The 115,343-nt window shown below is 57.5% G+C and carries 103 protein-coding genes and 9 pseudogenes (2 of these 112 cut by a window edge); 69 read left to right on the top strand and 43 right to left on the bottom strand.

All coding sequences use genetic code 11. From position 1 onward, the window contains the following. Positions 1-244 carry the 3' portion of a hypothetical protein gene (locus tag EOD43_RS18400; protein WP_164857328.1) on the top strand. It extends 50 nt beyond the left edge of the window, so 244 of the gene's 294 nt are visible here — the last part of the coding sequence; its start codon lies off the left edge, out of view; its stop codon occupies positions 242-244. 1,316 nt (positions 245-1,560) lie between these two features. On the opposite strand, the gene EOD43_RS24260 is transcribed toward EOD43_RS18400, so the two are convergent. Beyond that, on the bottom strand, positions 1,561-2,271 hold the full coding sequence (locus tag EOD43_RS24260; RefSeq protein WP_164857327.1) for a type IV toxin-antitoxin system AbiEi family antitoxin domain-containing protein: 711 nt from the start codon (positions 2,269-2,271) through the stop codon (positions 1,561-1,563). Between the two features lie 356 nt (positions 2,272-2,627). Between EOD43_RS24260 and EOD43_RS18385 the strand changes: the two genes are divergently transcribed. Further along, entirely contained in the window at positions 2,628-3,032 is a 405-nt protein-coding gene (locus EOD43_RS18385) for a hypothetical protein (RefSeq protein WP_127745507.1), read from the top strand. A gap of 264 nt (positions 3,033-3,296) precedes the next feature. Beyond that, positions 3,297-3,644: a response regulator gene (locus EOD43_RS18380; RefSeq protein WP_164857326.1), complete on the top strand. Its 348-nt coding sequence runs from the start codon at positions 3,297-3,299 to the stop codon at positions 3,642-3,644. 270 nt (positions 3,645-3,914) lie between these two features. Here EOD43_RS18380 and EOD43_RS18375 read toward each other — a convergent pair. After that, positions 3,915-4,666 (bottom strand): annotated as a pseudogene (locus EOD43_RS18375) (IS5 family transposase). A 355-nt stretch (positions 4,667-5,021) separates the two neighbouring features. Between EOD43_RS18375 and EOD43_RS18370 the strand changes: the two are divergent. Then, the gene (locus EOD43_RS18370; protein WP_127745505.1) at positions 5,022-6,902 is read left to right on the top strand and encodes an FG-GAP repeat domain-containing protein; all 1,881 of its coding nucleotides are present in this window, start codon (positions 5,022-5,024) and stop codon (positions 6,900-6,902) included. A 150-nt stretch (positions 6,903-7,052) separates the two neighbouring features. Then, positions 7,053-7,274, top strand: coding sequence for a DUF3072 domain-containing protein (locus EOD43_RS18365; protein WP_127745504.1), 222 nt, complete (start codon positions 7,053-7,055; stop codon positions 7,272-7,274). A 371-nt stretch (positions 7,275-7,645) separates the two neighbouring features. On the opposite strand, the pseudogene EOD43_RS24015 reads toward EOD43_RS18365, so the two are convergent. Further along, positions 7,646-7,918 (bottom strand): annotated as a pseudogene (locus EOD43_RS24015) (NAD(P)-binding protein); the annotation flags it as partial. Positions 7,919-8,388: 470 nt separating this feature from the next. Here EOD43_RS24015 and EOD43_RS18355 point away from each other — a divergent pair. The 5 genes from EOD43_RS18355 to EOD43_RS18335 all read left to right on the top strand — a co-directional run bounded on the left by EOD43_RS18355 (position 8,389) and on the right by EOD43_RS18335 (position 10,748). Then, positions 8,389-8,697: a polyprenyl synthetase family protein gene (locus EOD43_RS18355; RefSeq protein WP_127745503.1), complete on the top strand. Its 309-nt coding sequence runs from the start codon at positions 8,389-8,391 to the stop codon at positions 8,695-8,697. Positions 8,698-8,852: 155 nt separating this feature from the next. Then, positions 8,853-9,236: a hypothetical protein gene (locus EOD43_RS18350; RefSeq protein ID WP_127745502.1), complete on the top strand. Its 384-nt coding sequence runs from the start codon at positions 8,853-8,855 to the stop codon at positions 9,234-9,236. 7 nt (positions 9,237-9,243) lie between these two features. After that, a complete protein-coding gene (locus EOD43_RS18345) occupies positions 9,244-9,792 on the top strand; it encodes a hypothetical protein (protein WP_127745501.1) in 549 nt (182 codons plus the stop codon). Positions 9,793-9,862: 70 nt separating this feature from the next. Next, entirely contained in the window at positions 9,863-10,291 is a 429-nt protein-coding gene (locus EOD43_RS18340; RefSeq protein ID WP_127745500.1) for a hypothetical protein, read from the top strand. A gap of 4 nt (positions 10,292-10,295) precedes the next feature. Next, a complete protein-coding gene (locus tag EOD43_RS18335) occupies positions 10,296-10,748 on the top strand; it encodes a thermonuclease family protein (RefSeq protein WP_164857325.1) in 453 nt (150 codons plus the stop codon). A 369-nt stretch (positions 10,749-11,117) separates the two neighbouring features. Here EOD43_RS18335 and EOD43_RS18325 read toward each other — a convergent pair whose 3' ends face one another. Both EOD43_RS18325 and EOD43_RS18320 read right to left on the bottom strand, forming a co-directional pair. Beyond that, the gene (locus tag EOD43_RS18325) at positions 11,118-13,670 is read right to left on the bottom strand and encodes an HWE histidine kinase domain-containing protein (RefSeq protein WP_127745497.1); all 2,553 of its coding nucleotides are present in this window, start codon (positions 13,668-13,670) and stop codon (positions 11,118-11,120) included. Positions 13,671-13,838: 168 nt separating this feature from the next. Then, the gene (locus EOD43_RS18320; protein WP_127745496.1) at positions 13,839-14,027 is read right to left on the bottom strand and encodes a hypothetical protein; all 189 of its coding nucleotides are present in this window, start codon (positions 14,025-14,027) and stop codon (positions 13,839-13,841) included. A gap of 111 nt (positions 14,028-14,138) precedes the next feature. Here EOD43_RS18320 and EOD43_RS18315 point away from each other — a divergent pair, with 111 nt between their 5' ends. From EOD43_RS18315 to EOD43_RS18290, 6 genes are all read left to right on the top strand, one after another. After that, positions 14,139-14,624, top strand: a complete 486-nt coding sequence (locus tag EOD43_RS18315; protein ID WP_127745495.1) for a hypothetical protein — start codon at positions 14,139-14,141, stop codon at positions 14,622-14,624. Positions 14,625-14,813: 189 nt separating this feature from the next. After that, entirely contained in the window at positions 14,814-14,996 is a 183-nt protein-coding gene (locus EOD43_RS18310; protein WP_127745494.1) for a hypothetical protein, read from the top strand. Positions 14,997-15,302: 306 nt separating this feature from the next. Next, positions 15,303-15,716, top strand: a complete 414-nt coding sequence (locus tag EOD43_RS18305; RefSeq protein WP_127745493.1) for an MbcA/ParS/Xre antitoxin family protein — start codon at positions 15,303-15,305, stop codon at positions 15,714-15,716. Further along, the gene (locus tag EOD43_RS18300; protein ID WP_127745492.1) at positions 15,713-16,435 is read left to right on the top strand and encodes an RES family NAD+ phosphorylase; all 723 of its coding nucleotides are present in this window, start codon (positions 15,713-15,715) and stop codon (positions 16,433-16,435) included. The genes EOD43_RS18305 and EOD43_RS18300 overlap by 4 nt, the downstream gene beginning before the upstream one ends. Before the next feature lie 486 nt (positions 16,436-16,921). Further along, on the top strand, positions 16,922-17,572 hold the full coding sequence (locus EOD43_RS18295) for a CAP domain-containing protein (RefSeq protein ID WP_127745491.1): 651 nt from the start codon (positions 16,922-16,924) through the stop codon (positions 17,570-17,572). A gap of 185 nt (positions 17,573-17,757) precedes the next feature. Next, the gene (locus EOD43_RS18290; RefSeq protein ID WP_240653337.1) at positions 17,758-18,738 is read left to right on the top strand and encodes a YihY/virulence factor BrkB family protein; all 981 of its coding nucleotides are present in this window, start codon (positions 17,758-17,760) and stop codon (positions 18,736-18,738) included. 964 nt (positions 18,739-19,702) lie between these two features. Here EOD43_RS18290 and EOD43_RS18280 read toward each other — a convergent pair. Together EOD43_RS18280 and EOD43_RS18275 are read right to left on the bottom strand one after the other, a co-directional pair. Then, the gene (locus EOD43_RS18280; RefSeq protein WP_127745489.1) at positions 19,703-19,900 is read right to left on the bottom strand and encodes a hypothetical protein; all 198 of its coding nucleotides are present in this window, start codon (positions 19,898-19,900) and stop codon (positions 19,703-19,705) included. 217 nt (positions 19,901-20,117) lie between these two features. Further along, entirely contained in the window at positions 20,118-21,068 is a 951-nt protein-coding gene (locus tag EOD43_RS18275) for a site-specific integrase (protein ID WP_127745488.1), read from the bottom strand. A 699-nt stretch (positions 21,069-21,767) separates the two neighbouring features. Between EOD43_RS18275 and EOD43_RS18270 the strand changes: the two genes are divergently transcribed. The 8 genes from EOD43_RS18270 to EOD43_RS18235 all read left to right on the top strand — a co-directional run bounded on the left by EOD43_RS18270 (position 21,768) and on the right by EOD43_RS18235 (position 32,073). Then, positions 21,768-24,266 (top strand): DegT/DnrJ/EryC1/StrS family aminotransferase, encoded by a 2,499-nt coding sequence (locus tag EOD43_RS18270; RefSeq protein WP_127745487.1) that lies wholly within the window; start codon positions 21,768-21,770, stop codon positions 24,264-24,266. Then, entirely contained in the window at positions 24,263-25,150 is an 888-nt protein-coding gene (locus EOD43_RS18265) for a hypothetical protein (protein WP_164857324.1), read from the top strand. Before EOD43_RS18270 ends, EOD43_RS18265 begins: the two co-directional genes overlap by 4 nt. Positions 25,151-25,583: 433 nt before the next feature. Beyond that, positions 25,584-27,020: a lanthionine synthetase LanC family protein gene (locus EOD43_RS18260; RefSeq protein ID WP_164857323.1), complete on the top strand. Its 1,437-nt coding sequence runs from the start codon at positions 25,584-25,586 to the stop codon at positions 27,018-27,020. 3 nt (positions 27,021-27,023) lie between these two features. Next, complete coding sequence (locus EOD43_RS18255) at positions 27,024-27,938, top strand: hypothetical protein (protein ID WP_127745484.1); 915 nt, start codon at positions 27,024-27,026, stop codon at positions 27,936-27,938. Continuing rightward, a complete protein-coding gene (locus EOD43_RS18250; RefSeq protein ID WP_240653336.1) occupies positions 27,935-29,746 on the top strand; it encodes a toll/interleukin-1 receptor domain-containing protein in 1,812 nt (603 codons plus the stop codon). Before EOD43_RS18255 ends, EOD43_RS18250 begins: the two co-directional genes overlap by 4 nt. A 2-nt stretch (positions 29,747-29,748) precedes the next feature. Continuing rightward, a complete protein-coding gene (locus EOD43_RS18245) occupies positions 29,749-30,222 on the top strand; it encodes a nucleotide synthetase (RefSeq protein ID WP_240653335.1) in 474 nt (157 codons plus the stop codon). Between the two features lie 70 nt (positions 30,223-30,292). After that, on the top strand, positions 30,293-31,768 hold the full coding sequence (locus EOD43_RS18240; protein ID WP_127745481.1) for a TRAFs-binding domain-containing protein: 1,476 nt from the start codon (positions 30,293-30,295) through the stop codon (positions 31,766-31,768). A gap of 68 nt (positions 31,769-31,836) precedes the next feature. Then, positions 31,837-32,073, top strand: a complete 237-nt coding sequence (locus tag EOD43_RS18235) for a hypothetical protein (RefSeq protein ID WP_127745480.1) — start codon at positions 31,837-31,839, stop codon at positions 32,071-32,073. Between the two features lie 27 nt (positions 32,074-32,100). Here the strand turns inward: EOD43_RS18235 and EOD43_RS18230 are convergent, their stop codons facing one another. Both EOD43_RS18230 and EOD43_RS18225 read right to left on the bottom strand, forming a co-directional pair. After that, complete coding sequence (locus EOD43_RS18230; protein WP_127745479.1) at positions 32,101-33,213, bottom strand: Fic family protein; 1,113 nt, start codon at positions 33,211-33,213, stop codon at positions 32,101-32,103. Between the two features lie 259 nt (positions 33,214-33,472). Beyond that, positions 33,473-34,280, bottom strand: a pseudogene (locus EOD43_RS18225) (IS5 family transposase). Positions 34,281-34,985: 705 nt separating this feature from the next. Here EOD43_RS18225 and EOD43_RS18220 point away from each other — a divergent pair. After that, positions 34,986-36,131, top strand: coding sequence for an acyltransferase family protein (locus tag EOD43_RS18220; RefSeq protein WP_127745478.1), 1,146 nt, complete (start codon positions 34,986-34,988; stop codon positions 36,129-36,131). A gap of 158 nt (positions 36,132-36,289) precedes the next feature. On the opposite strand, the gene EOD43_RS18215 is transcribed toward EOD43_RS18220, so the two are convergent. Both EOD43_RS18215 and EOD43_RS18210 read right to left on the bottom strand, forming a co-directional pair. Then, positions 36,290-36,943, bottom strand: a complete 654-nt coding sequence (locus tag EOD43_RS18215; RefSeq protein ID WP_240653333.1) for a Crp/Fnr family transcriptional regulator — start codon at positions 36,941-36,943, stop codon at positions 36,290-36,292. Between the two features lie 323 nt (positions 36,944-37,266). Further along, the gene (locus EOD43_RS18210) at positions 37,267-38,637 is read right to left on the bottom strand and encodes an amidohydrolase family protein (RefSeq protein WP_127745477.1); all 1,371 of its coding nucleotides are present in this window, start codon (positions 38,635-38,637) and stop codon (positions 37,267-37,269) included. A gap of 339 nt (positions 38,638-38,976) precedes the next feature. Here EOD43_RS18210 and EOD43_RS18205 point away from each other — a divergent pair, with 339 nt between their 5' ends. From EOD43_RS18205 to EOD43_RS18190, 3 genes are all read left to right on the top strand, one after another. Further along, positions 38,977-39,390, top strand: a complete 414-nt coding sequence (locus tag EOD43_RS18205) for a response regulator (RefSeq protein ID WP_164857322.1) — start codon at positions 38,977-38,979, stop codon at positions 39,388-39,390. A gap of 1,054 nt (positions 39,391-40,444) precedes the next feature. Then, complete coding sequence (locus tag EOD43_RS18195; protein WP_127745474.1) at positions 40,445-40,648, top strand: hypothetical protein; 204 nt, start codon at positions 40,445-40,447, stop codon at positions 40,646-40,648. Positions 40,649-41,087: 439 nt separating this feature from the next. Continuing rightward, positions 41,088-41,378: a hypothetical protein gene (locus EOD43_RS18190; RefSeq protein WP_127745473.1), complete on the top strand. Its 291-nt coding sequence runs from the start codon at positions 41,088-41,090 to the stop codon at positions 41,376-41,378. Between the two features lie 32 nt (positions 41,379-41,410). On the opposite strand, the gene EOD43_RS18185 is transcribed toward EOD43_RS18190, so the two are convergent. Continuing rightward, complete coding sequence (locus EOD43_RS18185; RefSeq protein ID WP_127745472.1) at positions 41,411-41,656, bottom strand: hypothetical protein; 246 nt, start codon at positions 41,654-41,656, stop codon at positions 41,411-41,413. A gap of 581 nt (positions 41,657-42,237) precedes the next feature. After that, positions 42,238-42,873, bottom strand: a complete 636-nt coding sequence (locus tag EOD43_RS18180) for a hypothetical protein (RefSeq protein WP_127745471.1) — start codon at positions 42,871-42,873, stop codon at positions 42,238-42,240. 94 nt (positions 42,874-42,967) lie between these two features. Here EOD43_RS18180 and EOD43_RS18175 point away from each other — a divergent pair, with 94 nt between their 5' ends. Together EOD43_RS18175 and EOD43_RS18170 are read left to right on the top strand one after the other, a co-directional pair. Beyond that, positions 42,968-43,225 (top strand): hypothetical protein, encoded by a 258-nt coding sequence (locus tag EOD43_RS18175; protein ID WP_127745470.1) that lies wholly within the window; start codon positions 42,968-42,970, stop codon positions 43,223-43,225. A gap of 166 nt (positions 43,226-43,391) precedes the next feature. Then, entirely contained in the window at positions 43,392-43,748 is a 357-nt protein-coding gene (locus EOD43_RS18170) for a hypothetical protein (protein ID WP_127745469.1), read from the top strand. A gap of 1,080 nt (positions 43,749-44,828) precedes the next feature. Here the strand turns inward: EOD43_RS18170 and EOD43_RS18165 are convergent. Then, positions 44,829-45,077 carry a hypothetical protein gene (locus tag EOD43_RS18165; RefSeq protein ID WP_127745468.1) on the bottom strand — a complete coding sequence of 83 codons (249 nt, stop codon included), beginning with the start codon at positions 45,075-45,077 and terminating at the stop codon, positions 44,829-44,831. Between the two features lie 69 nt (positions 45,078-45,146). On the opposite strand from EOD43_RS18165, the gene EOD43_RS18160 reads away from it, so the two are divergent. Together EOD43_RS18160 and EOD43_RS24255 are read left to right on the top strand one after the other, a co-directional pair. After that, positions 45,147-45,479 (top strand): hypothetical protein, encoded by a 333-nt coding sequence (locus tag EOD43_RS18160; RefSeq protein WP_127745467.1) that lies wholly within the window; start codon positions 45,147-45,149, stop codon positions 45,477-45,479. 155 nt (positions 45,480-45,634) lie between these two features. Beyond that, positions 45,635-46,060, top strand: a pseudogene (locus tag EOD43_RS24255) (Hpt domain-containing protein); the annotation flags it as partial. Between the two features lie 114 nt (positions 46,061-46,174). On the opposite strand, the gene EOD43_RS24010 reads toward EOD43_RS24255, so the two are convergent. Beyond that, on the bottom strand, positions 46,175-46,438 hold the full coding sequence (locus EOD43_RS24010) for a hypothetical protein (RefSeq protein ID WP_240653332.1): 264 nt from the start codon (positions 46,436-46,438) through the stop codon (positions 46,175-46,177). A 31-nt stretch (positions 46,439-46,469) separates the two neighbouring features. On the opposite strand from EOD43_RS24010, the gene EOD43_RS18150 reads away from it, so the two are divergent. From EOD43_RS18150 to EOD43_RS18140, 3 genes are all read left to right on the top strand, one after another. Next, complete coding sequence (locus EOD43_RS18150; RefSeq protein ID WP_127745465.1) at positions 46,470-47,447, top strand: choice-of-anchor A family protein; 978 nt, start codon at positions 46,470-46,472, stop codon at positions 47,445-47,447. 970 nt (positions 47,448-48,417) lie between these two features. Further along, positions 48,418-48,711, top strand: a complete 294-nt coding sequence (locus EOD43_RS18145) for a hypothetical protein (protein WP_127745464.1) — start codon at positions 48,418-48,420, stop codon at positions 48,709-48,711. A gap of 482 nt (positions 48,712-49,193) precedes the next feature. Beyond that, positions 49,194-50,081 (top strand): HipA domain-containing protein, encoded by an 888-nt coding sequence (locus EOD43_RS18140; protein ID WP_127745463.1) that lies wholly within the window; start codon positions 49,194-49,196, stop codon positions 50,079-50,081. A gap of 786 nt (positions 50,082-50,867) precedes the next feature. Here the strand turns inward: EOD43_RS18140 and EOD43_RS18135 are convergent. The 3 genes from EOD43_RS18135 to EOD43_RS18130 form a co-directional block, all read right to left on the bottom strand. Further along, complete coding sequence (locus EOD43_RS18135; RefSeq protein ID WP_127745462.1) at positions 50,868-51,173, bottom strand: hypothetical protein; 306 nt, start codon at positions 51,171-51,173, stop codon at positions 50,868-50,870. A 374-nt stretch (positions 51,174-51,547) separates the two neighbouring features. Further along, the gene (locus tag EOD43_RS23750; protein WP_164857320.1) at positions 51,548-51,691 is read right to left on the bottom strand and encodes a hypothetical protein; all 144 of its coding nucleotides are present in this window, start codon (positions 51,689-51,691) and stop codon (positions 51,548-51,550) included. 445 nt (positions 51,692-52,136) lie between these two features. Next, complete coding sequence (locus tag EOD43_RS18130; RefSeq protein ID WP_127745461.1) at positions 52,137-52,427, bottom strand: hypothetical protein; 291 nt, start codon at positions 52,425-52,427, stop codon at positions 52,137-52,139. Between the two features lie 770 nt (positions 52,428-53,197). On the opposite strand from EOD43_RS18130, the gene EOD43_RS18125 reads away from it, so the two are divergent. Continuing rightward, positions 53,198-53,869, top strand: coding sequence for a hypothetical protein (locus tag EOD43_RS18125; protein ID WP_127745460.1), 672 nt, complete (start codon positions 53,198-53,200; stop codon positions 53,867-53,869). Positions 53,870-53,959: 90 nt separating this feature from the next. Here EOD43_RS18125 and EOD43_RS18120 read toward each other — a convergent pair whose 3' ends face one another. Continuing rightward, a complete protein-coding gene (locus EOD43_RS18120; RefSeq protein ID WP_127745459.1) occupies positions 53,960-54,844 on the bottom strand; it encodes a glycosyltransferase family 2 protein in 885 nt (294 codons plus the stop codon). Between the two features lie 357 nt (positions 54,845-55,201). On the opposite strand from EOD43_RS18120, the gene EOD43_RS18115 reads away from it, so the two are divergent. After that, entirely contained in the window at positions 55,202-55,474 is a 273-nt protein-coding gene (locus tag EOD43_RS18115; RefSeq protein WP_127745458.1) for a helix-turn-helix domain-containing protein, read from the top strand. 333 nt (positions 55,475-55,807) lie between these two features. Here EOD43_RS18115 and EOD43_RS24250 read toward each other — a convergent pair whose 3' ends face one another. Beyond that, on the bottom strand, positions 55,808-56,014 hold the full coding sequence (locus EOD43_RS24250) for a DUF2158 domain-containing protein (protein ID WP_127745457.1): 207 nt from the start codon (positions 56,012-56,014) through the stop codon (positions 55,808-55,810). A gap of 798 nt (positions 56,015-56,812) precedes the next feature. On the opposite strand from EOD43_RS24250, the gene EOD43_RS18105 reads away from it, so the two are divergent. Further along, positions 56,813-57,034, top strand: coding sequence for a hypothetical protein (locus EOD43_RS18105; protein ID WP_127745456.1), 222 nt, complete (start codon positions 56,813-56,815; stop codon positions 57,032-57,034). Positions 57,035-57,494: 460 nt separating this feature from the next. Further along, complete coding sequence (locus EOD43_RS18100) at positions 57,495-57,674, top strand: hypothetical protein (RefSeq protein WP_127745455.1); 180 nt, start codon at positions 57,495-57,497, stop codon at positions 57,672-57,674. A gap of 518 nt (positions 57,675-58,192) precedes the next feature. Here EOD43_RS18100 and EOD43_RS18095 read toward each other — a convergent pair. Further along, positions 58,193-58,468 carry a hypothetical protein gene (locus EOD43_RS18095; RefSeq protein WP_127745454.1) on the bottom strand — a complete coding sequence of 92 codons (276 nt, stop codon included), beginning with the start codon at positions 58,466-58,468 and terminating at the stop codon, positions 58,193-58,195. 306 nt (positions 58,469-58,774) lie between these two features. Here EOD43_RS18095 and EOD43_RS23745 point away from each other — a divergent pair, with 306 nt between their 5' ends. After that, entirely contained in the window at positions 58,775-58,951 is a 177-nt protein-coding gene (locus EOD43_RS23745; protein WP_164857319.1) for a hypothetical protein, read from the top strand. Positions 58,952-60,615: 1,664 nt separating this feature from the next. Here the strand turns inward: EOD43_RS23745 and EOD43_RS23740 are convergent. Continuing rightward, positions 60,616-60,759 carry a hypothetical protein gene (locus EOD43_RS23740; protein WP_164857318.1) on the bottom strand — a complete coding sequence of 48 codons (144 nt, stop codon included), beginning with the start codon at positions 60,757-60,759 and terminating at the stop codon, positions 60,616-60,618. A 45-nt stretch (positions 60,760-60,804) separates the two neighbouring features. Between EOD43_RS23740 and EOD43_RS18090 the strand changes: the two genes are divergently transcribed. Next, on the top strand, positions 60,805-61,935 hold the full coding sequence (locus tag EOD43_RS18090; RefSeq protein WP_127745453.1) for a glycoside hydrolase family 130 protein: 1,131 nt from the start codon (positions 60,805-60,807) through the stop codon (positions 61,933-61,935). Between the two features lie 2 nt (positions 61,936-61,937). Here EOD43_RS18090 and EOD43_RS18085 read toward each other — a convergent pair. Together EOD43_RS18085 and EOD43_RS18080 are read right to left on the bottom strand one after the other, a co-directional pair. Then, positions 61,938-63,219, bottom strand: a pseudogene (locus EOD43_RS18085) (glycoside hydrolase family 130 protein). Between the two features lie 27 nt (positions 63,220-63,246). Beyond that, positions 63,247-65,451, bottom strand: a complete 2,205-nt coding sequence (locus EOD43_RS18080; protein WP_127745790.1) for a glycosyltransferase family 4 protein — start codon at positions 65,449-65,451, stop codon at positions 63,247-63,249. 347 nt (positions 65,452-65,798) lie between these two features. Between EOD43_RS18080 and EOD43_RS18075 the strand changes: the two genes are divergently transcribed. The 3 genes from EOD43_RS18075 (at position 65,799) to EOD43_RS18065 (ending at position 68,072) form a co-directional block, all read left to right on the top strand. After that, the gene (locus tag EOD43_RS18075; protein WP_127745452.1) at positions 65,799-66,233 is read left to right on the top strand and encodes a Ros/MucR family transcriptional regulator; all 435 of its coding nucleotides are present in this window, start codon (positions 65,799-65,801) and stop codon (positions 66,231-66,233) included. Between the two features lie 464 nt (positions 66,234-66,697). After that, entirely contained in the window at positions 66,698-66,997 is a 300-nt protein-coding gene (locus tag EOD43_RS18070) for a hypothetical protein (protein ID WP_127745451.1), read from the top strand. Positions 66,998-67,637: 640 nt separating this feature from the next. Then, entirely contained in the window at positions 67,638-68,072 is a 435-nt protein-coding gene (locus EOD43_RS18065) for a Ros/MucR family transcriptional regulator (protein ID WP_127745450.1), read from the top strand. Between the two features lie 223 nt (positions 68,073-68,295). Here EOD43_RS18065 and EOD43_RS18060 read toward each other — a convergent pair whose 3' ends face one another. Next, entirely contained in the window at positions 68,296-68,976 is a 681-nt protein-coding gene (locus EOD43_RS18060) for a cistern family PEP-CTERM protein (RefSeq protein ID WP_127745449.1), read from the bottom strand. 497 nt (positions 68,977-69,473) lie between these two features. Between EOD43_RS18060 and EOD43_RS24245 the strand changes: the two genes are divergently transcribed. After that, positions 69,474-69,662 (top strand): type II toxin-antitoxin system HicA family toxin, encoded by a 189-nt coding sequence (locus tag EOD43_RS24245; RefSeq protein ID WP_420822466.1) that lies wholly within the window; start codon positions 69,474-69,476, stop codon positions 69,660-69,662. Positions 69,663-69,691: 29 nt separating this feature from the next. Then, on the top strand, positions 69,692-70,081 hold the full coding sequence (locus EOD43_RS18050) for a type II toxin-antitoxin system HicB family antitoxin (RefSeq protein WP_127745447.1): 390 nt from the start codon (positions 69,692-69,694) through the stop codon (positions 70,079-70,081). Positions 70,082-70,465: 384 nt separating this feature from the next. Here the strand turns inward: EOD43_RS18050 and EOD43_RS18045 are convergent, their stop codons facing one another. Next, positions 70,466-70,660: a DUF6771 family protein gene (locus EOD43_RS18045; RefSeq protein ID WP_127745446.1), complete on the bottom strand. Its 195-nt coding sequence runs from the start codon at positions 70,658-70,660 to the stop codon at positions 70,466-70,468. Positions 70,661-70,795: 135 nt separating this feature from the next. Continuing rightward, the gene (locus tag EOD43_RS18040; protein ID WP_127745445.1) at positions 70,796-71,737 is read right to left on the bottom strand and encodes a HEPN domain-containing protein; all 942 of its coding nucleotides are present in this window, start codon (positions 71,735-71,737) and stop codon (positions 70,796-70,798) included. A gap of 513 nt (positions 71,738-72,250) precedes the next feature. Here EOD43_RS18040 and EOD43_RS18035 point away from each other — a divergent pair. From EOD43_RS18035 to EOD43_RS18025, 3 genes and pseudogenes are all read left to right on the top strand, one after another. Beyond that, positions 72,251-72,589: a hypothetical protein gene (locus EOD43_RS18035; protein ID WP_127745444.1), complete on the top strand. Its 339-nt coding sequence runs from the start codon at positions 72,251-72,253 to the stop codon at positions 72,587-72,589. 368 nt (positions 72,590-72,957) lie between these two features. Beyond that, on the top strand, positions 72,958-74,058 hold the full coding sequence (locus EOD43_RS18030; RefSeq protein WP_164857317.1) for an acyltransferase family protein: 1,101 nt from the start codon (positions 72,958-72,960) through the stop codon (positions 74,056-74,058). A gap of 140 nt (positions 74,059-74,198) precedes the next feature. Then, positions 74,199-74,952: pseudogene (locus EOD43_RS18025) on the top strand (IS5 family transposase). A 59-nt stretch (positions 74,953-75,011) separates the two neighbouring features. On the opposite strand, the gene EOD43_RS18020 reads toward EOD43_RS18025, so the two are convergent. Then, on the bottom strand, positions 75,012-75,401 hold the full coding sequence (locus EOD43_RS18020) for a response regulator (protein WP_127745442.1): 390 nt from the start codon (positions 75,399-75,401) through the stop codon (positions 75,012-75,014). A gap of 1,023 nt (positions 75,402-76,424) precedes the next feature. Further along, positions 76,425-77,468, bottom strand: a complete 1,044-nt coding sequence (locus tag EOD43_RS18015) for an acyltransferase family protein (RefSeq protein WP_164857316.1) — start codon at positions 77,466-77,468, stop codon at positions 76,425-76,427. A gap of 287 nt (positions 77,469-77,755) precedes the next feature. Here EOD43_RS18015 and EOD43_RS18010 point away from each other — a divergent pair. Next, positions 77,756-77,987 (top strand): annotated as a pseudogene (locus EOD43_RS18010) (transposase); the annotation flags it as partial. A 65-nt stretch (positions 77,988-78,052) separates the two neighbouring features. Here EOD43_RS18010 and EOD43_RS18005 read toward each other — a convergent pair. Next, entirely contained in the window at positions 78,053-78,703 is a 651-nt protein-coding gene (locus EOD43_RS18005) for a class I SAM-dependent methyltransferase (protein WP_127745440.1), read from the bottom strand. Positions 78,704-79,592: 889 nt separating this feature from the next. Between EOD43_RS18005 and EOD43_RS17995 the strand changes: the two genes are divergently transcribed. Continuing rightward, entirely contained in the window at positions 79,593-80,036 is a 444-nt protein-coding gene (locus EOD43_RS17995) for a hypothetical protein (protein WP_127745438.1), read from the top strand. Positions 80,037-80,562: 526 nt separating this feature from the next. After that, complete coding sequence (locus EOD43_RS17990) at positions 80,563-81,411, top strand: class I mannose-6-phosphate isomerase (protein WP_127745789.1); 849 nt, start codon at positions 80,563-80,565, stop codon at positions 81,409-81,411. Between the two features lie 45 nt (positions 81,412-81,456). On the opposite strand, the gene EOD43_RS17985 is transcribed toward EOD43_RS17990, so the two are convergent. Then, positions 81,457-82,527, bottom strand: a complete 1,071-nt coding sequence (locus EOD43_RS17985; RefSeq protein ID WP_127745437.1) for a polysaccharide pyruvyl transferase family protein — start codon at positions 82,525-82,527, stop codon at positions 81,457-81,459. Between the two features lie 90 nt (positions 82,528-82,617). Between EOD43_RS17985 and EOD43_RS17980 the strand changes: the two genes are divergently transcribed. Together EOD43_RS17980 and EOD43_RS17975 are read left to right on the top strand one after the other, a co-directional pair. Then, the gene (locus EOD43_RS17980; protein WP_127745436.1) at positions 82,618-83,712 is read left to right on the top strand and encodes a glycosyltransferase family 4 protein; all 1,095 of its coding nucleotides are present in this window, start codon (positions 82,618-82,620) and stop codon (positions 83,710-83,712) included. A gap of 45 nt (positions 83,713-83,757) precedes the next feature. After that, on the top strand, positions 83,758-84,750 hold the full coding sequence (locus EOD43_RS17975; protein WP_127745435.1) for an acyltransferase family protein: 993 nt from the start codon (positions 83,758-83,760) through the stop codon (positions 84,748-84,750). Between the two features lie 509 nt (positions 84,751-85,259). Here the strand turns inward: EOD43_RS17975 and EOD43_RS17970 are convergent. The 3 genes and pseudogenes from EOD43_RS17970 to EOD43_RS17960 form a co-directional block, all read right to left on the bottom strand. Then, positions 85,260-86,753, bottom strand: a complete 1,494-nt coding sequence (locus tag EOD43_RS17970; RefSeq protein ID WP_127745434.1) for a hypothetical protein — start codon at positions 86,751-86,753, stop codon at positions 85,260-85,262. Between the two features lie 156 nt (positions 86,754-86,909). Beyond that, a pseudogene (locus tag EOD43_RS17965) lies at positions 86,910-87,493 on the bottom strand (IS5 family transposase); the annotation flags it as partial. Beyond that, positions 87,490-87,739 (bottom strand): annotated as a pseudogene (locus tag EOD43_RS17960) (IS66 family transposase); the annotation flags it as partial. The pseudogenes EOD43_RS17965 and EOD43_RS17960, both read right to left, overlap by 4 nt. Before the next feature lie 607 nt (positions 87,740-88,346). Here EOD43_RS17960 and EOD43_RS17955 point away from each other — a divergent pair. From EOD43_RS17955 to epsI, 3 genes are all read left to right on the top strand, one after another. Then, positions 88,347-90,401: a calcium-binding protein gene (locus EOD43_RS17955; RefSeq protein ID WP_127745433.1), complete on the top strand. Its 2,055-nt coding sequence runs from the start codon at positions 88,347-88,349 to the stop codon at positions 90,399-90,401. A gap of 151 nt (positions 90,402-90,552) precedes the next feature. After that, positions 90,553-91,449, top strand: a complete 897-nt coding sequence (xrtV, locus tag EOD43_RS17950) for an exosortase V (RefSeq protein ID WP_127745432.1) — start codon at positions 90,553-90,555, stop codon at positions 91,447-91,449. Beyond that, a complete protein-coding gene (gene epsI, locus EOD43_RS17945) occupies positions 91,439-92,134 on the top strand; it encodes an exosortase-associated protein EpsI, V-type (protein WP_127745431.1) in 696 nt (231 codons plus the stop codon). The genes xrtV and epsI overlap by 11 nt, the downstream gene beginning before the upstream one ends. Positions 92,135-92,191: 57 nt before the next feature. Here epsI and EOD43_RS17940 read toward each other — a convergent pair whose 3' ends face one another. Further along, positions 92,192-92,959, bottom strand: coding sequence for a metallophosphoesterase (locus tag EOD43_RS17940; protein ID WP_240653330.1), 768 nt, complete (start codon positions 92,957-92,959; stop codon positions 92,192-92,194). Between the two features lie 388 nt (positions 92,960-93,347). Here EOD43_RS17940 and EOD43_RS17935 point away from each other — a divergent pair, with 388 nt between their 5' ends. From EOD43_RS17935 to EOD43_RS17920, 4 genes are all read left to right on the top strand, one after another. Beyond that, a complete protein-coding gene (locus tag EOD43_RS17935; protein ID WP_127745430.1) occupies positions 93,348-94,358 on the top strand; it encodes a polysaccharide pyruvyl transferase family protein in 1,011 nt (336 codons plus the stop codon). After that, a complete protein-coding gene (locus EOD43_RS17930; RefSeq protein WP_164857315.1) occupies positions 94,351-95,304 on the top strand; it encodes a glycosyltransferase family 2 protein in 954 nt (317 codons plus the stop codon). Before EOD43_RS17935 ends, EOD43_RS17930 begins: the two co-directional genes overlap by 8 nt. A 118-nt stretch (positions 95,305-95,422) precedes the next feature. Continuing rightward, positions 95,423-96,898, top strand: a complete 1,476-nt coding sequence (locus EOD43_RS17925; RefSeq protein ID WP_127745428.1) for a lipopolysaccharide biosynthesis protein — start codon at positions 95,423-95,425, stop codon at positions 96,896-96,898. Positions 96,899-97,020: 122 nt separating this feature from the next. Continuing rightward, positions 97,021-97,929, top strand: coding sequence for a prephenate/arogenate dehydrogenase family protein (locus EOD43_RS17920; protein WP_127745787.1), 909 nt, complete (start codon positions 97,021-97,023; stop codon positions 97,927-97,929). A gap of 23 nt (positions 97,930-97,952) precedes the next feature. Here the strand turns inward: EOD43_RS17920 and EOD43_RS17915 are convergent, their stop codons facing one another. After that, positions 97,953-98,267, bottom strand: a complete 315-nt coding sequence (locus tag EOD43_RS17915; protein ID WP_164857314.1) for a hypothetical protein — start codon at positions 98,265-98,267, stop codon at positions 97,953-97,955. 196 nt (positions 98,268-98,463) lie between these two features. On the opposite strand from EOD43_RS17915, the gene EOD43_RS17910 reads away from it, so the two are divergent. The 3 genes from EOD43_RS17910 to EOD43_RS17900 all read left to right on the top strand — a co-directional run bounded on the left by EOD43_RS17910 (position 98,464) and on the right by EOD43_RS17900 (position 101,487). Continuing rightward, positions 98,464-99,312: a class I mannose-6-phosphate isomerase gene (locus EOD43_RS17910; protein WP_127745426.1), complete on the top strand. Its 849-nt coding sequence runs from the start codon at positions 98,464-98,466 to the stop codon at positions 99,310-99,312. Between the two features lie 398 nt (positions 99,313-99,710). Beyond that, entirely contained in the window at positions 99,711-99,956 is a 246-nt protein-coding gene (locus EOD43_RS17905; RefSeq protein WP_127745425.1) for a hypothetical protein, read from the top strand. A 442-nt stretch (positions 99,957-100,398) separates the two neighbouring features. Beyond that, on the top strand, positions 100,399-101,487 hold the full coding sequence (locus EOD43_RS17900) for a mannose-1-phosphate guanylyltransferase/mannose-6-phosphate isomerase (protein ID WP_127745424.1): 1,089 nt from the start codon (positions 100,399-100,401) through the stop codon (positions 101,485-101,487). 33 nt (positions 101,488-101,520) lie between these two features. On the opposite strand, the gene EOD43_RS17895 is transcribed toward EOD43_RS17900, so the two are convergent. After that, a complete protein-coding gene (locus EOD43_RS17895) occupies positions 101,521-102,882 on the bottom strand; it encodes an HlyD family type I secretion periplasmic adaptor subunit (RefSeq protein WP_127745423.1) in 1,362 nt (453 codons plus the stop codon). Between the two features lie 9 nt (positions 102,883-102,891). Next, positions 102,892-104,589 (bottom strand): type I secretion system permease/ATPase, encoded by a 1,698-nt coding sequence (locus tag EOD43_RS17890; RefSeq protein ID WP_127745422.1) that lies wholly within the window; start codon positions 104,587-104,589, stop codon positions 102,892-102,894. A gap of 288 nt (positions 104,590-104,877) precedes the next feature. Between EOD43_RS17890 and EOD43_RS17885 the strand changes: the two genes are divergently transcribed. Further along, on the top strand, positions 104,878-105,366 hold the full coding sequence (locus EOD43_RS17885; protein WP_127745421.1) for a hypothetical protein: 489 nt from the start codon (positions 104,878-104,880) through the stop codon (positions 105,364-105,366). A gap of 155 nt (positions 105,367-105,521) precedes the next feature. Here the strand turns inward: EOD43_RS17885 and EOD43_RS17880 are convergent, their stop codons facing one another. The 3 genes from EOD43_RS17880 to EOD43_RS17870 form a co-directional block, all read right to left on the bottom strand. Beyond that, positions 105,522-106,271 carry an HAD-IIB family hydrolase gene (locus tag EOD43_RS17880; protein ID WP_127745420.1) on the bottom strand — a complete coding sequence of 250 codons (750 nt, stop codon included), beginning with the start codon at positions 106,269-106,271 and terminating at the stop codon, positions 105,522-105,524. A 76-nt stretch (positions 106,272-106,347) separates the two neighbouring features. Then, the gene (locus EOD43_RS17875) at positions 106,348-106,671 is read right to left on the bottom strand and encodes a hypothetical protein (protein ID WP_127745419.1); all 324 of its coding nucleotides are present in this window, start codon (positions 106,669-106,671) and stop codon (positions 106,348-106,350) included. Positions 106,672-106,822: 151 nt separating this feature from the next. Then, on the bottom strand, positions 106,823-107,512 hold the full coding sequence (locus EOD43_RS17870; protein WP_240653328.1) for a sugar transferase: 690 nt from the start codon (positions 107,510-107,512) through the stop codon (positions 106,823-106,825). A gap of 1,053 nt (positions 107,513-108,565) precedes the next feature. Here EOD43_RS17870 and EOD43_RS17865 point away from each other — a divergent pair. From EOD43_RS17865 to EOD43_RS17855, 3 genes are all read left to right on the top strand, one after another. Continuing rightward, entirely contained in the window at positions 108,566-109,087 is a 522-nt protein-coding gene (locus tag EOD43_RS17865; protein WP_127745418.1) for an FxDxF family PEP-CTERM protein, read from the top strand. 477 nt (positions 109,088-109,564) lie between these two features. Beyond that, a complete protein-coding gene (locus EOD43_RS17860; protein ID WP_206363591.1) occupies positions 109,565-110,326 on the top strand; it encodes an N-acyl amino acid synthase FeeM domain-containing protein in 762 nt (253 codons plus the stop codon). A 373-nt stretch (positions 110,327-110,699) separates the two neighbouring features. Beyond that, positions 110,700-111,890 carry a hypothetical protein gene (locus EOD43_RS17855; protein WP_127745416.1) on the top strand — a complete coding sequence of 397 codons (1,191 nt, stop codon included), beginning with the start codon at positions 110,700-110,702 and terminating at the stop codon, positions 111,888-111,890. Positions 111,891-112,072: 182 nt separating this feature from the next. Here EOD43_RS17855 and cfa read toward each other — a convergent pair whose 3' ends face one another. Both cfa and EOD43_RS17845 read right to left on the bottom strand, forming a co-directional pair. Then, complete coding sequence (cfa, locus tag EOD43_RS17850) at positions 112,073-113,233, bottom strand: cyclopropane fatty acyl phospholipid synthase (protein WP_127745415.1); 1,161 nt, start codon at positions 113,231-113,233, stop codon at positions 112,073-112,075. Between the two features lie 559 nt (positions 113,234-113,792). Continuing rightward, complete coding sequence (locus EOD43_RS17845) at positions 113,793-114,791, bottom strand: fatty acid desaturase family protein (RefSeq protein WP_127745414.1); 999 nt, start codon at positions 114,789-114,791, stop codon at positions 113,793-113,795. Between the two features lie 393 nt (positions 114,792-115,184). On the opposite strand from EOD43_RS17845, the gene EOD43_RS17840 reads away from it, so the two are divergent. Next, positions 115,185-115,343, top strand: the beginning of a protein-coding gene (locus EOD43_RS17840) for a SurA N-terminal domain-containing protein (protein WP_127745413.1). Its footprint extends 654 nt past the window's final position; the window shows 159 of its 813 coding nt (coding positions 1-159); its start codon is at positions 115,185-115,187; its stop codon lies beyond the right edge, outside the window.

The raw sequence follows: 115,343 nt of genomic DNA, 5'->3' as shown, positions 1-115,343 counted from the left end.
CGCTTTTGTCGAGGAGTCCGGCGTTGCTGCCAATCTCAATCTTCGAGATCGCGTCACGATATTTGCGCGGCAATTCCATCCCGAGATGCTGCGGCGGCTTCCAGTGCTTTGGAATGCGCCTGATGAGGTGGCGCTGCTGGCGATCGTTGAAGGGATCGAGCGTTCAGGCCTAGAAACGCGCCGAATGATCGAACTCCAACTCCGCATCAAGCTGCCTTATCCGACTCCAGATTCAAGCACCTGAGCAGAGCTAGCTATATTTGAGGCCAAGCACCCGACTCGAACGCCTCGACTTCGCAACTTGGCACCGATGCTGAAGTGCGGCCTCTGGCGATAAATCAATGACGATTGCGCAGTCCATCAGCCTGGCTGATCCGAATGTTTATCTGATTGCGTAATAGCTGGCTGTTCAAGTGCTCGTCGACGAGATCATAGTCTTCTCGTTTGAGCATCGTGGCCACATCACTCCAGTCACGACACGACCCCTCGCCCGCTATCTGGAAGGCACGTTCTAACAAAGGGAGCCGCCGCATCATCCTGTAAGGAAAATTGAAAATCTCATCGTTCGTCAAGAGCATGATACGAGACTCCCGGTTGCGTTTGCAAAAAAATGTTCTGACCTTCTTTCGCTTGAATACTGCGAAGCTCGCTGACGCATGACTTAGCGAGGGCACGGATAGGTATATTTTTGCTGATGATCGCGGGGATGATGAGACTTATCAACACAGCTGGTCAGCACGGGACGCCCGGCTCGACCTCGGCACGCTGAGAGCACACATTTCCGATGTTTGGGAGCAAGGCCAGATATGGTGATATCGATATCCAACAGGACCGGGCCGCTCGATAGAGCATAGTTCCTGCCAAGAGTGGATTGTTTCGCCTGTTTGCCGCCCAGCTGTTGACTATCTCTATCTCTTCTGTCGTGTACAGACATTTCCGGCTTCGATAATGGGCGCTCCTCCTCCTACGATCCGCTGACAAAATGAACCAGAGCAGAAAGTGGTAGCTCGCGCCCGGCCATCCAGACAGCGCGTTAACCTTATTCTTCAGACCATCGTCCACCTTGCCCCTAGCGATTTTCTCACGGCAATCAGGGGCATGTTCAGGCCAACGGAAGAATATTACCGTAAGCGCGCTGCGCGATCGCGCGCACTGGCGAATATTTTACCATCGTGGATGATGCCGCACCTAATCGCCGAAGCCGACGCGTTCGAGCGCAAAGCGGACCTGTGTGCTGCCCGTGCGTCGGGCCTCGCCACTCATGATCAATCGCGACGACGCTCGCCTCCGCGCGTGGCGGGATCGAGGCGCTCAAAGCCCGAGCAGTGAGGTTTGCTCGAGACGAAAATACGACGGAGCGAACGTTTAGACAGCAGCGACACACAGCACGCACGTGCCAGCGTCTGTGCAGACATCTCAATCACCGCGCTTGGCGTCGTCGCGGAAATGAGCCGCGACACGATCCTTGGCGAAAGCGTTGTCTTTGCGGCGCATTACCGTGCTTTACCCCCTAGCCATATAAGCCCGGGAGCGCACAGAAGCGTAAGACCGCCCCACACCTTAGCGATAGATACGCTGTCGAAGTTTGCGGCGCTCAACGAGATTTCGCACACTATCGCGACGATCATCGCGCCAAGAACAAGGACGGTGACGCCTCGGCCAAGATTGAAGCCCTCCATCACAACCTTGCCTTCCTCGAATCGACCCGCCTGACCCGCGCTCTAATCTATTATGCCGCTCGCGATGAAACTTTGATGCAGGTTCTGGCGGCATGATCGATCGTAAGACGCGCCGTAGATGCAATATGGTTACGCCATGGGTTTTAGGCGGTGCGCCGGAACGATCCACTAGAAGCCGGCTCCGCGAGGCGGCCAATCTTCTCGCGGTTAACGCGCTTGAAACGGTCCGCGAGCGGCTCGACCAGTTTTCTCGCCTATCCCCGTTACCTTCGTAGTGCTTGGGCGTCGCACCGGAGTTTCCTGACCTTGGCCGGTGATCTGGAACTCCTGATCGAGTGCAACATCCGGGACGATCTGGCGCTTGCCCGAGACGAGGTCGATGTCGGCGGCCCTTATCCGCTTTGCCCAAGCGTGGGGGCTGGCTCGCGAAGTAGAGGAATAGGCGCTTTGACTTCAGGCTGCGGCATGCGGCCAGCAGCGTGTCCATAAGCTTTGGCTTGAGGGTCGTCAGGCGTTCGAACAGTTCGGCGCCGTGCTGGAAACTCACGATCTTTAATATCTCTTCCAGCGTTTCGAGGATGGCTCTCTCCATCCCGGAAAATCTTGAGGTACTGGGGAAGCGGGGTGCGCCAGTCGCCCGCTCCATCAGCAGGGCCGAGCGTCCTATTTATCAGGTCGAGTGCCCGGGTCTGCAGGCCAAGGTCGGGATCGGGATCGCCGAACAAATTGCGCGAAGCGATGTCGATGTCCGCGTCAAGGCTGAGGCGACGGAGATAGGAGCGTACCGGGGGTGCGTCGCTGTAGAGCCAGTGCGCCTGCGTTCAAAAAGCTGCTGAAAATTCTCGGCGTCACGTTTTTGCTGGCGGCAATACCACTGTTTGCAGCCTTGGCAGACCTTCAACCGCCTTGGCCGCTAGCAGTCGCCTATATTCGTCTGGCCTGATTTTGTTGGCGGCGCTCGCTGCCTGGGAGTGGAACCAGGCCGGTGTGGTGCGACGCCGCCGCACCTGGATTATCGTTGCGGCCATTCTCACGCTTGCAGGATTGTTCGCATATCTTGTCCTCTACTCGCTCTTCATCGAGCCAATCCGCGGAACAAATACTCGGGAGACAAAGGGGTTCACCTGCACGGCCCAGGCACGCGAGCTATATTGGGATCAGTGCCCTGACCTGCCCCGCGACGCGCTACGTGACGCGGAGGTGTCGTGGACGCGCTCGTCAATTACGATCGTTCGGCTGGCGATGACCGCTGCCTGGATGATATTTACTGCTGCGCTGATTTGCGCTGTCACCGCCGTCGTCATGGGCGATCGAGCGAAGCGATCAGTGAAACGGCGCATAACCAAAATGTAGAAACTCATAGCTCCTCACAGGGACAAAAGCCCGGACATCGCGCTCGATTGGGCGATCGCCATCTTCCACACTGTGAACGGATATCATCCAGCGAGGGGTGACGCCTTTTCCCGCCCGCTGGCGGTTTTCCAAACAGCCTCTAGTAAAAAAAAAGCGCTTTGAGATGCTGCCGGCGCCACTGTCCAGTGACCCGCAGGCCGAACCGCAACCATTCGATCCTCGGCCGGTTGTATGTTCTTAGGCACTCTCAAGCGGATTGCAGCAATGAAACGCGACAACTCTGCCCTGATCGTCGAGGACAGTCCGATCCTGGGTCCCATGATCGCCGACATGCTTGAGATCCTCGGTCATGACACCACGATCGTCGAAGGTGAGCAAGAAGCCATCGCCAACATTCGGGACAGAGAGTTTTCATTGCTGATTTGCGATATAAAGCTCGGCGAGGGGGGCAGCGGGTTGGCGGTTGCCGCCGAGGCGCGGAAACGTCAGCCTGAGGCACGAGTGATCGTTGTATCGGGCAACGACGAACCACCCGATCTTCCGGGTGGCGTCTCCTATCTTGCGAAGCCATTCACCTTGAAGCAGCTCGGTTTAGTTGTAGGGATGGGCTGAGCAAAGTCGGCTTGCGGCCACTTTGCCAATCGCTATTGCGGGAAACAGGCCTGCATAATAGCGCCAGCTAGCCCAAAGAATATGCTCATCTATGGGAATCGCGATTATATGGCGTATACGCGAAAGCCGAGACGGATGCGCACAGCATCCCAGCAGCCACGAAGCCGCGAATTACGATTTCCATTTAATTGCGCCTTCTAGCCGCGGCCCCCAACCGCGATGACGGCATAAGCATCGACCCGAAAGTCGTGGTCGAGCTAGAGTCGGGACTCATAACCACCATGTGACAGCGGCGACGAGGTAGATCGCGCCGAGGAAGTTGGTGGCGAGCTTGTCGTAGCGGGTGGCGATGCGGCGGTAATCCTTGAGACGGCAGAACATGTGCTCGACGGCGTTCCGGCCCTTGTAGAGCACGTGCGAGAAGCAGCTCTTCCAGCGCCTGTTGGCCTTGGACGGGATGTTGGGGACGGCCCCTTGCCGCTCGATCAGGTCGCGGATCGCGTTGCTGTCATAGGCCTTGTCGGCAAGCACGATGGTGCTTGGCGCCAAATTGTCGAGCAGGACGTCGGCCGCGCGGCAGTCGGCTATCTGGCCGCCGGTCAGCAGGAAGCGGAGCGGTCGGCCTTCGCTGTCGGTCAGCGCGTGGAGTTTGCTGTTGCGGCCGCTCCGGCTGATCCCGATCGCCTGGAGGAGCGCCCCCCTTTTCCGCCGCCCGCCGAGCGGTGCGCCTTCATGTGCATGCTGTCGATCATGACCTCGGCAGGCGGTCCGCCCGCCGCCGCCAGCGTGATGAACATCTCCTGCCATACGCCCTTCGCTGCCCACCGCGCGAACCGATATTAGAGCGTTTTGCGCGGCCCGTAACAGGCAGGCGCATCGACCCAGCGGCCTCCCGATTTCACCACATGGATGATGCCGCTGATCACCCGTCGATCATCCACCCGCGCAACCCCACGCGCCTTGTCCGGCAACAACGGCCGAAGGTGCTCGAACTGCTCCTCACTCAACCAAAACTCGCTCAAATCCAAGCTCCTGCTGTTGCCGAGCCTGAATCACGTTCGCGCCGCCAAGGGAATCCGGATTATGGGTCCTGACCCTAACATCTGATCCTAAACAGTGGCTCGCCTATTTCGGGACAACCCGGTCCTGCTTCCCCAAATCTTATCCACGAAGCCGACGACTAATGGTGAGCGGATCGATCGAGGATTGTGTCGGGACCGATTGTGGCGCTCCAACAGCATCTCCATGTAGAGCGACTTCCAACCATCATGATCAACCCAAAAATGCCCTTTGAAGCCTCCTTACTGCCTTGATCATTGACCCGCCATCGAAGTCAGACCTAGCATCTAAATATAAACGAAGGGAATCGAGATGCTGATGCGCGCGATCATCCTGTTGGTACTGCTCGCTGTCCAACCGTTATCAGCTACAGCTGCTCCTCTTCACTTCCGCGCCGGTCAGCGATGGACGGCTACGGATGCGAGGGGGCCAGCGTTTACGAACCTCACGGTGGCGTTCGGAGACGTCAATGGTGACGGCCGAGCTGACATGGTCTTGTATGCCTGGCTAAGTGGCATTGTCACGGTGGGGCTGTCGACAGGCTCCAATTTCAGCTCACCAGCGATATTTGCAGAGAACTTCCCTCGCACGTCAGGATTGGGGATCATTCAAATCGCTGACGTAAATGGCGACGGCAAGGGTGACTTGGTGTTCATGCCACACGGAGCCGATAATGTCCCGGGTGCCGCCAATGCGCAGGTGGCTTTGTCGAGCGGCACCAAGTTCACATTGTCGCCCCAACCGTGGAACAGCAGTTGGTGCGCAGAATATCAAGAGTGCTTCGCGGTCGATTTGAATAATGACAAGCGGGCCGACCTTGTAGCCTTCACGCGCCGAGCGGGACCGGTTTTCACATCGTTGTCAACCGGCGGGAGCTTTGGCGCAAACGCCATCTGGAACAACTTCTTCTGCGTGAATGTCGAGATTTGCGCGGCCGGAGATGTAGATGGCGATGGAAGAGCCGACGCGATCGCGTTCAAGCGAACCGCTCAAGGCGTAGAGCAGGGCAATGTGCTTATCTCAAAGTCTACCGGGACCGCCTTTGCCGCACCTCAGCTCGGTCACGGCTTTTTCTGCATCATATCGGAGATCTGTCTTGTCGGCGACGTTAGCGGAGATGGCAAAGCTGACATCGTCGCGGTTAAGGGCTTAGGTAGATCCGACTTAAATATGGAAGCCCTCGTCAGTCTCTCCGACGGCAACCGCTTCATAAACCCTTCCCCGATGATCTGGGGCAATATGCTTCGCATAACTAAAGACAATGCTGGCTTCTACGCCTTAGCTGACGTGAATGGTGACAAGCGTGCCGACCTGATCCAGTATGGCGTCCTGCCGAGGCCAGCGAACACGAGCGAGGCGGACAAGCTGATCGCAACCGTATTCGCGACGTCCGATCAGCCGGACACTGGCTTAGCACCTGGAACACCAGCGCCCGCGACCCCCACATATTTTGGCTGGAAGGACGTCAAGGCGTACAACTGCGCGATCAACGAAGAGCGGCTGTATTTCTGGACAATCGACGTTCAGACTGGTGAGCGCAAGTCGGTTGGCCCAGTCGACGCGCTGTACAACGAGAACGTAGCATGCCCCGACGGCCGCGACCCACCTACGACGTTAAGCCTCACCGCGGGACGGACTTACCGGATCGTGGCGGTTCTGCCGAGCGCGACGGGTTGCGAGGGCCGAAATGATCCCGACATCGTCGCGTGCGGCTATTCGACCTTGTTCGTTCTGGCGAAAGCAGATGGACCAAGCTGCCACTTCTATGTCGGTGGCGCGGCCGCTGGGTGCGCGCTGAACGCAACAACCTTCAAGCTGCGACGCCAGGCAGGCGATGCGCAATTGCCAGCACCTGCCATCCCCCAGACAGCCGACGGACTTCTCTCGGCATTGACCACTGCAAATGTCGATTATAGCCGGCCGGACGTGGCCGAGCTTAGAGGATGGTTGGGCAACCCTATGTATACGCCATATCCAGCTATCAGTCAGGCGCTGTTAGGTTTGGTGGGCGCAAAGCAGTTTTTAGCACCAGTCTACATAGATGTGATCGCGTTTAAATATGAGCCGAACCAGAACGCGACGCGCCCGCGGACTGTCGCTGAGGTCGATATCGCGCGGCTGAAGGCCGCAGTACTGGCTGCGAGCAACGAGCGTCACGGCACGCGGCAAACCGACTTCGCTCAGCTTTTGACTCCTTAAGGCCGGTCGGGCCGCCCGCGCATCGGAGCGCCACGCGCCGGGCTTGAACATGGGAGGTGTGGCGGGTCGCGCCGCCTCGTGGGCATTAAGGTGCCGGGAACTGCACGCGCAATGGATCGTTAGAACAAACGATGAACACGAGAGGCGAGCATGAGCGATCGGCATAACCCGAAGATGGACCAGCGCCCCGGATCAAACACTGAGAAGGATCCCGAAGAATGGGTGTCGGGCGATGATCCCATGACCGGCGCGCAGGCATCCTATCTCACGACCTTGAGCGAGCAGGCAGGGGTTGAGCCGCCCGCCAACGGGCTTAGCAAGGCCGAGGCGTCGCAGCGGATCGACGAATTGAAAGCGAAGCTGGACCTCTGACACCAGCCAATCGTCGCGCATGCGATCGTGACATCATGCGATGCTTTCATAAATTGATCCACTCGCCACCGCCCGCGGGTACATTGCGGGTACCCGCAAGCGTAGCCACATCGCCTCGCCACCATTCTCTGGGCTTTTGCGGGAACTGCGGGGAGGCGGGTACCGCGCGCCACATCGTTAGCTGCACGTTGTAGCACGCCCGCGGGCGGGGCGCAGCGGGTGCGCCGCTATTTTCGATGATCTAATAACAGTACCCGCATCCCCGCCAGCTTCTGGTGTTTATCGGGACCACTTGCTGCGGCGACGGTGGCGCGAATGCGGATATCAGTACCCGCAAGTCTAAGCTAACTTGGCCCACGCGCCGCTTGGCCTCCATCGGGCCAAGAGAGCCTGGGTGAGACCGGCACCAGTGCGACATCGGCATCCATGTCTTGTCCGCTCAGGCCCCACAGCGCCGACAGGCAGGCGGGATCGGTGATGACGGTGGAACCCGCATCGACGTAACCCGTCACAAAGCCATACATATGCACGCCCGCCAACTGTATCGCACGCGTCGGCGATCGTCGTATCGATCCCCGCCGCTTGCAGTCCGATCGCGAGCGCGAGCCCCCGATCCCGGCGCCGATCACAGCTGTCCGCTCCATGCCCTGCACCTCGATGGCGCACTCAGCACCCAGGCTGCTCGCCACAGTGCCACGGGAGGACGCCGGACAGGATCCGCGCCTTGTCGAGGAAGGTCGATCGATCGGCAGAAAAGCGGCCGACAAGTGCACGCCCGGTTTCCCGTTATGATGGATGCAACGGTTGACCAGCGAGATTCAGATTGGCGGCTCCACGCGCGTCGATGACACAAGGTGCCGTAACCTTCGTTCAGTCGGCGAGCTCGACTTCGGTTGGGCCCACCTGTGTCGACGCCGCGCCCAGTCGCAAAGAGGACGGCGGCACCGTTACGCGCATCACTTTGTCGAGCTGCCGGGAGTCCCGACTAATATAACCGCCACTGAGCATACGCCGTCGATCAGGAAGGCGGCTTCATGGCCCGGCCTTGACGCAACGACAAGGTCATCGACCAATTTGCGTTCGGCGGGAGCAAGGTCGCTAGCCAAACCGACCATTGCGCAATTATGCGCGCCGGATCGCGCTGGCCTTTCAGATTGCGGCCGATGTGCTCGACATCGAGGGTAGCGAGAGAGTTGCGGGCAAGCGGCTCAACAAGGATGAGGCGCAGGGCAAGAGCAATTTCGTCACAGTCCTCGAGCTCGATGACGCCAAGTCTATGGCAGCAAAGCTTGACAATGACGCTATTTCCGCCAACGATCGTATGTCTGTCACGACCACTTTGCTGAGGGAGATCGCAATATTCGCGGCCTCGCGTGATCGATGGGCGGATGGACTTTTGATGGCGGCGACATGCCGCGTCTGATTTGTGTACAGTGCAAGAGAAATCTGCTGCCATCATCGCACAAGTGCTTGCAATTTGAGTCAAACATCTCGATCGATGTTGGTGGGTTCGACCAACGATTTGGTAGGTCGCCAGCGAGATTTGACAGGATAGGGCCTCGACACGTCATCGCTATCATGCTGATCGCTGCGGGAGCCAGTTCCAACGCCGCGCCGCCAAGCGAGTTTGAGCGATATTATCTCGGCCATTATGTTGTCAGGACCGAGGATTCGTCGCGCGACATCTGTCAGGCAGAGATATTGTGGCAAGACGATGTTGGCGGCGAATTCGTTTCCCAAGGTTGCGAGGCGGTCCCGGATCTGGCGGCGGCCGCGCGATGGCATTTCGATCCGGAAGCGGGCGAAGCAAAGTTTGAAGATGTGTTGCATCGAGCGCGCTTTCGGCTGGCCGAAACCGATGCAGGCTTTATTGCGATTCTGCCTGACGAAAGCCGCTACTGGTTCGAGAGGACGCGAACCCAGACCAAAAAACACCTGCGCCGCGCGAAGACATCACGCTGAAGAGGAGATGAAGCTGATGCGTCAAAGGCTGTATCTTTTCTCCGTTGCGCTCGGTCTCTTCGGCCTGGTTAGCGGCTGCGGGGGAGGGGGTGGTGCCATGTCAGGAAAACCGGAAGACTGGGCCGCAGATGCGTGCAAGACCTTCCCCGCCGATGTCGCTGGAAAGGTCGCCGGGGTCAGCGTGAAAAAAGCCGAATCCGCCGGTCAGACGGGCAATGAGCGCACGTTGGTGTCAAACTGCACCTATTCGAGCGCTGACGATAGAACGAGCTTCGCGGTGCTGCTTCGTCAGGCCAAGTCGGACGGTGAGAGCGTGGATGATCAGATCACCGGGCTCAAATCGCAGCCGGACATGACCGGCCCCTCCGAAGATGTGAATATGCCAAAGGGCAGGGCGATCTGGGCACCGAAATTGCGCACTTTGTCGTATGTTCCGGCAGTCGGCCGGATGATCGTGGTAACGCCGCCAGGAGCGATCGCGTTCGGCTCGGATGCCGGACCTTCGAGCGACCTGAAGGCAAAGGCCATCGCCATAGCGTCAGCGATCGAAGGATAGCTCTTATTAGAGACGAGCACTTTGCACCGTTCGACTGGACCTTTTCAAAGCCGCGGTGCAAATGCGCAAAATGGCGCTGGCAGATATCGATGCATGGATCGGCAAGACGCTGTTCATTCCGCCGATCATTAAGCTGTGCCAGATCACCCGACAGAGCCAGTTCGCGGTTTCGCGGCTCTTATGGTTTGTCGTAGCGCTCGATCAGTTGCGGCTTGCGCACTCGCTCGCTCAGCAAATCGTCGCGGGCCTGTTTGCCCTCATAATGATGTTCACAGCATCGCTGCGGGCCGATCTTCCAACCATGAGCATGTTGTGGCTACGCGTAATGGGGTGGGGCTTCCTGGCGTTCGATCTGATCGTAGCCCTCCTCACCAATGATTGGCGCGGCGTCGAGATTTGGGCGCTGGTCCTTTTTGCAGAATATGCCGCGACGATCCGGACGATTCCGCCAAAGGAGATCAAGAAGCACCGGCGCGGTGCCCAGCAAGCGGGGTCCTGAAACGATGAGGCGCCTTCTCGCCGGCTTCCTCACCGGCTCGATAGTCATTTTGGCAGGAAGCTACATCACCGGAATTGAAGAAGGCCCTTGGGGTTCTGCGCATGCCAGGTCGGACTTGGGATCGGGCAAAAGCTTTCTGTGCCCCTCACCAGAACATCATGATGGTGATGCAATTCGCTGCGGATCGAAGGGCCGATCAATGCGGCTCTATGCAATTGATGCGCCGGAGATGCCCGGGGCCTGCCGGTCCGGTCGCCGATGCACCCAGGGCAACGCATTTGCCTCGCGCGACCATCTGGCGGCTCTCACCAAAGGGCGGTCGGTATCATGTCATGTCCTGGACCAGGATCGTTACGGCCGCAAAGTCGTGCGATGCTTTGCCGACCAGATGGATCTGTCCTGCGCAATGGTGCACGACGGTTATGCTGTGGAGCGTTATGGCAAGCTGCGCTGCTGAGGCATTTTAGCTCTTTTTTTGAATCTTTTGCCTTGCAAAATCAACGACATGCAGACAGTCTTTGCTGATGATCGCCAATCGCGAAATATGGGCATGTGCACTCCAGATATTGAGCGTTCACGGGAACGACGCCTGGTTTCACGCCAGCCAGAGAGCGGACGCGCTGTTCGACGACGGCGATCCGGAAGGCGCTAAAGTCTGGATTTGCATTTTGGGCTGCATCACGCTTCAGGACCGAGGTGAAACTCCACTCCAATGACGACGGGGCGCTGAGTGCATGCGGCCGGCATGCCTCGCATATCTCACGCAGTGATTTATCAGCGTGCCATAAATGGTTGTCGGCACATGGGTCGCATGGCGGCTCAGCGATCAGCCATAGAAATGTTCGATCGCACTGGCGATGTTGTGGGTAGTATAGGGCTTCTGCACGACGGCCGTCGATCGATGCTGCATGGGTAAGCTCGCTTGCTCGCCATAGCCGGAAGCGAAAAAGAACGGCACGTTCAGTTCGGCGAGCCGATCCGCGATACCGAAACTCGTTTGATCACCAAGATTGATATCGAGGATAGCAAAGTCGACGCGCTCTTTGTCGAGGATGTCGTGCGCGGCTTCGGGGGTAGAGGCCGTGAGCACATCGGCACCGAAGCGATTGAGAATGTCTTCCGCGTCCAGCGCAATGATGAGGCTGTCCTCGACCAGCAAAATGCGCTTGCGCTCGAGCATATGCGGATCGATCACCTGCTGGCTGGATATGGTGGGTCGTTGAGTCCTGACCAGCGAAGCGCCATAAGTTTTGGGCTGCGAGACGTGGCGGGCGGGAATGCAGAACTCCGCACGCACGCCCTCAACAGCATAGTCGATGGTTGCGCTTCCACCCAGGTCATAGGGGACCGATCGATTGACAATCGTGGTGCCGAAGCCTTTGCGCTTTGGTGGCATTACGGGGGGGCCACCGGTCTCCTGCCACACAAATACAAGATCATCCTGCGCGTTGCGCGACCAGCTGATTTGGACTTCTCCCCCTCCCGACAGGCTGCCATATTTGGTCGAATTGGTGACGAGTTCGTGGATCACCAGAGCCATTGTTGAATAAGCTTGGGGGTTGAGCAGCACCGGGTCGCCAGTTGCGATGATGGCGCTTTGACGGTCCGCGGCAAATGCCGCGGCCTCGGCCTCGATCAGAGCGTTGAGAGGTGCGGGACCCCAGTGATCATCGGTTATCTGGTTGTGCGCGCGCGCGAGCGCGTGAATCCGGCCATCGACGAGCCTGACAAACTCCCGGACTTCCGGGCTATCCGGTTGAGACTGACGGATCAGACCACGTATCACGCCCAGGATGTTGCGAACGCGGTGGTTCAACTCCGCAATCAGCATTTCCTGGCGCGCCGTCGACTGGCGACGCTCTGCGGCTGCCTCATCAGCGAGGCGCAGGACCACTTCGATCAGGGTCGCGCGCAATGTCTCGGCAACGCGCAACTCGGATGGCGTGAACGGTTCGGAATGACCATCCACTGTTTCCTTCCATTCTTCAGAGCTCTCGCGCGGCGTCAGCCTCGGGCCATTCGGCCCATATTCGATGGGCTTGTGCGGATCGCCGGCCCAGCGCACCGACTGTTTGAGTTCAGATCGAAAGAGGATGACATAGTCACGCGGCGAGCGTGAAATTGGTATAGCCAACAGCCCGGCCGCCCGATCAGCAAAGGAGCCTGCGTCACTGATGAGGCTTCCGATATGATCGGTTGTGTACACCCGCCCTGCAGCTGTTCCGTTGAGCGCACGCACGATACGACGAAAGTCCTCAGTTGGCGGCGTAACACCTGAAAAGGCGTAATTTCCATTGATCCAGACGCCCACACCGTCCGCGGGTATCGCGCTGGTTAGAATGTCGCCGAGCCAGTCGGGATCGTTCAGCAGCGTTTCATCGGAGGCCACTGCACCGAGCAGCTGATCCGAGATATCGCGCGCGCGTCGCTCATATTCGACAATCTGTCGTCGCTCGCGCGATTCCAGCCGCATCGAAAACATCTGGGCGAACAATTCGCACACCGATCGGCGCTCGAAAGTCGGCGAGCGTGGAGAGTAATTGTGGCACGCGAACAGGCCCCAGAGCTCATCGTCGACCACGATCGAGATCGAGAGGGTTGCGCCGACGCCCATATTCTTGAGATATTCGATGTGAATCGGCGACACTGACCGCAGGATCGAGAGCGACAGGTCGAGCGGCATACCGGCCGGATCAAATGCTGGAACGATCGGCACTGGCTCAGAAGCTACGTCGCGAACGATCCGGACGAGATTGCGCTTGTAGAGCGCTCGCGCCTGCCGGGGAATATCGCTGGCGGGATAATGCAAACCCAGGAAACTACCGATCCCCGACTTTGCGACTTCAGCAACGACTTCGCCTGCCCCGCTGCCAGCGAACTTATACACCATTACGCGATCATATCCCAGAAGTGCCCGTACCTGGCGGGCGCCCTCACGGTAGAAAGCGGAAATGTCCTTTGCCTGATCGAGCCTGGCCATCATGGCGCGCACTGAATTGGTGGCGTCGCCGGCATGGGCGGTACCCGGCTCTGCCTCAATCACGATCTGCCCGCCCGAAAAATGGATGGCGACATCATAGGGTTGGCCCGACGTACCAATCTGGCAGGCGAAGAGGCGCTCCACCATGTCGGGCGCGGATAGATAGGATACCCGGTTGCGCAGATCGTGGAGCAGCGAGGCCGGCACATAATTGGGCAGTGGCGAGCCGATCAGGTCCTCGGGGTCATGACCCAGCAGGTCCCGGATATTTTTTGAGACGCGGGCGATGATCCAGTCTGTGCTGACAGCAATGAGGAATCCGCCAGGCTGAATCGCCCCCAGGAGATGGATGGGTTCTCGATCGCAGTTGGTCAGGTCAACCTTTTCAAGATCAGGCACATTGTCTCCGTTATCGGCAGTACAGCGCCGACGCGTTGGCACCGTCCACCTTAACGCAGTCCGCCCCCGCCGGTTCAATCGCGAAGGGGGAGGCTGGTTTTCGGTGCGTCGCTGACAAGACCAGGCAGCGAACTCGTCACATTTTGGATTGGTGGCCGCGCAGAAACGTCAGTCTGGCATCGCAAAATGCTCGTCGGCGTCGAGCTGCGCCATGAACGCTCGGGTTTTATAGCGCTCGGCAAGGGCTGTTTGAGCAGCAATTGCGTCGGGGTGCAATGCAGACGCCGCCTGCTCCTTTTCTTCACGCGCACGACGCAACAGATAGGATGCCTCATCGTCGAGGTCGCTCGTAGACATCCGCACAGACTCCGTGATGCGCGCTGCTGTTTCAAGCTTACACCCGCAGATGTCCATCACATTGCAGCCATACGACATTTTCAATCTGGTTGGGTTGTCAGCGAGCGGAGCATGGCACGAGAGGTTCACGCCAGCTTTGACCCACCAAAAATGCCTAGATTCTTGCAGCGTGGATCGCGGAGAAAAGCTCAAGATCGAGAAATGCTGCGATCATTTTCAACCGCGGTGCAAATGGCAGGCCGCATCCTTAAGGTTGCAGCCGTGGATAAAGTTGCGGCCTGCCATAGGTTGGGAGATCGCCCCCAAATCTGGAGTCGTGACTTCAGACAGGGCAATGTAAATGCACGCTGCATTGCAGTATATCGATTTGAGACGAGCCGAATTACGCCGCCCACCGCGCAGATTAGGCCGTTTGTCGCAACGCAAGAGACAAACGGCGGAAAAGTGCCACTCCTGACGGCTATGGAACGACAGAGTCAAACCGATGCAGCCCTTGCCCTTGATCGCATCCGCAAAAGTCAGCACCAGCTTCGTGAGCGCAAGGAGCTTTTGCGCAGCAAGCTGGAACAATTGATGGCCAAGCGCCTGCAACCTTGACCAGATCGCTAATCGGATTCAGCGAGTTCTCGGCAGGTCGTGCCGCGCGCTTGGGGAGAGCCCCGGCCGGCTTTTCTACGCACGCTCGGTCCTTCGTTGACATATGGGCCTGGCAGCTATGGCTGTTATTCTTTGCCAAGCCGGCATGAATGACAGAGGATCCCGAGGTTTGGCAATTGCGAGGCACCGATGGACGTAAATGCGAACGGCGAGGACACAGGCGGCGAGCGAGCGGAAATCCATTTCCTCGCAGCGCTGCTTGATGAACTTATGCGCAAGATGTTGGCCTCGGGGGTTCTCACCAAAGCGGACATGAACCAGATCGAGCAGGCCGTAGCCCAACGCATCGGCGGTTCGCCAAGAGCCTGGTAGCGATCTTAGCGGCGGTGTCGAAGGTGCCATAGCCCTCCGCCACGCGTTGATCGCCAGTGGCACTGTAGATCGCCCGTATTTCTGCGGCAGGTATACCGATCAGGTTGGCGGCCGCCATACGCGATAGAAGCGTCGCTATGATCTGGAAGCACCGCTTTAGATTCATTTCGAGTGGCTTGAGGAGATGGCCGCGAAAGCGATCATCGTTCTTCATTGCACAGCATGATACTCGATTTTCCTTTGCCGTAGGGCCTGCCTCGGCCGATGAGGTTGCCATTTGGCATCGAAACCTCTATTTCATGTCGCATGGCCATCTTGCAGCTTATTGACACGACCTTTCCGGATTTTCGGCCGGACCCGATCTCGGATGCCGAAGCAGGCGCGATGTTTCGTGCCGCTGTCCAGTTGATGTCGCGATGGGACGTGACGGATCAGCAGGCGGCGGCATTGTTGGACACGCCGGTGCGCACATTCCGTAGATGGAAAGCTGGTGAGTTGGGCCGGATGGGCCGCGATTTGAAGGCCCGTCTGTCCAACCTCATGGGCATCCATAAGGCGCTACGGATCATCTTCAATGAGGCTGAACGCGGCTATCGCTGGATCAAGGCGCCGAATGCTGCATTTGATGGTCGCAGTGCCCTCGATGTGATGCTCGCAGGTGAGCTCACCGATTTGATGAGGGTGCGGCGCTATCTGGATTCGGAGCGCAGTAGCTGGTGATTGATCCGGAAACGCTCGCCACATCGCGGGTCGAATGGGAGGGGGCGGTCCGCATCATCCGTAGCCGCTTCCCACCGATCGATCTTTTCGAAGACATAGCCGATCCAGCAGATTGGCCGCTCCTCATATCGGCCGAGCAGAAAACCAACCCGCGACTGATGGAAGGTATCGGCAATCTCGACCTTGTCCCGCCTGAGCGTCGTGTAGCGGGGCCTGGTGCGAGTTATCTGATGGCGCCATTCACCCATGCAAGCACCGATCGGCCAAGTCGATTTTCGCGAGGCCAATATGGTGTTCTGTATGTCGCCAACCGTTTCGAAACAGCGCTTCTGGAAACCGTGCATCACCACGCCGCTTTCATGGCCCGCACGAATGAGGGGCCGGGATGGACATCGCAGTTTCGCGCTCTGAGCATGTCGGTATTGGCGACTCTTCATGACTTGCTGGAGCGGCATGAAGACGCTGCCGACGAACTGAGCATCGACGATTACGCGGCCGCTCAGATCCTGGGACAATCGTTGAAGGCTGCTGGTTCTGACGGCTTGATCTATCCCAGCGTTCGCGACCCGCAAGGCGCGTGTGTAGCATTATTCTCGCCCGACTTGGCTCGAAACCCGGTGCAGATCCGCCACCTTGATTATCATTGGGACGGTCAAAGAGTCGATTTGTATCGCGAAGCCGGTGCCGGCGAAGTTTATCGGATCATCTTGGATGCGTGATCGGCGAACGGACAAGACCCGCTCATGTGGCGGCGGTAAATCTGATCAAACGAACCATATGCCACCGCCTTCCAGAAATGCGCCTTGCCGACCTTCCGGCAGACAGGCTGGCCGACAGACTGGCAGCCAGGGGCGTGTAGAGCCAGCTATAGCCGAGGGAGCGCGACGACACCGCGCCTTGCCAGTTCAGAGCGTCACGCTGCAAAGTGATCCGGCGGTCCATAAAATGCGACGCGGTTCGCCGAACGCAGCTTATATCCCGTAGGCCCGCGTCCAGAGGCTGCCCGCAATCTCACCAGTGGATACGGGCCAGCGAAAGGATCGGCATTGTCCGGCGCCGCGAAGGCCCAAAGATCACACCACGCTCAGCAATCGACAAACCAGCGGCTCGCGCCCCCTTGCGGCTTAAGCGGCTGATAAGATTCGGTCGTTAGCGGGAAGATCAAGCACGTCGATCTGCGTGCGATCCGACGTGTGGGTTTCCGCGTGACGCTCAAATATCCGTGCTTCGCTTTCATTGTGTCATTTCTGGTCGCGACAGGTTGGGCCGCTTGCGCATCGGCGTCGGTTACGACCGATCCGCGCCAGATCGAGGCAAAGGTGTTGGCGGCCCTCAACAATGCCCGGTTGAACCCGCAAGCTTATATCGCTGATCTTCAGGGATATCGGCGGCAGTTCGAAGGTAAGGTCGTTCGGCTGCCCGGAAGCCGGCTTACCTATCGAACGCGCGAAGGGACGGTGCCGGTTGACGAAGCCGTAGACTTTCTGGCCTCGCGAAAGAGCCGGGTAGAATTGCAGGAAACCTCGGTTCTGCAGGCGGCGGCGGCCGATCACGTTGCCGAGCAGAGCCGCTCGGGGCGGATCGGACATTATAGTGCAAATGGTTCTGGTCCGGGCGACCGAGCCATCCAGCGCGGCGGCGGCAAGATGGTCGCGGAGGTTATCGCTTACGGCGCCTTCGATCCTCTGGATGTCGTGCGGCAGCTCATCGTTGACGACGGCGTGCCCGATCGCGGACACCGCACCGCTCTATTTGCAGCCCATCTGCGATACGCTGGTGTCGCCTGTGGCCCGCACCCGACCTATCGCACAATCTGTGTGATCGATATGGCGGAAACGCCCGATGGCCGGCCCTGACATTAATTGACGGATCGCGAGGAGACCGAGGCTCGATAGAGATGCCCTCTCATAGCGCGCCGCTCGGTTGTACCGGTCGCTGGCTCCGCTGCGAACAGCCTGGTTCCGGGTCGCGCCAAGGTCGTTGCCACAAATAAAAAGCGGCCCGGCTCGCACTTTTCGCACGTTGGTCGGTTCGTCACATCATGACCGCAACCGACAAGCAGCTCAAACTAGGCGCAACTGCCCATGCGCCTACCGCCTTCAAATGGCCCGCCTGGAAGGCTATTCTGTGGCGGGTGTGGCGAAACAGCGGCCGCCACAATGTTGGCCTCATGGCGGGCGGTGTCGCGTTCTACGCCTTTCTCTCCTTCGTTCCGCTGCTTGGGGCTCTGGTGATGACCTACGGGCTGATCGCAGATCCGGGCGTGGTCGCGCGACATATGCAGATGATCATCGATCTTGTCCCGGCAGATGCTGCAAAGCTCATCTACGATCAGCTGATCTCGCTTACCACCACCGCGGCCAGTAAGAAGGGTTTGGGCCTTCTCATCGCACTCGCGGTCTCGATTTATGGTGCCAGCCGGGCGTCGGGCGGCATGATGAGTGCGCTCAACGTCATTTACGAGCAGGAAGACCGGCGATCCTTCATACGCGCCACTCTGATATCCTCAGCGTTGATCATCGGCGCTATCATGATCGGGATCGTCGGCGTGCTGTCCGCTTCGATGCTGGGATTTGTCGGCGACCTGGTGAGCGGAATCGGCCCGCTCGCAGCGCTGGTCGTACGGGCAACAACCTGGCTGATTGCCGCCCTGCTGGCGAGCTTTACAATCGGGGCAATGTACCGCTTCGCGCCGGATCGAAGCGATGCGCGATGGCAGTGGTTGAGTGTGGGCGCGCTGCTCGCAATGTTCCTGTGGTTTCTCGCAACGATCGGATTTGGTTTCTACGCGGCCAACTTTGCCGGATATGACGCAACCTACGGCTCTTTGAGCGCGATCGTGGTGCTGATGATGTGGCTGTACATATCGGCTTATGCGATCCTGATCGGCGCGCTGGTCAATGCCGAAGCCGAGCGCCAGACCGCGATCGATACTACGACCGGAGCGGTGAGGCCGCTTGGCAGGCGCGGTGCAACGGTGGCCGACGTAAGCGAGGCTCTTCAGGATGGATCGCACACGTGACACCGCCTGTAACAGGCTGATCGCCAGCTGCGATAAACACCGCCCATAACCAGAACGGCGCCTAAGACTGGCTTCTGCTTGCGGACCAGCAAAGCTGTTCCTGTCGACAGAAGCATAGTTTCGATCGCGCCTACCGGCTTCAATCCAAGCCGTTTTTGGGCCATGCGCGATAGAAAGCCGGTGGCAAATGATCGAAACATGATGCGCTCCCTGTCGTATGACAGACGGTCGGAGATCGCGAAGGTTCCTTGCACGTGATCAATGCTCACTATTGCCGTATCTGAAGGGAGAGTTCGCGATTCCCCCCCAGACGATGAAAGTCCAGCTGAAACGGCGCGCCACTTGTCAGATGTTAACACAATCGGAACCTGTGTAGGTCAGTGCATACGAATGGATGAAGATAGCCAATATTTTTATCAGCGCGCCGAACAGGAGCTGAGAATGGCACAGCAGGCTCAATCCGCTGCCGCTACGCGCGCGCATTATATTCTGGCGAGCTACTATCTGGACTTGTCGTATAGTGACAGGCGGACTTCGCCGGCTGAACTTCTGGCAGAGCTAAACTGCCTCCACATTGCTGATGAGGTACCAGGCGGCAGCCTCGTCTAGCATTGCGTCGCGGCGCGTGATCGCAGGACGCCGTAGACGCGTGAGCAGGGCGCATATGTCCGCGAGCATGCCGCAGGTTCGACGATCCACTATCCGAACCTTAGCTGAAGCCGTGGTCCGATGAAATCGCGCTGCCAGCGCTACATGCAGACAGAACCAGCCCCGGCAAAATCTGGTCAACGTTTTGGCAAGTTTGCGCTGCCATCACCTGTGTGCTGAAGTGGTCATCTGGCATCCTTTGTATATGGCCTCGTTCGGCTCCCGGGCGCGGCCATATCCATCTCCGGCAAGTTCGAGGCGCCAGTGTCGCTCGAGGAGTTGCTACAGATTTGAGCAACTCAAGACAGCAACCCTGTCAGGCACGTGCCTTAGTTGCCGCTTTAGCAGCCTCATTCACTTGCGACCGCTCTACAGTATCGCGGACTGCCGCCGCCATGGCATCCCAAGTTTCGGCAGAACGCAAGTGCATCTCGCGCCGGTTCATCAGAGGCGTTTTTGCGGCTGCAATGCGTTGCGACTCGGCGTTCGCCCGATAGCTTTCATACTGGCTCATTTTGTCTCCCTAAACTTGAAGTGTTCCTGACAAAAGGGGTCTCAAGTGCCCATCGCGTATGTTGAACGTCCGTGAGACACGGTGACAAGGCTCGATATCACCCAAAGATACTTTGTTTCGCCGCCGCCCTGCTGCCATAACGTGGGCGTGGTTCGTCGCGGATCTACCGGTGGTGCGGGGATTTCTCCACAGCAGATTTGCGGCGAACCACGCCGCCTCAGCATGCGGCAAATGCCTTACGATAGCGCCGCGCCTGGATCCGGCTTTTCAAACCCATCGCTATCATGATCTCGCCATCGTTGCGACCTTCGGATAGCAACCGCCGCGCATACAGACCTCGTGTTGAGTGCCCATTGATATGCCGACGCAGCGCGACAAACTCGTTGTCCGCAATTGTCCCGAGCAATCCGATCGCGCGCGCTTTCTCAAGCAACCGACGATATATGAGCGGCACAGACTGAGGCGTAAGCGATGCGCCCAAGGTCCAGATCTGGTCATCCTGGCTCGATGCGCGATGCAGGCGGCGAAAGATTTTTCCGCTGTCCGCACCACTTTCGCGAGCCCAAGCGCGAAGGGCTGCGACGGTGCGACGGCACAAAGCAATCGGTTCCTGGAGGTGCGATGCCGCCTGCAGCGCACCTACGCCACTAACGTGCCAGGAAACTTCCTCCCAGCGCACAGCCACCAGTCGAGACCTGCTCGCCCCCGTATCGACAGCCACCCCCAGGAGGGCGAGATCGCGAACGTCCTGAGTATTGTCCGCGTCCATCGAGAGCATTGCTTCAAAGCAAAAGGGGATCCTGTGCGACAAACGCGCGTCGCGTGCGGCCTGAGGGTCCAGAATGATCTCGGCGAGGGACTCGTTCGCCATCGACTGCATGGCGTCGCGCCAACCTTCGGGAAGGTCCGAAGCGAGACTGTGGAGGCGCATGATATTTGCGAACATCCGTGCGACGGCATCGCGTTCTTCGCCTGACGAAATCTGACTCTTAAGGAAACTGCGAACCGTGTCGGGTTCGGCCGGGACCACGGTTCTTTCGTGATTACGCGCCCATGATGCAAAAAGTTGGGCGTCGGCACGCAACTCTTCAAAACCAAAATAGGTATGGGTCTCGCGCGCTCGCAATAGGATTGCGTCTTCAATCTGCCGGTGCCGGTCCGCTGCCATCGGCTACTCCCGCTTCGTACAAAGCGACACAAGCCTAACACCGCATGCATTCGATTTCTACTGCGTGGCACCAAATCGGATATTTGCAACGACTGGCTGATATTCAGGGCAAATCGAGCTCAACAACCCCCACCAATCACTATCGTGCTGCCATGCGGCATCACCATGATCAATGCTCTACATGGGGCAACGCCTCGGGTCCGCGAGCACATTTGCGACGCGACGAGCGGCTGTGCCGCAGGCCGTGCACAATGACACCGCATCATCAAGATGAACCGCGCCGATTACAGGCTGTCGCGGCGTTGAGCGACTACAGCATTCTGCCGCCACTCAGCCACGTCAGACCAAGAACTACTGCGATCCCGAATGTCGTCATCGCTGATGTGAGCACGACGAATGACAGGCCTTCGCTCAGACGCGAGGGAAGGTTGGGGGCGGGGGAAGATCTCATGCGCATGTACCGATGACGTCGCCGGGCAAACCGACCCGTAAACATTTATGTGACACGCGCCTGACGGCTCAGCTTGCCGTCAGACGAGCGTTCGATCGCCGCATGGACGTTGCTCTGGTCGAACAACAGCGGCCTATCGATTATCACGACCTGGCCGCAGCTAGGGATTAGAACGAAATCTTAAGGGCAGGGCCTTATCCGAACCGATCGACGTTCATTTCTGACCGTCTTGGGGGAGTGCGGTCGTCATGCTCGAATATCCTTTGATCAGACCCTATCCCCCGCGCCTGAGCATGATGACCGCGGCGCTCCAAGCGATCGAAGATCATGGCGTGTATAGCAACGGCGGCCCGGTCGTTCGCGGGTTTGAGCACGATATCACCCGCCGCCTGTTCGAAGGATCAGGTAACAGCCTGGCGGTAGCTAATGCTACATTGGGGCTGATGCTCGCGCTTAAGCGGGTGCAGTTGCGGTCGAAAAAGGTCGGCGGGCTGGTACTGATGCCGGCATTCACCTTCGCAGCCACTGCTCATGCTGCGCAATGGGCGGGACTGACGCCGTTAATATGCGATGTTGATCGCGATGACTGGGTGTCCAGCGCGCGCGCGGAGGAAGAGCTCCTGCGCCGCTTTGATAGCCGCGTCGTGGCAATGCTTCCTTATGCGACCTTTGGCGCCGACATCGATCTCGACCGTTACAACACGTTGGGCAAAATGCACGGGGTGGACGTGGTCGTCGATGCCGCAGCATCGCTCGGCACGACCAACGCCCGCGGCACCAATTTTGGTGCCGGGGCACCGTTCGCTGTCGTCTATTCGATGCATGCCACCAAAACTTTCGCGACGGCCGAAGGCGGCTTGATCCACAGCGCGGATATCGCGCTGATCGATGAGCTTCGGCAAATGGCCAATTTCGGCTTTGGTGCCGAGCGCAGTGCCAGCTTGCCAGGCTTGAATGCCAAACTGCCTGAGGTGCTTGGTTTGTTGGCTCAGGCAAAGCTCGACGAGATCGAGGAGGTTTGCACGCACCGCGCCCTGCTTGGCGATGCATATCGCCAAGGTCTCGCAGATATCTGCGGCGGACAGCGCCCCACCAGCGCGCGCCAGGCGCTGCAATTCTGGCCGATGCTCATTCCAACCGACCTTAGCGCGAAACGCGAGCAGATCGTCAGCGAGCTTGCCGCAAGGGGGGTTGGCGCTGGCCAATATTTCAGCCCGCATCTTGGCCAGCAAAGCCACTTTCAAGAGACCGCGCTGATCGGGCCTACGCCGGTGGCCGACGAGATTGCCGCCCGGATGGTATCTTTGCCGATCACCGATGCGATGACGGTCGCTGACGTCGAACGGATCTGCGAGCGCGTTCGATCGACGATCCGAACGCTGCGCAACACGTTGGTCCCAAAGAAAGCCGCGCCCGCCAGGCGTCCAATTGTTTCGGCGCTCCTTATCGGGGGCGGCCCGGCGGGCACCGCGCTTCTGACCGCAGCGAGCAAGCAGGGGAGACTTGTCGACCTTGCGCGCAAGGGTTTCACGATCGTCGAGCAGGGAGCCGGGCTGGGAGATGGCGCGCTTGGCGGCTATGCTATTCGATCGGACAGCACTGCGGACACCTTCCTCTCGGCGGTTCGTGATAATATTCATCCCGAAATCGCCGCTCTGATGGACCATCCTGCTGGGCGGTTGATGGCGAAGTCGGCCGATGCGCTTGGCGCACCGCTGGTCGACGCCGGCTGGCTGCTGTCGGTGACAGGCGCGCGTCTCAAGGCCATCGTGGAGGAGCATGGCGGCCGCGTGCTGATGCAGCACCGCGCGCAATCCGCGAGGCGCATGGCAAACGGGATGTGGCGCACCATGATTTCCGACGCCAGCGGCGCTACGCACGAAATGGTCTCGCAACACATCGTACTGGCAACCGGCGGCTTCCAATGCTGGGCCACGCTGGCATCGACCCCGGTTGCAGGCGCGCGGCTCGACCAGCTTGCGGGCGATCGGCTGGTCGCCTCCGATGCCTTTCTCAAACTAGGTGGCATCAACGAGGTGCGCGCACGGACCGCCAAGGTTCGGGCGCCGCGCATCGCTATCGTCGGCGGTTCGACCAGCGCACTGGCGTCGGCGATTCTGCTGCTCAAGGCGGATCCGGCGCTGGCGCTTGGCGCAAATGCCATCACCATCCTGCATCGCCGCCCCCTTCGACCCTTCTATCCGTCCGTCGAGGCTGCGCACAGCGATGGCTTTAGCGACTTTTGCGATGACGACATCTGCCCCGTCAGCGGCTTTGTCTATCGCCTGACGGGATTTCGTCTCGAAGCTCGCGAGCTTGTGCTGCGCATGCTGGGAATCGGCGGCCGCGCGCCCGATCCACGGGTAAGACTGTATCAGATCGATGGCGAGCACGATGGCGAGGCACAAGCAGTGATTGAGGCCGCGGACATCGTGATCGGTGCGACGGGCTATAAGCCTAATGCCTTCCCACTGTTCAACGTGGATGGCACGCCCATCCCGCTGGCGTGCCAGCAGCCGGGTGGAGGGCCGCTGGTCGACCGCTATTGTCGCGTGATCAATGCTCAGCTTCAACCCGTTCCTGCTGCTTATGGGATCGGGCTTGCCGCCGGCTTTCGACCGTGGGGACCGCTTGGCGGCGAGCCAAGCTTTCGTGGACAAGCGAACGGGTTATGGCTCTGGCAGAATGATGTGGGGATGCTGATCGTGGATGATCTGCTCAAGGACGCGCGGCGGGCCGTCGCATGACCAGAACGCAGAAAATAGCGCACGCGCCTATGACGCTTGAGGATTTCCGGTTTTCGCTGGGCAACGGCAATTGGGAATATTTTGCCCGCACGGGCGTTTCGCTCGACGATATCTACGCCTCGACCGCCGACTGGGCAGCCGCGCTCGAAGGTGTCGACCGGCCATGGCTTTGCTGGAACGTCAATCCCGACTGGAATCTGGTGCAGCAGCGCATGGTAAAGTCGGTTGGCTGGACCCCGGTGGTGGGCTTTGATCCGCGGGTGGGGCCTCCGCCGGTAGAGCCGGGATCGATCCTGATTGACTTCAACGCCAGGTTGAAACTGCCGACGATGTGGATGCCGTTTCCGATGGAGTTCGTTCACCGCTTCGCACCGCGCATGGCTTTCTGGCACGCAGATTTGCTCATTCCCGAGCAGAAGATGCGCAGGATCGCGGTGATGTTCGAAGCGCTGCCGGATGGCCACGTCATCGCTGCCAAGCCCGATACAGGGATACGCGATGTCTTCAATGCAAAGGGGCGCCGCTATTGGGATCTGGTCGGTTGCACCACGCGCGCGGCCAGCCAGGATGCCTTTGACAAAGGCGCGGGCTGGTGGATGAGCTTTGCTAATCACCCATCGAATTCGCCGGAGCAGCGAAAGCGTCGCGCAGCTTATTTTTGGGATACTGGCACCGGTATTCACTACTGGCACAAGCAGCTCGGAGGTCAGGTTTCCACGATTCCCGAGGCCTATGTCAAAGACGGCCATTTCACCGGCATCGGACAGAAGCAATATCATCGGGTGTCGCCGCGCAATCACAAGCGCGATCTTACGAGAGAATTGTCGCTGAACTATCACCTCGTCGACTGCTGCCGCCAACTAGGTCTCGAAGAATATCTATAGAAAGCCGGCGCTGAGTCCGGGCGGAAACACCGCCGACGGCTGGAGCATTGCCGGCATCGCACGAGCCTACGTGCTGGCTGAGGTCATCGACAAATTGATCGTCGCCCGAGACAACGCAAATCCTTGAGCCGGCGGCGATACGGTGTCGCAGTGATCCGCCCGACCCGGCCGGCCAATTTTGCCTGACCAGTGAGGATCAGGCCCGCCGCGCGGGCCTCCCATAGATCATAAGCGGCGTTTTTCTGAGCGAATGATCTCGGCTTCACGGTTTTCTTGCCGCCGTGACGTCCGTCACGCGCACGACTCGGTCACGCGGGCCATTCCGGTCGCCGCCGGGGCGTGGAACCCGGATCGATTGTTCGGGGAAACGTCCGCCAGGCTCGACGGGGCTCCCGAGACGGCAGCTTGATCACTCCACATGAAGGTTCGAGAAATGGCTAGCACAACCGAGGGCGGAGCCGAGCTTAGCCGGAAGGCCAGACGCGATCCGAAAATCATCCGATCGGTAATGCGCGAGACCGGAATAGCAGCCGGCCCGGTCGCGTCCCATTCGCGCAACGAGAACCTCACCATCAAGCGCGTGTACGCCGAGACGAAGCCGCGGCCTGATGGAACCGAACCCCTCACCTTCATGCCGGTAATATTGCATCAGGCCGTTCTCTGGCTGACGAGCGGCGGCCTGCGCGACCGCGAGACGGGCATGCCGCTGTCGTCGGAGTTCCAGACGCCCCGCAGCGAAGCCAGCCCCGCCGTCCCGAAGGTTTGCGGCCCGCACCGCAGCGCCAGCCACGGCGTTGGCGGCATTCTCTATTCGCTCGCGCGGCTGGCGCGGCTCGGCATCAAAGATGATCGCGCGATCGCATTTGCCAACCAGGCTGCCAACTGGCTTCTGGCGCACGCCACTGCCGGCGATCAGGTACGGGGGCTGTATTTCGGAGAGGCCGGCGTTGCTTTGGCGCTGCTTGAAGCTATTCGCGGCGGCCTGATCGACGACGGGCATTGGGTCCGTCCCTATCTCTACCAAACTTTTAGCGGCGAGCTTGGCTGTCCGGACCTGATCCAAGGCGCGGCAGGACAAGGTGTTGCTGCGCTCCAGGCTGCGCATCTGTCCGCCATGTCTGGCCCGGTCGGTTTTGCCGATCGTTGCGCGGATTTCCTGGTCGCTTGCCAACGTCGAGATGGAAGCTGGAGCTCGCCCGAAAACGTGATCGCGACGGAGAGGCGCGACTCCGGTTTTGCTGATGAAACCGCAGGTATTGCCTATTTCCTGGCGGTTCATGCACGACTTCGTGCCAGCGAGACGTCGGCTGCGGCCGCGGTGCTCGCCGGAGACTGGTTGCTTGCGCAGTGCGACCCAAAGCTGCGGTCGCACGCGACCGCAGGTCGGGAGTCCTGGCCATTATGGTGTCATGGAGAATGGTCCATCGTGACGGCGTTGTTGGCGTTGCACGAACTGACTGGCGACGCTCGTTGGGCTTGCGGCGTCCGATCAATGCTGCTGGACATTCGCCCGGAGCAGGTTCGGCAGGCCGATCTGAGCCAATGCCTTGGTCTGGCTGGGCTCGCAGAGATTTACCTTGAGGCGGCACGAGTGCTGCACGATGATGTGTGGACCAGCCGCGCACATGAAATTGGCGCAACCCTGGCAGGACTGCGACGCACGCAGGATCACATGACCAGCTGGGTCATCGAGCGCACTGATCATGCCACTGCGGAGATAATGATCCGCTCGGGAAGCATCGCACATTGCCTCGGCCGCCTGCATGCGGGCACCGGCACGCGGCTTGGTATGCCCTTGTCGATCGATGTCGACATCGTCCTGCCCACAGCCCCTTTGCGCCGTGAGGCGCCAGCCGGACAGGAGGGCTGAACCATGTCTTTCGTTGTTGTCATGGGCGGCCAGGAACTGGCGGTCGGCCACCCGGTCGATCGACTTTCAGCCGCGCGACTTGCTTTTAGAACGGGCGTGACCGGAAAAGGCCTGGAAGACGCGACGAAGCGCTTCACGGCTCAATTCATGCAACGCCTCGGACAGAGGGTATCGTCGGAGCAGATCGCGACGATCGTCAAGGCGGAACAAGCCCGACAGCATGGGCTTGCATCGTGCCGCGCCGGAGATAACGACGCTGCGACACTGTTTCTGGCGCATGCCGAAGCACTGTGTGACGAGGCTGCCTTGTCACGCCATGCGCGTCTAGCCGCCTTGTCTTTCCAGCTCGCAGCACAGGCCTACGTTCATTATCGGCGACGCAATCGGGCCGAAGCGATCAGCGCGCTGGAGAGTGCGATCGTGACCGCCTGCGAGCTGGAGGCCATTCATGGTCATGATATGGAGTTCCAGCGCGTCCACCTTGCACGCAATATATTGCGAGTGCGGGCCAGCACTCCAACGGATCGCACCGTTTTGTTCGATATTGTCGGACTGCTTCATTACATTGGAGGCGACCGCTCTCGCTGGCCCCTGCCGACAGCTCAGAACCTCGGCAATCCGACCAATTTGTCGGAATCTCAATCAAGCTGGGCGATCGATGAATTGCTCCTCAATCTCGCATTGCCAGCAATCGATATAGGCTCTGCAGGCGGGCTGCTGCCATCTTTCATCAAGGCTGAGGGCTTATCTCAGACAAAAAATTGGTGCCGGGCAATTTCAAGCCTGCGCGCGGGCGAGCTCCAGCATGCAATCGATGATGCAACGCTTTTCTTCGAGGAAGGGGGCAGCCGTCTGGTCCAGGCCGGGCAATATCTGGATGGTCTGCTTGATCAGGTCGGGATCCAGATCGACGGATGATCCGCTTTGTTCATGACGCCGTTGGTCTAAGAGCGTTTCTATTGTCCGCCAAAACTCGGCAAGCGGCGATAACACCGCTTTTGCACTTGCGTCGTAACGCGCGAAACCCTCAGATGATGCCCGGGGCTGGGACGCTTTATCGTGAGGCGGCGGCATCGCCCACCCGCAAGGGAGTCGGCGGTATGGGCCATGAACAGATCGGGCTGTCCGCATCGCACGGGACAGCGTCGTCCGGACGCGATGAACGCTACCGCGCGTTCATCAGCTATAGCCATGTCGACGAACATGCCGCCGCTCGTCTTCATCGCTGGCTGGAGAGCTACAGGCTGCCGCGCACTGTCGTTGGTCGATCGACCGCGCGTGGGGAGATAGGCCGAAAACTGTCCCCGATCTTTCGCGATCGCACCGAGTTTCCAGCTTCGGGAGACCTTCACGAGGAGGTAACGTCAGCGCTGTCCGCTTCGGCGTGTCTGGTTGTCTTATGCTCGCCGGCGGCGCGCGCATCACGCTGGGTCAATCAGGAGATCGCGCTCTTCCGCTCGCTTCATCCTGACCGCCCGATCCTTGCCGCGCTGATCGATGGCGAACCCGCAGATGCCTTTCCCCCAGCACTGACCCAGCCGGGGCCAAATGGTGTCGTGCGCGAACCGATAGCCGCTGATTTTCGCCGTCGGGGCGATGGCGCAAGGCTCGCCCGCCTCAAGATCGTCGCCGGCATTGCGGGCCTGGCGCTTGACGAGCTGGTCCAGCGCGATGCGCAACGTCAGCTTCATCGCGTTGCTGCCATTACCATCGCATCACTAGCTTTGGCGGTTTTGCTGCTCACCATGCTGATCTTTGCGATCAATGCCCGTAATGAGGCAGATCGTCAGCGGCAGCAGGCCGAGGGACTGATCGAGTTCATGCTGACCGACCTACGGTCCAGGCTCCAGGGTGTGGGCCGCCTCGATATATTGGGATCAGTGAACGAGCGCGCGCTCGCTTATTATGGCGAGCAGGGCGACCTGACACTTTTACCCAGTGAGTCGCTCGAACGGCGTGCCCGGGTGCTTCATGCGATGGGTGAGGATGATCACCGCCGCGGGGATCTAGCGGGTGCGATCGCCAAGTTCAGAGAAGCGCAGCGCGTCACAGGGACGTTGTTGGCCGCAATACCCAATGACCCACCGCGCATCTACGCGCATGCACAGTCAGAGTTCTGGCTGGGCTATACCGACTTTCTTCGGCACCAGCTGGCTGCCGCGCAACCGCACTTTGAGCAATATCTGCAGCTGGCCCTTCAACTGACGACGATTGATCCAAACAACGTCGCTTATCAGCGCGAGGTCGGTTATGCTGAGGGCAATCTATGCTCGCTGAACCTCGTGCGAAGCGCGGATGCAACGGCAACCTTGCGCTCGTGTCGGGCTGCGCTTGAGACAATGCGGGACGTAGCTGCAGCATCGCCTCGCGATCTGGGGGTCCAGCTCGACCTCGCCAACCGCTATGCCTGGCTGGCAGACGCCCTTAAAGCGGGCGGTCGAGACGATCAGGCCCTGGACCAGCGACGCAGGCAAGCGGCGATACTGGATAAACTCGTCGCAGCCGATCCCAAGAATGCCAGCTATCGGCAGGACTGGATCCTGTCCCGATATGCGATCGCCACCAGCTTGCGGGATTTGGGTGAGATGAGCGCATCCTTGCGCAGCGCACGCGAAGCGCGCGCCGCCATCAGCCAGCTGACCGCGGCAGATCCCGATAATGTGGACTGGCATCGCTGGCGCAGTCGGATCGAAAAGACCTTCCCGCAAACCGCCAAGGAGAATTGAGCATGTCACGTTGCCAGTTGGTGCACATACCGATTGCACCCACACCGCCGGTCAAGGGACACTGCGAGAAAAAGGTGCACTTTGAAGTCTCGCTGAGCGTCACGGAAGGCCGGGTTCATCTCGATATGCGCCAGGCGGGGGGAAAAGACCCAGCATTCATCGCAATCGAGGCCGATTGTGAGGTCGTCGTTGAGCTCAAGGGTGACCAGCTCTTTTTTTCGAAGGAGTATGATGCGATCACGATGAAAGGCGATTATGCCGCTTATTATGGCGGCCTCGTCTATGACGATTATGATCGCAAGAAGGACCGCTACCGCATTGTGCGCTTCCACGCGCTTTTCAATCGCGGCGGAAAGCTCGGCACCAGCCACCCGTTCAACATCAATGTGGATCTTCACCAGCCGGGCAGCAAGCTTGAGTGGATTCCGATATCGATCGATCCTGATATCAAGAATCCGCCACCCTGGCCGGTGTGATGGCGCCGCTGTCGGCGGCCGAGAAACCAAAGTCCGACGGTTATGCGTTGAGAATGGCTGGTAGCGTATCATGATCCCTTCGACCCTGAGGACCGTTCAGCATCTCGCTCGAACGGGTGACACCGAGCAGGCGTGGCGCCTGTTCGAATCAAGCGGAATCGCGCAGGTCGTCGACAACGCCGACGTTCTGAGCGTCAAAGGCCGGCTGACCAAGGACAGGGCGCTCAAGGCGCTCGGGGAGGAGCGCGCGACCCTCTTTGGAGAAGCGCGCTCTGCCTATTTGTCGGCGGCGGCATTGCGACCGGCCACATATCCGCTGATCAATGCCGCGACGATTGCCTTATTCGCAGGACATCGGGCCGAGGCTGAGCAAACCGCCGGGCAGATATTGGAAATGCTCGAAAGCGGTGCGCACGAACCTGAAACGGATTACTGGCTTAAGGCTACGCGCGCCGAGGCTTATCTTTTGCAGGGGCGGGTTGACGATGCGCGCGAAGCTCTGGCTCAAGCCATTCGCGCCGCGCCGTCCGCCTGGGAGGATCATGCCTCGACCCTCCGGCAATTTCGACTGATCCTTGACTGGCTGAAGGCACCATCGGACTGGCTCGACGCTTTGCGCCCGCCACCGAGCCTGCATTTCAGTGGCATCATCCACCTGCCGTCCGATCGCGACGGTGTGGAAAGGGAGATCGAGGCGAGCCTGGCGGAGCTGGCTCCGGGTTTCGGGTTCGGTGCGTTGGCGGCAGGGGCCGATATCATCACAGCAGAGACACTTGTGCGCGCTGGCGGGGAGTTGCACATCGTGCTGCCGGCGCCGATCGATGTGTTCCGTCGCGATTCTGTTGGCGTTTTTGGTTCGCCATGGATCGCACGTTTTGATCGCCTGCTCGATGAGGCTGCGACCGTGGAAGTCGGGCCAGACATCGATGACGTGTCCGAGGCCGGCATCTTTCTGGCCGATCAAATGGCGATGGGTCTTGCGATCCGCCATGCGCGTATTCTGGAGACGCGCACCTGCGCGTTAAGAGTAGGCACTGTGACGTCAGACCGGAACGCGGCGCGCCAACTCGACGCCGCCTGGGAGGCGCAGGGCCTGCCTATCCACCGTCTTGATATCAGTCGGTCAACGACCAATCGCGATACGATCCCGGCGCTGGCGAACAGCGCCTTTCTGGCGGTGACCTCTCAGGCGGCGGCGGATGCGCTCGTAGGGGCGGGCGGTGTCATCGTTGACCAGCGCGAGCAGCCGATCGTCGTGCGTTTCCTGGATCCGGTAAATGCTGTGCGAGCCGCTTGGGATGTTGCAGCCGATCACAATGTTGCGATCGCAATCGACTATGTCGTCTTTGATCCGTCGTCTGCCTATCAGGATCATCACGACAGGATCAGGCTTATCGCGCGAGCCGCACCGTCAGGCCGTGTACTCTTGTCGCGTGCCATGGCCCTGGTCCTGACGCTGCAGACATCGGAGTTCGGCAATGAGAACTTTGGCGAAATCGCAACGGCGCATGGGGATATCGCGCTTCACATTTTGACGATGCGCTGATGGGTGCGCCTTGATCGCGCCACTTCGGACATCTGTTCCAAATCTGAGGATGGAACCCGATATGGAGCATGGTGCAGCGCGTGATCGCGCGGGCTCACCATGCCCTTAGACACCCCTGCGCCAAAGATGGGCCGCTGCAAGAGATGATCGCCGGGATCGTCGACCTAAGGCCGCGCGAAGATATTCAGATTGGCGCCGATGCGCAGATGAACGAGGAAGATTTGCGTCCTTGGGAAACAACGCGGGACTATCGTATCCACTTTGGACACGCCCCAATCCTGCCTGCGATTGATCGCTTGGGTTGACGCGCGCTTCTCTCATCCCGCCGAAAGCTAATAGCCCGCATCGAGAGCAAGATGATAACGCGTAGATTTGAGAGCGCCGGCGACGGTGAGAAGGCGCTTCTTAACAAGATCTTGTAGGTCGCGCGTAGCCGTGGCGCGGGCAGCACCACTAATGCTGATATAGTTCGCGGCGCTGAGCCCACCCGTGAAGCCGTCCGGGCCTTCGCGACACATCCGTTCGATCACGCGCTCCTGCCGTTCGTTGATCGCACCGCGCGCGCGGTCATAGAATTTCGCTTTCGCAATCAGGAAGTCGATCAGGACTTGCGTGGTGTCGAGCGCGTCGAGCACGATTTGCGCGAAATATGTCAGCCAGCCGGTGATCTCGACGCCCTTATTGTTTGCCTCGAGCGCATCATAATAGGCTGGGCGCTTCCGTTGAATGACATGGGACAAGGCCAACAAGGCGGGTTGGCCTATGGCCTGGGCAAGCGCCTTGACCGCAAGCGCTCGCGAAATCCGCCCGTTGCCGTCCTCGTAAGGGTGGATGCTGACGAAGTAGAGATGCGCCAGACCTGCGCGCGTAAGCGGCGGCAATGGCTTATCTCCATCCGGCGCGCTGCTCGCGAACCATTGCAAGAAACCAGCCATCTGCACGGTCATTTCGGCGGATGGCGGAGCCTCGAAATGGACCTTGGGTTTATGTATCGGTCCCGATGCCACTTGCATGGGATCGTCATGGCTCCGGTAGGTGCCAATGTCCTTGATGTCCGTGCGTCCGCTCGCGATCATGCGATGCCAGCCGTGCAGGCTGTCATGGGTGAGCGGCGAGTCATAGTGCCGATAAAGATCGACCATCATATTGGCGATGCCGCGCTCGGTGGGCTGGACACGCCGATTGCCGGTGGTCAGCCCAAACTGTCGGAGGATCGAAGACTGAACGCTGTCGCGGTTCAGGATTTCGCCTTCGATTTCGGACGTCTTGAGCGCCTCGCCCGTCAGCACCTCAATGGTGATGGAGCGATGCACATCGGCATCAAAATGCCTGACCGAGCCGATCTGGACGCCAGCGCGAAGCAGGAATTGCGCTTCGAGCATTGCCAATGCGGAACTATCCCAGCGGAGGGCGGGCCAATCGGGATGCTGCCAATTCCATACCATGAGCTAAAAGTGCCATTCTTATAACTCAGATATTGGCATATTTTGAGGTATAAATCCAATATGCATGCCTCATAGCGCCACAATCCTGCCTGCGATCAGCCGCCCTTGCCGAGCGTCAAATAATAACGTGTGGATTTGGGCGGGCCAGTGGCGGTGGGAATGCGCGCCTCAATATGGTCTTGCAGGTCGCGTGGGCCGTGTCGCGCACGGCGGCGCTGATGCTGACATAATTCGCGGCACTGAGGGTCCGGTTGTGAAATCAGGGATAAGCATTTCGGCGCAGAAGATTGCCGCCCATTGCAACGAGTATAATGGCCTGCGAAACGTCGATCCGCTTCTCATAGTCCCGGACCAATCGGCGCGATATAGTCAAAGGTCCGCTCCACGACCCAGCGCGTCGGCAGCACCTTGAAGCCCTGCTACTGATCGCTGCCTCGGACGACCTTCACCACGAAGTCCAGATAGCTGGCCTTGCCTATGAGCTTGAGGCTAGTAGGCGCCATCGCCAAAGAGATGCTTACCCAGGGCCAGCGCCTGCGGACGCAATCGAGGATGGTCTGGGCGCCGGCGCTGTCCGAAATATCTGCAGTGGTCAGGTTGACCATCAGCAACCTTCCAGCGGTATCGGCGGCGATGTGTCGCTTGCGCCCGACAATCTTCTCCAGCGTCGAATCCACGCTCTTGCGCCGAGGGCGCCTTAGCCGACTGGCTGTCGATCACCGCCGCGCCCGGACTGGCCTCTCGCCCTTGGCGCTCGCGAGCATCAGTTCGATGTCGTAGATCGTCTGAAACAGGAACCGGCGCGCCAGTTCCCGAAACCAGCCATAGACCGTCTGCCAAGCACCGAAATGGACCGGCAACATGCGCCAACCACAGCCAGAACGGACAAAATAGCGCACGGCGTTGATCACCTCGCGAAAGTCGACTTCACGTGGACGCCCTCGATGACCGGGCTTGGGCATCGACTGCGCCAAGCGATCCCACTCCTCGTCGGTCAGATCGCTCGGATAGCGCTTCGTCTCTCTGGCAATCCGGGCCATTCGCCCCCGGCTTCGCTGCGTCCACATGCAAAGCCTGAATCAGCCACACGCCAGTTGCGCAACCCCATCAGCTGATTGTCCAAACAGCCTCTAAGCTAATACCGGGGTAAGATGCGAAATTGCCTCTTGCTCAGTGATATTGCTCCAATTTGGGATAAAGTGGCTATCTTGCATTTGAATTCTAGTTAGGAAGATGGCACGCCGCCTTCAGATATAAAAAAGGTGAGGCATGTCTATCTTCGATCGCATTGTAGGTGTGTCGCTACAGCCTCTTATCAAGGCAACTGGCGCAGTTGTTAATGCTATTTTTCTTGGGCCGATCAGAATATCAAAGCCGCGCGACTTCGGCAAACCCATCGGGAATGCTCCCTTTGCGACGAGCCACTTTCCCCCGACGAGACGTCATCAATGTGTCCAAGCTGTCGCCACTGGTGAAGAGTTGTCAGTGTGGTTCCAATCCGCCATTAAGTCGAGGGCAATACCTGCGCGGAACCACTAGAGCGGGCTTGAATCGTGAAGGTCACCGCGATTTGCAGCGGCAACGATCGTTTGCGGCGGACGCTGGTTGTGACACCCTCTTCAATTCCGCGTCACATGCCGGATCGATAGTAAGCGTTCCTAACCCCCGATATCGTTTGATACTGCCCAATCGGCAATCTATGCTGCGGCACAGCATTTTGGTTGGCTTGCGAACGCAGATTGGCAGCCTCCCTTCGATAGCGGGGTCTGCGAATGACACGGGTGGCTTGTTTGGATGGCCTTCGGGGCTTGGCCGCCCTGTGGGTGTTGGTGGGTCACACAATGATCCTCACCGGGCTTCGCTTGCCGATCCTCGCCCAACCAGATCTTGGCGTCGATCTTTTCATCCTGCTGTCAGGGTTCCTGATGGTGTTCCAATTTCACCTTCGCGAGACGAAGGAAGATTGGGGTAAGCCAGCCACCTGGGCGTCTTTCTGGCTGCGGCGACTTTTCCGTTTAGCGCCGCTCTTCTACGTCCTGCTGATCCCCGCATTGTATTTCGGACCTGCGATTTTCGCCGATAGGACGCTCATCGATAATTTTCTCGGTGCGGTACCTCAGGCTCCAGCGCGGTACCTCGATGCAAGCATCACGAATATCGTGGCGCACATCACGTTCGTGTTTGGGCTGCTCCCTGAGTACGCTTATCGTACGCCGTTGCCGGACTGGAGTCTCGGGCTTGAGATGCAGTTCTACGCCGTCTTCCCTTTAATAATTTTGCTGCAGCGACGGATCGGATGGATAGCGACTGGCATCATTCTCGCGCTCGGATCCATTGCAGTCGTTTTGGCACTGAAGAGCGCAGGCGTGCATTATCCAATGCCGTCTTTCCTGCCGCTTAAAATGCACCTGTTTCTATGCGGGATGCTGATTGCCGCCGCTCAGAAAGCAAGCGGTAAGATGTTGGTTGCCGAGTTCGCCCTGGTGGCGGTGCTGGCTGTCCTGCCCGTGGGTGAGGGAGACCTTAAGCACCGGATCGTACGGGAGCTTCTGGTAGTCGGGTTCTTCGGCCTGGTGCACTGGCAGCGCGTCGTGGTGATCAGATACGTTTCGAATGGACTTGGGTCGGCCCCGCTGCGCTGGCTGGGCGACGTCTCATACGGCGTCTACCTCATCCATCTGCTATTACTTCATCGCTTCGCTGCATGGGCGATTGATGCGTTCGGGCAAGGCTTGAGCCCGCTTGAGCGGTTCGCCGTGGTGTTTCCGGCCGTCGCGGTGCTGAGCTATGCCCTTGCCTGGATTGGATTTACGCAAATCGAGGAGCGCGGAAACGCACTCGGGAAACGCCTGATAGGCCGTTTTTTCAATCGGAACGCCGGCCGATCTACGAGCGCTGAGCAAATCGCGGCACCCTAGCAACCAAGCCGATCCTGGTAGCGATTGCCAAATCATGACTCCGAGTTTCGAATCTGATCAGGATCATCCGAGGTCGATCAGGACTGGCATCACAAGCCGCAAAGCCCTCTCTATATCTTTGAAGGATCTTGGCCCGCGATTGAGACGGGGGGCGCCGATCAGAAGATCAATTCCTTGAGCATTCGGGGCGCCTGGACCGTCATCATCTGGCCGTCGCGCTTTACAATCCCGCGGCGCTCGAGCGCTGTAATCGCGCGCGAGGCAGTCTCGCGCGACGTGTTTGCGCCCATTGCCAGCGCTGTGACCGTTGGGACCAGACTGATGATATTATCGGCGTCAACGAGGCGCATCAGTTCGGAGTAGACGCGTCCGGCCGCGGTCAAGGTTGCACGTGCGGCCATTCGATCGAGCGCCATATCGAGTTGACGGGCGAAAAGCCGGCTCAGTCCATAGGCGACCGACGCATGATCGGCCGCAACTGCCGCGATGGTCGAGGTCGCTATCCGCAAGACCTCGGTGTCACCACTCGTGATGATGTCAGCGCGATGCGTGGTGACGTCGGGATAAGCACCAAAGACCTCCCCTGGACCATGATAGGCCAGCTGCGCGCGCTGGCCGTCGCAACTGATCAATTGGATCCGCACGCTGCCGTCCAGAATGAGCCAGCAATGTTCCGACGGGTCGCCTTGATGCGCGATCACCACATTGTGTGAAAATGCGGTGTGGCTCATATCCCTGACAAGATTTGACGCAATAGCATCATTGCAGCCGAAGACGGCTGAAACAGCGCTGCGCCATTCCTCTTTGAGCACGATGCCGCTCCCCCGTCCGCCACTATATCAGCGAGGCTACCTTGTGGGAAATCAACTATCGCCACTCCGGTCGGATTGCGATAGCCCAGTCGAGACTTTCCTGCAGCATGGCAAGAATCCGTGACCGTCATCACGGACGCACATGAACGGGGCTGGCATCGGTGCAATGCGACCCAAAGACCCCGGGGCGACCGGCGGTCTCACCTGCCCGGCCTTCCCGATTTTCGGGAAGGCCGGGCCTCCTTCAAACGAGCCGAAAATCTTCTCGGCCCAGTCGTCGCGCAAGTGATGACGAGCATGCTCGATCACAAAGGACGTTTTGCTCATTCGGCGATCTGATCTGCAATCTTTGCTCGGGACGCGGGGCGATAATCCGCGCGACGATAGGGCCGGCCCCGCTTCACCGTCATGATTATCGCTCGAATGTTGCCAATATCGATCGAGGGGTCTTGCGACAGCACAATGAAATTGGCGAGCTTACCAGACGCAACCGTTCCCATTTCATCGATTTGCCCGGCCGCCTGTGCGCCCACCAGAGTGGCTGCGCGGATCACCTCGAGGGGCTTCATGCCGACGTCTCTGGTCAGATAGAAAAGCTCGTCATGGACTTCGGGCCATAAAGATGAGAGATCGGTCTCATAGTCGGTGCCTGTAGAAATCGGCACGCCGGCGCGAACAGCCTGGCGCGTCAGCCGGATCGTCTGGCTGGCATTGCAGCGAAGCGGGCGACGCTGCGGTAGTGTTCGACGTTGCGCCTCGGCGCGCACGAACAGGCTGCCGGTCGCGTCGATAATCGTGCCCTGCCGCCGCATGGCTTCGTAGAGGCGACCAATCACCGGGTCGTCATCGCCTTTGGGCAATGCCGGACTGACGGCAATGCGACGTTCGTAGGCGGCCGGCATGACCGGCTCGAGTTCGTAAGCGAGATAGCAGATGTGGCTCACCACCTCTGGGCGAGCGGCAACAATCTCAGCGGGGCTTGCGGGGAACACCGCTCCATGTGCCCAGACGTGCATATGTTGGCGACGCGCTTCGGAGGCGATCGCGTTGACCTGAGGTCCATCCAGATCTGCATAGATTTTAATCGCGCTTGCCCCGGTTCCTCGTGCGATAGCGACAGCCTCGCGCAAGTCGGTCCTGTTATCGACGGCCTGCATCCAGGGCGCAGTGCCGGGAATGTAGCCAGCGCTGACCGCAGCGGCCCTTGCATCTGCAAAGAAGGATGGACCCGCCATCACTGCTGCGAAGACGATATCGGGTGAAGCAATCTCGCCCGCACGCGCCGCGCGCGCCAATTCGGCAACCGAGCGCAAGTCGTCCGCCATGTCCCTGACCGCCGTCACGCCGCCGTAAACAGCACGGCTGAGCCTGGCCATCGCTTTTGCCGGATCTGGTGGGGTCGCCAGATGGACGTGGCTATCGATCAGCCCGGGCATGATGAACTGGCCGGAAAGATCGATGCGACGGGCGTTTCGAACGTGCACATCTGCGATTTGCCCTCGCGATGCTATGGCGATGATCCTCTCGCCTCGAACAAGAATATCCTGATGGGGACGGGGAGGGGATCCGGTGCCATCTATCAGCGTCGCATTCGCATAGAGCGTGAGTGGCTCAGCGCGGATCCCCTCGCTACCGGCCGGCAGGCTGGCCAATGCCAGGATGATTACGAGAAGGTTTTGAGATGTCCGGAGCATGCCAATTGATCTGAGCGATCGGTGCCCAAATCAATGGGGTACGTTTACATTTGAAGGCTCGCGCGTCGACCCGCCGCTTAAGTCCGCTCAGCCCTTCCGATGAAAAGATGCATTTAAGCTTGGCGTCCTTCCATCGCGTCACCAAGATCTTGTCATCTCGCCCAAAGACAGAAAAGAATAGCTTGAAAATTTTCACCCTGCTCTCGCGCTGACGGTCCGGAAGCACCGCATATCCGCCGATTATCGAGCCGCTCGACGATGAATTGGCTATATGAGCACTGCGGACACAAAGATTTGCACGGATGTTATGGCCGCAGGCGGAAAATTGATCAGGCATTGATGATGAACGAGGCGATAAAGACCCTGCTCATTGAGGATGAGGATGATATTCGCTTTGTTGTCGAAATGGCGCTCGGCCGACACCCGGAATTTGACGTTACGACCTTTACGAACGGCCTTGAGGCGCTGGAAGCGTTACACGGGACCACTGACGTCTTTGACCTTGCGCTCATAAACGTCAATCTTCCGGCTATCAGTGGGCCAGAAGTCGCCAGTCAGCTGTCAGACCTGCATTGTTGCTCTGGCATTCCCGTTATTTTTGTAACGGCAGTCATACACGACCGTGACAGCGCAAAATTGAACGGCGATAACGTCACCGGTGTCATCTCAAAGCCGTTCAACGCACTGTCTCTCGGGGACGACATCAAGGCCCTGATCGACCGCGGGGGCTCTGCGAGCGCCGCGGCGATTTAAGCCAACCACCGAAGCCGAGCAGACCTTTTCGCTTCTTCGAGATTGCCAGGAGACAGAACCGCCTCTGTCGCCTGTATACAGCAAGGCGTCTCCACGTCCGGTGCCTTTCCTGAGCATGGCTGTCGCCATTCCGCGACGCGAGAGCGGCAATATCACGCTGGACAAGCAGCGGCGGCGCTCAACGGGGGTCGAAACTCCCTTTGTCACAAGGAAGGTCTTGCCCGCTGCAGTTACTCTTATTCTTGACGTGGCGAACTTGGACCAGGCCGCACCGCTTGCACCGTCGGATAACGCGACGCGGATTGAACGTCGCAAACCGGACGGTGAAGCGATGCAGACCAAAAGAGCATAGAATACGCATTCGCAACCCTTATTTCAGGGCGCATTGCAAAGGCGTTAATGCCTCGCAGATGCCGAGAGGCCGTTAGCAGGTGCCAACGGTGGGTCGGATGAGACGTTCGAGCGACTGCTTATTATGTCAGCCATATCTGCCGCCGCGATCTGCGTGCCGAGATGCTTTGCGCGAGCAAGACCCATGACGAACCAGGTGCATTAACGACCCGCTCACCAATTCGATTGCGGAGATGTTGAGGCGCCGAAGGCTAGGACGATGCTGTAGCAATCGATTGGGGAAACGATGCCAACACAGCAAGATCCGGCAGGCGCTGAGCCGACAAAAGTGGATCAGCGTCACGGCGCGAACCGACGCTCAGCCACTTTGCTTGAAGATTGGAGCGAGCAGGCGGCCGTCGCAATCCGAACGGCTTTGTCTGGCCGCCGTCGCTAGGCCTGCGCGCTGTGAGGCGGCGATCGCTACGTCGGAGCGGCCACCTTAAACGTTTTCCAAAAGTTGAAGAGTGCCCAGCAGGGCTCCGCTGAATGTCGCGGCCCCAAAACAATCTGCTGGAAGATCAGAACCACAATCGACCGCCGCGAGCAACCGATGGCTCGACAGTCGCAACAACATCCTTATCCTTGACCGGGAGACGCTCGCTGATTTCGCGCGTTAGCACTACCAGGCCGAACACGGTCACTCGGGAGAGGATATTCGCGCATGACGATACCGTGGGACATTCCTGCCACGCTACGCACGGTGAGCAGCGACAGCGCCGAACTCACTCTGCGGCAAGCCATCGAAGCCTTTCGCGATCTGCCCGCCACTGAACAACACGAAGCCGAGATCCTTTTCTATTTCGAGCGAGAGCGTGGGCGCATTGGCCGGGATGCCATCGAGAAATATGTCGAACTTCTCGAATGACGTCATACCGCTAAGATTAGACCCTTCGTCCTATCTCCAAAGAATATTCTCAGCGCCACGACCATGGCTGCCAACGACTTTTGGGCTCGCGTTCTGAGGCTGATGGCGCGTCGGCCGGTGTGAGACGCTACCTTGGGCAAGCGGCTTTCGTGCTCTCACATTTCGCGCATCGGCGCCTCAGCACGTTGCGCTCGTGAACGCCGGGGTACGTTGAAGACCCGCTGAGCAATCCCTAACCATTTTTTGCAGAGTTCTGCCAATCGTTCGTTGGCAAACTTATCCGATAGTGTCTCGGAACGATTATCGCTCACGCATCGTTTCGCTTCGGCAATGGACTATGCGGAGACTGTCTGTGGTAACGACCGGGTCGAAAATGGCGAGCCGAGTGTCTGGACCACCTCTTCCCCGAAACCTTATCGATCCCCTCATATCGTGGGCGATGACCAAAGAGAATCTGGAAGAACTTTGGGTGCGTAGCACGACACAATGCGTACACGATCCCAACCTGGTCAATATATCGCTCGTCGTACTGCTCAACGGCTGGGACAAAAACACACGCGAGGCGCGAGCGCGGGCCCGGGCGACGTGGACCAAAGTTGCAGAGCGATGGGACCGCGAACTCTCCAAAATGTCGGCCTGTGATGTCGAGATCGAAATGCTGCACATCACCGATGGAGATCAACTTCGACAGATGGCGCAATTTGGTACGCGGCTCTTTGTGGCCGTCTAGGATCAGCCAAGAACCTCGTGATGTGAAGCGACTTAACTGAGCCCGGCAGCCGCCAGCCATTGGCTCCACGAATATTGGAGGTCGTCCTTGGCCTGCGCGCGTGAGGGTGCCTCGCCGGATGAGCGTATGAAATCTCCGATCCTTACCGCTTCGATTTCCCATGCCCATTGATTATTGATTGTCGTCAGCTTGACGATCGAACCGATGCAGATTGTGCCGCTGAATGCGAGTTCGGCCTCCCGCATACCGACGTCGGCCACCCAATATAGCTTCGTCATTACGGGAGCTCCCGCGGCCCGCTGTACAAGCAGGCAGTTGATAGAGCGGGTTCGTAATGTCGAAACGGTCTGCCGACAAAACCGCCCAATTTTTCGGGCTTGAATGTCATATTAAAGAATCACCTCCCGCCAACCGGCCATAATTTGGCTCGGCAACCTTCTCGATGTCCTGAGGACGAGAACATCATGGCTGATGATCAGCGTCTATAACTTAGCGCACGTGCAGAACGAATGGTCAGGCGGTGAGACCCTTCGCGTGGGTATGGGGGGCCATAGCCGCAGATAGCTGCCGTCGCGAAGGGACTCAGGTTAGATATTTGCTGTTAACAGCCCTATCTCAAGAGCCGCCGGCGCCTTAAAAATCATGGCCTTCACGCCGGAGAGGTCAGCAATGGCGCCAGGCTTGAGCAACGGCCTGACACGATTGCCGGCTGCACGGCGCGAGATACGACCTACTTACCGCGTCGTGAGGATGGTCTCGGATGCGGACGGATCAGAACAGCAGCCTCATAGCCTTCCGGTCCTGACCGACGAGGAGGCCGACCAGAGGTCACGTTGCCGCGCATGTGATCAGGAACAACCTATCGGAAGTCGCGCTTGGCCCGCTCGATAGCCTGGGCGGTCGGCGATGGCCTATCAAGATCGACGGTGAAGACAGCCATTCGACCGATCAGCTCGGGGCTTCCCAGATGGTTTTCCAGTCCGCGATACCAGCTCTTGTCGTTATAGTCGTCAACACAGATGGTAACGGGCCGGTTGAGACGCCGTGCTTCGCGAGCACAGGCGAGCGCACAGGCTATCCGAAACAGACCGTCGACCAGCACGAGGTCAGGAAAGCGGCCACCCAGTGTTGCGATGTGGCGCATGGGTGCCTCGGTATACTGCGCCCATCTCGCGCGCCGCGCGGGTGTAAGCTTCTTGAATACCGGATAACTCCAGTCGCGCGTGAGACCCAGATTAACGAAGATCATCGTATTCGGGGCGTCGGGTCCAATCTTTTGCTGAACGGCGCGTCCGTACCATCGGTCGCTTTCCACCGTGATGGTTTCGATCCCCATCGAAGCGGCAAGCACGGTCGATCCCCCCGAGCCGAACTCCAGATACAGCGCAGCCGAGCGCAGTCGCTCGACGAATGGCGCCAGAGCCGCTTTATCGAAATGCGGACGGTCCGGGACGTTGAAACCCCTTACGCGTTGCCTGAAAAGAAAGCGTGTCAAACGCCACGCCTTTCGGGCGACAGCGACTAGCCCCATGATAATTCCCCCTGGCTCCCGGCTGCCACATGTCTGAAAGGCCCCCACCGACCAGATCATGCGCGCGAATGCTCTCTACGATGTCGCATGGGCGAAAGAAACGCTTGATAAGCGTCCAGATCGCGCTGAGATCGCTTTGTGCGACGGCTATGCGCGAGCGGCCTCACCGTTGCCCTCACCATTTGTCGGGCGACCAGCGCCATCCATTTATGTGCCGGGCGGGCAACAACGCGCGAACAAGCTGATGCGCGGCCAGTTCATTTTCGTGATCCACCCGGAATCCGTGGCAGCTGGCATCTGTCCCAGCATGAAATAGTTATAAAGTTAACAATCGTTGACAAGCATGACTCGCGCCAAGCCTATAGGGGGGCGGGTATCGCGATCAGGGAAAGCGGCGGCGTGGGGCGGCATCGTCTTGCGCGACCCTCGCCTGGTTGACGAACAGGGGGTGAAAACAGCCGATGTGGTCGAGCGGACTGAAGATGAGCTATGCCGGAGCGCATGCCGCGCTTCCGCGCGCGATCACGGACGCTCTGGTATCCTGGGCGATGGCGAAAGAGTGCATTGAGGAACTGTGGGTGCGCCGCCTTGATGGCAATGTCGCCATCCCGCGTAGCCTCGACGTATCGCTTGTCGTTTTACTCAACGGCTGGAACGTTGAGGAGCGTGTCGTGCGCGACCGGATCCGCACGACGTGGCGCGAAGTCGCCTCGCGATGGCGCCGCGAACTCCGCGGCCTGGCGGTCCGCCGCATCGAGATCGAGATGCTCCATATCGGAAATGATGCAGACTTAAATGAGATGTCGCATAGCGGCTACCGGCTGTTCGTCGCGGTCTGATCGGTCCGCATCTACTTGCAGCGGGCCGGACGCCGGACGCCCTCAGTCAGCCAGACCAGGTTCGACACATTCCCGGCGAGCGATAGGTCTCTCCTCACGGCGAAGTCGCACACGCCACGCGAGGCCTCGGCCACTAAGGCTGATGCTGTCGCAGGCGTACAAGACAGCTGTGGACAATCCTGTGGATCATCAACAATTGCCGTTTCGACCACAGGTGGCCGACACAATCCGCAGGTTGACCCGGCGGAAGATGGAGCCATCTTCCGCCGGATCTTTTGGGCTGATGCAAAGGGGTTGGGCATCAGCCGGGGGGGCCTCGATATTAGCGTAGACTGGCGATTCGCGATTCGCGCGCACCCAAGCCATCTAGTGGAATAATTTACACGATTGAAGTCCACGTGGCCAGTGTCGCGACGAACAATACTATGCGATGCTTAACATTTCTGTAGAGCACAAGACGAGTCACCAATCCTCAAATCATTGATCTCACGAGATGATCGTCGCTCTTATAGCGATGACCAGCTGAGAGTTGCATCAATTGCATTTAGGCCATCCCCGATTTTGGCCGTGTATCGGCTCCGACGGCAGCAGCATTGTCACATGGTCGATGATGGTAATCGACGAGATTTTGCAGCGAAGTCCGAAACACGGGGTCAGCGTGGGGTGCCGAACCGCGTTCTGCACCCATCTGCTTGCGATCTCGCCAGATCGTGGTTGGATAGGATGGCAGACCGCATTCGATGCCCGAGCGCGCAATGTGCGTCTCGTGCAACTGTGGATTTATCCAAAAAAGTTACGGCTTGGTGGTCACCGCGACGTCACCCTGAGACCACAACCTGCTCATGGACATCTAATGCCCTCAAATCGGCTCTCAAACGTTCAAGCCCGGCAAGCCGGGTTTCTTGACGCACGTCGTGGCTATCCGGCCAACCCCCGAACGTATCGCGACGAGATGCTGGGTGCTTACGAGGAAGGTTATCACGCCGGGCTTGTTACCCGCGAAGCTGACGATCGTCGCCGCTTCGGGTCAGCGAAACCTGTGCGCACCTGATCAATGCCGCAGACAGACTGCCACTTTGTTCAGTCAACCCTCTGATAGGGTCGCCCGGTATGATCATTGATCCATACAACACACCCGTGCGTGTCGAAGTGGATCATCTCGCGGTCATGATAGGCAGCGCCAGCCTCCCAGGCATGATAAAGCTGCTCCTGATCTTCATCGATATACGGGTTGAACAGCTCAACTGATCCAGCGCCATCGGCAAATGCCGCATAGCCTTCCTGAAAGGCATTTAATTCGGCGGCGCTCTTGCGGTCGTCCAGGCTCAAAGGCTGCTCCTATTTCTGCAGTCACTCCCAGCCATTCAGACATCTTCTCTCCATCATCAAATATAGGGAATGCGAACGGCGGTAGCAATTCAGCTGAAACATCCCACGCGAAAATGGCGCCATGCCTTCGCGCTGGGCGACGGTCTGCTTCGGGAGCATATCCACGAGATTTCGGTCAGCCACGTCAATGCAACCGGCAGGCCGGTCCGTTCGAATGCGCCGGGGGAACCGATGCAATCTCAATCTGGCAGTGAGGCGGACATTGCCACCGGCCTCCTCGCATCGTCACGTCCGACGCCTGAGCGACCATATCAGACCGGATATGCTGGTGATAAGGGCAGCGAGGGCGGTGATAAAACTGACATCAAGCGTAAACATATCAGCGACTCCTTCGAAACCTAACTATCCTATATGGAACATTGTAGGAAAGCCGATTATCCATGTTTCAGTTTCGAGGCGCGCTAATTCGACGAATGTCTTACGCTAAGTCGCGAAGATGCTGCGCTTTTACGCGCCGATGATGAAATGCCTTCACCAGCTAGTGCTAAAAGGCTGGCATGCTGAGGACTCCTACCCTCCGTCAGGCGAACGGCACTCTCATGACGAGCGATCTGATCATTGAGGGCAGCCATCCCGTCGGGCAACCCCGATCCGCTTCCCAAGTCTGCTGTGGCCACGCTGGTGCGTCCCGGCGCCATATCGACCGCGAGAGGCGCGATCGCCTGCGAGCATATTTACCGGCCGACTTCGAGCGACTTTGCGTGCTCTACAGCCAAGATGCGGTGCGATGGATCGCCACGATCGAAGCAGCTATTGTCGCTCGCAAGACTTGCGATGCGGCTCAGGCAGCTCACATCTTGAAGGGCGACTCATTTCAGCTGGGAGCCGAACGACTGGGTTTTATCGCGCACCGGATCGAACAATTGGCCTCAATGGAGCCGCAGGACAGGACAACGCAACTGCGTCTTCGCGGTCTGGTCTCGCAATTGCGCGCCGTCCTCGACCGCAGCCTGACATTGCTGTTAGAGGGAAGTCGATCCGCGATCGGATCTGCCGCGTCGGCGTCCTGTCCTGCCACGCATAGCGCGACACCTCACTCATGTTCGGACGTGATCGACACGGGCCAAAATCGGTACGATCGTCGTCGCTCCGCCGGCGCTCCTGAATCTGGGCAGGCTGGCAGCCAATCCGAAGGTCGTCATTCGCCAAACTCTGCGGATCTTTGAGCGCGCGGCCGCCAGCGTGAGCGGCATCGCGCGAACGGCGACCACACCGTCATTCCAAATGAGAACTGGTAAATGTGCCATTTTATGACACAGCCGCCGAGAAAGCAGATCGCGCTGGCCAGCATTCGTCTGCATAGACGCCTCAAGTAGCGCCCGGGGGGATGAAATGAATTTGCACCTGCTTGCCCGCAAATATGTGATGCCGATGCTTGCGATCAGCGCATCCTTTTCAACGTCATCCCTAGCGGCGACTCAGGCTGATCAGAACACGGCGCTGGCAGCTTTGCGCGACTATAACGTGGTTACCTTCGGCAACCTGACGACCAACAATCATATCGATGGTCGTATTTTCGTCGGGGGCGACCTGACTGCGACTGGCGCGGTGCTCGACATGAAGAACCCGGCCAATCCGAACGGAACCCCGGCCTTAACCGTCGGAGGCAATGCAAGCTTTGTAAACAGCCCGAGCGTGAACGGACCCAATGTCCGGGTTGGCGGCAGCATTAACGGGACTTTCAACAGCAACGGAGGTGGAACCGTCGTCACCGGCGGGGCGACCGCGATCGCGCAGCAGCGTGATACATTGCGCTCGGCGCTGACCGCTTATAGCAGCCATCTTTCCGGCCTCGACGATACCCAGCAAAACGCCGCGACCTACGATGGCCAGGTTTTGCGCATCTCGGCACCGCTCACGTTCAATGTCATCAACATCTCCGGCAACCTGCTGTCTTCGGTCAATGATCGTCTTCAGTTCACCAGCCTGGGCGGCACAACGATCATCAACGTCTCCGGAACGTCGATTTCGTTTACGCGGAACTTCCAGAACAATATGTCGAGCTATGGCTCGAACATTCTTTGGAATTTTTTCGAGGCGGAGACGATCACGCTCGGGGATTTTGGCGGGTCCATTCTCGCAGTCAATGCCGACCTGACCAAGAATGGTAATGGCGGCATCAACGGCAGCGTGATTGTCGACAACATTCTCGGACAGTCTGCCGAAATCCGCAACAACAGCTTCGCCGGCTCAAACATCGCACCTATCCCGGAAATGGCGACGTGGATGATGCTCATCGCTGGCCTCGGAGCGGTCGGTACGACGATGCGAAGCCGACGGCGCGTTGCTCTTCGTGTTGCCAAAGCCTGAGTCGAGGTGGTGGCGCCGCACTTGCATTTCCGCAGGTGCAAAAGGTCATGCCACCTAGGCACGGTTAGGCATATGGGATCGCGGCAACGCCCCCCACTCGCTCGATTGAAACGCCGCGATTTGATCAGACGAGGTGGGGGGGCTAACACCCAAAGCCGCTCTGCTGCATCCTTCGCAGGTCGGCTTTGCTATCTTGGATAGTTATCTGAGCTACCCAATCCGACGAATAGCAATCGCGCAAAACGGGTGGGGCCATTCCAAACCTCAAGCATTTGCATCATGCGCCTGTAACGAGAAATCGTAATCGGCCTGCTCGCTTTCGGGCATTTCAGCCAGTGAAACTGGTTTGGGATATGGCTGCAGACGCTGTCATATTCCATGAAGCCCCGAGAGCTTTGTCTTAGGGCTTGACGATATTATTTGCCGCTGTTCCATAAGGCTATGGAGCAACCTCACGCCAGGCACGAGAAGGTTCGCACTGAGCCATTAAGGCAATGGCGCTGATGCGAGAGCTGCGATCCTTGCTGCTGGAACGTTGGGATCAGCTTGCGTCTTCGAAGGCCGCCTTACCACATATCCCTCCTCGCGCGCGGCGATTGAACGGGCGCGGTTGGCGCAAAGCAGACACGCTCGATCCAGCGGGCAACATATCGTGACGGAATTATATTGGGTGAGCGATGTCTCAAATCGCAATGCTGAATCGGCGTTTAGCGGCACCATTTTGGTGGGTTCAGTGACCCAACACGCCCAAAATACACCTCGGTGGGCCTGGGAGATAAAGGCCGTCACCCTTGGTGATTTTGCACCGGGCAGCGGAGACGCCGCAACGCGGTATGAAGCGAAAGCGGTCCTGGAGCTTATCTGGTGCCGATGGCGGGAGGCAGCCGGATTGTGAGCCGATATGGCAGCGCTCCTCTCAGGTCGCGACCAGCGGACATCAAAATTGCATTGCACTGGGGAGGGGACCTGGATGACCGAAGAGGTCCGCTATTATCATCGCAAATATCTGGAAGCGGCCTGCTCGAATGACCCGCAACGGACGCCGGTTCGCCAAAGTCCAAATAAGGGATATATCGAATGCCTGAGATTTGGTTGGATCGAACAGCGTGTCGATCCTGATACGCGGGCTCAGTTCTACATCATCACGCGCGAAGGGATCGATGCGCTAAGTCGCCCAGCGCCGGCGTCGAGCAAATTACCCGTCAAGAGGTGCAGGAGGGCGCGATGGCGACGTGCGGATTTGCCGCCCCCTGCGAGCTTCTAGCATTCGCGGGCTTGCAGATGCTCAAACTGTAGCAGCCCGCTCGAGCCCGAAGATGCCGTTCGTCGAGCGATGTTGTCGTCGGTCGAGCGCTGTCTCGACGTCGGGCCTCAATCGGCTAGGTCGGATCTCGGCCATGCTCGCATGGTTTGGAAATGTGCTCGTCGCAGATCTGCAAGTCGCGGTGCGTACCCGGGAGCGGTGGAGCAAGACTCCCAAACCACGCTTAGCCGCTCCCGCATGGCTAGGCTGTGCATCCCTAGCTCCGGCCAGCGTTGGTCGCAGGCGAAAATGCGCCACGGCCTCATGATATTTCGCTTCGAAGGAATGCCCGCCCAAGTTAGATTGGTCGCCCAACCTCGGCCGGCGCCTTCGCCGTCGAGCTTGAGCGGCTGTAGCCACGACGCATTGCCAGTGGTACTGAGGTTTCTCACTGCTTGTGGCTGTGATGGCCAAACCTGCCAGCCTGAAAGCGATATGATGGTATGCGCGATATAGTCGATCAGCTGATCGTCTGGCACGGAGGGCGCATCGCCGGCGGTCTTGCAGTCGATCGCCAAGGCACGATGTATTTTGAATATGCGCCAGCTTGGCTCGCAGCGCCTGATACACAGCCCACTTCTTTTGCACTGCCAAAGACGATCGAAACCTTTGGCGACGCTGTCTGCAAGGCCGTGTTCGGCGGCCTTCCACCGGCGGAACGACAGCGCGCCGCCATTGCCCATAATTTCGGCCTGTCCACGAACAACTGCTTTCGCCTGCTCGCCGCTTTGGGGGGAGAAGTCGCCGGCGCCCTGCTTTTCTTGTCAGAGGGTGAAGTCCCCAGAACAGCGCTGGTCGGCAATACCCCCTGCGGGCTTGCGGCCTCGGCGCTTGCGGAGCTTATCGAGACTATGCCGCTCGCGCCGATGTTGGTCGGCGAGGGCGGAGCGCGCGTCAGTCTGGCGGGAGCACAGGACAAGCTCCCCGTTCTATTGGATCCGTCAGGGCGGATCGCGCTTCCGCGGGAGGGCGAGGCATCGACACATCTCATCAAGAGAGAGCCCGACCATCTGCCTGGCCTCGCTGCCAACGAAGCTTTCTGCCTTGCTTTGGCGCGCGCATCTGGCCTCGACGCCCTAGTTGGCGAATGGCGTCAGGCCGACCGACCCTATTTGCTCGTGACGCGCTACGACCGCGCCATAGGCAAAGCCGGTTCGGTTGAACGCTTGCACCAGGAAGACTTCGCGCAAGCGCTTGCCATGACGCCCGACCCAAAAAAAGGACGCCTTGGACGCCCTCATGTCGAGCTGCGGCCCGACTGGTTCGCGCGGCGACAACCCACCCTGATTCAGAACTGCTCCGCTTCGTCGATGGCGCGATCTTCAATCTGATCATCGGCAACGAAGGAAGAGGGGGCGAGAATTACAGCCTGCTTATGCGTCCTGAAGCTACGGTCCTAGCGCCCTTTATGATCTTGTCGCTAAACGGCTGTCGGCTGCGCCTTTCCCCGGCGAACAATTCTCTGTTGGCCAGCCTAGTGCGCAGATTGTCGATGGAAAAGCGCTCGCCCGCCTGGCGTCGGAAACCGAGATCGCGTTGCCTGCCGTCAGGCGTCGCGCCTCAGCGCTTGCTCAAGAGATCCTAACGAAGGTCGACACGATCGAGGTTCCGGGGCTCGAACCTTCAGAATATTTGGACGGCCTGCGCGACACTATCTTATCACGGGCGCAAAGCATGGCACTCGCAACGGCGTGATATAGTCGACGTTAAGGAAGCATTAGATCGCGCTGTGAGTTCAGGTCGGTTGCACAGTCCGCAGCAGATCGCTGATCTTTGTTGGCCGCGCCCAGAGGTGGTCCGAGCGCGGCACTCACAAGGTGTCGGTGACCAAACCGACAAAGCTCGATTATCATTTATTTCTCACAGCATCTTTAACGCTGATCTGCAAATTGGTGCGTATATTCGACATTGGTCGTGAATCTGATCGCCGATCCTACCTGGGTTCCACCCGTGTAAAGAAATCATGGCTGGCGGGGCAACAACCTGTCCGCCATATAGCGGATACGCCTCGCACGTACTCGCCGCGAGCGCGGCGCGAGCGCGGCGCCAAATCGCTTTGCAGACATTCTATCTGAATATGCGACCCCAGCTGCCGCCTTTCGACAGGGATCCTCCTCTTAATAGACTTTCGGCACCTCCGCCTCGGCAAAGGCGGTCCGCTTCCCCGATGAGAAATTGGCCTGCGTGACCTGCGGGGGGTCGGAGGCAACGAGGTCGACCGCCGTAGCGGTCGTAAGGATCACGGGCTCGGGCCCATTTACTTTTTCATTCAGCGCATCTGTCGATGATGAGCGCCGACCGGGATGAAAGCTCGCCGTTGCGGGAGTAACGTCTAGGGCCTCGGCATAATAGCCGCCGATGAGCGTCGCGGTGATGCCCAATGTCCATAGGCCAGCCGACCAGATTTTTGGTCTGTCGATCAACGCTCACCCCTTTTGCGCGACCTTTACGCCTCTTGGCCTCGCGATTCCTTCTGACACGCGGATGTTACGGTTAGCCTTCCATGTCCAGCGACTTTGCGCGATCGAGGCGACAAATCGACTTTGCGACTGTTTCTTGTGATCGATGTCAGATAGTGAGCAGCCCCGCAGTCCGATGCACACGAACTAGATTTGGCAGCCACCTATCGAGAGTTCCCACGAACGATCAGGTCGCGCGACGTTGACTGGAAACACTGATTTCGGAGCGGGGCAGATCACGTGCGGCGCGTATAATACACAGCTATCGCCAACCGGCATAATATCTGTTCGCTCTTTAAGCCTCGCGGACGGCTTGTTGGTCAATGCAGCACCACGTCTTAACCTCCGCCGCGATCATCGCGCCGCGCCGCAAATCTTTCCAGGCGAGCGCGCAGTTCCTCCTTGCGCATCCGCAGCAAATGCTGCTCGCGGCGCAGGCGCTCCAGTTCCAGCGCGGCTTTGGCTTCGCTATATCTTTCCATAGCTGCCGATAAGCTCCCGCGACATACATAGTTCCCGTCCAAAGACGAGTCGACCATTATCACAGTTAAATTGAAACCAAAACGGATTGATCTCTAGTCATCTATGTTTATCTATATTCTCTAAGCTTCAATGGGTTAGGTTCTCAAGGAGCTTGGTACCCCTGTTCTGGGTTTGCGCATTTGCAATCGTGGAGGTCATTATTTTCAAGTGAGGCAATAACTTATCGATCGTCACCGTCTTGCTCGATCAGTGTCGCGAGCCACTGGATCCCGATATTAGGGTGTAACGGGTGTTACAGCGGTTTGCGGCTGTGCCGCTTGAGAAAGCCGAGTGCGCATTCAATAGCTTTCGGTTTGCATTGCGTTTTGATGCGCTTGGCTATGCTCAACTCGTACCGGATGCTTCGGTGATGGCGGACCTGTGGCTTAGTAAGCGTTCGGCTCGTCAAGCCGAAGCCGCAACTGGATCATCCCCGCAGCAGTTCCGCTCCTCCGCTCGATGGGTAAAGCGCTGACGAAAAATAAAACGGCAGATGATCACGCCTGGGCGAAACAAGACTGCATTTGTCCCATCAACAAGCTGACAAGTGCAGCACGTATCGCGCTTGATCGGCGAGGCGCGTGTGCCTTTCTTGCTCCGCCCTCGCATCTCGCGGGTGAGCCTTTTGAATGCGTGAGCAATCATGCTGCATATTTGGCCAGAAGAGATCGTCGCCGCATCGGCCTTGACCGTCATCAAATATGCTTTTGCGACCCTGACTGGCATGCCAAGTTAGGGATACACTCCGCGTGCCACTCGGTATCTAAGCGAACTCCATCGGTCGATGGGACGAATCCCGCTTTGGGGCACACACACAAATCTTTGGCTGGAACATTCCAAAGCGAAGCCACGTTCCTTCGAAATTGGGGGAGGAATCTTCCGCAATACGGCAGGCTGCGCTAATCCGTCTTAGGCTGCAACCGACGTACTCGCGCGGCCTGCCGACATACGCGCCACTTCATTGCACATCACACGCCTCCGACAGGAGGCGCCGGTCTAGCCGTTTTCAGCCGATTTTCGCGGCAGTTCACCCCAAATACCCTAACGGCCATGGAACGTTGGTATATTGTTGCGGCTTCCCCGATGGGGCGGCGCATCCCAAACCTCGCCGCCCAGCCTGCCCTGCCCAGAGCACTTGCGGCGGGGCAGGCAGCTGGCGGGCTATATGATCCCGATCACGCTCGCAGGATCGGCATCATGCGCGATAGCGCGGATAAAATCTATAGAGTGACAGATCGCGTTTTTCCGTGCGTCGCTTTAAGCCGGTGAGGAGCAGTAAGGATCAGCAAGCGACGAGCAATTCGCGTCGCCCAATGCCGTCACGGTATCGCAACGGATCTGTGCGAACCATGCTTACGGATTCCACCAAACTCTGCGAAGCAATATTACATTTCGTTTCCCTGGATTCTTATCGTTGAGCCTCAAGGACATTGATTGTAGGATAAAATAAATTCGGGGAGGGATTCATGGGACTTGTCGCCAATGCGCGCAAAGGCCTCGGTTTTGCACACTTTCTTTATATGCAGCGCGTAAAGGGGTTCGATGTCCCCGATCGACCGCACTTTGACCCGCTTTCGACCGAGCCCTTCATAGATCGCCTTCGATCTTCAAAATTATATTTGGAGTTTGGCTCGGGGGGCTCTACCGTCGTGGCCGCTCAACTTGGCATTGAGACGATCACAGTCGAGAGCGACCGCTGGTTCGGGCGTGCGGTGCAGGCGAAAATCCACCCCGCCACCACGAACACAATGCTTTTCATCGATCTCGGGCTTACCCGGGATTGGAGCTACCCGGTTTTCAAGCGGCAAACACCGGCACGCCGAGCGCGGTGGGACGAATATACTGAAGCTCCGCGTCGTCATATCTCAAAGCTGGGCGGCCGGTTCCCGGATCTCATTCTCGTCGATGGCCGGTTTCGGATGGCTTGCGCCCTGGTCTGTGCGCAGGAAGCGCACCGCCTGGGCCAGTCCACGACGATCTGTGTCGACGATTATGGTGACAAAGATTGGTACCGGCCCTTGGAATATTCGCTCGGCACACCCGAACTCGTCGGGCGCATGGCGATATTCTCTGTGCATCCTGATCGCCCAGCTCCGACCCAGGACGTCATCGAGCGGGCAAAACGCGATTTTCGGTAGGGGCTGCTTTCTTAACTGGATGCGCGCAAACCAATCGTGATGCTGACCGCAGGCTCAAGGCTCGACCGCGCGAGGAAACCGCCGGAAGCGCTACCGCGCTGCGAGTTTTTGAATGCCGACTTGTGCGAGCGTAGCGATCAAGCTGACGATAGCGAGGGGTGAGCGGGTCGCCAGCCAGGCCAGTCCGCGCAACGCCACACGAGGCTCGTTCAGTCCGTCGCGGCTGAGGGCGGCTCTCACAAAATATACACGCCCGGCACGCTCGGAGATAAGGTTTCCTGCCAGTTTTATCCACTCAAGCGTTGCAGCGAGCCGCCTAGGCTGAAGTGATACACGCCCGGGCTGTAGATCGAGATCGTAGATTGCGAGCGGCTCGTCATCATAGAGCAGATCGGCACCGTCCGCCAAAACGCGCAATATGAAGTCCCAATCCTGGTGTCGCTTCAGTCCATCTCGAAACCTGATGCGCTGAGCCAGGTTGGTCGGCAGGAGCATGGTAGATGTTTGCAGGGCCTGACGTTCGACCATCAGATATTCGCTAATGTCCTCCTCGCGATCTGGCCCGCGCTTGTTGTGAAGATGTTCATCGCTGCCCCGACGCGAAATCACATTGCCTACTGCTATAAAGTCGCGATCTCGCCCGTGCCGCTTTATCGCTTCAAGTTGACGATCGATTTTCGCTGGTAGCCATCGATCATCTGAGTCCAGCAAGGCCACGAGGTCCGCGCTGGCGGCATCGATCCCGGTGTTTCTGGCGGCGCAGCCGCCGCGATTTCGCCCGTGCTTGATGAAATTGATGTTGTGACCAGGGCGGCGCAGATCGACATTCTCTGACCCGTCGGTCGACCCATCATCGACAACGATGATCTCGATATTGCCTAGTCCGAGCTCAAGAAGCGCGTCGACCGTCGCGACGGTCTGCTCTTTGCGGTTCATCGTCGGAATTACGATCGACAGATATGGCTGGTCACTCACCTCAACCCGCTCCCTTCGCAGAGGCTTACATTCCCCGACGCGATCATGCCGAGCACATTGAGTCGATGTGGCCCGCAATCACACCGCCCTCCCTATCAACCAACATTTCGCAGATGCAGCAATATTAAAATCCGCGCCGATCGATCGAAGGGTACCTCAGTCTTTCGCGTTCCTCGTGCGCCACTCACTCCACCAACGTCGATCGACGGCAAATCCAGGCGCTCGGCACCTTCACTCCGCCACCAGACCCAATGTTTGACAATCTGCGCAAGCTCCATCAGTTCGCCAGCCTTGCGCGATCGGAGCAAAGCATAGATGCCTCCATTCGATCAGCCTCACCGTCAAAGGAGCTTCTGCATGTCCCCGTCACCTTCTGTCGTCCGCTTTACGCTGGGACGTTTGGTGAAGGAGAGCAATTTATCGCTGGCGGAGCTTTCCCGTCGACTTGGTCGTGATCCCGCCTATCTGCAGCAATATGTCAAGCGCGGCTCGCCAAAGCGCCTGGACGATCTGGACCGCTTGTTCCTGGCAAACACCCTTATGGTGGACGAACGGGTGCTTGGCGCTCGAGATCCATGGAGTCCCGCTGTCGGCCTGACCGAAGACCTGCATCAGCTCCCTCTGCTCTAAAGCCGCTTGGCAATAAACGAAACCGACACGCCTACAGGGCGGGGCTAAAGCGGTGATGGGTCGCGCCCGCGGCGCCGCCCGCAATTCTCTTTCTGCAGCCGGGTGGCGTATGATGCCTCCGTCTGTCTCCCCGCACAATCGCCTCGTCTACACTTCGTTCTTTCATTGGAACAAAATCACGGGAGCAATCTTCTTAAATCATAATATCTCGAGCAGCCTGCAGCCCGCCGCCCCCCCTTTCTCGGCGGGCTCTTTTTTCCCAAAGATCCTGGTGCGATCGTTAATGACTCCCCGGCGCGAGATCATTACGAAGCACGGCCGATAATCGGGCTGCTAATCGCGCAGTCGTAAGGTCGCGCGTCTGGGGACCGACATCACCAGGTCAGTCACTAAGAAGCGCGCACAATGCTTCTGATTACCTACGAACCAAAACGTGGAGATCTCATTCCCATCTTCGCTACGATTTTGGGAATCCATCACTTTCATAACAGGCCCGCCACTTTTCAGTCGGACCCAATCCCCATCGGCAAAGTCAACCATAGCCCCCCCGAGCCAGCCAATTTGCTATAGTGAAATCTATACAACAATTCTGCTGTCAGCAGCAATCTCGATGTGTGATGGTACTGGGGAGGTTCTGGTCTCCCGCCTTGCGCGCGCTGACACCGCAATCGCTGCCAGGATCGCACAGGTCCGAAAGGCAGCGAAGGCTGGTAGATGCCACCTTAGATGCGATCAAGCGCCTGCACCCGAAAGACGCTTTCCGGGACATTGCGAAGTCAAAAGAGAGAAGGCTGCGTTGATCCAATCTGTGTCGAAGACGACAGCCTTAGCGCTGGTAAAAAAAAGGGCCCGTCGAGTATCCGACGGGCCGCAGGAATGTCCTGATGACGTCATGTCTAAAAGCATTCCGAGCGGCTAAGTTCCACCACCGACTTTGGCGGGGCGTTGGCACGATCGAGCGATGGGACATTTCCGCACGGCGAGTGGCCTGGATCAGCGCGAAGGCGACTAGGCTCGAGCCTGATCGCCGCAAGCCAAGTGGCCTGCCAAAAATTCTTCGGTAGGCCACCTAAGCATACTCGCCCAGTCACCTAGGCGTCTCCAGAATAGCCAAAGCGCCTTCTCAAAGTCTTAAGCTGCCAGGCCGCTAGCCCATGACACCGCAGGGTAGGCAGTAGCTCATATAGGTAATTCGCCTAGGCGCGAAAAAGTTGGAGACCTGAAATCTGCGCAGTCCTCCCGGCCCCGTATGATATCTTAGTTGGACAAAATCTCCGACCAAATATCTGATATCAAACGTTCCGATACTAGTAGCGGCGTGTGTGCGGGAGATGAGCGATGATCGAGAAGATATACGAGCAGGCACCGAAGGTCTCTAGCGTAGCGGGCGCTGTGGAGGTCGCTTGCCCCGACGGAAATCGGGTTATCTTTACCGCAGAAGCCGCGATTGAAACCAGCATGGAGCTGTTGGACAAGGCAGCCGAAGCGTGCGGAAAGCGGCTCCTCGAACATGACGTGAGAGACAGATTGCTAATGACGGCGGGCCGTGCCCATCGCTGACGGACAACGGTTCAATATATCCACCTACATAGTGATCTCGATCCAGCCAATTGAGATGCCAGACATGGCCGGCCCGGATTGGCTGACACTATATCGCTGATACTTGACGATCTGGCCGATAGAAGGAACTACCCCGACGCCTGCCGCATCGACTGACAGTGGGAAGCGCTTTACTGCAGCGACTAGTTCTCCATGCTTCTGATCCATCATGGGCAAAGACCGTATTAACAGCAAAGTCAGGTAATGTTGACATATGACAGGCCGCAGCCTTGATGGTTGCAGCCTTGATCGGAAGTTGCGACCTGCCATATGCTGGGTAAAAATCCCCCAAATCCAAGATCTTCCTTCTTGGATCAGCTAGGATACTACGATGCTGCAGTGCATCGCAATCGATTCGACTCGATTTTTTACCTAGTCTGATTTATCAACGAATCGCTTTCGTCTTAGACGGATGTTACCAATGAGCTTTTCACCACTCATGGAAAGATACAGCGAAGCTCAGGCTGCAACGAAATTGGCGCGCCTTGCCGAGGAGCAAGCCAATATCCGCAAGCGCGGTGATGATCTTCGAATGCGGTTGCGCAAGCTCGCATTGCGGCGGGAGGAAGGCCGCGCCCAGGCGTCGCGCAACGACACATAGACATATGCTCAGATTACTGTGAAATTGTGGTTTCTCTTTGCACTACATCCCGCCAGAATAACTTAACAAAGGACGTGAGCCTGTCGTGAGAGGCGGCCTAGCGGTCGATCGAAAGATCCGCTTTAGAGCGGCGGCGCTCTACCTTTTTGTCGTGCCAGACGTCACGATGAAGAGGCGGTGCGGGATCTGGCCAAGCCGGATCCACAATCGCCAACGGTGAGCTGGTACGACAGAACGCAATTACGGCCACCAACCCTGACACAGACAGAAATATGATAAGGGCGGCAGCCCAATGAGACGCGCCAATGCCGACCTCCAATATCAAATTCTGCCCCCCGCTAAATGGCCGCGTCGAGCCCGATCATAGCACCGGATTAACCTGTATAGGATAAGATCGACATGCGGAAGCTGTCAGAGCTCGAAAAGCCTGTGAGATCTGCGGTAGGAGACAATCGTCAGCGAGGATTTAAACCTCTTGCATGACGAGAGCATAGTTTCACCCACCCGTACGCTTCGCTTCAGCCCTCCTGGAGCGCCATGTCTACCATTGCATGCCAGACCATTTGGGCTGCAGTCCTGTTTTCAGGATCGTCTCCGTAATAGCCTGCAAATCCGCCCTCCTCAGCGCCTGCAGTTTTCATCGCCTCGCTGGGTTCACGCATCGCAATAATCGCGGCGCGAGCGACCGGCACATAGTGCTGCCATAATGACTTGCCGTTCATTGGCATAGTCGGAGCGCCGCCCTCGGCGCGGCAAAGCGCGCGTGCGACCTTTTCGACGATCGTGTCTGGCATAGACTCCCCCTTCTAGACTCTTCTATGCAACCGCCAAAAAGCTACTTTTCGCGACGACCTTAACATCAGCCATAAGCCGCGACACACATTTCGATCCAGAAAATGGTCGAACGCATGATGGGACCAGTGTCGCCAACGTTTCACGATTCTGTTCAACGCAGGCCTCCTGCCTGGCCTGGGCAACATCTCCGGCCCAAACATGCATTGACGACTTCGGGCGCGAGTGAATGACTAGGCGTCAACAGAGCATGCACGATGCAGGTCGTGCAAAGTATCGATCGGCATCAGTAGAGGCAGGCCCCAAGGATGGTGGTGCGGATTGCTGCGATCCCCCTCTTTCTATTGCTTGCGGCGCTCGCCACTACCTTCGCCGTCATCGAAATACGTCGTGGACACCGAGGGGCAGCCTGTACGCTTGCGCTGTTCGCCGGGCTATCCATCGCAATTCTCTATGCCTTGACCGCGCCATTTGTCGGCCTTTGAACGTCACTGGCTTGTCATTCTTGAGCGCCACCGATGGATCAGCACTGCTGTTGCTCCGCTCGAAAGCCTTCGTATCGCCGCGCATTTGAGAGCGGATGTCCGGGCGGCCGGGCAATCGCTCGGCTTCACTCGCTCAACCGGACGCCAGGCAGGTCGACAGAGTGCAGCTGCATCGACGCGCCGTCTTTCACCGACTTACTTTGCGATTACACGCTAGTCGGCGATTTGGCTCTAGAACCGTGCATAGGGTGCGCAGCATTGCCGGTCTCAGACCAACGAGCTCGCGGCAATGGTCGTCCGACTCCAGCCGCCCAGTTTGGGCTGGCCGGTTCGCGCCGCGCGTTACCAGTTCGAGTTTCTCCCGGCTGGTCGCAAGGGCCTCACGCGACGTTCGCTGCTCGGTGATATTGGCCGCGGTGCCGAACCATTCCACGATCACGCCTGACCCGTTGAGGATTGGCACTTCACGCGAAAATGTCCTTCCGATCGCGCCATCGGCCTGCAAAACCCGATGTTCGGGTACAAGAGGCTTCTTACCGCGGGTAGACTCATCGATCGCAGCGCAGGAAAAGCTTCACCACGTCTCCTCGGCGTCGCCATTGAGGGTCATGGCCGCGGCATATCTTCAACCGCGACGGTTCCGCCGGCCAGCGCCCGATCGATTAGGGGCCGAGGTCGTCCCATTTTTGGGGCCAGACCTCGCGCATCGGCTGATCCAGCGCCTGGCTGTGCCGTGCAAACAAAAGGCGCGGAGGAATCGTTATATGGGAAAGTCCGATCATGACCCCAGGCGATAAACATCGCAAAGCGCGACGCGAGCATGAGATCGACTGTCGTGCGCACCACGATTGGCCAGCCTTCGGGAGCTCCCCACGAGGTTGAGCGCCAATCGAAGACCGATACTGAATCGGCCATTCTTTGGCCGGCTGGCAGAGTCAGAAGATCGAGTTCATGAGAACTGACTATCTATCCGCCGCGCGAGGTGTTGGCCACCGTAGAACGGGGCACCACGCCAAAAGATTCGCAAATCATAAGGCCCGCCTAGCGGGGGGACTGCCAGGCGGGCCCTGAGTGGAGAGATCGCGGAGCGGGAATGGGCTACGACCTCAATGGGCACAACCCGTCGAAGTCAACGTGGTTCCAAGGCGTGCCACGGTCTTGCTAGATATCTTTGGTTGGACCAATCTCCACCTGCGCCTTGTCACGATACAGCACCAATTGAATCGGAGTGGCTCTGACGGGTTGAGCTATGGTCAGAGACGAGAAAAAGCCTGCGGGCGTGGCGCGGCTGATGTGCCTCATGCCAGTATTGTTGGTGGGGCGATACAATACGCACCAATCTGCGCTTAATGTTTCGGCGTGGGGGCAGGCGATATCCGGCAGATTGCGATCGTCCCTACCGAGGGCGCCGTGGTGGTCCTGCTGACGGCCACGCTCAAGATTTCGGACACTTGAAACGCTCGTCCACAGTTGCCGCTAATCATCGACAAAAAAGCGGGAGCTAGGCGTTCGTCTCTTCAGAGTGAGGGTCCGCGTTGAGACTATGAGCCGAAACTGAAAGGGCCGTGCCGCACGCTGGAATTGGGTTGCCATCATCTATCCTCATGTTTTCGGAGTGGGTCAGAAAACAAACTTGATGGCAGGCGGTTGCGGCGGCGCTGCCGCTAACTGATTTGCATCAATGTCTTTTTCGTTCGCGGCAGCTCCGCATCATGAACTTGCACGACGGTCAGGCTGAAAAGTTCTTGAGAATGCCGGAACGGCAAAACCGCAGCTTCGTCTTGGTAGCCAAAGATGTCGGCAGCCAAGCGATCTGGCGGACATGATCCTTATCACAGGCGACTGGTGGAATCATGAGCAAGAGCGGTGCGAGATATGAAGTCGATCGGCTGGTGCTCGTTCCGGACGATATCGACTTGTCGCGATCGCCGCTCGCCGGAGCGATCGATGCCGAAACCTATGTGCTTGGAGCCTTCAACCCCGGCCTGACGCGGCTGGCCAACGGCAATTTGCTCATGATGGTGCGGGTTGCCGAGGCGCTGCGCACGCCGGTTCGAGGCGGCCATGTCCACGCTATTCGCTGGTGCGAGGGGGGATATTGCCTCGATGCGTGGCCACTGGAACTGACCGAGACCGCCGACCCTCGCAAGTTCATGTTGCGGGCAGGGGGGTGGAAAATCATGGCCCTGACCTCGCTGTCGTGGCTGCTGCCTGTCGAGATGAGCCCAGATGGGCTGCAGATCGTGACATTTCACTATGACAGGGCCATCGCGCCGCAGCGCAACTATCAATGTTATGGCGTGGAAGATGCGCGGATCAGCCGGGTGGGTGACCGCTATCTCATGACGACCTGCTCGGTCAGCCCCGAGCGCCATTCGACGACGCTCTATAGCTCGGCGAACGGGCTCGACTGGACACTCGAGGGGATCGTTCTCGATCATCAGAATAAGGATATGCTGATCTTTGAAGGGACGATTGCAGGAAAATATTGGGCGCAGACGCGACCGCTCGGTGATCTCTATTTCGCCTATCCACCCGATAGCGAGTGGCGAGCCGGGCCTTCGATTAATCTGGCGAGTTCACCCGATGCTTTACACTGGAAGCCGTGTGAGACCCCGGGGATCCGACCACATGCAGGTACGGTCGCGACCGCGCGGATCGGGGGCGGGGCACCGCCAATCCTGACCAAGGGCGGCTGGTTGACACTCTGGCACGGTGTTGAGCCAAAAGAGATAGTCGGTATCTACCGGACATATTGGTCGCTGTTGGATCGTGATGACCCGTCGATTACCTTGCGGACCGACCACCGGCCTCTGATTGAGCCCAGTCCGGTGCTGACCCGGCCGATCGAGGATCAGATGTACCTGCGCGATGTCGTCTTCACGACAGGAATCGTCGATCATGAGCAGATCTACGTGGTGGCATCAGGTGAAGCCGACCTCGCATGCCGCGTCACCCACATCCCAAAAACGTTGTTCGACTGATTTCAGCTCATAGCCTTGAGCAGGGATGCGATCGGAACGAAGCAGAACGCAACCGAGCTGTCAGCGACGCCATAGGGCATGAACAGCAGATCCTCATGACGGATAGCGCCGCACGTGTAGACGACGTTGGGGACATAGCCCTCACGATCCTCGTCCGCAGCAGCGAGAAGCGGGTTAGGTGTCCGGCCGATAATTTTCGAAGGGTCGTCCTTGTCGAGCAGGATCGCACCGATCGAATATTTGCGCATAGCTCCAACGCCATGTGTGAGTACCAGCCAGCCGTCATCTAGTTCGATAGGGGCGCCGCAATTTCCGATCTGGACCAGTTCCCAGGGATATTTGGGCGCGAGCAGCAGCTCACCTTCGCTCCATTCGTCGATAGTGTCAGATTTGATAAGAAAGAGATTTTCGCCGTCTTGCCTGCCGATCATGAGATATTGGCCAGCAATGGTCCGGGGGAACAGGGCCATTCCTTTGTTACGGGCGGCCGATCCCCGAATTGGCTGCATTCGAAAACTGCGAAAATCTTCGGTGCGAAGAAACTCTGAGCGGATCTGACGCCCATCATAGGCGGTGTAGGTGCCAATCCACTCGTGGCGCCCATCATCGTGCGTGAACTCGAGCAGGCGAAGATCCTCAAGGCCGTTCGATTGCGCAGCAGTGATCGGGAAGATCAATGTGCCCGAAATCGTCGAATCCTGGTGACGATGGATTTCGATGATCTCGTTCACCGGCTGTTCGTGACCAAGCAATGTGGCGGCGGTCGCAAAGGGAGGCTCCGGCCCGAGGGCAAAATGGCTACCGGGCGACAAGATGCCCTCGCGAAAGGCGATCGAACTGATGTGTCCCTCGCCGACTGCGCGCAGCGACATTATGATCCGCTGTGATCCCTTTGACAGGCCGGTCTGATCGGGATGGCGAACGATGCTGGGATTTCATCAATGCCGCGGCGGCATAGCTATATTCGTGGCAGAAATAGGCGCCGATCAATTGGTGCTTGATCGCCGAGATGCCCCCATTCAATCCGACCGCGTGCGCAATATGGTCGTACCTCTGATTGAAGACATTGCGCGTCTGCCAGTGACGAGCCTCGAAATCGCGCAATACCGCTTGCAGTTCGTGCTCGGCTTGCTGTTCGTCGAGCGCAAGAACCTGTTCGATAATGCGGCCTACTCGACCTTTTGACGGATTGGCCGGATCAAAGGGGATAAAAAACGGCCGCACCACCACACGCGAGGCATCGGCCTGCAAACGCAGCGGCGCGTGGGTGACGTCCTGAAGAATTTCCCGGCCCTCCCGAAAGCGTCGCGTTCAGACAGCAACCGCCTCGGTCTGCGATGGTTCCACGATCTCCTCAGCCTGAAGTCGTGCGATCGCGCAGCAAGCGAACTGAAACGCCAGCACCGATTCCGCCCCCGTGTTAAGATTGGCGCGATCGCTCATCAATCCGTCAAAGCAAGCGCCAGCGTTCATCGACGCCATTGGTAGGCCAAGATCGTTGTCGCCAAGATACCAGCGCCAGGCCCGCATCGCTGCGTCATTCCAGCCGCTGTCACCACTTATAGCGGCGGCGGTCAGAGCCGCGTCGATGCTGGCCCAAGCTTCAAGCGGCTGCTGATCATAGGGCAGGGGGGCTGCGAAGCGGCGGCCGAAACTCTCGGTGCCAATCGCGCGATAATATCCGCTGGGAGCGGTCTGGAGGAGATCGAGCCAGGTCAATGCATCCAGGCCATCGGCTACCATTGCTTCGCGCTCGAGGATATCGCCTGCGATCATCAGGGCTTCGGGCAACCGGGCATTATCGTAACCGAGCACCGGCTCAAACCAGCGCCAGTCGTCGCGACGATAAGCGAGAAGCTCCGCATGAAGGCGCTCGCCAAATTTTTCCATGATCAGTCGGGCGACGGCATGAGAAGGCGTGACCTTCAGAACCGAGGTTGCGCCCAGCATTGTAAAGGCGCATGCGCGAATGCTGCGCAAGGCAAGCGCATGGGGCGCGACCTGATCGAACAGGTGGATCGCCCATCGCCTGAGATCCTGGCGCTGCGCTTCATGTGCCGTGACGCCCACAGACCACAATGAGCGCCCGAAGCTGTCCTCCGAGCCGACCTCCTCGAGCCAACGTCGGTCATAACTCATGAAATTGCGGAACGCGCCGCGTGCGCTGTTCCACGCGTGCTGAACGAATGAGGCATAGATGATCGCAAGGGCTTCACTGCGATCACCCCGCGCATTGCCGAGGCGGTGCATAAGGATCAGAGCCCGGGCATTGTCATCGACGCAATAGCCGTGGTTACGGTCCGGCACCGAGAAAATCGAGTGCTGCATCATGCCGCAATGATCACTGAGCTGTTCGATGGCGTCGAGACAGGGAGCCGCTTCGACTTGTCGATAGGCCATTGGTAAACGTACGGCACCGTCCCAGGCGACATCATCAAAGATCGCGAGATAAGCTTCGGCGAGGCGCTGCCAGATCATCGTGCGGCCCAGCGCATATGCGTTATGTCGGGCGGCCTCGCGCCGATCATCATCAGATAACAATGCGCTTAGCTCGCGTGCAAAGCCTACATGGTCTCCGAACGGCACCAAAGCGCCGAGTTCGGATGTGAGAATCTCGACGGCATGCCAAAATGGTGCTGACACGACCGGCTTCCCAAGCGCGACAGCATAAGACAGTGTCCCGCTCGTGATTTGCGCTTCATTGAGGTATGGCGTGACATAGATGTCGACGGCTTCGAGATAATCGAGCAACCGTTCGGTCTCGGTATATTCATTGACGAAGCGAATGTGCGCAGCCACGCCGAGCTCGGCGGCCAGCGCCGACAGACTCTCGCGATATGCCTCCCCGTCTCTGGCAACCAGAGTGGGGTGGGTCGCGCCAAGCACAATATAGAGCGTGTTGGGGTGCTCAGCGACAATCGCTGGCAGCGCTTGAATGATCGTCTCAATGCCTTTGTTGGGCGACAGCAGCCCAAAAGTCAGCAAGACATGGTGGCCATCATAGCCAAAACGACGCTTTGCCGTTTCGATGTCGGCGAGCGGCCGGTCCGGAACCCCGTGCGGGATAACTACGATTTTTGAAGATGCGATCCCGTGGACGTCCTCGAGGAAGCGACGCCCTTTTTCTGCCATTACAACAAGCTTTGAGGCGCGACGGGCCAGACCTTCAATCACCGTCCGCTGGTCGGGACTAGGATTGTCTAGGACGGTGTGCAGCGTTACGACAACCGGCTTGTGGGTACGGTCGAGCAGCTGGAGCAAATGAGCCCCGGCCGGACCGCCAAAGATACCATATTCGTGCTGGATCAGGATGATCTCGGCGCCGCTGTCGTTAATGCGACGCGCCGCAGCACGGTAGTCGGCCAGATCGGACTGTCCGACTTGGCACACGACCTCGGGCGGGTAGGCATGCAGCCCGCCGGGCTCGTCCATCGCGTAGACGTCAGCCTGCAATTCCGGCCGCTGCGCGATGAGCGCCGAACGAATATCTGCTGTGAAGGTGGCGATCCCGCACATTCGTGGCGGGTGATTACCAATGATCGCGATGCGGGTAACGCGTCGACCTGAATTATCCACTGCCACGTCCCTTGCCAGCGCCCGACCGATACCCGACCGATATATGTACGAGGCTAAATGCGTGTTGGCTTTGAAAGTTGCGGCTGGATCAGCGGTCACAGATCGTTGCTAATCTAAATCAGCACGATTGGATTGGCATGGCCGTCAAGGTCGATGCGCGGGGTCGCTAGGGCTCGACGTGGCAGTTATCGCCATATCAGTTCACAATATTCGCTCGAGCTTTAATCGTTGACTGGTTTTCCCAGTCTTTGAAGCCTAAATAGCATGTAGCGCTTTTTGGAGGACGCATGAAAACCGACGGTCTCATCCATTTCACCGCCAACATTGTAGCTGCACATGTTGAGAACAACGCTGTATCGGTCGCAGCGGTGCCGGATTTGATCAAATCGGTACATCGGGCAATCGCCGGCCTTTCAACCGAGACTTTACAGCCAGTCGAAGAACTTAAGCCTGCGGTTACAATTCGAGCGTCCATTCGCCCGGATACAATTACCTGCCTCGAGTGTGGCGTGAAGCAGAAGATGATCAAGCGGCATCTTTCTACTGCTCATGGCCTCACTCCCGAAGATTATAAGGCAAAATGGGATCTGCCTGCCGACTACCCGATCGTAGCACCCAATTACGCGATCAGGCGCTCGGAGCTTGCAAAGCAGAATGGCCTTGGAACGAAAGGCCGCGGGAAGATCGAATTGCCCAAAGGCAGCAAGCGATCACGCAAGTGACGCCCTGATAAATGATGTCCGATCATGATCTTACGTGACGGGGCGCAATCATGAGCTTCGTTCGATCGCTCATTTAAGAATTAGTCAGATCATGATGCGATAACGTGCATTACGGCAAGATTGCCGCGAATGATGTATGGCCACGCTCGACCGCCTCTGAGCGTGGCCATATACTGGACCGTCTTTCCATGCGCAGGCGGCTAAGGTCGTCCAGTGAGTGCTCGAACAAGGGATGAGGCCGCTCTTGTTTGTTCCCTCTGCGAGAAAGTCGGCGTGCGCGTCGATGGCTGAGCCCCTACTTCAGCATTTCGTATTTGTGCCCGACGTGGACGATCGAGCATCTGTCCTTGCAAGCATTCCCCGAATACCAAATATTAAGGTTATGGCTGGATTAACGTTGGCAGGGGCCGGCGCCTGAGATCCAGATCTGAACCGGCCGCGCTCTCTTTAGGGAACTAGCGGACATGGGCCACAGCATCAGTACGCAGCAATTTCTCGCAGACAGCCGGCTCCGCGACGCGGTTAGCGGAAACACCGATGCCTGTTTCGATCTGGGAATATGCTATTCGGCAGGGACCGATGGTTATGGTCTGGACCTCATCGAAGCCCACAAGTGGTTCAACATCGCCGCGGTGAAGGGCGACAGGCGGGCAGGAGAGTGCCGTGCTGAGGTGTCTCAGAATATGACAGCGCGCGAGATCGCCGAAGCACAGCGGCAGGCCCGAGCGCTGCTGACCAGCCGGCAAAGCCCAACTGCCTGGTAATATATCATTGCCGCAGGCCAGCGGTACCGGATCAATCGTGGCCTTCTAACTGATTTCCTTGCACCGTCTTCTCGTTCGCCTCGCCGCGCACCGAGCAACTGACTGCCATCTCGTTGAACGATCCGATTTTTTGACGCGCTGGGCGCCGATCGGGTAGCGCCTGAGATACGCGACTTCGCTCTGCTCAGTCCTGTTAGACTTTCGTCGCAGCCATCGGCGCGAGGCGAGGGCCCATGCGTCCCAGTTAACAATCATTGACTATGCGCTTTGCGCGTGTTTGCGCATGGTGAAGCCGCTCTACTGAAGAGTTGGGAGGTTATGGTGTCGATCGGAAAATCTGGGGCGCGTCTCATCATGCTCGCACTGGCTGGCGCTGCCTGGCTGGGCATCATAAAATTTGCCAGCGCCGTGGGAGCAACCGTTGCACCACTAATGTCGCCTGTATCCGAGCTTTGGGCGCTGACCGCAGGAGCCCTCGTGGTGATCAGCGCCATCACGCTGCCCAGCCGGATTAATGCGGATCAAGCATCGGGCCCGACCTCGCGGGGATGATCCCAATCCAGCGCCACAGCCTGTAGCCCGCATGCCGAAAGCGGGATTATATACGGCCTCTGACACGACGAACGAGAATGGGGCCGTCATGGACAATCGCAAACTCGCGAACATAACGGCAGATATCGTCGCAGCTCATTTTTTGAAAACCCGGGTTGCAATGCGGGAGGTGCCACCGCTTCTGCTCGCGATCCACGAAGTGGTGACCCGACTGTCGCGACCCGCTTCAGATCAGAAAGCCCCCACACCCGCCATATCGATACGTGCCTCCGTCAAGCCGGATATACTCACCTGCCTGGAATGTGGATCCAAGCAAAAGCTGCTCAAGCGCCATCTTGCCAGTTACCACAAGATGTCACCTGAAGATTATCGATCGAAGTGGCACCTTCCTTCGGATTATCCGATGATCGCTCCCAATTATGTCGTGGAGCGACGGCGACTTGCCGCAAAATATGAGCTTGGGAAAAAGCTAGGGAAGCGACCAGTGGCCGGCGTTCGTACTGATCCGGACGGGTCCGAGTAAGAGCGGCAGAGCACGGTCCATGCGCGGCTGCACTCGCTTCAGGCAGGAAACTCGCGATGTATTTTTGCCCGGCAGCCCCTCTCTTCACTGCCGGGCATCGCGTTACCGATCCGTTGGGCGGTCGCGAGTAAGCAAATCAAACCAGAATTGCCGTCTGGTCGACGGACTCGCCATTACCCAATCCCCCGTAAGTCCGCTCGGGAAGCCTATGGAGACCGGTGTTTCAGGCGATCGCGAGCTTTTCACGTGCTCGGCGGGGGCGCGCAGTTAGGCCGATGCCAGCAAATCCGATGAGCAGCATCGCCCATGTCGACGCTTCGGGGATGGCATTTGGCGTGCCCAAACCGGATGTCGACCCATTATTCTGTGCGGCCTGCCAGCGGGCGACGAAATCGGTAAGGCTCAATGATGATGTCGCAGAGGTAAAGGTCAGCGTGAAGGTTCCGTTGACCTCACCTGTGGCGACGTTGATGCCGGCATTTCCGCCGCCATTGCAATTTGGCCCGGCGTAGAAGCAGAGGTCGCGAACGCCAAGACCATTGAAGTTCCCCCCGTTGGTCATCGCAGAGAAAGGCGTGCCGGTCGCACTGAGTGTTGGATTGTCAACGCTGACATTCAAGCCAAAGGCCCCCAGTCGCGAGTTCGAACTCAGACCGGTCGAGGTGTTGGCGATATTATAGCTAAAGCTATAAACGGTGTTTCCACTGCTAGCGCCGAGAAAGTTAAATGTGGCCTGGCCAGTGGCGCCGCTCGAGTTAGCGCCTTGCGCCGCGAAATCTACGTTGAAAGCGAGAGGATCGCTGGCGTCCAAAAATACAGACGACCCGCTGATTGTCGACACGGCATTCGCCGGCATTGCCCCCGTCGCCAGCAGCGCTGCAAAAGCAACCCCTACACTACGCATACTTTCCTCCCCACAATCCCGGCCTCTATACTACACACAAATTGCTGCCATTTCAGTTTTATTTATGAATGGTGACGAGAGACAATTCCACCGTACGACAACAGCTTATAGTCTGCGTCCAATTTTGAGACGCAATCGATTCTATCCCTGCTCGCACCGTGTCACTGCGAGTCGCGTGAACGAGGCCATTAGTTTTCAGCATGGCATCCCAGCCGCAGGCGCATATTATTTATCGATCGCTCGATTGACCTCATCAGGTGGCGAGTCCTCACAACATTTTACGCCCGCAGAGATTTTTAAGTCGGCAATACCGCGGCTGCGAGGCTAGTTCGGCGTCTCATCGATTGTCTTAGCCGCCCGCGTCCACAAGAATGACATTCTGCCGAGCTTTTGGCCACAACCCGGCTCAAACTTAGGGAAAATTGTCGGTCGTTTTTCATTCGACTTGCCCAACGGCTCGACATGTGCGTTGAAAGGTTAACAGCGAGGGCATCGTGATGCGAAGCAGCGAGATCATCGGCATTTTGGCGCAAGGTGGATGGTACCAAGTCCGGCAGACAGCTGGTCACAAGCACTTTCGGCACCCTGACAAGGCTGGAACGGTCACTCTTCCGCCATTGCACAATGAGGTAGGCCCCGGCCTCGTCGCAAGTGTTCAACGACTTTGTTCGGCATCGCACTGTTAGGACTGTCTCGAGGGGAGCGCGCACAACGTATGGCTGTCGTCTTCTACCCTGCCATCATTGAACGAGCCGGTCTTGGATTCAGCGTTTTTTTCCCCGATCTGCCCGGGTGCACGTCGGCAGGCTCAACACTGCACGAGGCGGCGCTGGCAGCCGAAAATGCCGTGATTGGCCACCTGGCGACACTTGCCGAGCATGGCGACATTCTCCCCGAACCATCCGCGCTCGATGAAATCGAGCGTGACAGAAGCATCGATGAAGTTGCGCGGCTTCTGGTGCGCGCCTTACAGCCTGGCCGCATCTTGCGCGTCGACCTCTTCTTGGAAGAGAGCCTCATCCGACAGATCGACCGGGTGAGCGAGAACCGGTCTCGTTTTCTGGCTGATGCGGCCAAAATGGCGCTGGCGGCACGTACGATCTAAACTAGCGAGGCAGGACGAAGCGCACGAGGTTGATGTTCATCGCGCGTCAGGGGGGGGGTGGGAGTTTGCAGGTCTCTAAGGGCGTTGGTCGCTCGACCTCGACAGGTGAGAGCAGCAAATCGACCTCGGCTTCTTCGGCCGTCCAAGAACGGAATGGTTAGGCATTCGCCCTTCTCAGCACTGCTTATCGAGGCACCAACGTAGCCATAGGTACAGCGTGATCGCCGGGCCTCGCGATTGGGCTCAGGAGGGCCAATCGAAGAGTAATGTCAGCGCCCCTGCGACAATGGCAAGAATGATAAGACCTATCAGGCGGCCCATGACCATCCTTTTGCTGCTAGCGCGATGATCACCGGCTATTCTGGAGTTGATGTAAACCCAACATCACCCGTTGCTCGTGCCTTCGCCAGGCGCCGCGGACGGCGACTGCGCCTTGGCAATCGCGCTTGCGATCATGGCAGCGAGAGCCTCTTCGGCTCGCTCTCGAACACCCGCCTCTTTGGCCAGCAGATCCTGGCGCACCCATTGGGGCGCTCGGGCGATCACGCTATGTATGATGGTCTGTAGGTCGATCGTCATAGGATCCCTATCGTAGACCAGAAATCTCGCGAATAGTCATGAGTAAACGTTTGCGCGATTTGATGTGATACGTCGAGGGCATAAGGGGTCTCGCACCGCAGCATAGCGGATTGTCTCGGTGAGCACCTGCTCTGGTCAGTCGGTGGACGAGCGTGTGTTTTCGACCGCCGCCCGGAGCTCCGCGAGGCGCTCTACGCAAAGCTCATGAACGACCCGGCCGAGTTCCTCCACACGTCCGCCAAGCCAGCGCAGCTCCTCCTCGCTGATTTTATAGTGGCGTGAGTAGCGCGCCTTCACGTACGCCTCCTTGAGCTTCTCAAACATCGCGCGCTCGCGGCGATGGGCTGTCGGCCAGATATCTACCAACCGGCGGTCGATACGTTCTGCCTGGGTCCGCAGGAAGCCCAGATTATGGACATGAGGGGTGTAGAAGGTGCGCACCAGAAGAAGGGTATGATAGAGGCTCTCAACCGTCTGGTGTAATTCAAACGCTGTTTCCTTCGTGTGGCCCTTCTCAATTCCAAATCTTGCAAATTCGTATCTGCGCATGGATGCGGAGAACCATTCATCAAAGTATTCCTGAGCGGTCGTCAGTATTTGATTAGGCGTTTTCGGTTTCGGTTCATGTAAGTCGCTGTCGCTCGATTGGTAGACGGCGATACCGTCACGTGCCACGTCCATGAAGAAAAAACGACCGTGCGCGAGCCCGTCGTTTACCTCCTGTAATGTGTGAAAGATGATGTTCACAGGCGTGCGTAACGCATGAGTTATGGTCTGTTCGCGGATGAGGCGCGCATCGAGATTGGACCAATAGGCTGCACGATCGGTCAGACGCTTGTCGCTTACAATAACGAGGAGATCGAAATCCGATTGATAGCCCTTCGCGGTGTAAGGCTCGTCGACCCACTCGCCACGGGCATAGCTTCCATACAGAATGACCTTCTGGATGCGCCCTCGTCGCTTCCAGGTACCTTGAGCCATAGCCAACGCGTCGTCAAACTCCTCGAAGAGGATTTGCACCACCTTCGATAGCTCTCGCTGCTTGTCAGCCGGTAGATGGTCGAGATCGGACCGCATCGTGCGTCGATAGCAGGCGCGAGTCCGGCGATCACGAATATATTCGCCATCGGAATGCGCGAGATACGCACCATGTGCATTGACGTCGCTCTGTGCGACTGGGCGTTTTGTTGATCGAAGCGATTCAGTGGCATCGTATCATATCGAGAAACTTTTTCGCATTAACCAAGTAACTGGCTGCTATAATTTCAAATAGGTCCGAATTAAATTTGGTGTAGTTATTCCCATAATTGAGTAGATATTACCCATTGAGAGTGGGTATTGCGTGTGCGTAAATTACGATTTTGCTCAGCTGCGTTGTTAGTGGGTTTCTCGATTCACGGCTACTCCGCATCTTCGCTGTCCGGATCACCAGTGCTTCGTGATCCGGCTTACCGGACGCTCATGATGTCCGCGCTTCCCCACCGCCACATTGCAGCCGAAAGGCCACGCAAATCTGCGGCCATTGTACAGGCAGGCCTGACCGGCAAATCCAAGACTGGGCCGGTGGAGGTCCTACTCGATAGATCGGACATGACCAACTTCGACGACCTCAGGCGAGGCATTTGGGAACTCGGCAACATCGAGATCCCGGGAGGCGGCGAGCCGCCCTTAGGTGCGATTGGGGCGCCGCTACATCCAGGATCGATCTTTCCTGCGATGTGGGTCGCGTCCTCAACACCGAACTTTATCTCGCCCCCCAAGCGCCAGGATCCTTCGGTTACGTCACCGAGCTTGGCGCTTACTACACCCAATGCCGTGCCAGAATTATCGACATGGGCGATGCTGCTAATGGGCTTCGTCGCCATCGGAATGACAATGCGTCGTGGGAATGTAAAAGCCTTGAATACGCCGATTCTAAGCTCTGACTAGAACGTTTCGGCGAAACGATATTCGCGCGCTACCGCATTGGCTCTCAATCTGATCTGCCAGAGATGATACTGCATTCGCAGACTGTGTCGAACAACGCTTCTCGCCCGCCTTCGATCATGCACGGGACGCGCTACCGCGTGGAGTTTCCTCAGCGTGCGGCCTCTACCTGCATCTGCACACCATCGAGTAACCGCCTCCCCTTTTCTCACTGAAATAAAGTTGCTTGCAGCGCCATCCAGGCTAAGCGACGATCATGGGGTCCGACTTTGGCACCAACATTTGATCTGCGCGCCACTCCAGCGAGCAAATCGCATTTGCTGCCCACGCTTCTGTGATATCGTGGTTTGAAGCTTTTTTATGGGGGAATGGTGAGCGATCTCTTCGAGCAGCCTCGGGCTCAACGTCCAAGCTCATCCGGCGCAAACGTGACGCCACCCGATAAGAAGGGCTTGCGGGAAATCGCAGGCTTGCAGATTCTCCGAGCGTTCGCAGCGATCATTGTCGTCGCGCATCATGCATTGGAAGAGTCACGGGGTGCAGCGGGCACATTCAGTCCAGATTGGCTTGCCACCAGCGGCGCCGCGGGCGTGGATATATTCTTCGTAATCAGCGGTTTTATCATGATGCTGACTACGTTTTCCGATCCGACAAAGATCACTAAACCCACAATTTTTCTGCTAAAGCGTTCAATCCGGATTTATCCACTATACTGGATCTGCTGCGCCCTCGTCCTGCTCGCCCACTCTTTTGGTCTATTCAAAAGTCTCGTAATTGGCGGACTGCTTAATCCACTTTTATTAGTCCCGAGTAAAAATCTCATAATTGGTGTGTCATGGACGCTTATATATGAGATGTATTTTTATGTCATTTTTGCGATTATGCTTATATCCAAGCCTTCGTCTTTACAAATGGCAACCCGCTGCACAATCGCAATTTTTATTCTTTATCTTTTTAGCTTTCTAATGCCAGATAGCACATTGCAGAGATTTTTGAACAAGCCCATCACACTCGAATTTTGCATGGGACTTTGGCTGGGTCGATATGCAATCGTAAATGAGGTCCAGATACCCATCTGGGTAGCAGCTTCGTCAATTATTGCTATCGTCGCAGCTCCTGTCTTTGTCCCACATGGAACAACATCGGGCCTGCCGGATGTTCAGCGGGTAGCAGCATGGGGCATCCCATCAGTACTGCTGGTAGCGTACTCGATAAGCTTTGCAGAGGCTCGTTCTGGCATTTCTCGATTTGGCGTCATATTAGGCTCTGCTTCATATGCATTATATTTGACCCATCCATTTATAATGACTGCTTATGCGGCAATTCTAAAGCGCAGCATTAAGATTTCGAGCTTTAATCAGATATTGCCCGTGATTATGGTCATCATTATTTCTGCTATTATATCAATATTCATTCATTATTATCTCGAGAAACCACTCACAGCACGTCTATCTAGCGTCATACGACGCTGAACAACGATAGTGCGAAGCCATTACAGGAAAAGTCTTAAAAAAATCGACGCTCTCTCTTGTGACCAGCGTACGGGAAAACGGTGTTTTGGAGATATGCACTTTGCTCAACCCGCTCCCGTCATTCATTTTCGTTCTTTAGCTTGCCTGAAGGTCGGGATGTGGACCCGACCGGTTTGACGGACGAGAAATGGCTGTTCATTCAGCCTTTCCTGCTGGCAGTATCGGAGCGCGGGCGCAAGCCCGGAACCGATCTTCGCGATGCGCTCTACGCATCTCGATATTTGGCACGGATGGACAGTGGCTGGCGGATGCTGCCGAATGACGTTCCGTCCTGGCAGACGGTATATTGGTGGTTTTGCCGCTTCATGCGTCGGCTGCTGTTGCAGACCATCCACGATGTCACGCTTATGATCGACCGCGAGCGTGAAGGTCGCGAGCACAGTCCGACCGCCGCCGTCTTGCATAGCCAGTCGATCAGTGCGCCCGCCGCAGAAAAGCATGGATTTGACGCGGGTAAAAAGGAGTGCGGCAGGCCGCTGATGGTCAATCTCACCGCCGCCGACGCCTCAGACGGCGCCGGCGCCCAGCAGATCGTCGCTGCGGTCCGCAAGCGTTGGCCCTGGCTCAGGCACCTATTCGCCGACCTCGCCTATGATCGCCCCCCCTTATGATGCCGCCGCCTATAGCGACCTCGTTCTCGATATCGTTCGCCGGACCAACAAGGATCCCGGTTCCAAGGTGCTGCCCAGGCGTTGGCTGGTCGAACGCACCTCCGGCTGGATGACCCGATGGAAACACCTGGTCCGCGATTACGAGCAACGGATCGATGTCTCGGAGGCGATGATCCACGTCGCGCTCGAAAGCCTCATGCTGCAAAGGACCTTCCATCCCTGAATATTCCCAAATGGAATCTTAATCCCTCGCAGATCTCGGAATATTTCCGGCATACTCAGCTAAACATGGACAAGACGAGATATTTCTTCCCTCAATCTCTTCGCTGTGAAGGGCTTCTGTAGAAAATGTAGAAACTCTTGAGAATTCACTGCGTCATATCCCGTGAACCCCGACATGATTATAATTTGCTGTTCGACACAACACTCGCGCATCTTACGAGACAATTCTATGCCATCCATTGATCCAGGCATACGCACATCGGTTATCAGCAGATCAAAAGACGATCCTTCTGAAAGAAGAACGATTGCCTCGTCCGCGCTAGCAGCCGTGAAAACTTGATAACCGAGCGCGAGCAGCTCTGCGGAGATGATTTGCCGAATGAGCGTCTCGTCGTCGACAACTAAAGCTGACTTTAGCGAGATTTCAGTTTCTGGCACACCCAAGTCCATGATCTACTGTGATCATCTTGTCCGCCTGTCGCAGAAGCCCAAGGCGATCAGACCTCGCGCTGCAAACAGGTGGCCACCAAGACAGTCGCCCACTTGCAGATCAGGTCATTATAACGTCGATTTAGACAGGTTACATTTCCGGCGAAAGCCATTTGAGAGCGTGTGGAGCCAAAAGCTCACACTTTCAAAACGCTACGGTTCGGCACGATAAGCGGGATTGCCTTCGCGGCGAGAATGCGAGCCATGCTCTATGATAGCAGAACACAGCATTTAACGGAATTTCGGCTTAGTGGGGAGCAGCTTAAGAGTTTTCGGCTGCTGAATAAGCACAGAATTCACGGCGTTGCGCAGAGCGGTGATTGGCGCGTGGTCGGCGGCATCATCCACGAACTCAGATCGGGCCGACGGCGGGGCGATAGGCTGCCGCGCTAAGGTTCGAAAAAGACTTCCCACAGCTTCGTCGAGGGGTGGCTAAGGGCGTGTGGCAGGATCCCTTCGTCCTCTTGGCAATGACGGGCAGGCGGCCTGACGAAGTGTTGCTCGGAAGCACGCACATGAAGACCCACCGTTCGGAGGGCGGCGGACAAGGCAGGCTTTCGCCCAAGCGATTGGAATCAATCGGGGTGGCCGCACCGGCAAGCTTCACGCGCTCACCAACGGCGAAGTACTTCCTGTTCGCAGCCCTTTGCCCTCGATCGATGTAGCGAATGCTGCGCAACTAACCCGTTACTGGAAGATCTGGGACCAAGCCCGTTGCTATCTTGCAATATATATGACGACGTCGACATCCTGGATCTGATTGAGCGCCAAAGCGCGGGCACAACATCCTAACTAGGGCGGGCCACCGCAGGAAAAACTCCTTCTAGCAACCGCTCTACAAAGGCCGGAACGCCGCCGAGCGCTTGTTCAGCCGCTAGATGGGCTTCCCACCCGCTACGACAAGCTCGAGTCCGCCTGCCTCGCGGCCGCCGTTAGCGGACAATAAACTTCCCCAATAAGCAGGGAAATGCGCCGCCAAAACTTTTATGTTCGGACAAAATTGGCCTTCCGGCGAGACAACTTCAAAATCTCTGAAAGAGGCTGTTCCAACTTACTGTAAAGCAACCTAGCCGCGACACCCGAGGTGATCAGCATCACTGCGGCTAGGCCGAAAGAGGCTAAATATCCTCCACCAAAATGCATCACTTTCGCCACCTTGGCTACGAACTGCAACACAAAAGGATGAATTAAATATAGCGAATAACTCGCGTTCCCTTCGTGCATCAACCATCCATCTTTAATCTTTATGCCATGCCGCTCGAGGCATACAGCGCCAAAGACGATCGAAAGCGCCCCGGCGATCACGATCAAACGCGCATGCGGAATCGGGAACGGAATGGGATAATCCAACATGACCAGCGCAAGCACGCCAAGAAGGCAGAAACCCGCAGCAATAACGGGCGACACAATATTATGACGGCTAACCCTCCAAAGCATTATCCCGGCTGCAAAGCCGATAATCACGTCAGCACCAAGATAATCGACTAAAGGATCATCGATATACACTTGCGCTAGCCAAAAGCAAAATAAGATACAGCAAACACTCAAAATACGAAATTTAACATCATGCCTCAACAAGCACAAAGCAAAAACGATATAAAACATCATTTCGTAGTTCAGCGTCCAACCCGGAAACAGGATTGGATCAATCACTTTTCCGCTAGAGCCAAAATATGGCAAAAATCCAAAAGACGTTAATATCCTTTTCACGTCGATCGGGTTTTGACCAAACATTTTAAATCCAGCTGCAATTAATATCAAAGCAACTATGGTCAAAAGCCAATACATAGGAACGATTCTTATAATCCTATTATAAAGAAACCTCTTTGGACCAATGGGCCGATCGCTTGTCGTCAACATCATGATATAACCACTTATCACGAAAAAAATGTCGACGCCGGCGCCGCCGGTCCGCATATTATTTATCGGATGATGAAACCCGAGATTGTTAGCGAACGTATCGAGGATATGGTGAACCACCACCATATAAGCGGCGATTGCGCGAAGACCTTGAATGTTACGCTCCAAAATGCCCTCCATATCGGTGCGCCGTCAGCCACACCTAAAGCAATCGTCAAAACATTGTGAACAGATCAAAGGTGCGACGATCACTTGCCGCATTCTGCCAAACAATTTAAAAACACCTGTCGGTAATAGTCTCTGACAATTTCGATAATGTCAATTTAATCTATTTTGCGATTGGAGGCCTTTTTAACATTACTTTGTAGATATTATCTCTGGGACGTTCCACGCTAAAGTACGCGGCGTAAGCGATATCGCATATCAGAGGCGGGGTGACGCAGACGGAGACCGACGGCAATGTCGCCGACTGGTTCAGGGAGGCTTTGAAGGCGAAGGGTATCAAGCCGTGCGTTCCTGGCTCCAACCCTTAAATATGATAAGCGCAGGTACAGACGTCGCAACCGCATCGAGATCATGTTTGGCCGCCTCAAGGACTGGCGTCGCGTCGCCACGCGCTACGACCGGTGCCCCTCCGTTTTCTTCTCCACCATCGCTCTCGCAGCCACCCTCATCTTCTGGCTCTGATCAACGAATCCTGAACCTAGAACACTTTGTTCCCTCTATTGCGCCCTTGATTAATACGATCGGGCTTACCTCACTGTCAGCACATAATTTTTCGGGAAGCCTTTGGCTGTGTAGCGATGTTTCTCGTCGAGGCGGTAAAATAACCGCGCGCACAGATGTGAAGCAAACTTCGTAAGGGCAACAGCGGGAAGCGCGACGTATCCAAGCCCCCCCGGCGCGATATCTCGCGGCCTGATTGGCAGATAGCGCGCCGCCGTTTGCAACTGGTAAGCGACCGTCCCGAGATACCCTTCCATCCAACCAATCTTCTCTATTTCGAAGCCGGCCTTGGCGAGAAGGTGTCTCCATCCGAATTGCGTGTACCGATAAAAGTCGTAAGGAACCTCGTGCTCCTCGTAAAAGAGCGGCGCCGTACATATCATCCGGCCGCCCGGCTTGAGGACGCGCCGCAGCTCCTTCAGTACTGTAAGTGGATCCGACAGGTGCTCCATCACCTGGTTAAATACGATGGCGTCGAAACGAGCATCTGCAACCGGTATAGAACTGAGGTCGCAAACATAGGTAGACTTGGCGTAGGGCTTATCCACCTTCTCAAAATCTGCGGCCTCATAGGTGCAATGGGAGAAGCAATGGCGATATGGCTGATCACCGGCTCCCGCGTCTAGAACCAACGACCCGGGCGAAATCGTCGTCGCAAAGTTCTCATTCTCGCGCATGAGCCAAGTCCGCGATGAATTCCTCACACCCCCCCCGTTCCCAGTCGACAGCCTTATTTATGACAGCTCTTCATCCATTGATATTTAATCTGACGCGCTATCCCTCGGATGGCAAGATCATGTGAGGATTTACTGCTATTTTGATTGTATCTTATCGGAATTGTGATCCTGCGTCGGATTAGAGCCCTTGAACGATACCCGTGTCAAAGTCGCTCTAGACCGAATCGGAAAGGATGTTCCTTTTTTGTTCCGATCGAGGCCACCGAGGCCCGTATGAGCAGCAACGGACTTATCAAGGGCGTTAAGCCCATCAGCGACGACGAGCGGCCAGGCTACGACTTTGAGCTGATCGAGAAGTAAAAGGGCGACTATGCTCTCTTTCGTGCCCTGGGGCGATCGGCATTGCGCGAGGGTATCGACGGCACATTCTATCATCCAACCGACACCCAACGGATCCCGCTGGACTAGAAGCCCGAGATCTTCGCGCCGATCCCTGACGACAACCTGCCTGCCTTCTTTTTCGGCCCGTGATGCACCGGGTCGCCGCAGCCGATTTGCGAAGCTGGTCGACCTCGATTGTCCGAAGCCGCCGACCCATTTTTGGATTACCGCATTTCGTTGGCCGTGTGGGCCGTGGCGGGCGAGTTGGGGGGCGGCGCTCGACGATGCGAGGCGCCTTTCACTCACCGCCTATAACGCCAGCCGGCGCGAGCATTATCTGGCGGTGGCAACAGCGATCGAAGCCTCCACCGGCTTCAGGCCTCCCGAATCAAAGGACTGACCATGTACATGCCGCCAGAAGTCCATCCGTCGGCCTCCGCCAAGAGATACCCGGCTACGCTGCTCGAAGCGATGATGGGCATAACACCGGATGAGAGGAAAGCGATTAGTGACGTCGAGCGCGATCTCGAGCGTGAGTGACCGCTGCCGCCCCTGCACGACGAATGACCATGATGCGCTTGCCGCCGAGCTCGCTGAGAAGATGTGGGACTATGCCCGTCGCGGCACGAGCGACAATGCCCCATTCGCCGACGCAGGGGCGCACTGGCATCACATTTTTCGTCAATATGCCCGCGCGTCGTGGATCTGGCGAAAACGCCAAATGGATGACGCTATCGCGGTGCTGCAAGCGGCCGTGGATCGGAGCATGCAAGGGGTGCAGACCGGCGCTGACGTGCGCCTGGCGTTGGAGTCTTTGCGGTTCGTCGGGGTGCCAGCTGAGGCGATCCGATATTTCTGTGAATCCTGTCAAAGCAAGAACGATATTGGTCGGTCGCAGAGCCTGCATGCGGCGCTGAGAAGGATCGAGACCTTTCGAAAGGACGCTAAGTGATCACCACGTGAGAAGCGGACAAGGATTGGAAGATCGAGCCGGCGCTCACTAAGCGGGGCTGGTAGACCGCAGGATATATCTACCGCGGCACGGCCGGCACGCATCAGGACCAATTCGTACCCGTCGCGCATTATCCGGATGTTGGCGCTGCGCGAGCATTTGCAGACGCGATGACAGCCGGGCGCTCGCGTCATGATGTTAAAGCGATTGCGCTGGCATCCGACCAGGCACGCAACGTGTCGGCGCGCCTCGGCATGTAGGAAAACGAGCCGTCCCAGCAAAGAGATTGGTCGGCGCCGGGTGCGGGTGTATCTGGGCTAACCTCTCGCATAGGTGCGCTTTGCCAGGGGGAGACGGCGACGCGCCTTGTCGAACGGCGCGTCCCCGTCGCTATGTGCCCATCAGTTCCGGATGGAGATATGCCCCTCTTAAAGAGTCAGCCGGGTCGACGGCCAAGAATTGCTATTCAACTGCTACCATGAGAGGGCGCGCCGGTCGCACTCATCTAAGTTCACGGAGAACTGCATTGACCGTCATCAGGCTGAAGACTCATCGCGTATTGAAGCCTTGGGGACGGCACGATCTGGCTCCGCTTTTTCCCGATCAGCCCGCAGCTGAAGCGCCCGTCGGCGAAATCTGGTATGATGAAGAGGGCGGAGCGCCTGCGCGTGATCTCCTGATCAAATATCTTTTTACCAGCGAGAAGCTTTCGATCCAGGTTCATCCCGGTGACAAGGCTGCGCAGGAGCGCGGTTTCCCACGCGGGAAGGACGAGGCGTGGGTCGTGCTCGCTGCCGAAACTCATTCGACGATCGGCCTTGGCTTGAAACAAACCGTAAGCCACGACGCCCTGCGCGCCGCCGCGCTCGACGGGTCGATTGAGCAGTTGGTCGCCTGGAAGCCGGTCAAGGCCGGCGACATCATCTACTCGCCTGCGCGCACCGTCCATGCGATCGGCGCGGGGCTGCGGGTGATGGAGATCCAGCAGAATCTCGACCTGACCTATCGCCTCTACGATTATGGCCGCCCGCGCGAACTTCACCTTGATGACGGCATCGCGGTTTCCGATCCTAAGCCGTTTAACGGCAATCCGCCGCCGCGTGCCTTGCCCGGTAATCGGGAGATCATCGCGGAAGGCGGCAAGTTCGTGCTCGAACGCTGGACCGGCGCAGGCGACATGATGCTCGAACCCGGATCGGTTCCTTTGTGGGTGATGCCCGTGCAGGGCGCGATCGATCTGGAAGGGCAGGCTTTCGCGATCGGCGAAGTCGCGATAGTTGAAGATATGGCCCGGCTAACGATTGCACCGGACAGCTTGGTATATGCCGCCTACCCCGGCTCGAAAACGCTCGATGACATCATAAAGCCGTTGTGATGCACCCGTGCGACAAAAGCAGTCCTTTCGAAGCAGCGCGGCGCTTCAAAGGCCCAATGCCGCCCGGACTTTATTTTTGATCCGCCTGGCAAACAGGCCGGCTCCACCAAGGAAATAGGTACTCGGCCTAGCACGCTCAGCCCGCGCGATGGCGGACTGATCTTGCAAACGATAGATCTCGTCGTGCTGATAGGCCTTTTGTCGTTCAAGCAATCTTATCGCCGGCTCCGCCAACGTCGGATCGATTTGCCCGTCAGCGACAAGTGCCTTCAGCATATAAGAGGGTCGAACGAGAAAAGGACAAACATCTAGAATGGGGGCAAATGGCGGCAGCTTGAGCCGAGGCTTGATCTGCCTTTCGTAGACTTCCCGTCCTTCACTTAGGTCCTTTACGAACACTGACGGTATGCCCACTGAGCCAGCAAAATCTCGCCATTTGAATGGAATATCGACGTGACCATTATCCCAAAACGCGAAAGGCCGCCCATATGCGCAAGCGATGATCGCTGCATGAAGGGATGCTGTCAGAACGAAGTCTGCTGACGCAATCTTATCGAGAAGGCTGCGCAGGGCGGCCTCGGATGAATCAATAACTGGGCTTAGCAAGATATCGGCACCCGACATGCCTAGAACATCCTCAGGGGCCTTTGCATCGTGCACGTGCGCAAAACAGACGGACTTTCCGGCAGTTTCGTAGCAATAGTTCGGCGTGTGCAATAGCGGCGCCAATAAGCCAGGGTCGCCCATGACAGTGTCAGCCGGAAGCTTGAGCGCCTCTCGTGTTTCAGGGCCACGCACCCCAAAAAACAGACAGTGCTGCTTGGTTTCGTTGGACAGTCCGGCCGACCCACGAGCCCCGCAGCACCAGAAGGCTATCTGGCCGGTGACGAACCCATTGAATCGACCTAGGTCGTGGCGCACCCACTTTTCGTCGATCACACTTCCGACGAGGCGATAAATGTCCGCATCAACGCGCGGGTGAAGGAAGAGCTCTTTGCTAAATAGCTCTGGCAGATAATCGCCAAAGTTCTGCACCGCGTCGTGCTTGATGAAATACTCTATGCGCTTGTCGTGGTCCCGAAAACCTTCACCTACTGAGCGCTGCACCGTCGCCACCTTCGTTAACCCCGAATTGGATGTGATGTCGCTAGACGTAAGATCGCGTTCTGGCTAGGTGCCGCGCGGGGATTCGGGGCAAAGAGACAAATGAAACCAAGTCGCTTGATTGACGTCGATTTTTCGCTGGCCATCTACAATCGAACAGGAAAATATTTCATCGGGCGAGACTTGCTCGAGACGAGCGGCTTGCCGTTGGGAGATGTGTACTATTGGCGGGTGCGGGGGCAGCAGCCGCCCAGGGGAATCGCAGGCCGCATTCTAGGAAAGCTGCAGCATCTCCAGATTAAGGGCAAGACAAGTGGTGGCCTAATGGGCGCCTTGCCAAGGCGCCGATCGGACCGTCCGCTTCTACATCTGGATCCGCACACTGTCCCAACCGCAGTGCTCCGGCGATCGGACGCTATCCTTTGTCATGATGTCGGTCCAGTAACTCACCCAGCTCTGTTCGACGCTTCAGTCGCCAAAATGTATCGGAAAATCTATGATGAGATTGCCAGGATAGGGCCGCACGTCATTTTCGTCAGTCAGGCCTCACAGCGCGCTTTTGAGAAGCTTTATCCGAAGGCTAAATTAGCCAGCAGTCGCGTCATCTACCCTCCTCTGCGGGCGGATTTGGAACCTGAGGCACCTGAGCCGGTCGATGGTATCGATGCCCCCTTCCTTCTGACGGTCGGAAGTATCGGCGATCGAAAGAACCAGGTGCGATCGATCGCGGCGTTTGCCAAATCAGGGTTAGGCGAGGAAGGCTTCCGCTATGTTCTTTGCGGCGGGCGTGAGCCTGGGGCAGAAGAAGTTGAAAAGCTCGCGCGAGAGACGGCGAACGTGGTCCTGCTTGACTATGTCAGCGATCGACAATTGGCCTGGCTATATAGCAACGCTCAAGGGTTTGTACTGGCGAGCCTTCTTGAGGGTTTTGGGATGCCGGTCTCCGAGGCGATCGCCAGGGGCCAAGTTGCATTGGTGAGCGAGAACAGTGTTCTTCAGGAAGTAGCTGGCGATGGTGCGATCCTTGTGGATCCTCTCGATATCGGGAGCATAGCCGACGGCATGCGCGCTTTGGCTCATCTTCCGATCGAGGAGCGGAAGGAACGCCTCTCCGTATCTCAAGGATCGCTGCATCGATTTTCGATGGCAGCATTTCGAGATGGATGGGCAAACGCTCTAAAGGCGATGCTGAGGTAAACCGTTTCGGCCAGAAAATTGCCGAGATGATGCAGGGTCGTAGACTTGGAACAAGCGATCAAGGAGTGCGAGAGGCCTGCGCGCTTTGACATGTTTGGCGATGTGAAGCAGTTCCACGGATTACGTGGCCTCATGTCTTGGTGGGTCGTTTGCGGGCATATTGCAGCCACTGTCGGACTGCCGCCGATGTGGAACACCTTCGCGGTCGACGTTTTTATTGTTCTTTCTGGCTTTGTGATCTTTGTGCTGCTCGATCGAAAAAAAGAGCGTTACGGCGTTTACATTCTTCGCCGCGGTATAAGGCTTTTCCCACTCTACCTTGCAGTTATGGCGGTCAGCATCGCAATGCTGCCACTGGCTAAATGGACGTTCGCGCACGCCCCCTTCAGCGGGGCCAATGTGGGTCGAGTGCAACTCGCTGAGGCCGCTCTGTCCAATTTGCCGATTCATGTCTTGGTCCACCTGCCTCTCGCGCAAGGGCTGATTCCGCAGTCTGTGCTCCCTTCGTCTTCCCCCACGATAGTTGGCCAAGCATGGAGCATATCGCTTGAGTGGCAATACTATTTGCTTGCTCCGCTCCTTCTTTTGGGCATGCGAAGCAAAGGTCAGTTAGTTTTGGCCGTTGCTGCCATTTCTGCGTTGATGGCTCTGGGGGTCTTTTTCGACGACGCCTTCATTGGCAACAAGGCTCCGCTCTTCACAGTCGGCGCTACTACATACCTCCTAATGCGCACCTCCAAAACTAACTCCATGTATGCTTGGTATTGGGGATTCCTGATAGCCTCCATAGCCGCGAGCCTCTTCCTCCTTAGCAAGCAAATCCTGCTTCCATTAGGCTTGTGGGCAGCGGCGGTGGCATCGACGAGATCAAGGTTTGCAGCGCCATTATCGCGCTTTCTTACTTCGTCCTTCCTGTTCTGGCAGGGAGACCGCTCATACTCAATCTACATAGTTCATATGATCGCCTTTATCACTGTTGCCGCTATTATGAATCTCAGTGACGTCAAAGGGTCATTTATGGAGCAATCCGTTTCGTAGCCACGACAGCCATAACTGTCCTGCTAGCGGTGGCTGCTTTCGGGTTCATAGAGAAGCCCGCCATCAATTTTGGCAAGTGCCTGTCGGATCGCTCTCGATCTAACCGCTCGCCCGCTGTCGAAATAGCTACATCCTTGAAGGAGCAGCGCCCGAGCCGTTACGCACGAATTAGAGTAGGGTCAGACCACCACGGCAATCTGGAGAGGGCCGACCGCCGCCGCCCGTCGGTCGTATAAATCAGCATCTCAACGATACGCAAAGACTTCCCGGCGCCCCTTCAAATTGGGGACTTCAACCTTAAACTGTCAGCCGGCGGACCGATCCCCTGCGATATTTTAAAAGATGCATGCTCGCGTTCTTGATGTGGCTTTATTTCCGCCCTCTGCGCCTATTGAACTCGCGTAAGCCTCGCGGTGTTTGTAAAAGTCGCCTCGACTACTGCAAGATCAACGAGGATTTGTGCGACGCCTGCTTTTATAAGCCGCCACGCTAACCCGGAGATGTTTTCTTTAGTTAGGCGTCGGAGCTTCTGCTGTCGCTCGGGGAGGTAATGATCCGGGGGCCGGCAACGCGCCGTCAGCGCGGAAGACCTCCCGCCAAACAGGATGAGGCCTCGGACGAAGTTGGACCCGCAAAGGCAAATAGCGGAGGCCGAGTGCTGCACCCGCAAAGAGGGAGAACAGTGGTCCCGGATCCGGCGAGGGGGCGCCCGCCAGCCCTGGAATGATATAGCATGTGGTAGTCCAAGCGCACGCCACACCCACAGCTTCTAAATGATCGCGGGTCTTCGAATAGGTACTGCTTCGCAGAGGGCGGAAGACCTTGATTACATAAAGGAGGTAGGCCGCGATGCCGATTACCCCCATCGAGCCAAGGATGGCAGTTATATTGTTAGAGGATCGGAAGCTTCCAGCGCCGATGCCCAACCCATGCGAAACCTTGAAAGCTTCGATGCCTTGTTTTGCCCAAAACGTGCGTTGCTCAGCTGAGTCGCTGTCCACCTTTTCGACGGTCATCGCCAAGAAGATCTTTGTCAGCCAGTCGACGAGCACGGGATTCAGCAGAAGAAGCAACATAGCAGAGGTGACGAAAACAATCGCCGAGGCCAACACGATGATGACCTTGCTTTGCTTAAAAAAGGTTGGGAAGATCATGGCTCGAATAAGCAGGATAAGCCCATAAGCCGCCAAGCTGATGTAGGCGGTGGTGGAAGTCGAGAAGATGAGGATGAGCGTCATTGCGCCCGCAGCGGGTCCGGTGCGCTTCGGCATCACATCTCGCAACCAACATTCTGTCATAAAGACTGCCCAGGCGAACCCGTATGCAGCATAGGTCGATGGTTCGGGCATGATACCCGTTATTCGAGCATAGCCGCCTACAGATTGCGCGGTTTGGGCGTAAGAGCCATTTCGGAAAATGCCAGTGGCGGTTCTCCAAATCTCAGCCGGCAAGAGGACGCCCGCAAGGCCCGTTAGCACATGTATCCATGTCACGATCACGGCGGAACGGACAATGGTTATAGCTCCGCGCGCGCTGCGCATTACCAAAAAACTGCACACAGCTGTGAGCATTGAGCCGGTGATATAAAAAGGGCTGGTGATGTTCTGCGAAGTAAACTGAAGCGGCACGACGTCGAAAAGGCCCTTGACCGAGATCGGCCGAAGTGGCGCCACGTCAATCTGACCGGCGAAGATCCGGGGCATCAGTACAGCACTTAGAATGCCGTAAGCCGCAAATATGATATACCATCCGTTAATCTGCAACGCGGCCATCCACGGCGGCCTTTTTTCGCCGGACGCGAATAATAGCCTTATGAACAGCATCCCGGATACAACGCTAACAGGAGGTATCGAAGACGATCCCAAGGCGGTCACGATGACAGCTGCCGATCCTGCCATCAACATGGTCACCATCAGCAACGAGAGCATCGCCTCGACGCGGCTAGCCACCAGAAGATAGCCACCGATCAAAATGATGACGAGGCCGTTGAGCGTGGGGATCAATTCGCGTCTCCACTGGGATATGCCCAGTCTACGGGTCAGCCCGAAGAGGCTGATCTCCGCCGATACCATCAGCGTCCCCGGAGGGCTACCGCGCAAATCACAGCAATCGCCTAAGGTGGGCGATCACTTGGCTCCCTGAATAGGATTGGACGCAAATTAGGCGGTGGGCTCATAAGTCCGCAGCCATAGGCGCACTGAGGTTGGCTGGCCCATGGCAAGAAAGTTGGCGGCAATCTTGTTGTAGCGGGTGGCGACCTGGCCGAAGTGCTTCAGCTTGGAAAAGAACTGTTCGATAAGGTTGCGCTCGCGCTAGAGCCGCTTGCTGAAGCAGGGCTTCCACTTGCGGTTGCTCTTCGGCGGTATGTTGGGCGTGGCACCTTGGTCTTGGATCAGCGCTCGGATACGATCAGCGTCGTAGGCCTGGTCGGCCAAAGCGGTGGTGCGAGGGCCAGATGGTCGAGCAGCGTGTCGGCGATCTGCCTATCATGTGTCTGACCTGCAGCCAAGCCGGATCGGGAAGCCCTGCGCATCGACGACCACGTGGATTTTGGTCATAAGCCCGCCGCGTGATCGACCAAGACAGTGATCTACACCTCCTTTTCTACCGTCGCGGCCTGCTGGTGGACACGAACGGAAGTGCTGTAGATTATCTGGATGTAGCCGCCGCGCGCGGCGGTGATGGTGTCCATCAACTGGTCCCACACGCCAGCCTTCCGACATCGCACGAAGCGGTTGTAAGGTGCGCGGTTTGAATGAAAGTGTATAGAGTGGCGGGGCACAGTCCGCCACGATCGGACTAAGAGAATTGCCATGTTTTCCGCCCGAGCGGGACAAGGCGCAGAGCCCTTTCCGCTGCGTTGTTGGTCAAGCAGACCCGACCATCACTTAAGGAGTGTAAACGCATTGCAACGGCGCAGCAAGTGCATGATGGCGTTGGCGAGGTCGCGATTGCGTGACAACTTGCCGAACTTCGCCATCAGCCAGGCGTCCGTCGTGACGACAGGCGACCTGCGCGATGTCCGCCCTCGGTGCGAACGTCTCAGACTGGATTTTTAGCCCCGTCTTGTTGTTCTTCCGAGGCCGCCGTCCAAAACCCAAATTTACAGTTTCCTAGCCCACCACCTGCTTCTCTGAGCATTCACATGAGCACTTAGCCTGCTCCGTCGTTTCGCTCGCAAGGTGTCCCCAGCCAGATGGGCACGCTTACAGCCCACGCAAGCTAGATCGGCCGATGGCACCGCAAAAGCCCCAAACGCTTTGTTGCCTCAGATCACGCGGTAGAACGGCAATCCTCGGTCCAGTGAGTGCGCAAATCTCAGAATGCGAAACGCGGCTTTGAAAAACCTCACCACAAATGCACTTCTGTGACGAACAGTCGCCAAGCCGGCTAGACTTCCAGTGGCTAGCGAATCGCAGACCGGAGACCGTTGGCCAAACTCCCAATCTGCCTCTAGCAAACTGTTATGAGAGACCCCGGATCGGGACGTGCGCGATTTAGCTCAGATTGCGCTTTTCATGCAAAATTAGGCTGCCAAATTAACCTCGCCGCAATTCCGTTCGGCTAGGAGCACTCATCCCGGAAAAGGATCGAAAATGAGTGCTTTGCGTACCGCCGACATCGTCGGCAGCATTGGGGTTAATCTCCATATGCGTTATACTGACAGTAAATATGTCAATCTGACCAATGTGATCAATGACCTGAGCTATCTCGGGCTTAATCTCGTGCGAGATTACGCGCCAAACTATAGCGACACCAGCGAGTCCACCCGTTATCAGATGAAGGCGCTGAACAAGCTTGCCGATCTAGGGGTGAAATTCAACTTCCTGACTGGTCGTGATCCCGCAGCCGTCGTGAAGGACATCGCAACTTTCGAGGGCAACCACCGAGGTTCCGTGATCGCGATCGAGGGTCCAAACGAGATCAACAACTGGGCTATCAAATATGATGGTCTCACAGGCACGGCCGCCGCAACGGCCTATATGAATGCACTCGCCACATCCGCCGGAGCGTTCTCCGTACTTGACGACGTTTCTCTCTACGGCCTTACCGGCGCCGGAGCATCCGTCACAGCGTCGGTGAATGCGGCTGCAGACGTTGCCAATGTCCACATGTACCCGCTGCAGGGCAACCAAGCGGGGAGTTATATTGCTTCGATCGCCAGCAAGAAGGCGCTCTATGGCGACAAGCCCATCGTTTTGACAGAGGCAGGATACTATACCCCTCTAAAAAACAACTATGGCTCGGCCCCAACCACCGTTGCCTGGGGGGGCGTTGACCAGGAAACGCAGGCCAAGCTCACTCTCAACATGATCTTCGATGCAACGAAGTACGGCTTGAAGGAGATTTATCTTTACCAACTTCTTGACGCCTATGCCGATCCGAGCGGGGTTAGCGTCGACAAGAACCTTGGCCTTTTTGACGTCAACAACAAACCGAAAATCGTCGCGACCGCGATTCATAACCTCACATCGATTCTGAAAGATGATGGCGCTGAAGCCTCATCATTCAAGCCGAGTGAACTTGCCTTTACGGTGAGCGGCCTTCCGACTAGTGGCTCGACCCTCACCGCGCAAAAGTCGAATGGGGCAACAGATATTGTTTTGTGGGCTGAGCCCGATATCTGGGATCAGGTCGCCTTTAAGAGCATTGATGTGGCTGCGACGCCAACGAAGATCGACTTTGGCTCAAATCATGTCTCGATCTCGGTCTTTGACCCGATGCAGTCCGATAAGGCGCTCGCAACCTACGCGGATGTCACGTCGATCACGGTCGATGTTAAGGATCATCCCCTCATTATAGAGGTCGTCGACACGCCGGACCCTATCAAGAGCGAAAGTTCCGCCGACTTTGCTGCTGGCAAATCGCAGTTCGACATCATGCGCTCGCTCGAAAATTATGATTCGTCGTCAGGGGCAGTGATCGACGCCCCGCAGCCTATCGGTATGACAAGTACTGTCGCCGTCTCAAAAACGACGAAAATGACGAATGCATTTGCCGACTTCGTCGGAAACGGCAATCACGACAAGGTCATTGGGACGTCCGAAGACAACGTCATCTTCGGAGAGGGCGGGAATGATTCCCTCTACGGTGGAGACGGTAACGACCGGCTCTACGGCGGAGCCGGCAACGATAAGTTGTTTGGCGAGGGCGGCGTCAATGTCTTGTCCGGCGGCGATGGGAATGACACGCTATATGCCGGCGCGCAGGGTGATATTATGTTCGGTGGCGCAGGAAGCGATACGCTAAAGGGCGGCGCGGGAGACGATCACTTCTTCGGCGGCACCGGGCGCGATCTTCTTTATGGTGGGGGCGGATCCAACACCTATCACTTCTCGCCAGGTGATAGCCTGTCTTCTCAGCGTACCGGCATGGACATCATTTTCGGCTGGACGAAAGACGATCACATTGAGGCCGGCGTTGCTGGCGTCTTTGAAAAATTCGCAACGTCGTCCTCAAGCAGCCACTCTGCAGCCCTTAAGCATGCTGAGTGGGTATTCGCGAATACCGGAGCGAACATATTGGCCACGCAGGTCAAGAACGACGTGGTCATTTTCGTCGATAATGACCCTACGCATAAGGGCGCCGAGCTCTCTTTTGTGCTCGATCAAACTAACCTGTCGCAGGTCGATTACTCGATGTTTATCTAACGTGTCTCAGCCGGTTCCAGCCTCCCAGGCCGGGGCCGGCTGAGTCATCTCCAAATGACGATTTTGATCGGGCCTGAGCCAACGGCGTGATCGCAGGTTGCGGATGACGCTCAGAAGGCGATATGGGCTGCCTGTGGTTTAGGATTTATCGATGGCTGATGCGTTGGTCGATGCGCCGACCGGGAATGTGGGCGGCACAGGCCGCGGCCTTGGCCCATTGCGGAATGCTTGGTTCCTGTGGCTTTGCTGCGGCCTGTTTTCCATTCCCACGATGGTTTCGCTTGCGCGGGACTGGTGGACATTGGAGCAGGGTCAAGCAGGGCCGATAATTCTGGCCTCGAGCCTCTGGCTGTTCCACCGCGCCCGTCACGAAATAGCTGCAGCTGCGCGCCCTGGGAAAGCCTCTCTGACGGCGCTCGGTCTGGCTGTCACACTGCCGGCTTATATTTTCGCCAGAGTTACAGGCATGCTCGGCATCGAATGCCTTGCCATGTATGGTGCTCTGCTCACTATCCTGTATTTCCACGTTGGGTTTGCCGCGCTCAAGCCGCTGCGATTTCCCTTGATTTACATCCTTTTTATGTTCCCGCTGCCCGAGACGATCATCTTGCCGCTGAGCCGGATGCTCAAGCTGCTTCTATCGTCCGCAGCGGTAGGTCTCCTCTCCAAGTTCGGATTTGAGATAGGGCAGGGGGGTGTCGTTATATATATCGACCAGTATGAGCTTCTGGTCGCCACCGCTTGCTCAGGCCTACACTCTTTGATCGGCCTCTCGGCAATCGGAGTATTCTATTGCTATATCCATTACGGTGGAAATTGGCGCCAGTCATGGCCCCTGTTAATTGCGATCCCATTCATCGCGATATTCTCGAACTTCATACGCGTGCTAACATTGATCCTTGTCACGCACTATTGGGGAGAGAGGATAGCCAGCAAATATTACCATGATTTCGCGAGCATCGCGCTTTTCATGTTTGCAATCTTTTTGCTGGTTGGCGCAGATGTGGCGTTGATCAAATTCCGAAAGTGGCGCGACAATGGCAGATGAGCAATTTTCCGGTCGAAACCCATCGCGTCGACAGTTCCTGATCGGCGGAGCGCTGGCTGCCACGTCCATTATGGCGGTTGCCGCGACACCCCGTCCATCTGGCAAGCCATTGGCAAAGGGAGGCCTTGATAAGGCAATTCCCCGGCAGATCGGCGCATGGCGCCATACAGCCTCTTCAGGCCTTGTTGTCCCGCCTCAGGATGAGACCGAGGCGAGGGTCTACGATCAGGTTCTGACCCGCGTATACGCCGCACCCACCGGCGCGCCTATCATGCTTCTGATCGCCTATGGCGGTGGTCAAACTGGGATGTTCGAAATTCACCGGCCTGAAGCGTGCTACCCCGCCCAAGGCTATGTGCTTTCCGGTCGCCGTGATGTCGCTATCCCCGTAACTGCCAAAGAGACCATACCAGCGATATTCTGGAGTGCCGACAGCGACATTAGGTCTGAACAACTACTTTATTGGACGCGCATCGGAGATTATTTCCCCAAGGACTGGGCCCAGAGCCATCTCGCAGTTATTGGCAGCAATCTTAATCGCCAGCTCCCTGACGGGGTCCTCGTTCGCCTTTCATCGCTCGGAAACGACAAAGATGAAGCATTGCAAAGTCTTGAAGCCTTCTCTCGGCTTCTGATCGAAAGCTTACGTGGTCATTCTCGCCGCCTTTTGGTTGGCAGCCTATAGACCGCCCGAGAATTAACTCTCAGCTGGTAGCCGCAAGTGTCGGAGACAGGCCCATCGTTAGGTCTGCACGAACCACATGTCCTCGTTTTCAAGGCCTATAGCTGTGAGTCGGCCTGTCTCAAATGCACCAGTGTCGATACCAATTCGATTTGACCGGATTTGAACATCTTCTTCTGGCGTGTGTCCATGCACGATCAACTTTGGAAAAGGTCTTGAATGAGATAGAAACGGTTCTCGGATCCATCGCAAGTCAAACGCCGCTTGATTGGATAACGAAACACCCGGCCGAACACCCGCATGGGTAAAAAAATAATCTCCAATTTCCAAAAAATCTATCGCATGACGCAGAAAATCTACGTGATGCGGCGGAATTGTGCTAATAAATGTTCGTAATAAATCTGGGAGAGCTTCTACCCGAATATTTTTTTCAGGTATATTGTAGCTACGAAGCGTCGCGGCTCCGCCATACATCAAGAAAAATTTGAACGCTCGCAAATTTCCGTCCAGCGCGGCAAGCATTGCCTCTTCATGATTTCCCTTGATCACATATATATTTTCGTCGGAAGCCTGCAGCTGGCACGTGGACTGAACCACTTGCGCAGACTGACACCCCCGGTCCACCAAATCTCCTAGAAAGATGAGCGTTTTTACCGCCGGGCTGCGCTTGCTATTGTCCTGATCGATCAGTGCTAGCAAGTCGTTCAACAAGTCAGCTCGACCGTGAACATCTCCAATAGCGTAGATACGTCGACCTGCTGGAACGCTGTACCCACGCCCGTCCCCGCCCGCGGCGACCTTCTGAAAAAAACGAAAAATCTGTTTCACGCGACATCACTATATTAGCCCCACCCATACTAGCGACCATGAATATGAGAATCCATGACCGATCGAGACCACCTCGCTTGGTCATCCATGGTCGCAGCGTCAGCCGGTGATCGCTGGCATTCAAGCTTGCGTCTCGTTTGCGAGGGAGCCGGCGTCTAGGGGCAGCGGACTAACCGGACACGAATTCGACCTCACGACCGGAGAGCGCCCTCGATGGCTATCAGGGTGTGGAGCAACTCCTGCAGGGAGTTGCGATCTACGTTTTGAACGCAGGGCGCTGCTAAAGGGCACGCCTCAGCGCGCGCTGACAAAGACTGTCTCACGCTTGCGCGGTCATACCGCAAGTGCGAAGGATCGTGCGGAGCAGGTGCCACGCTAGGAGGATTCGTTGTTATCAAGTGACGCTGAACGGCATGCCTTGATCCAGGATCTTCAGCTGCAGATAGATCGCAATATTGATAGCCATCTTCCTGATGGCCGCTTTGCGTTGCTCGACTTTCCGGAGCATTCCAATGTCGGAGATTCCGCCATTTGGCTGGGAGAAATCGAGTATTTCAGTCAAAAACTAGGCCGCCGCCCGTCATACACGTGCACCTACAACACGTTCTCAATAGACGATTTAGAGAAATCCGTGCCAGATGGGCCAATTTTTATTCACGGTGGAGGAAACTTTGGCGACATATGGGAGCACCATCACAAATTTCGTGAATATTTAATTGCAACATTCAAACACAGAAAGCTCATACAGCTTCCTCAATCAATTCAATTTTGGTCCGATAAACGCTTGGACGAAACCGCACGACTGATTGATGCTCATCCCGATTTTACGCTTTTTGTAAGAGATCAGGCGTCACTCGACCTTGCCAATTTGAAATTCAATTGTTCAACTTCTTTAACGCCGGATCTGGCATTTTATTTGGGTCCATTGAAAGGACAGCCTGCAAGCTCGGATATTTTGGCCCTTATGCGCACTGACTCTGAAGCGGCATTTGCAACTATAGATCGAATAAATGGGGTTCGCATTGAAGATTGGATAGACGAGAATATCAATGACGTGCGCCTTGCCAAGGTAATCGGGATTGGAAAGGCAGCCGTGACGGGTCGCTTTAACCTAAACGAGGCGAAACTTACCGCGGGTGCCAATCAACGTCTCCGTCGAGGCGTGAGGCAATTGTCAAGCGCCAGCGTAATAATAACTGATCGCCTACATTGCCACATAATAGCGTTGCTCCTCGGGAAACAGCACGCGGTACTTGATAATAACTACGGGAAAATCGGACGTTTCATGGATGCGTTCTCAGGTCGCACGAGCCTAAGCTATTCTGCCCGAACATTCGATGATGCACTAGAGTGGGCACGTAGTCGGATCGGGTCGAATAAGGAATTCGTGCGTGACTAGCAGCTTAGATGCCCCAAAAATTTCCTGCCTGATCCCTGTGTACAACGGGGAGACGTTTCTCGCCGAAGCAATCGACTCCATCCTATCCCAATCTTTCCGTGATTTTGAACTTATCATTGTGAATGACGGCAGTACTGACGGTACTGCAGCCATTCTTGAGAAATACGCCGGCCGTGATGACCGTGTTAAGATTTTGACGCAGCCGAATGGAGGCATCGTCGCTGCTTTAAATGCTGGCCTCTCTGTATGCCGTGGCCAATATGTGGCGAGAATGGACGCGGATGATATTGCTCAACCGGACAGGTTCGAGTTTCAGGCGTCTTATCTGGATACCCATCCGGGCTGCGTGCTTGTTGGGGGCTTGGCCTCCTCCATTCGGCCTGATGGTAGCCGTGGTGGCATTAGTTCGGGGGGACGCCACAAAAGAACTGATTTGGGTATTTTCCCCCCCCGTATCGCCGTTTCATTGCATCCGCTCATAACGGTTCGGCGGGAAGCTTTGCGTTCGATCGGCGGGTACAGCGACAAGTTTCCCCACGCCGAAGATTACGACCTATTCATCCGATTGGCGCCCTTCGGGTCGGTCGACAATCCAGATAAGATCGTGCTTATCTATCGACGCCACGAAGGCGCGATCTCCATCAGGCACCTTGAGCTCCAGGAGCGGAGCGCGGCGCTGGCTGAGATTGACGCACGCCGTGCAGCTGGACTTCCCGAAATATCTTCTGAGACGCTTGAAGCCTATATCCGGTTGCGCATCTGGCGCAGATATCAAGGTGTTGACTGGCAGAAGGCACTCGATTTGCGAGGTCAGCAAATCAAAGATCTTTTCAATCTTAGCCCACGCCTGTGGGCATCAAAGCCGCATTGGCGCCTGCGTCTGATCACCCTGGCGGCAATGGCGAGATTTGTTAAGACCGGCTTAGGACGTCGCGCTAGGGGATAATGGCGTCATCCAGACTAAAGTTAAGGGGGTCGATCGATGCCGGACCGTCAGTGCCGCGCCCGGCGGTGTTCCCTTGAGATATCGATACTCTTCGCCTTCAGCCGCATCGAGGCTTTAAATGACAGGAATTAAGTCGCGTCTGCTCAGCGGGGCGCTTTGGACCGTAGCGGGTCGCGGTATCACGTCCGTAATCGCCGCTATATCAACGATCGTCCTCGCGCGCCTTTTGACCCCGAGCGACTTCGGTATTGTCGCCATCGCCACAGCCACGTTAGCAATCGCGATGGCGGTAACCGAACTATCGCTGACCTCAGCACTGGTGGTTCAGGACGAGGTCGAAATTGACCACGTGCGGTCTGTCTGGACGCTCAGCCTTCTGCGTTCGCTCGGCGTCTTCCTGATATTCTTCGCCTGTGCTGAGCCGCTGGCGAAATTCTACGGCGACCTTCGCCTTGTACCCGTATTGATCGCGACAGGGGTGACGGGCGCGATCAGCGGGATGAACAGTCCCCTGCTAGCGCTGAAGTCGAAACAGCTGTCGTTCAAGCCGGCCTTCTATGTCGAGACAACCCAGCGGATTGTGGCGTTTGTCGTATCGATAGCGCTGGCGCTGGAACTCAAAACATATTGGGCCCTGGTGATCGGACCTATGGCGGGCGTAACCGCGGCCGCGGTGCTTTCCTATGTCATTTCACCGTTCATCCCGAAGCTCCGCTTTCTGGGGCTCGGACATCTTTTCAGGTTCTCAATCTGGTTGTCGTTAAGCCGTGGCATCACGATGCTCGCCTGGCGCTCCGACCAACTCATCGTTGGCTATTTTCTGCCCAAGGCTCAGCTAGGCCTCTATACGGTTGCCGATAACGTCGCAGCGATTCCCACTCGGGAGTCCATTCAGCCACTTGCTCAGACCTTGTTTCCAGGCTTCGCCAAAATCAAGAATGACCCGTCTAAAGTTCGCCGCGGGTTTGCGCTCGCTCAGTCGACCATCGCGCTTATTGCTTTTCCCGTTGCTGTCGGATTCGCGCTGGTGGCGGAGCCATTCGTTCGACTGACAATGGGGGATAAATGGCTGGGCGCGGTGCCCGTCCTGCAAATCCTGTGCGTCGTTCAGGCCGTCGCGGCACTCACGGTCCCGCTACAGGGCCTGGCGCTGGCCCACAGTGAAACAAGGATGCTGTTTCGCCGCGACCTGATCGCGTTCCTGATCCGGCTACCCATCACCGTTGCGGGATTGCTGACCTACGGCCTTATCGGCCTCGGCGTGGCGCGGCTCGCAACTGCCATCATCGGTGCGGGGCTCAATTTTCGCCTTATCAATCGTATGATCGGTCTGTCAGCCCTCACGCAATTAAAGAACCAAATCCGCACGCTGGGCGCGGTGGCAGTTATGGTTGCTGGCCTCTTTGTGTGTCACAGCTGGTTGCGTTCTGCAGGCATTGGGGCTTTTCCAACCCTGACATCACTCGTCATCCTCGGTATTTCGCTTTACGCGCTGAGCATCACATTGTTCTGGCGTATCGCGGGTTCGCCTGATGGACCTGAGCGAGAATTGCAGGTGCTCGTTCAGTCATTCATTGCGCGTCGGAAACGCTAGCGCGATCGGGTTGGGTCGCGAAGCACTCCCTCCCAAATATATCTTTGGTGGCCTCATCACGCGCCTGACGTTGCTTGCGCGCACCTGATATAGTCGTCACCGCAACAAGTTTTGAGGGTGACGTGATACCACTATTCTCTTCCGTCACAATTATCGGGCTGGGCCTGATCGGATCATCGATTGCGCGCGCGATCAGGCTGCACATGCCCGACGTTCGGCTGTCCGGATATGATGCTAGCGCAACAGTTCGAGCGCGAGCCGCAGAACTAAGTCTTGTCGACGATGTCGCGGAACGAGCGGGCACCGCCGTTCGCGGGAGCGAGCTCGTTATCCTGTGCGTACCGATCGGGGCCATGGCTTCAGTGGCCGACTCTTTCAAAACCGACCTCGCCGCGAATGCCATTGTCAGCGATGTCGGATCCTCGAAAGCCAGCGTCGCTGCGATATTGCGCGAAGCGCTGCCCGGGGTTCATATCGTGCCCGCTCACCCCGTGGCCGGCACCGAGAACAGCGGACCGGATGCCGGCTTTTCGAGCCTTTTTCAAGGGCGATGGTGCATTCTCACTCCGCCCGAGGGAACCGATAGCGACATCGTCGACAAGATGTCGCAGTTCTGGCGCGGCCTCGGCGCGAATGTCGAAATCATGGCTGCGGAACATCATGACCTGGTGCTCGCAGTCACAAGTCACCTACCGCACCTGATCGCCTACACCATCGTTGGCACAGCCGCAGATATGGAGCAGGTCACACGGGGCGAAGTGATCAAGTTTTCCGCCGGTGGATTTCGAGATTTCACCCGCATAGCCGCCTCCGACCCAACGATGTGGCGGGATATTTTTCTGAGCAACAGGGACGCGGTCCTGGAGATGCTGCAGCGGTTCACCGAGGACCTCACGGCTTTGCAGCGCGCGATACGCTGGGGCGATGGCACCAAACTTTTCGACTTATTCTCGCGCACCAGATCCATTCGCCGCTCGATCATCGAGCAGGGACAGGATGATGCCGCGGCCGATTTTGGTCGCCGACATTAGGCGTTCCGCGATGCGACCGGTTGTCAGCGGCCCAGCGTTGTCTTCCGCGCCAGAATGACGGCGCTGATCAACGGCAGTGTGGGCTGGGCTGTGCAGACAGCCTTCACTTTATCGCGCACACCCAGAGCATCGAGACCATTGCCTGCCGTCTCGCCTCGCGCGATGTTCATGCCGCTCCAGAACCCCAAGGACCAGACCATGGACTTTTCCTTATATTCGTCGAGGAACGCCTGTCGGCAGGCTATGCCCCCACCATAAGCCGGAACGTCAATCTTCGCGGGTTCCCCTGCACCGGATGGCGCTGCCATAGAGGCGGCCAGGAGCCAAGACATCATCATTCTCTCCGTTTCGTGATGCCCGGACGACTTCCAACGGGCTTTTCCGTATGCTTCATCTTATGCGCACGTGGACGCATTTGGTCAAATGACCGTCGTCGCCCGGACCGGTCATGCTGCACTGCGATAAAATATTCCCGTTTGCGCACCTTCTCGCTTATTGGAGATTTGAAAGCTCGTTTCTGAATTGGGGGATGATGTGACCGTCACCACGCTCGCGAGGCATCAGGTAGTAAAGCCGTGGGGTCGTCGCGATCTGTCGCCGCTGTTCAAAGATCAGGCGGCTCACGAGCCTCAGGTCGGAGAAATTTGGTACGACGATCCGGCTGATGCCTCACGCGAACTACTCGTTAAATTCCTCTTCACGAGCGAGCGGCTCTCGGTTCAGGTGCACCCCGATGACGCGCAGGCTCAGGAGCGGGGTTATCCACGCGGCAAGGACGAGGCCTGGATCGTGTTGTCCGCGGACGCAACGGCGACGATCGCATTGGGCTTCAAGCAGCGGCATTCGGCTGAGGAGGTTCGTCGCGCTGCGCTTGATGGCTCGATCGAGCATATGCTGGACTGGAAGCCGGTTCGCGCCGGGGACGTCATTTATTCCAAGGCCGGCACCGTGCACGCGATTGGCGCGGGGCTGAGGATTATCGAGATCCAGCAAAACCTCGATCTGACCTACCGCTTCTACGACTATGGCAGCGATCGCGAACTCCATTTGGACGACGCAATCGCAGTCTCCAACTTCGGTCCTTTCGAGCCGGTCAGTGAGGCCCGTTCGGTGAGCGACGGCCGGATGATCCTGGCTGAAAACGGGGCATTCGTTCTCGAACGTTGGGAGCTTGGCGGTCGCTGGCGACTTCACGATATTGCCAGGCCAATTTGGCTGATTCCAGTCGAGGGTGAGCTTGAGGTCGACAATTCGACCGTCTGCCTTGGCGATGCTGTCATAGTAGAAAAGGGGGCCATCATCCATCTCTCCGACCATTGCCTCATCTACGTGGCTTATTCGGGTACCGCTCCCAGCACCGAGCTGATCACGCACGCCGATTGATCTCTTCAAATCGCGAACACAACTGCAAGCGGGCAGGGGCTCGCGATATCAGGCTGCCAGCGCCCCCAAAAAGCCAGTCTTGAAAGTTGTGGCCAGACAGAGCGACAGACTTTGTACCAAACTGCTGGTCCTCGTCGCCCGTGATGACCTCTGAGACTGATAAACGCGTTGCGCGGAAACGTATTATCTTGAGTCGATGGTCCTCATCGAGCGAGGATATCGACGCGTTACTTTCGCTGTTGCCCGACAATCGACTGGCCGCCTGGCGACGACATACGGTTAACGGCTCCGCCGCTCGCAAACGTTCGCGCGCGCGATACTGTATTTTTCCGATGGGAACGCGGATGTTAAGGATTCGTTTAGAGTAATAGAGGAAGGTCAAGCCAAGGGAGATGACCATGGCTTTTCCAAAGTTGCGATCGATGCTGACCGAAGAGCAAAATGTTCGTGTTATGCCCCGCCTCGCCGGCGCCGACGACCGCGCGATGCCGTCTCCGGCACGAGAACTTCAGGGCCGCATCCTGCCGACGCTGGATATCGAGCCCACGGTTCAAAAATATCCGCGGGTCGTCCGGGTCGCTTTGCTGGTCACTATCCCCACGGCTATGTGGGCCCTCATCTTTCGGGCGGTCGGGATCCTGTAATTAATTTTGTAGCACTGCGGCGCGTGCGTCGCGTGTGCGCCAGTCTACCGACAAGACTGGCGCGGGAACAGCATCCCGGCTTTTCTCATTAAACTCCCTAGCCCACGATTGTGATTTGTGGCTCAATCTTTCGTGACAGACTGAGCCGTCGTTATACGGGAATGCTGCGCCGAGCGGCCATTTGCGATGCACGCCGCATAACCCAGCTCACATCTTTTCTATAATTGACCAGCCGCCGCCGCCGGCACCGTTCTCGGGACTGCGCAATCGGCCAAGGCCCAATATCGCGAGTTCCTTCTCGCAGTTGCGCGCGTCGAGACATCGAGTGCGCGATACAAGCGCGCAATCGCGGGATTTTTCATCGGCCCGACTTCATTCTGCGATAGCGAAGCACGGATTCCCTTTTATACAGGGATAGCGTCGCGACAGATGGAGATTCACCATTTCCACCACCCTGATAACGCCGGTCATCCTTTCGGGCGGCTCCGGCACACGTTTATGGCCGTTATCCCGCTCCAAACGTCCCAAACAGTTGCTTGCGCTGACGGGCGTCGAGACGATGTTACAGATGACTGCAGGTCGCTGTGTCGAAGGTGGCCTGTTCGGAAAACCACTCGTCGTAACGAACACTGACCACGCCGGCGACATCGAACGCCAGTTGAGCGCAATCGGTCATCAGCCCCTGGCGATCATCACGGAACCGGCCGGTCGCAACACTGCCCCGGCTATTGCGCTTGCCGCGATTGAGGCAAGAGCCGACGCGGCTCTTCTGGTCATGCCAAGCGACCATGTCATCCGTGACGTGGCTGCATTTCACGCTGCGATCGAGCGAGCTCTGCCGCTTGTCGATGACGGTTGGCTGGTAACCTTCGGTATCGCACCCGACGCTCCCGAAACCGGCTATGGCTATATCCAGCGTGGCGAGGAGATTTCAGCCGGAACGCACCGCGTCGCGGCTTTTGTGGAAAAGCCCGACCGCGCGCGCGCTCAGGCCTATATGGATGAGGGCAATTACAGCTGGAATGGCGGAATCTTCCTCTTCCGCGCGGACGCCTATCTGGCTGCATTGTCCCGCCATGCACCAGAGATTGCCAGAGTAGCGCACGAGTCTATGGCGCGGGCATCGCGTGATGGTGCCATCATTGCGCCAGACCGGGAAACCTTCCTGTCTTCACCGGCGGAATCGATCGACTATGCCATCATGGAGAAGGATGACCGCGTTGCGGTCGTTCCGGTCGAGATGGGTTGGTCTGATGTTGGCAGCTGGGACGCTCTGCATGGTTTGGCGCCAGGCGATCAGGATGGCAACGTGATCAGCGGCGATGTTGTCGCGCTCGATACAGCTCACTGCCTCATCAGAGGCGAGGGCGTGGTCGTAACGACAGTTGGCGTTCGCGACCTTATCGTGGTGGCAACTCGGGATGCGGTTATGATCCTGCCACGCGGCAAGAGCCAGGAGGTCAAGCGCGTCGTCGAGCAGCTCAAGAACCGAGCGCACATTGTCCTCGATACGCCGTTCCCGCTCGACTAGCAGTCAGGCGAGAACGGCGAGGCCCGGGCGTTTTCAGGGACGGATACCGGGCGAGAAGGCCTGAAACAGCGGTTCGAGCCAATATTGCAGCGCGGTTCGTTTATACAGATTGACGTGGACGATTGCGGTGCTGCCCGGACGGATGCCTTGCGTCAGTCGAGCATCGCGCTGGACGCGAGCAAGCTCCGATGCGGGAACGCGGATCTGAACTTTGAAAAAAGACCGGCCACTGCGCTCGTCGACGCTGCTATCAGGCGAAATCGCCTCGATCTTGCCCTCGACCAACTTCCCGGTGCGTCCATGCAGGCCGACGATCTCGACGGTCGCCTTGGCGCCCTCGTGCAAATCGTTGATCTCTTCAACGCCCGTCTTGGCCTCGATGGTCAACGAGCGATCCTGCGGAACGACCTCGAGCAGGGTCTCACCAGGGGCGGCGACCTGACCGGCGGCCCGGACGTGCAGATTCATCACGGTTCCCGCGACGGGCGCCACAATCCGGCTGCGCGCGACGACATCGCGAGCCGAACTCCATTGCGGTAGCAGCGTCTGAAGCTCGGTACGCGCCGCCCGCAAATCGATCGTCCGCTGCTGATCAGCATCGCGGCGCCACTGTAGCAATTGAAGCCTGGCCGACCCCTTGTTGCTCTGCAGCCCGGCAATCTCTGCTTCCTGCGAGGCGGCGTCCCCCTGAAGGGCCGCAACAGCGCGTTGCAGACCGACAACGCGCGTTTGCGTAGCATAGCCTTTGGCGGCAAGGGCCTCGATACCGCCCAGTTCCTTGCGGCTCAATTCGATTTGACGTTGCGTTGTCTCTTTCCTGCGCGCGCGCCCAACAACCTGTTCGTTGATCTGAGCGACCTGCTGACTAAGGAGCGCAGCACGCGTTTGATCGGTCGCACGTGCCGCCTGAAGCTCGCTTCTGGCAAGCGACATTGCCTGCTCAGCCTCTTTGGCATCTGCTCCAGTCAATATCTCCAATTCGCGCGGGGTCGTGATTTCACGGCCGCCAAGTTCCGCTTCGAGCCTGGCTATTTGTGCGTAAGCCGCGATAACACGCGTCGCGAGCGACCGCTCCTGAGCCGCCGCTGCATCGCCTGACAAGGTTAGGAGAAGCTGCCCCTTGGCGACTTTCTGGCCATCAACAACCGCGATCGATGCGATGTTTCCGCCAGACAGCGTCTGAACCGATTGACGGTCACCGGCGACCTTGATTTGGCCGATCATTGCGATTGCCGCGTCGAGCCGGGCCAGACTTGCCCAGACCAGAAGGGCGCAGATCGTCCCGATAACGACTCCGAAACCAAGACGCTTCTCAAAGCGCAGGTCGGGCAGGGGAGCCGGCGCCTGAAACGCGCCCGTCGCGCCCTGACGGACCAGATGGACATCGTGAAACATCAAACGCTCCTATGCGGCTGCCTTTGCGGGGCCGTTATGCACTTTGAACGGTCCAAATTTGACCAGCCGGCCTTCGGCGAAAATCATGATCTTGTCGGTCGCAGCCAGAAGGTCGGTGTCGTGGCTCGACAGCAGCACGGTAGTGCCTTGCTGGCGCGCCTCAGCGATCAACCGGGCCAGGACCATCTTACCCTCGGCGTCACATCGCGTTGAAGGGTCATCGAGCACGAGGATCGACGGCGAACCGAACAGCGCGCGCGCGAGGCTCACTCGTTGCGCCTGTCCTGGCGACAAGGTCGTGTCACCCGGGCCGACCACGGTTCCGTACCCGTCGGGTAAACGCTGAATCATGCTATGTACGCCTGCCCGGCGGGCCGCATCAATAACCGCCTGATCGATCTGTGCGTACGGCAAAGTCGTGTCAGCAAACCTCGAAATATTCTCGCGAATTGTTCCGGGATGCAGCACCAGCTCCTGGGGAAGATAGCCAATAGCGCTGCCGAGCTGGGAATCGGCCCAATGCTCGATAGCGGTGCCATCAAATCGGATTGTTCCGTGCACAGGCGTTATAAGGCCCGCGATCGTCCGAAGCAGCGCGCTTTTGCCGGCGCCGCTCGGCCCTGCAATCCCGATGATTTCACCGGGCGCGATGGCACAGGAAATGTCGTGCAGCGCGATACGCTCACCATTGTGCGACCGTGCGGTAACGGCTTCCAGCGTGACGGCTCCGGCCGGTGCCGGCAAAAGCATTTCGGGGACTTGCTCGTACAGCGCCATGCTGTGAATATTGGTCCAGCTCGCTTGCGCCAGCTTTAGCCCCTTCCAGTTCGACGACAGGATGTCGATCGGGGACAAGGCGCGACCGAGTAGCAGACTCGAAGCGAAGATCGCGCCTGCCGACATTTGATGGTTGATGACCAACAGCGCCGCGAGCGCCAGCACGAGCGACTGAACCACGAGGCGAACGAACTTGAGCCACGCCGACCAGCGTTGCGCATTGAAGGCGGCTCCGTCAGCTTCGCGCGTCGCCTGATCACGGCTGATTATCAGTCGGCGGATCAATGATTGCGCCATTCCAAGCCCGCGGGCTTCACCGGCATAAGCGAACAGGTGAGCGAATTGCGCACCCACCCGGCCACCTTGCCGCGCGGCTTCCTGTCCAGCCGCAGAACCTGCTTTGGCTGCCAACCAACCCAAACCCATGATGAGGGCTGCGCAGCCAATGATGTAGAGCGACAGAAACGGGCTGAGCGCGCAGGCTGCCAGCACATAGATCGGTATCCACGGAAGATCCAGCAAGGCGACGAACAGCGGACCTCCCGCAGTCGACCTGACGGTGTCGAACTCGCGAAGGATTTCGCTCTTGCGGGCTCGGCCGATTTCTTGTCGGGCAAAACTTCGCCGCAAAACGGCCGGCAAGCACTGCGCTTCGAGCGTTGCGGCAGCCTTGACCATGACACGTCCGCGCAACCATTCCAGGAGGGCCAGAGCGCCAAGCGATATCGTCATGACAATGATCAGGAGTGTCAGCGTCATCACGCCGGCCGTCGGAACCACACGCTCATAGACCTGCAGCATGAAGATCGATGGCGTGAGATACAGAAGGTTGATCACGACGCTGAAGAGCACCGCGCTGCGAAGATGCGGTCCGCATATGCTCAACAACGACCGCACGGCGGACTTATCGACATGACTGCCGAGGGACATGGCTCGCTCCTATTGGGAAACAGGACCATGTTAGAAGATCATGGTTAACAAGCGGTAAGAGGGGAGGGGGCAAGGTAGGGAGCCAAACCGATCAATCGGGCCGTGTCGAACGCCACAAATCACGCCGAGACCACTGCGCAGGACGGGAGAATACGTCCCGATCAAGAAGCGGAACCGTGCGCGGCAACCGAAGTCCACATGAATTGCGCCAAATAGCATGCGAACGCCGGAAATGTCCGAGCATTGTCCCATTATGCCACAAGGCGTCACGATTGGCCTTTAATCGCGATGTTCGGCCATTTAGCCTGGTGCGAGTTGATCAAAACAGGGATCGGCAATGTCGACGCGAGCTTTCCAAGAATGAGCTTTAAGTACAGGGTCTGGTTTCAAGTTCGGCATCCTGACCATGATGCCGAAGATATCATCGAGCAGCTTGGGCTTGCTGTCGCGCGTAGCTGGCAGGCGGGGCAGCCGCGGCTCACAGCACGTGGTGACAATATGCCGGGGCAATTCGAGCATAGCTTGTGCATCTTTGACGTAGGGTCTGGCGACGATGGACAGGTCGCATCGCGATTGCGGACCGTCATCAACCTTCTGCAGACCAAAGCCGACTTCATGCAAGGCCTCACCGACACCGGGGGCGCGTTGAGCTTTCATATCTCGTGGATGGTCGGTCCACGCGGCGCTGTGCTCAACAATCGCTTGCTGAATGACATGGCTGCGCTGGGGATCGACCTGGCTATCGACCCGGTCAACAATGACCAGGCAGGATATTAGCTCGCCTTGCCAGATTCCCACATGTGAGGGACAGGAGCCCCTCGATAGCCGGGACGAACGGGGATATCGAGATCATGCAACGAGGCTCGACAGACCCTCCCATGCATGTGGCCCCCATCTAGACATGACATATCCGCGCGGCATCGGCGGCGTAGCTATGCCTTCTGGCACGCTACGATTGCGGCAATCACGGAAAGTGTTTCGTGGGGATCGCGAACCTGCACGGTGTCGACGCCCAGCTGAAACGCGGGATAATCGTTCCCGCCCGGGAAGATGGCATCGCCAATGAACATCATCTTGCTAAGAGCGATGTTGCTGATCGCGCTTAGCTTTTGGAGGCCATAAGCCTTGTCGACGCCAGCTCGGGTGATATCGATCGAAGTCGCACCGCCCATATTGATCGAAAGCCCGGGGAGCCGCTGCTGAAGATCGGCCTGTATGATCCTTCGCTTCGCAAAATCGGGATCCCACTTCTCCTTGGCGGAAATGGGCGCCTCCTGACCGAGCGCGGAAAACGTGATCTGACTTCCGCGATCCTCGATACGCGCACCCCAGGTCTGCTCAGGAGTAAAGCCGGTCGCGTCGAGTGCTTCGTCGAAAGCCTTCAAGATCGACGCCTTCTGAGCATCATCGAACAGCTCGGCATAAATCGTGACCCAACGCCCCGCATCATGACGATACAGCTTGGTACCCGTGGTGGGCATCAACCACAGGCGATCCAGAGCAGCATCTTGAGGAAGCCGGCTCGCAATCTGCTTTTCAAACTGCGGCCAGTCACCGCCTGATATGATAGCGACATCCGCAACGCCCAACAGCTTTGCGAGCGCGGCGCCCATCGGCTCACCGAGCGGCTGCTTGCTCTCGGCCAGAGTGCCATCGAGATCAAAGGCGACGAGGTCTTTCATTCAGCACTCCAGGACAGGGGCTATCAGGCGGGCACGCAGAGGCTGGTCGCAAAGTGCGACCCTGCGCAAGGCAAAGTCATTCGGTGTCAGAAGGCGGTGACGTGTCGATCCGTTTGGACAACCCAAAGGCAATCTCGTCTTCGTTGAGACCGACAAGCTGATGCCCGACCTGACTCTCAAGCAGCCAAGGATGCGGCGTGAACACCGCCAGCAACTCGACGTCATCGACCGCGCAACCATTTTCATCAAAAGTGACGATCGCGTCACCGTCTCGGACATTCACCCAATAATGCGAAAAGGCGACCATACCGTCCCGACGATCGATCGTGCACCGCAAGTATCCGGCAATATCGAATATCTCAATCTTGCTACCTTGCTCGACCGCCATCCCAATCGGCATTTTGGACCCTCAACCAGCTGTGCAGTGGCTCATTCACCATGTGATCCAGATCGGCAATTGCATATCCCGCACTCGGGCAGATCGTTGTTCGCTGCAATCGATCTGGTCCAACGAGGGTACGCAAAGCATGCTGATGATGGCTGGCGAACGCCTAGTAGGATCCCTTCGCCATGAGAACACTGGGAACCGTCATGACGATGATCCTCAGATCGAGAAAGGTAGACTGGGAACGGCTATAGGCGACGTCAAAGGCAACGCGACGGCGATAGGTCGTATCGTTGCGACCACTAATCTGCCAAAGGCCCGTAATACCAGGCCGCACGCTGCAATAATGTTCGAAGTAGCGCCCGTAGCGCGCAGCCTCAGCATGCACGATCGGGCGAGGGCCCACGAGGCTCATTTCGCCGCGAAGCACATTGATCAGCTGCGGGAGTTCGTCAAAGCTGCTCTTACGGAGAAAGGAGCCGATCCCAACAATACGTGGATCGTTGCGCAACTTATGGTCCCGCATCCACTCTTCACGCGCTGACGGATCGTTTGCGAGAAGTTCTGCAAGCCGCTCTTCGGCGTTCGTCGCCATCGTCCTGAACTTCAGGCAACGGAAAATCTTGCCATGCCGGCCGATCCGGTTCTGCACGAAGAAAATCGGCCCCGGATCACTGACGAATACCGCTACCGCCACGATCAGCATGAGCGGGAGAAGGAACAGCAACGCGACGGTCGCCAACATAATATCAATCGCCCGCATGGCGACCCGATCCATCCCGCTACGCACCCTATTTCGCCGAACGCTTACTGCATATCGGGGATCAAACGCCTGGAAGCTGAACTCACTGTTCATAGCAGCCCCATTCCCTCTCTGTTGCAGCGCAAAATTAGCGCAAAGTCGAATGGAGGGGGAGTCCTTTATGCGACGTTAACCAAGGTTTTTCCGCTGGTCGACGTTTAATCGTCCCATCCCGACACAAGAACGGACCGTCGCTTGGCAACATTCGACTCGCGAAAGGCAAAACGTGCCTAGTATTGGCGCGATTACATCGCTGTAAATCCTGCCTGTGCCGACAAGTCGCTCGCCGAGTCGGAAAGGCATGGTTAGACGGTTTAGCCCGAGTCAAAGTTGCCAGCATGACTGCACTACATCCCGAAACTGGGACGCGATTTATGGCGCAGTCGAGCGATTTTTCGCTGCACCGCAGAGCAGCGAGGTGGCGGGCGACGCCTGCGTATCTGGCATGTCGATTAGCTCGAGCAAATAATGACGACATACTGCCCCCATGAAAATCCAGCGTTAAATTGCTAGCCGCCAATCATGACAGACTTTGTTTCCAGGCTCGCAGGCGGCCACGGGGCTTCCCAACCCGTGCACGCACCGCCGCCGCAATACGGCCGGCCCGCAATTTTGTTCCGTTACCGCAACGCAATATTTGCTATCGCTCAACGAGAGGCAGTGCTGCGAGAACGCGATGTTGTCGCGCCAGCGCCGAGCCGCAGCCGCTGCGCCTATAGCGAGCATCCGACGCAAACCACTCAGGCGCTCTAAGGCTGTGCTGGCGACGTTCTGAAGACCGCTCGATGGTGCCGACGACACTTAGCTCAAAGCGACATGGCGAGTAGAGCGTTCTGGCAACCGCCAGCCACCGCCCCTAATTCATGAAGATCTGGTAAAAAGATCGACCGAATCACGGTGACACGTAAGGCAGAATGCTCTAGCGCAGCATGTGTGTGAGATAGAGCGCACCCTTTTTCATCGGCCAGGGATATGGCGATTAATCGTCTGTTCACGCACTAGTCCCTGGACCGTTCGCGCCATATCTCCGACAGGACGGTAACGTTCGTCCCCAAAAAGGCTAGATTGGCGGAGTTCCGAAACGTGCTAAGTCTGAAGCGATGCCTTATGGCCATCGGGGTTGCAGGTTCGCTCACGTTCTCCGTTGGCGCTCACGGGGCAACTTTTCCGGCGGCAGATCTCCACCTGTCTGCGGGTGCGAATGGCGACCTATCGGGATTTTTTGGCAACAGCGGTCTCAGCGCGGGCGATTTTACCGACACCTACACGTTCGTCCTTGATTTCCCAGGCATTGGGAATGCTAGCGTCATCACAACTACGACCCTGGCTCAAGGCCCAACCGACCTCGATATCCTTTCGCTTCGGTTTAACGACATAGTGGCAACGCCAGTAGCGGTGGGCACGAATGAATATGCCTTCACGCAAGGCGTGCAGATCGTTCCTGGCGCCACGAACCGCATCGTTATTCAGGGCATGTCGCGTGGCAACGGTTCCTACGCAGGGACTTTGACCGTCCGATCGAGTGCGGCACCTGAGCCGACCACCTGGGCGATGATGCTGATCGGTTTTGGAGCTGTCGGCCTGCTCGTAAGGCGATCGCAACAGCGTAACGCTCTTAGTTGCGGTTGAGTAGGCCTTTCTCTGCCCCCGATTGTGCTTCAGGCGCATAGCGGCAAGGGCAAAGCGCCTCCGGGCGGAGGCATATACGGTTGGAAGTGTGGCGAGCACGGGCCGTGGGCGCGCTGATTGCCTGACAGGCACGAACATTCGAACGATCAGCCTGTCCGCGACCTCCAAAAAGGCCAGTGTGGCCTGGTTGGATAAGCTTTGGCTTGATCCACCCACGCTTCGTCGCGCCTATGGCAAAAAACCGCTATTAACCATGTCGCACTCTTTGTTAATAGACTGTAACTGCAGAGGCCATGGGGAGCTGATGCGGGGTATTGGGGGTCACATGGACGTTCGGTTTCGCGGTTGCGTTGTTGCACTTTGATGCAACATCACCTGCTGCCACAATGACTTAAACGCAGTTGACGGGTCGGACGGTCCGTCAAGATGCGCTGCGCGAAGTGAAGGAAACGTTGTTTTCCGCTGTGGGGGGTTTCGATGTCGGTCCACTGGGTAAGTGGCAGCTTTGCTGTCGATATAGGTCTGAGGTCTTGCGACCTGAGCGTCCCGCTTCGTCCAGCTACGACACAGGGCTCGTGTGCAACCGGTTTCAAGACGGTCACGGTTCGCCTTGCGGAAACGGACGACCAGCGCAATTCGGCGCGGATGTTGGTCAACCGGCGTTATGCCTGGCGCGGTTATGGCGATCAGCATCAGATCCCCGCACAATCCTCGCATATGACCTTCACAGCGTCGAGCGACGACGGGGTTTTCGGCACGATCACCCTGGGTGTGGATTCGCCGGCCGGCTTGGCTGCGGACGATATCTTCAAGGGTGAGATTGACAACTTCCGCAACGTACCGGGCGCCAGGGTCTGCGAGCTCACCAAGCTCGCTTTTGACGCCGATATGCCGTCAAAGCCGATGCTCGCCGCGTTGTTCCACATCGTATTCATCTACGGCTATAATGAGCATCGCTGCACCGACCTTTTCATAGAGGTTAATCCACGCCACCGCCGCTTTTATCAGGCCATGCTTGGTTTCAAGCCGGTAGGCGAGGTCAAGACTAACCAGTCGGTCGGCGCTCCTGCGGTTCTGATGTGGCTCAAGGTCGACGATATTCGCAAAGCCATCGACGCCCATGCCGGACACCGCCAGGAAAACAGCCGATCGCTCTATCCTTTCTTCTTCTCCGAAAAAGAGGAGCAGCGGATTTTCACCCGCCCCGCATTGGCAACAATGGATCGGGTAGCAGCTTAGTCGCCTTTTACGATGAAACCTTTCTGCCCCCAAATCACAATAGGCGAGACAGCGCGAGGGTTGAGCCGGCAGCGACCCACGTTGCGCACCTAACTTCCACGACATGACCGGCATGTGGCCTGCCGCCCTGGTTTGCCCACAAGGCATATTCAAGATATCGCGGCGGGCGAAACACTGCATCGAAAACTGGATCAATCCGGCGCGAGGACCAACCCGCCCGGCTATCGGCAACAAATTGGGCCTGCCCCACAAAACTTCTGATCGCACCGCCCTTCGCTCGCGTCATGTGATCGCAATCCGATGACAAAAGGTCGCCATTCCTTCTATGCTGGTCTGACATACAGCGCGTCGGATCAAGGAGCCTCCACAACTCATGAGCTGGGTCCTTCCTCGGATATTCGCGGCCATTGCCGCCACCGCCTCAACTGGGGTCTTTGCCGCCGGCGCGATGTCGGTCCGTCAGTTCACGGATAGCATCGGCGTTAACACGCATTTCAACTATTCGGACGGTGGCTATGCGAATTGGCGGCAAGTCATCGGAGCGGTCAGGTATCTCGGCATTGATCACGTCCGTGACGCTGCGCCAAGGCCCGGTGGTGAGGGGCAGCAGGGTCTTGCTGAGGCAGCGAAGTCCGGCCTCAAGTTCATGTTCATCGTTTCTGGCGGTGCAGCACCCGAAGATCGGGTTACCAATCTGATGGCGTTCCGAGCCCGCTATCCCCGGTCAGTTGCGGGAATCGAGGGGCCGAACGAGGTGAATAATTCTCCAGTCACGTTCGCTGGAATACGTGACATCAAGGGCAAGGAATATCCGGCGACGATCGCCTATATGTCCGCGCTGCGACGAACCTTAAGGGGGTCGCCACTCGCTGATCTGCCACTGCTGGCACCTTCATCGATCGGCCCGACGAAGATTGTGGAGCCGAGCGATGTCGACGCAGGCAACATCCATGCTTATCCCCAATCCGATGAGAGCCTAGCCTCGAAGGTGGCCGGAATGGTCGAGCGCCAATCTCATATGGTCGGTGGTGGCAAGCCGATATACTTCACGGAAATGGGGTATAATGATCTCAGAGCGGACCCTACAAAGCGCACCCAACAGACCTTGAAATGGCTCACTACAAATGCCGCTATAGGGGTCAGGCGATCCTATATTTACGAGCTCCTGGATGCCTATCCTGACCCTTCCGGAAAGAGCTACGAAAAGCATTGGGGCCTTTTCGATCGTCAGTTCGTACCCAAGCCGGTTGCGCGGGCCCTCCATAACCTGATTTGGATCCTGGGTGATGACCGGGGTGCCCAGCGCCCGATCGGATCTTACGTGACCGCCGCCCCTTCCGGTGCCGAGATCCTTCAACTGAATCGCTCGGACGGACACATCTTCGTGCTGCTGTGGCAGAATAGCGATGCTGCAGTCGGTTCGATCCCACTCAAGTTGAACCGACCGGCGAACTACAGGTTTTACAATCCGCGTCTTGACCTTGGCCCGTTGAAAACGGGTAAGGGGGACGCGATCGACGTTGAGACTGGAGACGATCTCGTCGTTATCGAATTATGGGGTTGAGAAAGCTCGAGCCCGGCGACGACAAGGCTCACCCCTATGTCAGCCTCCAAGGGACGAGGCATTAATGACCAGAATGCTGCGTAGAAGGAGCTGGCACGGTCCGAAGATTAAACAGACATTCTAGTGTTTGCTACAGCATGCGACCGCCTTGATCGCGGATGCATCGAGGGTACGGGCCGCCATCAAACGGACGGCCCGTGCTCGGCCCGTCCAGACTTAAAGCGCGCCTCCTCGTCGAAGTAGTAGCCGCCCGGCACGCCCTCTTTGCTCAAGACAAATTGCCACACCTGGATGAAGCGACCACGGAACCCTGCCGCAGACGACAGCAGGTAATAGGACCACATCCGCTTGAAGCGCTCGTCATAGTCGCCTTCCAGCTCGGGCCAGGCAGCCATGAAGTTGTCATACCACGCCATCAATGTTGGGTCATAGTTCACACCAATGTTCTGAAGATGCTCGACCGTGAGGCGGTTCTCCATTGGTGACGTAATCTGTGCGAGCGAAGGCACGTGTGCGCCCGGGAATATGTACTTGTCCAGCCACGGATTGAAGAATTTCGAATCGTTGAAGCCGATGGTATGCAAAAGCATCAGGCCATCATCGGCCAGAGCTTCGGTCATCTTCTTCATGAAGATATCGTAATATTGCAATCCTACATGCTCAAACATGCCGATCGAGACGATACGATCATATTGTTCGCTGAGATTACGGTAATCCATATATTCCAGCGACACCGGCAGGCCGGCACAACGCTTGTTTCCAAGGTCGATCTGCTCCTTGGATACGCTGATACCAGTTACGCGGACGCCATATCGCTCTGCGGCAAACTTCGCGAAACTGCCCCAGCCGCAACCGACATCGAGAACATGCATGCCCGGCTCGAGCTTCAATTTGCGGCAGACCAGATCGAGCTTGGCCTCCTGGGCCGCCTCGAGTGTGGTCGCATGTTTCCAGTAGGCGCAGGTATAAACCATACGCGGATCCAGCATCTTTTCGTAGAGCTTATTACCAATATCATAGTGCTTGGCGCCGATATTGTAGGCGCGCTTGTCAGACCCAGCCGGGAGGAGCTTTGCTCGCATCGCGGTCGCAAGAAAACGAGCGCTCTTGAGTTGCCGGCTGACCTTATGCCGCGAAGCAAACAGCTTGACGAACATGACGTCGAGTGCGTCGCAATCCCACCAACCATCAACATAGGCTTCGCCGAGACCAAGCCGTCCGTCTTTCAGAAAGCGGGCAAAAAATGCCTCATTGTTGACGCGAATGTCGTGCGGCCGCGATCCACCGACAATGATATCGGCGCTCGCGAGAATACCCGTTACCTCGTCGCGATAGCTGCTCATTGATGATCCTTTCTCACCAAGATTCTTAGAATGCTGTCATCTACGGAATACCCAACGCAGGATCGTGCAAACGGCACCATTTCCGCCACCACCTGCCGTTATGATCTTTTAGATCACGCCGGGTCCGCCCTCACGATACGAAGTGCGTCTCGATACGAGAAGCGTTCCAAAACTCCCGGATGGTTGTTTCGTGTCCGGCATAGAAAGCATCTGGTTAACAAATAATGTAGTTAATGTTCGACTGCTCGCCGAGCTTCAATTTTTTTGGAGCTAAGGAGGGCAGGCGGGTTGGCTTCCGCCATTGGCAAGCCTGGACAGGCTTCACTGCAACGGCTCTGACTGAAACAGGCGAAGAGCGTTTGTGATCGGGAAAGGTGGAACCGATCCTTCGCAGCGTATCCGCTTCAGACCGGCTCACTATCAAAGCGCAGCTTATCAGCCGCGAGAAGCGTCAGGTGATACAAGCGGGTTGAGGGCCGACGTTGTCGTACTCCGAGAAACCCCTGGTTCGCCGCACAAGGCAGTGCGAGCTTGCCCTCAACACTAACAACGAATTGGATCAGGCTTCTTTTGTGGCGAGATCTTGGGCTGGCAGAACACCGAAGAATGGATCGTTGGCCCCATGTTCCCGCCGGGTACCGGACAAAACGAACCGGAGATAGTCGCGATGACCTGAGAATACGCGGTCGCTTCGAACCAGGCCCTCGGCTTCAAAGATCCGATGCACCTCCGGAAGCGCACCAAATGACACACCGGGAAAATAGTGATGGTAGGCGTGCATCGTGAAATTGAGGTTCGGCAGAAGCAGCGCACCGAGCCTCGACTTCAAAATGATGGGTGACGTCTCTTCGACATTGGCGCCTTCATCACCATAATAATGCTCGCAGATCGCCCCCCACCGCACGATCATAGGGAGGACCGTCAGGAGCGGCAGGACCCACAAAGTGAGAAAATAGAACCAGCCGCCGCACAGCGTCAGAAGGGTCGCGATTGCGACAAAATATGCCGGCCTCACCCACTTCGGCAGCGGGAATTTGCGCTTGAAGGGCTTGGCCTTCTCCCGCGTAGGCTTCTTCGTGAGGGCGAACTTGATGAAGCTGAGCCCGATCAGATCCTGCAGAAACAAGCCCGCAAGCTTGCGGCCAGACATAGGGAACTCCCAGTCCGGTCCGCTCTTGCGCAGAAAATCGGGATCCTCCGAAGTAAAGTAGTTGCGATGGTGGCTGAGGTGGATCGACGCATAATCCTCCACCGTCACCGCGAGCAGCGGATAAGCGCCGAAAACATTCACGATCAAATCGCCAAGCCGCGAGTTGAGACCAAGATAATGCGTCTGCTCATGGATGAGCAAGGCGAGAAGGTTCTGCCTTGTGGCAACGATGCAGATCGCGAAGATATAGGCGAACGGGTGATCGAAATATATCGCCGTAGCAATCGCGGTCGCGACCACGGCCCAGGTGCCCGCTAAGGTTCTCAAGAACCTAGCCGGACGAGGTCCAGACAGACTTTTGATTTTCGCCTTTCCAGCGGGGGACAGTCGTGAAACCAGATCCATCATTCACCTATTCGAGAAGCAGCCATTTCATGCCGACGCTCGTGTCGTCCCAGGCATGGGTTCGACCCCGGCCTCGACCAAATAGGAGATGCACATGAAAAGATAGTTAACGCCGTCGCAACGCTGTCCGCGAGGTGTCCGGCTGTCAAGCCCGTTGGCATTCGGTCGGCAAGCGATTTGGCCTAGTACGGCGCAGCGCGGGACCTGCGACGACCGTCAAAGTCCGATGGACGGCCCGCCCGACATTCGATAGGTCTTCGTGGGAGGGCTGTTTTGCAACGTCATCGGCGAAGTTCCGACTTCCTGCGGGCGATATAAGACTGGTCCCGAGTACGTCTCGCGGGCCTGCTAATTCACTATGGCTTTGGTCATTCGAGTAACGCTGAGGATGATAATATGTGGCGCTATGCTGTAGTTGCGGTTGCTTCGTTGTCGCTGGCGGGATGTGAAGATAAGCCGGATGGGCAGGTGATCGCCACGGTCAACGGCGAAGAGATCACTCGTCCTGAGCTCAACGCGATCCTGTCGACGGTAACGCCGGATGAAAAGCAGGAC

This window comes from Sphingomonas crocodyli (assembly GCF_004005865.1).
GTDB lineage: Bacteria > Pseudomonadota > Alphaproteobacteria > Sphingomonadales > Sphingomonadaceae > Rhizorhabdus > Rhizorhabdus crocodyli.
This window is presented reverse-complemented; position numbering and strand designations above follow the sequence as displayed.

What these genes read in the sequence shown, in the direction of transcription:
- EOD43_RS24260 (WP_164857327.1), bottom strand. Translation starts at nt 2,271, where the DNA reads ATGGAGAGAGCCATCCTCGAAACGCTGGAAGAGATATTAAAGATCGTG.
- EOD43_RS18380 (WP_164857326.1), top strand. Translation starts at nt 3,297, where the DNA reads ATGAAACGCGACAACTCTGCCCTGATCGTCGAGGACAGTCCGATCCTG.
- EOD43_RS18370 (WP_127745505.1), top strand. Translation starts at nt 5,022, where the DNA reads ATGCGCGCGATCATCCTGTTGGTACTGCTCGCTGTCCAACCGTTATCA.
- EOD43_RS18365 (WP_127745504.1), top strand. Translation starts at nt 7,053, where the DNA reads ATGAGCGATCGGCATAACCCGAAGATGGACCAGCGCCCCGGATCAAAC.
- EOD43_RS18350 (WP_127745502.1), top strand. Translation starts at nt 8,853, where the DNA reads ATGCTGATCGCTGCGGGAGCCAGTTCCAACGCCGCGCCGCCAAGCGAG.
- EOD43_RS18345 (WP_127745501.1), top strand. Translation starts at nt 9,244, where the DNA reads ATGAAGCTGATGCGTCAAAGGCTGTATCTTTTCTCCGTTGCGCTCGGT.
- EOD43_RS18340 (WP_127745500.1), top strand. Translation starts at nt 9,863, where the DNA reads ATGGCGCTGGCAGATATCGATGCATGGATCGGCAAGACGCTGTTCATT.
- EOD43_RS18335 (WP_164857325.1), top strand. Translation starts at nt 10,296, where the DNA reads ATGAGGCGCCTTCTCGCCGGCTTCCTCACCGGCTCGATAGTCATTTTG.
- EOD43_RS18320 (WP_127745496.1), bottom strand. Translation starts at nt 14,027, where the DNA reads ATGTCTACGAGCGACCTCGACGATGAGGCATCCTATCTGTTGCGTCGT.
- EOD43_RS18315 (WP_127745495.1), top strand. Translation starts at nt 14,139, where the DNA reads ATGGCACGAGAGGTTCACGCCAGCTTTGACCCACCAAAAATGCCTAGA.
- EOD43_RS18310 (WP_127745494.1), top strand. Translation starts at nt 14,814, where the DNA reads ATGGACGTAAATGCGAACGGCGAGGACACAGGCGGCGAGCGAGCGGAA.
- EOD43_RS18305 (WP_127745493.1), top strand. Translation starts at nt 15,303, where the DNA reads ATGGCCATCTTGCAGCTTATTGACACGACCTTTCCGGATTTTCGGCCG.
- EOD43_RS18290 (WP_240653337.1), top strand. Translation starts at nt 17,758, where the DNA reads ATGACCGCAACCGACAAGCAGCTCAAACTAGGCGCAACTGCCCATGCG.
- EOD43_RS18280 (WP_127745489.1), bottom strand. Translation starts at nt 19,900, where the DNA reads ATGAGCCAGTATGAAAGCTATCGGGCGAACGCCGAGTCGCAACGCATT.
- EOD43_RS18275 (WP_127745488.1), bottom strand. Translation starts at nt 21,068, where the DNA reads ATGGCAGCGGACCGGCACCGGCAGATTGAAGACGCAATCCTATTGCGA.
- EOD43_RS18270 (WP_127745487.1), top strand. Translation starts at nt 21,768, where the DNA reads ATGCTCGAATATCCTTTGATCAGACCCTATCCCCCGCGCCTGAGCATG.
- EOD43_RS18265 (WP_164857324.1), top strand. Translation starts at nt 24,263, where the DNA reads ATGACCAGAACGCAGAAAATAGCGCACGCGCCTATGACGCTTGAGGAT.
- EOD43_RS18260 (WP_164857323.1), top strand. Translation starts at nt 25,584, where the DNA reads ATGGCTAGCACAACCGAGGGCGGAGCCGAGCTTAGCCGGAAGGCCAGA.
- EOD43_RS18255 (WP_127745484.1), top strand. Translation starts at nt 27,024, where the DNA reads ATGTCTTTCGTTGTTGTCATGGGCGGCCAGGAACTGGCGGTCGGCCAC.
- EOD43_RS18250 (WP_240653336.1), top strand. Translation starts at nt 27,935, where the DNA reads ATGATCCGCTTTGTTCATGACGCCGTTGGTCTAAGAGCGTTTCTATTG.
- EOD43_RS18245 (WP_240653335.1), top strand. Translation starts at nt 29,749, where the DNA reads ATGTCACGTTGCCAGTTGGTGCACATACCGATTGCACCCACACCGCCG.
- EOD43_RS18240 (WP_127745481.1), top strand. Translation starts at nt 30,293, where the DNA reads ATGATCCCTTCGACCCTGAGGACCGTTCAGCATCTCGCTCGAACGGGT.
- EOD43_RS18235 (WP_127745480.1), top strand. Translation starts at nt 31,837, where the DNA reads ATGGTGCAGCGCGTGATCGCGCGGGCTCACCATGCCCTTAGACACCCC.
- EOD43_RS18230 (WP_127745479.1), bottom strand. Translation starts at nt 33,213, where the DNA reads ATGGTATGGAATTGGCAGCATCCCGATTGGCCCGCCCTCCGCTGGGAT.
- EOD43_RS18220 (WP_127745478.1), top strand. Translation starts at nt 34,986, where the DNA reads ATGACACGGGTGGCTTGTTTGGATGGCCTTCGGGGCTTGGCCGCCCTG.
- EOD43_RS18210 (WP_127745477.1), bottom strand. Translation starts at nt 38,637, where the DNA reads ATGCTCCGGACATCTCAAAACCTTCTCGTAATCATCCTGGCATTGGCC.
- EOD43_RS18205 (WP_164857322.1), top strand. Translation starts at nt 38,977, where the DNA reads ATGATGAACGAGGCGATAAAGACCCTGCTCATTGAGGATGAGGATGAT.
- EOD43_RS18195 (WP_127745474.1), top strand. Translation starts at nt 40,445, where the DNA reads ATGACGATACCGTGGGACATTCCTGCCACGCTACGCACGGTGAGCAGC.
- EOD43_RS18190 (WP_127745473.1), top strand. Translation starts at nt 41,088, where the DNA reads ATGACCAAAGAGAATCTGGAAGAACTTTGGGTGCGTAGCACGACACAA.
- EOD43_RS18185 (WP_127745472.1), bottom strand. Translation starts at nt 41,656, where the DNA reads ATGACGAAGCTATATTGGGTGGCCGACGTCGGTATGCGGGAGGCCGAA.
- EOD43_RS18175 (WP_127745470.1), top strand. Translation starts at nt 42,968, where the DNA reads ATGCGCGCGAATGCTCTCTACGATGTCGCATGGGCGAAAGAAACGCTT.
- EOD43_RS18170 (WP_127745469.1), top strand. Translation starts at nt 43,392, where the DNA reads ATGAGCTATGCCGGAGCGCATGCCGCGCTTCCGCGCGCGATCACGGAC.
- EOD43_RS18160 (WP_127745467.1), top strand. Translation starts at nt 45,147, where the DNA reads ATGCGAACGGCGGTAGCAATTCAGCTGAAACATCCCACGCGAAAATGG.
- EOD43_RS24010 (WP_240653332.1), bottom strand. Translation starts at nt 46,438, where the DNA reads ATGCAGACGAATGCTGGCCAGCGCGATCTGCTTTCTCGGCGGCTGTGT.
- EOD43_RS18150 (WP_127745465.1), top strand. Translation starts at nt 46,470, where the DNA reads ATGAATTTGCACCTGCTTGCCCGCAAATATGTGATGCCGATGCTTGCG.
- EOD43_RS18145 (WP_127745464.1), top strand. Translation starts at nt 48,418, where the DNA reads ATGACCGAAGAGGTCCGCTATTATCATCGCAAATATCTGGAAGCGGCC.
- EOD43_RS18140 (WP_127745463.1), top strand. Translation starts at nt 49,194, where the DNA reads ATGCGCGATATAGTCGATCAGCTGATCGTCTGGCACGGAGGGCGCATC.
- EOD43_RS23750 (WP_164857320.1), bottom strand. Translation starts at nt 51,691, where the DNA reads ATGGAAAGATATAGCGAAGCCAAAGCCGCGCTGGAACTGGAGCGCCTG.
- EOD43_RS18130 (WP_127745461.1), bottom strand. Translation starts at nt 52,427, where the DNA reads ATGACGGTCAAGGCCGATGCGGCGACGATCTCTTCTGGCCAAATATGC.
- EOD43_RS18125 (WP_127745460.1), top strand. Translation starts at nt 53,198, where the DNA reads ATGGGACTTGTCGCCAATGCGCGCAAAGGCCTCGGTTTTGCACACTTT.
- EOD43_RS18115 (WP_127745458.1), top strand. Translation starts at nt 55,202, where the DNA reads ATGTCCCCGTCACCTTCTGTCGTCCGCTTTACGCTGGGACGTTTGGTG.
- EOD43_RS24250 (WP_127745457.1), bottom strand. Translation starts at nt 56,014, where the DNA reads ATGGTTGACTTTGCCGATGGGGATTGGGTCCGACTGAAAAGTGGCGGG.
- EOD43_RS18105 (WP_127745456.1), top strand. Translation starts at nt 56,813, where the DNA reads ATGATCGAGAAGATATACGAGCAGGCACCGAAGGTCTCTAGCGTAGCG.
- EOD43_RS18100 (WP_127745455.1), top strand. Translation starts at nt 57,495, where the DNA reads ATGAGCTTTTCACCACTCATGGAAAGATACAGCGAAGCTCAGGCTGCA.
- EOD43_RS18095 (WP_127745454.1), bottom strand. Translation starts at nt 58,468, where the DNA reads ATGCCAGACACGATCGTCGAAAAGGTCGCACGCGCGCTTTGCCGCGCC.
- EOD43_RS23745 (WP_164857319.1), top strand. Translation starts at nt 58,775, where the DNA reads ATGGTGGTGCGGATTGCTGCGATCCCCCTCTTTCTATTGCTTGCGGCG.
- EOD43_RS18090 (WP_127745453.1), top strand. Translation starts at nt 60,805, where the DNA reads ATGAGCAAGAGCGGTGCGAGATATGAAGTCGATCGGCTGGTGCTCGTT.
- EOD43_RS18080 (WP_127745790.1), bottom strand. Translation starts at nt 65,451, where the DNA reads ATGTGCGGGATCGCCACCTTCACAGCAGATATTCGTTCGGCGCTCATC.
- EOD43_RS18075 (WP_127745452.1), top strand. Translation starts at nt 65,799, where the DNA reads ATGAAAACCGACGGTCTCATCCATTTCACCGCCAACATTGTAGCTGCA.
- EOD43_RS18070 (WP_127745451.1), top strand. Translation starts at nt 66,698, where the DNA reads ATGGGCCACAGCATCAGTACGCAGCAATTTCTCGCAGACAGCCGGCTC.
- EOD43_RS18065 (WP_127745450.1), top strand. Translation starts at nt 67,638, where the DNA reads ATGGACAATCGCAAACTCGCGAACATAACGGCAGATATCGTCGCAGCT.
- EOD43_RS18060 (WP_127745449.1), bottom strand. Translation starts at nt 68,976, where the DNA reads ATGCGTAGTGTAGGGGTTGCTTTTGCAGCGCTGCTGGCGACGGGGGCA.
- EOD43_RS24245 (WP_420822466.1), top strand. Translation starts at nt 69,474, where the DNA reads ATGCGAAGCAGCGAGATCATCGGCATTTTGGCGCAAGGTGGATGGTAC.
- EOD43_RS18050 (WP_127745447.1), top strand. Translation starts at nt 69,692, where the DNA reads ATGGCTGTCGTCTTCTACCCTGCCATCATTGAACGAGCCGGTCTTGGA.
- EOD43_RS18045 (WP_127745446.1), bottom strand. Translation starts at nt 70,660, where the DNA reads ATGACGATCGACCTACAGACCATCATACATAGCGTGATCGCCCGAGCG.
- EOD43_RS18040 (WP_127745445.1), bottom strand. Translation starts at nt 71,737, where the DNA reads ATGCGGTCCGATCTCGACCATCTACCGGCTGACAAGCAGCGAGAGCTA.
- EOD43_RS18035 (WP_127745444.1), top strand. Translation starts at nt 72,251, where the DNA reads ATGACCAACTTCGACGACCTCAGGCGAGGCATTTGGGAACTCGGCAAC.
- EOD43_RS18020 (WP_127745442.1), bottom strand. Translation starts at nt 75,401, where the DNA reads ATGGACTTGGGTGTGCCAGAAACTGAAATCTCGCTAAAGTCAGCTTTA.
- EOD43_RS18005 (WP_127745440.1), bottom strand. Translation starts at nt 78,703, where the DNA reads ATGCGCGAGAATGAGAACTTTGCGACGACGATTTCGCCCGGGTCGTTG.
- EOD43_RS17980 (WP_127745436.1), top strand. Translation starts at nt 82,618, where the DNA reads ATGAAACCAAGTCGCTTGATTGACGTCGATTTTTCGCTGGCCATCTAC.
- EOD43_RS17955 (WP_127745433.1), top strand. Translation starts at nt 88,347, where the DNA reads ATGAGTGCTTTGCGTACCGCCGACATCGTCGGCAGCATTGGGGTTAAT.
- xrtV (WP_127745432.1), top strand. Translation starts at nt 90,553, where the DNA reads ATGGCTGATGCGTTGGTCGATGCGCCGACCGGGAATGTGGGCGGCACA.
- epsI (WP_127745431.1), top strand. Translation starts at nt 91,439, where the DNA reads ATGGCAGATGAGCAATTTTCCGGTCGAAACCCATCGCGTCGACAGTTC.
- EOD43_RS17925 (WP_127745428.1), top strand. Translation starts at nt 95,423, where the DNA reads ATGACAGGAATTAAGTCGCGTCTGCTCAGCGGGGCGCTTTGGACCGTA.
- EOD43_RS17915 (WP_164857314.1), bottom strand. Translation starts at nt 98,267, where the DNA reads ATGATGATGTCTTGGCTCCTGGCCGCCTCTATGGCAGCGCCATCCGGT.
- EOD43_RS17905 (WP_127745425.1), top strand. Translation starts at nt 99,711, where the DNA reads ATGGCTTTTCCAAAGTTGCGATCGATGCTGACCGAAGAGCAAAATGTT.
- EOD43_RS17895 (WP_127745423.1), bottom strand. Translation starts at nt 102,882, where the DNA reads ATGTTTCACGATGTCCATCTGGTCCGTCAGGGCGCGACGGGCGCGTTT.
- EOD43_RS17890 (WP_127745422.1), bottom strand. Translation starts at nt 104,589, where the DNA reads ATGTCCCTCGGCAGTCATGTCGATAAGTCCGCCGTGCGGTCGTTGTTG.
- EOD43_RS17885 (WP_127745421.1), top strand. Translation starts at nt 104,878, where the DNA reads ATGTTCGGCCATTTAGCCTGGTGCGAGTTGATCAAAACAGGGATCGGC.
- EOD43_RS17880 (WP_127745420.1), bottom strand. Translation starts at nt 106,271, where the DNA reads ATGAAAGACCTCGTCGCCTTTGATCTCGATGGCACTCTGGCCGAGAGC.
- EOD43_RS17875 (WP_127745419.1), bottom strand. Translation starts at nt 106,671, where the DNA reads ATGCCGATTGGGATGGCGGTCGAGCAAGGTAGCAAGATTGAGATATTC.
- EOD43_RS17870 (WP_240653328.1), bottom strand. Translation starts at nt 107,512, where the DNA reads ATGAACAGTGAGTTCAGCTTCCAGGCGTTTGATCCCCGATATGCAGTA.
- EOD43_RS17865 (WP_127745418.1), top strand. Translation starts at nt 108,566, where the DNA reads ATGGCCATCGGGGTTGCAGGTTCGCTCACGTTCTCCGTTGGCGCTCAC.
- EOD43_RS17860 (WP_206363591.1), top strand. Translation starts at nt 109,565, where the DNA reads ATGTCGGTCCACTGGGTAAGTGGCAGCTTTGCTGTCGATATAGGTCTG.
- EOD43_RS17855 (WP_127745416.1), top strand. Translation starts at nt 110,700, where the DNA reads ATGAGCTGGGTCCTTCCTCGGATATTCGCGGCCATTGCCGCCACCGCC.
- cfa (WP_127745415.1), bottom strand. Translation starts at nt 113,233, where the DNA reads ATGAGCAGCTATCGCGACGAGGTAACGGGTATTCTCGCGAGCGCCGAT.
- EOD43_RS17845 (WP_127745414.1), bottom strand. Translation starts at nt 114,791, where the DNA reads ATGATGGATCTGGTTTCACGACTGTCCCCCGCTGGAAAGGCGAAAATC.